This is a genomic window from Paenibacillus canaveralius, from assembly GCF_047238265.1.
In the GTDB taxonomy this organism is placed as follows: Bacteria; Bacillota; Bacilli; order Paenibacillales; family NBRC-103111; genus Paenibacillus_F.
This window is the reverse complement of record NZ_JBDFMM010000001.1, coordinates 3,941,343-4,056,685: the sequence shown is the minus strand read 5'-3', so window position 1 is coordinate 4,056,685 and position 115,343 is coordinate 3,941,343. Positions and strand designations below refer to the sequence as shown.

The following is a 115,343-nucleotide window of genomic DNA, read 5'->3' as shown; positions in this document are numbered from 1 at the left end:
TTTCTCGGCATTATCGTGTTTTATGTGCTGCTGAATTACACCGGAATCGTGGGCTGGTCCGCGGGCATTCAGAAAGCCGTGCTCATTTTTATGATCCTGTTCGTGAAAATGAACGTGCTGCTGTTCATCCTGAACCTGCTTCCAGTTCCTCCTCTCGACGGATACCGGATTCTGGAGGATGTGCTCCCGGCCGCCGGGCGCGAAAAGCTCAGACAATACGAGCAGTGGGGGATGCTGGTCCTGCTGCTGGTCGCGTTTATCCCGCCTTTGTACCGGGTAACGCTGGGGCCGATTTTCTCGCTGCAGTACGATATCATTTATGCGTTTAACGATCTGATCGGTTCGCTGTTCGGGCAGCGCTTGCCCATCGACCAGTTTTTCAGGCTGATCGGGTAAAAGGGCGCCGGGATACTCCCGCGGAGGGGCCGGGCTCCTCTCATAAATGGCGCAGAAGGCCGGGCAGCCCCGGCCGGTTTTATGAAAATTTGTGCCAGCGGTAGCTTTTGACACGAGAACATTGTAAGATGAAATGTACGCGATTTTTACGCATTTTCGACAAAGAAAGAGTGGCCGCAATGCAAAGATATTTCATTCCAGCCGGAGATTTCGGCGTTGATTCCGTCGTGATTACAGGCGACGATGCCCATCATCTCGCGCGTGTCATGCGTGCCGAAGAGGGCGACCGCTGCATCTGCAGCGACGGTGCAAGCCGTGAAGCGATCGTCGAGATTACGGCGGTCGACAAAAACCGCGTCGAAGCGAAGATCATCGAGACGCTGGAAATGAGCGCGGAGCCTGCCGTCGAGGTATGGATCGCGCAAAGTCTGCCGAAGGGCGACAAGATGGAGACGGTCATCCAGAAGGGGACCGAAATCGGCGCCGCGCGTTTTCTGCCGTTCGTGTCCGAACGGACCGTCGTCCAGTACGATGCGAAGAAAGAAGCCAAGCGCACCGAGCGCTGGAATAAAATAGCCAAGGAAGCGGCGGAGCAGGCGCACCGGAACCGGATTCCGGTCATCGAGTCCGTGCTTTCGTGGAAAGCTCTTTTGAAGCTGGTGTCCGAAGCCGCTGACGGAGCCTGGATCTGTTACGAGAAAGAAGACGGATTCGGCATCGGAACGGCGATCCGCCGTTATTTCGGTTCCCGGGACGGCCGGGCGGATGAAACCGGAGCCTCGCGGAAAGCGGCGGAGGGAGCCGGCGCGGACGGCAAGCCGGCCAGGCTGCTGCTGCTCGTAGGACCTGAAGGCGGCTTCACCGAGCAGGAGGTCCGCGAGGCCGAGGCTGCGGGCTGCGTGTCCGTGTCGCTCGGACGGAGAATTTTACGCACGGAGACGGCCGCGATGGTCGGGCTTGCGTGCATCCTATACGAATCCGGAGAGATGGGAGGATAAACATCATGTCAACTGTGGCATTTCACACCTTGGGGTGTAAAGTTAATTTTTACGACACGGAAGCGATCTGGCAGAAGTTCAAAGGCGAAGGGTACGAACAGGTCGATTTTGAACAGACGGCGGACGTTTACGTGATTAATACGTGTACCGTTACAAATACCGGCGACAAGAAAAGCCGCCAGATGATCCGCCGTGCCGTGCGGCGCAATCCCGAGGCCATCGTGGCCGTTACGGGCTGCTACGCGCAGACTTCCCCTGCGGAAATCATGGCGATTCCCGGCGTCGATCTCGTTATCGGGACGCAGGACCGGGACAAAATCATTTCCCTGGTGAAGCAGTTCCAGCAGGAGCGTCAGCCGATCAACGCCGTGCGCAACATTATGAAAACGCGCCAGTTCGAGGAACTGGACGTGCCGGATTTTGCCGACCGCACCCGCGCGTTTCTGAAAATTCAGGAAGGCTGCAACAATTTTTGCACTTTCTGCATCATTCCTTGGTCGCGCGGCCTTATGCGCAGCCGGGAACCGGAGAGCGTAGTCAAGCAGGCGCATATGCTCGTTGACGCGGGCTACAAAGAAATCGTACTGACGGGTATTCATACCGGCGGCTACGGCGAAGATATGGAAAATTACAGCCTGGCCCGCCTGTTGTGGGACCTGGACAAGGTGGACGGCCTGAACCGGATCCGGATCTCCTCGATCGAGGCGAGCCAGATTACGGACGAAGTCCTGGAAGTGCTGGGCACCTCCGATAAAATGTGCCGTCATCTGCACATTCCGCTCCAGGCCGGCAACGACCAGGTTCTGGCACGGATGCGCCGCAAATATACGACGGCCGAATACGGCCGTAAGATCGAGCTTATCCATAAAGCGCTGCCGGGCGCGGCCATCACGACGGACATTATCGTCGGTTTCCCGGGCGAGACGGACGAAATGTTCCGGGAAGGCTATGCTTTTATGGAACAGATGAAGTTTGCGGAAATGCACGTGTTCCCGTATTCCAAGCGGACCGGAACGCCTGCGGCGCGGATGCTGGACCAGATCGACGAAGAGATCAAGAACGCACGCGTTCACGAGCTGATCGACTTGTCGGAGAAAATGCAGTTGGAGTACGCCAAGCAGTATGTCGGCAAACAACTGGAAGTCATTCCGGAGCGCGCCTACAAAGATGCCGCCGAAGACAGCGGCCTGCTGATGGGTTACAGCGACAACTATATGCAGATGGTATTCGAAGCGCCGCAAGAAATGATCGGCCGCGTATGTACGGTGGAAGTGCAGGAAGCCGGCGTGAACGAATCCAAAGGCAAGCTGATCGGCGTGGCGGAAGAGCAATCCGCATCCGCGAACCGGATCAAAGCGATTGTCTGAGAAACGTAGGTAGCGGGTTGACAGACCCTGGGCACGGTGTTAAGATGGTGTACAATTCCATTGATTACCATCTACCGGACAGCCGGAGACATAAGCTAAAGCTTATTGTTTCCGGCTTTTTTGCGTAGCCGAGAGGAGGGAGCGGACGGGTCCCGGGTAAGGGCGACATTTTGCAGAGAAGGGGGTTTGAATATAAAAGAGCACCTTATTTGATTTAAATCCGACTAAATATATGTGAAAAGTATAGTATGGATGTGTGGAAGAACCAACAGAAAAGGAGCGTGGAGCATGGGAAACGCGGTTCGGGAAGTGGAATTCGGCTGGTTTATTCCAACCACCGGAGACGGCAAGTACATCGGAGTCGAGCCGGAAAGAGAATCATCCGCCGCCTATATGATTCAGGTGGCGCAAACGGCGGAGGAAGCGGGTTTCACGTTCGCTCTTATCCCCACGGGCGGGTCGTGCCTGGATGCCTGGATTGTGGGCTCTATCGTCGCGTCGCATACGAAGATGCTCAAGCCTTTGGTGGCGATGAGGCCGGGACTGATCGCGCCCGTGCTTGCCGCCAGAATGGCCGCGACGCTCGATGTCTTGTCCGGCGGCCGGGCGCTGATCAACGTCGTGACGGGCGGATCTCCGTCGGACTTGGCGGCAACGGGCGATCCGCTCGCGGGCGATCATGACGAGCGGTACGCACGCACACGCGAATTTCTGCATATCGTCCGCAGCGTGTGGACGCGGTCAAACGACGGGGGAGAGAAATTTCTGGCCGGCGGCGGGTACAAGTACGGCGGTTCGGAGAAGGTCGACTTCAACGGGAAGTACTACCGGCTCGAAGGCGGAGCGGGACTTCCTCTGCCCGTGCAAAAGCCCTATCCGCCCCTCTATTTCGGAGGAAGCTCCGAAGCGGGCAAACGGACGGCCGTCGAAACCTCCGACGTCTATCTGATGTGGGCGGAGCCTCTTGACTGGATACGGGAGCAGATCCGGCAAGTGGAGGAGATTCGGGCTGAGGTGAAGGCGTCCACCGGGAAGGAGCGGGAGCTTCGTTACGGGCTGCGCGCGCAGGTGGTCGTCCGGGAAACCGAGGAAGAAGCCTGGAAAGACGCGTGGGACATTATTTCCAAAGTGGACGACAGCGTGATCGAATGGTCGAGCCACCGTTTTAAGGAAACGGATGCGACGAATCAGCAGCGGCAAAACTCGCTGCGGGAAAGCTCAAGGGCGAACGGATATCTCATCGGCCCGAATTTGTGGGCGGGCATTTCCATCGTGCGCGGCGGCGGAGCCATGACGTTCGTCGGCAGCGCCGAGCAGGTGGCGGACCGTCTGCTGGAATTTACGGATATCGGGATCTCTTCGTTTATTCTTTCGGGATACCCGAATCTGGAAGAAGCCCGGACTACGGGGAATTTGCTGCTGCCGGTTTTCAAGCGAAAACTGGCGGAGCGCGGAGCCGCGGCGGACATCGCTTTTTCCGGTCGGAAGGAGAAGATTGAGGCGTAGGCTCCAGGCGTGCGTACGGAGGACCTAACCGGATGAAAGGGGAGAAAGGATGGAGAGCTGCAGGCAAAAGGCGCCCGGCGGCGGATGGCAGAGGCGTATACCGGTGGGCCGTACCTATTGCGTTTCTGATAATTCTACTGCTGCCGGGCTGCATAGGCAGGGGAGAAGGAGCTTTAACGGAAGGAGCGGCCCCGGCGGGGAAAAGCGGAAAGGACAAACTGACGGTCAGCATCGGAATCCAGCAGAGCCTGGGGCCGCTGCTCATCGCCCGGGAGAAGAAATGGTTCGAGGAAGCATTCGCCGAAGCGGGGGCGGAGGTCAAATGGCAGGAGTTTCAAAGCGGCCCTCCCCACTTCGAGTCCATTACGGCCGGGCGGCTCGATTTCGGGATCGTCGGGAACGGACCTGTCATCGCCGCCCAGGCGGGCAAGGTTAGTTTTAAAGAAATCGCCGTAAGCGGCGACGGCAAGAAGGGGAACGCGATTCTCGTTCCGAAAGGAAGTCCGCTTCAAACGGTGAAGGACCTGAAAGGCAAAAAGATTGCCGTAGCCAAAGGGAGCAGCGGCTGGATTTTTCTGTACAGAGCGATCGTACAAGCCGGTTTAAAGCCCGATGACGTCAAAATCGTCCAGCTTCAGCCGGATGAGGCGCGGCCCGCTTTTCAGACGGGGGCGGTGGACGCCTGGGCGGTCTGGGAACCGTTTATAACGAGCGAGATCGTGGCGGGAGGAGCGTCGGTGCTGGCGGACGGAAAGCAGTCTCGATCTTCTCGGGCCGGGTTTTATCGTGGCGCGCAGCGAGTTTGCACAGGAGCATCCGGATTTGACGGTGCTTTTCTTAAAAACGTACGAGAAAGCCAGACTTTGGCTGGCGGAGCACGAGGAAGAAGCGGTCGGTATTCTGGCCAAGGCCAAGAAGCTGGACCCCGAAATCGTCCGGAAAGTGCTGGACAACCTCGAACCGATGAACGCGGTCATCACCCCGGAATTTGTGGAGGCGCAGCAGTCTACGGCAGATTTTATGCTGTCCCAGGATGCGATCAAACAGAAGATCGACGTCACCCGGGTGGTGGATAATTCGTTTATCGAGCAGGCGCTGAAGCAGGCTGCGGCAGGCAAATAAGCGGCAGACGGAGCGCAGAAACATCAAATTTTTTAGGCTTTGCGGAGTTCCGGAGAGCGGAGGCACATTTTTTTATCGGATAGGAAAATAGAGAGAATTGAAGCTGCGGATCGGCTGCCTGCAGGGGCGGAGGTCCGTTTTTTCATGGGCAAAAACGCGCCGTGTGTTTGAAACTTGTTTTTCCGGTGGTAATAGGTAGCAGGCATGTTACATACACAGCTGGATGGAGGGGGACGCATGACCGACACCGAGCAGACGGATAAGCCCGGAAAAAAAGACCGAACGACACCGAAGAAGAAGAGAAAAGCACGTAAAATCGCCGGTTTTGTCGTTCTGGGAGCGTTAGTCGTTGTACTTGGTGCAGGAGCGTGGGCAGCGAAGACGGGAATCGAAATGTACCGGCAGACGGATCTTTCGAAGCTGGCGCAGGAGCCGCCGATGCCGCTGCGGGTTTACGATGTGAATAAGGAGCTGATCACGGAGCTGACCAATTCCAGAATGGAATATGTTCCGTATTCGGCGTTTCCGAAAGTGCTCACGGATGCGATTGTAGCGGTGGAAGACTCCCGGTTTTACGAGCATGACGGGATCGATTACAAAGGTTTGAGCCGCGCGTTATTTACAAATGTGAAAAACGGGGAGGTTGTGCAGGGCGGGAGTACGATTACCCAGCAGCTCGCCAAAGTGAAGCTGTTCAGCTCGGAGCAGACGCTTCAGCGCAAAATCAACGAAGCGGTCGCAGCGCTCAAGATCGAGAACAATTACGGCAAAGAGCAGATTCTGGAGCTGTACCTCAATTACATTTATTACGGGCGCGGTGCCTGGGGAATCGAGCGGGCTTCCCAGATTTATTTCGGCAAAAAGACGCCGGAGCTTACGCTTGCGGAAGCGGCGCTGCTTGCGGGGCTGCCCAAGTCGCCGAATGCGTATTCGCCGCTTAACAATCCCGATAAGGCGAAAGAACGCCGGGACCTCGTGCTCAGCATGATGGCGTCTCAGGGTAAAATCACGGCCGAGCAGCGCGACCTTGCCCAGAACGAACCCATTAAGCTGACGGAGAATACGTCTCTGTCGGCAAGCAACAAGTACCCCACTTACGTGGACTATGTCATTCAGGAAACGCTGGATAAAACGAAAATGTCGGAGCAGGACATTTTATCGTCGGGGCTGGAAATTTACACGAATCTGGACCCTAAAGTCCAGGATGCGGCGGAAGCCGTCTACCGGGACAAGAAAAATTTCCCCGGGGACAAAGGCGGGCTGCAGAGCTCCGTCGTCGTTCTGGATGCGAAAACCGGTGCGGTTAAAGGACTGGTCGGCTCCCGCAGCGAAACGAAGGAATTCCGCGCGTTTAATTACGCGACGCAGCTTCAACGCCAGCCGGGCTCGACGATCAAGCCGCTTGTCGTGTACACGCCGGCGCTGCTGGCCGGATTCAAGCCCCAGGATCTGATCAACGACACGGAAACGGAGTTCGCCGGGGGCTACAAGCCGAACAATTACGGTCACCGGTTCCATGGCTGGGTGACGATGGAGGAAGCGCTGGCCCAGTCGTACAACATCCCCGCCGTGGCAATGATGAAGGAAGTGGGCGTCGAGAAGGCGCTGGCCTTCGGGCGCAAAGCCGGGCTTCCGCTGGAAGACGATGACCGTGTTTACGGCCTTGCCCTGGGCGGCATGAAATACGGGACTTCTCCGCTTGTGATGGCGCAGGCGTACACGATGTATGCGAACGGCGGCAATCTGGCCCGCGCTTATGCGGTCACGCAGGTGAAAGACCGCAGCGGGAACGTCATTCTGGAGCAGAAAACGAACACGGAGCGCGTGATCGACGCCAATACGGCGTACACGATGTCGGAAATGCTCCAGAAGGTCATTACGGAAGGTTCGGGCCGCAACGCAAGGCTTAACCGCGATGTAGCGGGCAAGACGGGTACGACGCAGCTTCCCGATGTAGCCGAGTTCCGCACTTCATCCGGAGGCGTTATCGACGGCTCCAAGGATGCTTGGTTTGTCGGCTATACCCCGGAGCTGGTGACGGCCGTCTGGGTCGGTTACCCGGTAACGAACCGCGAGCATTACCTGACGACAGGCGGCGACAAGCTTCCGGCCGCCATCTTCCAGAAAATTATGAGTCAGGCGCTCAAGGGAATGCCGGTTACGGCTTTCAAAGCTCCCCGGGGCTACCGCCTTGCCGGAGGAAAAATCCAGCGGATCAACGGAGAAAACGGCAAAGCCTACGCCTCCGCCGATTCCAGAGAGCGCAAAAGCGGAAGCCGCACGCGAACGGCGGACTCCACGGCCGGGGAAGCTCCCGCGACTGCGACGCCTTCGCCTTCGCCGTCGCAAACGCCGGCGGAAGGGGCGGGCGCCTCTCCCGGAGGGAAAGAGACTCCGGCGGGCACCGGCAACCCGCCACCCAAGGACGCGACGGGAAGCGTGAAACCTCCCGTCGCTGGCACCGAGCCGCCGGAAGGCACGGAGAAGCCTCCCGCAGGGGCAACCCCGTCGCCTTCGCCGGGAGTTAAACCGCCTTCCGGCGAGGCGACGCCTTCGGCCTCCGCGAAGCCGACTCCGAAGCCTCAGGCGAAGAAGGAGGAGGGCGCTGCGGGGACCGGTGTGAGCGCTGCCCGCCCGAGCCCCGTTCCTTCGCCTTCTCCTGCCGGCGCAGGAACGGCTGTTGGTTACTGAACCGGCAGGGAGCCTGGTTGAGACGGGGAAATGTCCTAAAGGACGGAATCCGTTTGGCGTCCGAGGATGCCGGGAAAAAACGTTTTGCGATCAAGAAACCGCGTATATCGCGGTTTTTTTGTGCGCGGAAATGAGAGTTTCATGTGGAGGATTGAAATTTTGCTAAGGAAATCCGGTGAAATCCGAAGGCGGGCAAACCTGAATACCGGGGAACGTGAACGCGAAGCGGCGGTGTAAAACAAACCCCAAAAGCAAAACCCGCTCACGTTACAGTGAGCGGGTTCTTTTTATAGTCAGGTATGAAATATTTGAGTCCGGAATTACTGTCTTAATTTAGACCAAGTGGCGGAACCGACGATTCCGTCCGAAGTAAGCGAGTTAGCCGTTTGGAACTTCTTCACGGCTGTTTCCGTGCCGCTGCCGAAAATTCCGTCGGCCGTTACCGTGTAACCTTTTTTGGTCAGCAGACGCTGAAGAACTTTCACTTCATCGCCGGAGCTGCCCGAGCGGAGTACGGCCGTCGTGGTGGAGAGCGCGTCCAGCTTGGCATTGGTCGCTACGCCTACGATTCCGTCGGAAGTCAGGCCGTGTGCGGACTGGAACTGCTTCACAGCGGTGTCCGTTCCGCTGCCGAAGATGCCGTCCGTGGATACCGTGTAGCCGACTTTGTTAAGCTGCTGCTGCAGTTCCGTTACTTCCGGGCCCTGGTCTCCGATTCTCAGCACGCCGTCGTCCGGTGTGGTGGAACCGCCGGCAACGATATGGTGAACGCCGTCGGTCGTCGGAAGCGGGAAGCTGAGGCCGGCCTGCGCCGCCACGTCTCTCAGCTGGCTGTTGACGAACGTTCTGCCGTTCAGTGCATTGCCTGCCGAGTCTCTCACGGTGGCATCAAACGCGATGCCGCGGGTGTGCGGTGCGGTATTGCTGGGTCTCGCGACTTCCGTACCGAGTCCGTGCGCCGCTTTTTCCGCCGCTACGCAGGACGATTTGGAAGCATTCTGTACGATCTCATACAAATGCCGCTGATACTGGTACGGACGGTAAGCCGAGTTGAAGGTGATGGTCCAGTTTTTCTGCTTCAGCAGGCTGACGTACTTGTCCCGTTTTTGAATCAGGACGGGGTCTACATTATCCCAGATTACTTTCTCTCCGTTTTCCATTCTGATGGCGAGAGGGTCTGTCATATTCGACAAATACCCGCCGCACGTCTCGGTTGCGGATGCGGAGTTGGCTATCATCAGGGAAGAGAACATGAGGCCCGTACATGTGACTGCGATCATAGATTTTTTTCCTAACATAAGTTACCTCCTGAAAATGTAAATTTGGGTAAAGTACCCATCTATAATTAAACATAATTAAAAGTTTTTAAGCAATAAATTCCAGATTAAGATTTTATAAACATTTTTTTTGAAAGTTCCTTCCGTATTGGAAGCTTCTAAAATTTGATAGATTCGTAAAGCCGCTGCCGCCGCTCAAAAAAAAGAAGCCGCACACGTCCTGCACCGTTGCTTGTCTGCCTATATATTCGGTAGAATGTAACAATGACCCGGCACAGGCCGGAGGCCGAAAGGATGGTTCCGATGAAGGAAATTTCAGGAGGCGGCGTAGTGTTCCGCAAACAAGGGGAACGTACGGAGGTGCAGCTGATTCAGGACCGATTCGGGAAAATGACGCTGCCCAAAGGAAAGATGGAGCCCGGCGAAACGATCGAGGAGACGGCGCTGCGGGAAATCGCGGAAGAGACCGGCATTACGGGCCGAATCGTGGAACCGCTGGATGTGATCGCCTATCGTTATGAGCATCCCGATCACGGTACCGTGGAAAAGGAAGTGCACTATTATCTGGTGGAAGCCGTCGGCGGCGATCTGCAGGCTCAGATCGAAGAAATCAGCGGAGTGGAATGGATGAATCCGGAAACGGCCTGGAAGAAGCAGGCGGAATCGGGATACGATAATAATGACGGGGTTGTGCTTGCGGCACTGCAAAAACTCGGATACGAGGTGAGGCTTGTATGACGGAGGCTCTCAAACTGGCGTCTTATATCGATCATACGCTTTTGAAACCCGATGCGCAGAGCGGCGCTGTCCGCAAGCTGTGCGGGGAAGCGAAGGAGTTCGGCTTCTACAGCGTGTGCGTGAACAGCGGCTGGGTGCCGCTGTGCCGGGAGGAGCTTCAAGGCACTCCGGTGAAAATATGCGCGGTCGTCGGTTTTCCGCTCGGAGCGTCTCTGCCTGAGGTTAAAGCTTTCGAAGCGGCAAAGGCGGCAGAGCGGGGCGCCGAAGAAATCGATATGGTCCTGGCGGTCGGCAGCCTGCTGGAAGGAGACGCCGAAGCGGTAAGGGACGATATCCGGCAAGTGGTGGACGCCGTGAAAGGCCGGGCGATCGTCAAAGTGATTCTGGAAACGGGATTCCTGAGCGACGAGCAGATTGTGCTGGCCTGCCGTCTTGCGGAGGAGGCCGGAGCCGCTTTTGTCAAAACGTCAACCGGGTTCGGTCCCGGAGGCGCGACTGTAGAGCACGTGCGCCTGATGCGGCAATCCGTATCCTCCTCCGTACGCGTCAAGGCTTCCGGCGGGGTCCGCGATCTGGAAACGGCCCTCGGCATGATCGAAGCCGGAGCGCAGCGTCTGGGCACAAGCTCCGGCGTCGCCCTTATGTCCGGGGCTGCAGGTTCTTCTTCCTACTGATAGGAAGATAGCAGAACGGCAGCGCAATCAGCGAACTGGCCACGTTAAAAAGCGTCTGGGCCCGCGCGATTTGAGCCGACGGATCTGCGGTCATCCAGGACGAAACTTCATGGAGCAGGCCGATCAGCGGGAAGAAGAGCACCGTGCCGCCCACATTGAGCAAAATATGCGACCAGGCGACGAACACGCCTGCCCGCGTGCCCCCGATACTGGCGAGCCAGGCGGTTACGCACGTTCCGATGTTGGAACCGAGCGTGAGGGCGATGCCGAGCTCCGGCGATATGACGCCGCCGGCGGCAAAGCCCATCGCCATCGCGATAACCGCGCTGGAGCTGTGAATCAGGGCGGCAACGGCCGCGCCGGCAACGACGCCCCACAGCAGGCTGACTTGGGCCTGCCCGATAAACCAGGCGAACAGCCCCAGGTGCTGGAGCGCCGGACCGATGCTCTGCATGATCCGGATGCCGATCAGCACGAGGGCGAAGCCGGCCGCGGCCAGCGCCGCATAACGGACGGCGTGCAGCCAGCCGCGCGCGGCTGGCGGCTCCTGCGCAGGGTCTTGGGCGCCGGCCTGCACAGAAGCCGGGCGGACCACATCGTGCGCGGGGGAGGGCCCGGGCGCCTGCGTGCGCACCGCCGGGCGAGCGCGGTTCGGCGACGGGCGGGAACCGGCTGCGCGGCCGCCTGCGTGCGCTGAGCCGTCAGGCCGTCCCTCCGCGGGGCGGCCGCTTGGCTGAACCGGCGCCGAAGTACCGGCCCGGCCCGTTTTGTCAGCGCCGGAAGCGGAGCCGCCGGGCCTGTTCCCGCCGCCGGCCGCCGCGCCGGCCCGGCCCCGGGCGGGGCCGGGCAGCCAGCTGGCGAGCCACACGGCGCTCGACGCCAGAAGCAGCGGCAGCGCGGCGGCGCCGAGGTTCAGCCCGATCAGCTCGGTCGTCAGGCACGTGCCGATGTTCGTGCCGAGGATGATGCCGAGCGTTCTCGGGAAGGTCAGGACGCCGGCGTTGACCAGGCCGATCGAGATCACCGTAACGGCGCTGGAGCTTTGAAGCAGCGCCGTCAGCGCGGTTCCGGTGACAAGGCCGTGGGCCGGCGTCCGGGTGGCGGTTTCAAGAAACCGGTATATATGGGGCCCGGCCAGCTGGTTCAGGGCGAGCTCCATCATTTTCATCCCGAAGAAAAAAACAGACAGCCCTGCGAGTAAGGGAAGAGCCAGTGATAGCCACATAGGTCCTGCTCCTTTGATCGTTATTCCGCGGAAAACGGGTTGTCTTAGCAGTATATGAGCGGGCTGGCGGGGGCATGACAAGCTCTCACGCCCGCCCCGATCGATTTGATGTGCCTCCCGTCCGGGCAGGACGGGGGCTTTGGCAGGAGGAAGGAGCCTTACAATGGCAGCAATCGTCTTACAGAAAAAAAGAAAAAAACGGCTTGAACAGGGTCATCCCTGGATCTTCGCGAGCGAAATCGAACGCGTGGAAGGTGAGCCCGTTCCCGGACAGGTCGTGGAAGTGCGCTCCCACGCCGGACAGCCGCTCGCATCGGCTTACTACAATCCGAAGTCCCAGATTACCGGACGGGTGGTCAGCTATAAACCGCTCGAAGCCATGACGAAGGAATTTTTTGTCGAGCGTTTCGAACGCTGCGCCAGACACCGGTCGCGGTTTTTGCATGATTCGGATTCCTACCGTCTCGTATACGGGGAAGCGGATTTTCTGCCGGGGCTTACCGTCGATAAGTTTGCGGACGTGCTCGTCGTGCAAATTTTGACGCTCGGCATGGATGTGTGCCGGGAGGCGATCACGGCAGCTCTGGTCGATGTGTTCGCACCGCAGGGCATTTACGAGCGCAGCGACGTGCCGGTGAGAGAGCTGGAAGGTTTGACGCAGACCAAGGGCCCGCTTTACGGGGAGTGTCCGCGGTATGTGCGCATTCTGGAGAACGGCCTTCAAATCGAAGTCGATATCGAGCAGGGACAGAAGACGGGCTATTTCTTCGACCAGCGGGAAAACCGCGCGGCAACCGAGCCGCTTATGAAGGGTTGGGGAGCCGAAAGCGGCATCGGGGTCCGCGAGGTGGAACACGAGGGACGCCTGCAGCGGCTGCCGGTCAACGCGAACGGCAAGGTCGTCACGTTCCCGTACTGGGACGGCGCCACGGTGCTCGAATGCTTTTCGCATACGGGCAGTTTTACGCTGCATGCCTGCAAATACGGCGCAAAAAAGGTCACCTGCCTGGACATTTCCGAGCATGCGGTGGAGAGCGCTCGTACGAACGTCAAGCTGAACGGGTTTGAAGACCGGGTCGAATTCGTCGTGGCCGACGCTTTCGACTATCTGCGCAGACAGGTGAAGGGAGTCGAGGAACGGCGTCAGAGGGCGTCGGCGGGACAAGGCGCCAAGGTCGACACCTCCAAGCCGGTCGGAGAAGGCCGGACGTGGGACGTGGTCATTCTCGACCCGCCTGCGTTCGCGAAGACCCGCGGCGCCGTTGAGGGCGCCTGCCGCGGCTACAAGGACATCAACCTGCACGGGATGAAGCTGGTCAACGAAGGCGGCTACCTGGTGACGGCATCCTGCTCGTACCACATGGCGCCCGAGCTGTTCCTGGAGACTGTCCACGCGGCAGCCGTCGATGCCGGAAAGATACTCCGGCTGGTCGAATTCCGCGCCGCCGGCAAAGATCACCCGCGCCTGCTCGGAGTCGACGAAGGAAATTATTTAAAGTTCGCCATCTTTGAAGTACGGAGCCGCTGACCGCGGTCTCCGGCTTTTTTTATTCCGGGATGCGGCGTGGTACAATAAAAGAGAAAGCAGACAGATAAGCAGACAACATGAGACCCGGAGGGATTGGTTTGGTAACGTTTAAAGATATCGTGCCTTATATGGATAATGTGCGCCGGCAGCTTACGGAAGTGCTGGACTCGTTCGGTCCGGACGAGAAACAGCTCCGCGAGAGGCCGGACGGCTGGAACGTGACCGAAGTGGTGGAGCATCTGGCGAAGCTGGAAGGGATGATCCTGTACCAGCTTAAGCAGGTTTTGGGTCAGACGCCGGCTGGACCGTCCGAGCCGCTGGACGAGAAGGTGACGGACGTGATGGGCATTCTTCAAGCCAGCGGCATTATCGGCAAAAAGATCGAAGCGCCAAACCCGGCCAAGCCGACGGGCGCCGTGTCTTACGAAGAAGCGCTGCAAAAGCTGGACGAAGTCCGCGCGGCGACGAAGGCGCTTATTCCGAAACTGGCCGAGCGGAACACCAACGATCTCCTGTTCCCGCATCCGTCGGGCTTTGAAATGAACGCCGCCCAGTGGGCGCATTTTATCGCCATCCACGAGACGGCCCACGTTAATCAGCTCAGAAGAATCCGCGAAGCCAACCGCTGATACGGCGGCGGCCGGCGGAATAAACCGCTCGGGGCGAAGCCCTGCGGCGGTTTTTTTGCGTCCGGAAAGCGCGTTTGTATGATACAATGGCAAAGATCGCCACTCTATAGAAATTCGGATGGACACCATGACCCAAACACGAAAAAAGAACAAGAAAACGGTCTCGATCTTTCTTTTTCTGCTGATTGTACTCGTCTCGGTCGTCGCCCAAAACACCGGTCTGTTCGACGGCGGGGCGGGCAAGAGCCCTGCAGCCGATCTGACGATCTATTTTCCGAGCGACAAATATCCGGAAACCGCCAAACATATCAAGGACGCGGTGGCAAAAGGCGCATCGCCTGTCTGCACGATCGACCGCAAGGGAGCCGATGAGAACCGCAGGCAGTCCCTGGCGGGTGTCGCGACCAAAAAAAATTACGACCGCGACGAATGGCCGATGGCCATGTGTGCCGAAGGCGGCAAGGGAGCGGATATCGCTTATATCAAACCTGCGGACAACCGGGGAGCCGGATCGTGGATCGGCAATCAGCTAGATAAACTTCCCGATGGAACGCGGGTCGAGATCGTGGTAAAGTGAAGAGTCGGAACGTTATTGACGGAATTTAATTTGGACAAACAGGGGAGTTAATGAAGATGGGTAAAAGAAAGAACGCAGGCAGCGAGTCGCTGGACAAGCTGGATTACCGGGTTAAGGTCCTTTTAAAAGAATGGGCCGGACTCAGCGGCTTTTACGGCTATAAATCCATGAGCCTGGACGAGATTCTGGAACTGTTGAATACGGAAGGCTGGGAAACCAGAGTCGATAAATCGGATCCTTCCGTTAGAAGAGTGGTTATGATTAAAGAAGATACCGTGCGGAAGGCGAAATTTTTCCTGGATGACAAAGGAAGAGCGCTAAAGGCCGATTAAAAACAAGCGAAAACAAAAAACAACCACTGAAGAAACGATCAGTGGTTGCTGCGTTTTCCGGCGTCCGTCTAGAAGGACGGATAAAGACTGACGGGACCCAGGCTGCCGTAACTGCCTTGAAACTCTCCTTTAATCACATACGTTCCCGGCGACAAGTAACCTACGGTAAATTCTACCGGGCTTGCTACGGCGGGGCCGATAGTCACGTTTTTGGAGAAGACAGGGCTCAGCTGTCCGTTGGGGCTTTTGGAATAAACCGTTAGCTGGACGATCTCGTCCTTTGTACTCCACAGCCCTACGCTCGCTTTGTGCGGCGCTGCCTGGCTGACGTACAGGTCGGGGGATACGGCCGTGTAGGCTGCCGATGCGTTAGCGGTAAAAGCGAAAAAAACGGCAAAGATCAGGACGGCGATTTTTTTCATTCGTTTACCTCCTTTCTGTTTATAAGGGGAATTAATTATATTTGCTCCTGGTTATTTTACCATATATAGGGCTTATTGTCTGATTTATCTTTCCCGACTAACTGACGAGAAGTGATGAAAGCATGACGTATTTTATACATATCTTTCTGAATAATATCATGCCGCTGGCCGTGATGATTGTGATCGGCGCGGTGATGTTCCGGGCTTTTCACCTGGATATCAAAACGTTGTCGAAATTGAATTTTTACGTGTTTGCTCCCGCGCTGGTTTTCGTCAAGCTGTACGAATCGGAGCTGTCCGTGGCGATTCTCGGTCAGGTGCTTTTGTTCTTCCTGCTGTTTTTCACGGCTATTACCGTGATGACCGAAATATTCGTGCGCATCCGGAAGTACAAGGGCGGAATGAAAGGAGCCATGCGCAACAGCATTATTTTTTACAACAGCGCCAATTATGCGATTCCGCTCAATCAGATGGTATTTGTCGGTGACGCGTTCACTTTGTCCGTGCAAATGATCGTGATGATGATGCAGAATCTGCTGCCCAATACGCTCGGCGTCTATAATGTAAACGCACACAAGAGCAACTGGAAAGATATCGTGAAAACGGTCGCTTATTTGCCGACGATTTACATGATTCCGCTCGCTTTCGTTCTGCGCCACTTTCAGATCCCCGTGCCTCAGCCGCTTAGTATTCCGCTGCATTATATCGCGGACGGGTTTATGGCGACGGCGCTTCTCACCCTGGGTGTGCAGCTCGGCGGCATGAAATGGACGTTCCGGTTCTCCGACGTGCTCTGGTCCAATTTCCTGCGGCTGTGCATGGGCCCGCTGATCGGTCTGGGCGTTGTATACGTGCTGGGACTTCACGGCGTGATGGCACAGGCGCTTGTCCTGTCCTGCGCGGTTCCGACCTCCCTCAGCAGTGTCCTGCTCGCGGTCGAGTACGACAACGAGCCCGAGTTTTCTTCACAGGCCGTGTTTATGTCAACCGTGCTCAGTATGTTTACGGTTACGCTCGTGATTTACCTGCTGCCTTATATCGGATAAACGGGCCGGACGTAAACCTGGGACACTTCTTGCAAAAGAGTGCCGGACAACCGGGGGCAGTCAGCCGGACAGCCGTGCACGTATTACTTGACGATGATGCAGGCATGCTTGTAAGAGACGCCGCGGGTCAGCCGGACGATAAGAGCCGGGCGCAGGACAAAATAAGACATCGGACATTTACAGGTCCTTATTTTACGAATGTTACGGATACGAATGGAGGGATTTCCATGCTCAAAAACATAAAATCGCAGATGGACGAGGAGAATGTAAGGGAACTGCTCGGCTATGCCGTGTTTCCGGACCCCGAATCGGTGGACAAGACGGTGGAATTCTACGGGCAGGCACCGGAGCGCGAGCTGTACGGCTACGAATCGGAGGGAGACCTGATCGGTTTGATCGGTTTTTCGGCGGATGCGGAAGGGACGCTGACGATCCACCATCTGGCGGTGCATCCCGAGTGCAGGGGAGCCGGCTACGGCCGGGGGCAGATCCTGGAGCTGATCGAGCTGAAAAAGCCCCGGGAGATCGTGGCGGAGACGGACGAGGACGCCGTCGATTTTTACCGCAGCATCGGATTTACGGTAAGTTCGCTGGGAGAGAAATATCCCGGCACGGAAAGATTCGTCTGCCGCTACGAGGCGGAGCCGGAAGACGAAGAGTAGGCGGACCGCTTTCGTTCCGGGATGCGGCGCATGCTTTTCGAGACACAGGTGATAAGAAGGGCGGTCCCCGGACCGCTTTTTTTTATGCGCAAAAAGTTCTGCCCGCCGCCGTGCTGCCGTCTCTATAACGAAATGAAAAGCGCAGTGACACATGGGCGGGAGGATACATACGATAGTACACGGCCATCAGGTTTGGAGGGGTTCGGATGTTGGGTTCAATTATCGGGAGCATCAAAATAAACAGTGTCTCTAACAGCTCCAATGTACAGATCGGAAATGCCGCCTATATCGTGATGTCCAGCAACAACAAAATGAACGGAGGAAGCAACTCGTTCTCCCCGGGTGACAGTTTCGGCAGCATTAACAATGTTCCCAATAACATTACGAATGACCGTGATGTCATCGAAGGAAACAGCGCCGCCGCCGTGTAAAATTGGAAATAGTCCCATGTCCGCCCGCTTGCCACCCCTCTCGCAACTTATGGTACAATAGAGCGATAGAGAACATAGATTCCCCATAGGGGCAAGTAACAAGGCGAAAGGGGCGTGCCCGAAAATGCCCGTACGTTTTATAACCGGCCGTGCAGGGAGCGGCAAAAGCAAGCTCTGCATGGATGAAATCATAGAGAACTTGAAAGACCGGCCCGAGGGGCCGCCCTTGATTCTGATCGTTCCCGAGCAGGCGACCTTTCAGACGGAACTGGCGCTTGTCGATCACCCCGACGTGGGAGGAACGATACGCGCGCAGGTGCTCAGTTTCCGCCGTCTGGCCTGGAGGGTGATGCAGGAAAGAGGCGGAACGGCCCGCCAGCCGATTGACGATGTGGGGAAAAAGCTGCTGCTTCACAAGCTTTTACATAAGCGGAAGGGCGATCTGCGCTTTTACCGGTCGGTATACGAGCAGACAGGCTTCGTCGACCGTCTCAATGACCTGTTCGCGGAGTGGAGGCGCTACTGTGTGACGGGAGAGAGTCTCCACGAGCATGTGGACCGGTACGACGATTTTCTCGGCAGTAAGAAGCAGCTCCTGCGGGACAAAATGCGGGATCTCCAATTGATTTACGGGGCTTTCGAACACGAAATTTCGCTCCGCTATCTCGACGGGGAAGGGACGCTCGCCAAGCTGGCCGAAGAGCTGGGGCAGTCTTCGCTTATCCGGGACGCTCAGATTTGGATCGACGGGTTCCACGGCTTTACGCCACAGGAGCTCATGGTGGTGAAAGAACTGTTTCAGCACGGTGCCCGGACCACGGTGTCGCTCTGCGTGAACCGGCCTTACTATGCCGGAGAGATTCCGGACGAGCTGGATTTGTTCCACCCCACGGCAAGGACGATGGTGCAGCTCCAAGAGCTGGTGGATGCCTTAGGCGCCGGACCGGCCGAAACGGTCACGGTCCAGCCTGCCCTGCCGCCACGGTTTGCCGCAAGCCCCATGCTCGCTCATCTGGAGAGCTCGTTCGAACAGCGGATCGGGCGTTACGGCAGCCCGTATCTTCCGGCCGGGCCCGGCGAGCGGGAGCAGCTGTCGCTGTACGCCGCCGTCAACCGCAGGGCCGAGGCCGAAGGCGTGGCCCGCGAGATGACGAGACTGGCCCGTGAGCAGGGAGTGCGCTGGCGCGATATGGCCGTGATGGTCCGCAATATGGCGGACTACGAGGATTTGCTGGAGACCGCTTTTACCGATTACGGGATCCCTCACTTTTTTGACCAGAAAAGAACGGTGCTGCATCACCCGCTTGCGGAGTTTATCCGCTCGGCTCTGGAGACGGTTTTGCATAACTGGGGATATGATGCGGTATTCCGCTGTGTAAAAACGGACCTGCTCCTGCCTTGGAACGGCGACGCCGAAGACGGGGCAAAGACGCTGACGGAGCAGCGGGCGGCGATGGACCGCCTGGAGAATTACGTGCTTTCCTACGGGATCCAGGGAAACCGCTGGACCGACGGCAGGCCGTGGACGCACCGCAGCCGGGCTTCGCTTGAAGACGAAGAGAAGGCGGCGAATGAAGCGGAGGAGCTGTATCTGCAGGAAATTCAGCAGACCCGGGAATGGGTGGCGGAACCTCTGCTGCGTTTTCAGAAAAATCTCAAGCGGGCCAAAACGGTCCAGTCGCGAACGCAAGCGCTGTACGAGCTTCTCGAAGACGTGCACGCGCCGGAGCGGCTGGAGCAGTGGCATGACGAGGCGGTCGCAGGCGGCCGGCCGGAGAAAGCCCGGGAGCACAGCCAGATATGGGGCAGCCTGATGGACCTGCTCGATCAGCTTGTGGAGCTGATGGGCGAGGAAGAAATATCGGCCGAACTGTACGGCGAGCTGCTGGAAACCGGACTGGAGAGCATCAAGCTCGGTCTGGTTCCGCCGGCGCTCGACCAGGTTCTGGTCGGAAGCATGGACCGCACCCGTTCCATGAAAATCCGGTACGCGTTCATACTCGGCGTCAGCGACGGAGTCATTCCGGCGTCGCCGACGGAGGACGGCGTGCTGGCCGAAGCGGAGCGTGAGCTGCTGCTGCAGACGGGACTGCCGATGGCGGACGGCAACCGCCGGCGGCTTCTCGACGAGTCCTTCCTGATCTATTCTTCGCTTGCCGTACCGAGCGTACGGCTGTCTTTGTCTTATCCGCTCGCCGATGAAGAAGGCAAATCGCTGCTTCCTTCGGAACTGATCCGGCAGGTGAAGGGATTGTTTCCCGAACTGCGGGAAATCCAGTGGATGGGCGAGCCTTCGCCGCTTATGTCCGCGGAAGAGCAGCTTTCCTATATGCAAAATCCGTCGCGGGCCATGTCTTACCTCGGTGTCCAGCTCAAGCAGTGGATGAGAGGAGCGGCCATCGGGGACTTGTGGTGGGGCACCTACAACTATTTTGCGGGAGAGCCGGAGTGGAAAGGCAGCATGAACCGCCTCGTTCAGGGGCTGCTTTATGCCAACCGGGAGGACAAGCTGCCACGGGAAACGAGCCGTCTTCTGTACGGGCGTCATCTCCGTGCGAGCGTATCCCGGATGGAGCGCTACGTAGCATGCCCGTTCGCCCACTTCCTGACGCACGGCCTCAAGCTCAAAGAGCGCCGGGTGTTTCGTCTGGAAGCTCCCGATATCGGGCAGCTGTTTCACGGTGCGCTCAACTTGTTCGTGCGCGGTCTTCAGGAGGACAAGGTCGATTGGGCGAGCCTGAGCACGGAAGAAACCTACCGCCGCACATCCGACGTCGTGGACCGGCTTGCACCACGGCTGCAAGGCGAAATTCTCCTGAGCTCGAAGCGGTACAGGTATATTTCCCACAAGCTGAAGCAGGTCGTGGGCAAAGCGGCCGTCATGCTGGGCGAGCACGCGAAGCGCAGCCTGTTTTCACCGGTGGGGCTGGAGATCGATTTCGGACCGGGCGGCATGCTGCCCTCCCTGACTTTCCAGCTCGACAACGGATGCACGATGGAAATTATCGGCCGGATCGACCGGGTGGACCAGGCGCAGGGAGACAGCGGTCTGCTGCTGCGCGTGATCGATTACAAGTCAAGTCCGACCGCGCTGGATTTGTCCAGTGTTTACTACGGTTTGTCTCTTCAGATGCTCACCTATCTGGACGTGATTCTGACTCATGCGACCCAGTGGCTCGGCATGAGCGCGACACCGGCGGGGGTGCTGTATTTTCACGTGCACAATCCCCTGCTGCAATTTACGAACGGCATGACCGTGCAGGATGTGGAGAAAGAACTGCGCAAACGGTACAAGATGAAAGGACTCCTTATGGCGGATCCGGAAATCGTGAAAATGATGGACAGCGACCTTGCGGGCGCAGCGGGCCACTCCCAGCTCGTCCCGGCCGCCTTGTCCAAGGACGGAGGCTTTTACAAATCGTCCTCCGTCGCTTCGGAAGAGCAGTGGGATACCCTGCGCGGTTATGTGCGGGACCGGATCCGCGATATCGGCACGGAGATTACGGAGGGACGGGTGGATATCACCCCGTACCGCACGGGCAATAAAACGGCCTGCCAGCATTGTTCTTACAAGGCGGTGTGCCAATTCGATCCGGCGCTGGACGGCAACGAGCCCAAACATCTGGCCAAAATCGGACGCGAACGCGTCTGGGCCGAACTTACCAGGAAAGAGACGGGAAGCGGAAAGGAGGAGCAAGACCGATGACAACGACACCGAGAACAAAACCTGCGGGAACCACATGGACGAACGAACAGTGGGACGCCATCGCCCTGCGGGGACAAAACATGCTTGTGGCGGCTGCGGCCGGTTCCGGGAAAACGGCCGTACTGGTCGAGCGGATTATCCGCCGCATTTCCGACGAGGCTGCTCCCCTTGATGTGGACCGTCTGCTTGTCGCGACCTTTACGAAGGCCGCCGCATCTGAAATGAAGCAGAGAATACGGGAGGCGCTGGAGAAAGAACTGACGGCGAATCCGGATTCCCAGCACTTGAAGCGCCAGCTCGCCTTGATGGGGCGGGCTTCCGTGACGACCCTTCATTCCTTCTGTCTGGAAGTGATCCGCAGGCATTACAGCCTCATTCGGCTAGATCCCGGGTTCCGGATCGCCAATGAAACGGAAGCGGAATTGATGCGGCATGACCAGCTCGAAGATATGATGGAACAATACTACGGAGAAAGCGGAGAAGACAGCCCGTTCTGGCGGCTGGTCGATACGTTCGGCGGCGAGCGGAGCGACGTTCCTCTTCATCTGCTGATCCAAAAGCTGTACGACGAGTCGCGGAGTCATCCGTGGCCGGAACATTGGCTGCGCGAGATGGCGAACATGTTCGGGCCGAAGAACTATGAACTGATCACGGGAAGCGATGCTCCCGGCGAAGACGAGCGGACGGCCGCCTTGGCGGAAGTAAGCGAAGGCTATGCGGAAGCGGCTGCGGCCGTTGATGCGGCTGCGAATCCGCCTGGGGCAGGAACCACGGAGGACGCCGCTTCGGCGGATGAGGTGGTTCCTGCGCAGCATCCGGCGGCCGAACGGACGCATCCAGCCGATCCGGACGGCAGGGAGACGACCGAACGGATGGCGGCAGGGCGGGCAGAGACTTCGGCGGCTTTGGGGCCGGATGGCCTTAAGCAGGAGCCGGTGCCTGAAGCTGCGGTATCCGGGGCGGCTTCTTCGGCAGATATCGAAGGTTCCCAAAGCGAGGGGGCCGAAAGCGCGCTTGCTGCGGACAATCAGGTTAACGCTGAACGGAGCGATAATGCAGGAGAAGGGGCAGGCGCTTCAGCGGAGTTCTGGCTTAAGGGGCTCACCGACGATGTCCGCCTGGAGCTTCATGGGACCGCCGAGCTTTTGAAGCAGGCTCTTGAAATTACCGGTCAGCCGGGCGGCCCGCTTCCTTACGCGACAGCCGTGCAGGATGACCTGACCATGGTCGAAGGACTGGCGGATATCGCCGGGAGCCACCCGTGGGAGATCCTGTTCCTGGCGTTTCAGTCCGTGTCTTTCGGCAAACTCAAGCCGTGCAAGAAAGACGAAGTGGACCCGCAGCTCCAGGAACAGGTGAAGCAGCTGCGCAGCCGGGCCAAGGAACGCATTACTTCCCTCCAGGAAGAATTGTTCGGGCGGCCGCCGGAGAAGTTTCTGGAGGAAACGCGGGAAATGGCGCCCGTCATTCACGCGCTGGTCGATCTCGTCATCGACTTCGGGGGACGCTACAGCAAGGCCAAGGCCGCCAAGGGACTGGTCGATTTCGCCGATCTGGAGCATTTCTGCCTGCGTATTCTGCGCGCCGAAGAGTCTGCGCCGGATCATCTGGTTCCCTCGCGGGCGGCGCTTGAATACAGGGAGCAGTTCGCGGAGGTGCTGCTTGACGAATACCAGGACACGAACCGCGTCCAGGAAGCGATCGTCGAGCTGATTGCCGAGCCGCTCCCGGGCAACCGCTTTATGGTCGGCGACGTGAAGCAGAGCATTTACCGCTTCCGTCTGGCGGAGCCGGGGCTTTTTCTGGAGAAGTACAAAAGCTTCACCGGGGACGGCAGCGGTCCGGGAAGACGGATCGACCTGGCCCGGAACTTCAGAAGCCGGGCGGAGGTAGTCGATGCCGTCAACTTTATTTTCCGGCAGATCATGAACGAGGGCGTCGGCGACATTGCTTACGACGAGCGGGCGGAGCTGGTGAACGGCGCGTCTTATCCTGCGGCCGAAGGCCAGAACCTGTCGGTCGAAATGATGCTTATCGACCGTGCGGCGGCCGCACAGGCGGCCGCAGGTGAAGAGGCCGATGCGGAGGAAGCGGCCGGAGAGATTTCGTCCGATGAGCAGGAGGGCGAGCCGGGAGGCATTCTGGAAGGCCAGGAGCTGGAAACCGCTCAGATGGAAGCGCGGGCAATCGCCCGTAAAATACAGGCCATGCTGGATCCGCAGGACGGGCAGCCTTACCTCGTGTACGATAAACGGTCGGGTTCCATGAGGCCTGCCACGTATCGGGATATGGTTATTCTGCTGCGCGCTACCCAGCAGTGGTCGCCGATTTTTATAGAAGAATTAAGGCAGCTTGGGATACCGGCTTATGCCGATTTGAATACAGGGTATTTTACGGCGACGGAAGTCGAGGTCATGCTTTCCCTGCTGAAAGTGATCGATAACCCGTACCAGGACGTTCCGCTCGCGGGTGTCCTGCGTTCTCCGATTGTCGGCCTGACGGCGGATGAACTGGCTTCCCTGCGTATTTCGGGCAAAAATATCCCGTTCTACGAGGCGGTCCGGTCCTACGCCCAAGGAAACCGTCCCCTGGGAAACGCAGACGGCGGAAACGGCTTGGGGGATGCTGCCGAGTGGAAGCCGGACGAAGAGCTGCGCGGGAAAATCGCCGACTTTCTGCGGCGCCTGGAAGAGTGGCGGAGCGAAGCCCGGCAGGGAGCACTCGCCCGTCTCATCTGGAAGGTGTACGGGGATACCGGCTATTTCGACTTCGTGGGAGCGATGCCCGGAGGACAGCAGCGCCAGGCGAATCTCCGGGCTCTCTACGACCGGGCGAGGCAGTACGAGAACACTTCGCTGCGCGGTCTGTTCCGGTTTCTCCGCTTTATCGAGCGGATGAAAGACACCGGAGGCGACCTCGGGACCGCCCGGGCGCTGGGCGAGCAGGAAGACGTCGTGCGGATCATGTCCATCCACAAGAGTAAAGGACTCGAGTTTCCGGTCGTTTTTGTAGCCGGACTCGGCAAAATGTTCAACCAGCGCGACCTGCTCGACCCGTTCCTGATCCACAAGGAACTGGGCTTTGGTCCGCGCTTTGTGGATACGAAGCTGCGGGTCGGCTATCCGACTCTTCCGCAGCTTGCGATCCGGCGCCGGATGCGCACCGAGACGCTTGCCGAGGAGCTTCGCGTCTTGTATGTGGCGCTGACCCGGGCCCGGGAGAAGCTGTTCCTGCTCGGCACGGTCCGCTCGCTGGACAAGCAGCTCCAGGGCTGGGGCCGGAACCTGGAGAAGGACGGCTGGGCGCTTCCGGACGACGAAGTCGCGCGTGCGCGAAGCTACATGGACTGGCTGGGGCCGGCTCTCGTGCGGCACAGGGATGCGTCTTTGTGGAGAGAGAAGGCCGGGCTTCAGGAATACATTCCGCCGGCGCTGGCGGCAGACGGCTCCACATGGAGCTTTGAAGTGATTGCGCCCGAGGAGCTGGCGGCTATGGGCAAAGCCGACGAATCCGTCACGATACAGGGGGACCGGCTGGAGGCGTTGAAGCACCTGAACAAGGTGCCGACTTTTACCGGGGAATGGGACGTTGCGCTTGCGAAATCGCTGTCGTGGACGTATCCGTTTGCCCAGGCGACCGCTTATTTTTCCAAAACGTCCGTATCCGAGCTGAAAAGACAGGCAGACCGCACGACGGCTTCCGATCACGAAGAAATTCCGTCGGCCGAGCTGCTGCCCGCAACGGGTAGCGGACTAATACTGCCGACCCGGCTGCTAAAAATGGCGGGAGCGGCGGAAGCTTCCCGGCTGAACCGGGAGCACTCGCCCGGTATGCCTGTCTTACCGGGCGACACGCAAGGGAGCCTTACCGGAGGGAATTCGCTTATCCGTCTGACGACGTTTATGGACGGCCCTGCGCTTACAGGGGCGGAAGAACGGCACGAGCGGGAAGCGGCCGAGACGCGGGACGCACAAGAGCCGCAAGAGACGCGGGATGCGCAAGACATGCAGGACATGCAAGACATGCAGGACATGCAAGACATGCAAGACACGCAAGACACGCGGGATACGCAAGCGGCAGGAAACATGCAGGACGGGGAAAGGCCGCAGCTTACACAAGCGGCATGGGACGCGCATGAACCGCAAGCGGCAGAGGACACTCAAGCAGCTAGCGAGCTGATTGAGTCTCCCGGTGAAGCAGGCGGGGAAGCTGCGTCCGGTGCTGCGATACCGGGTACGCCTTCGGCTGCTTCCTCGGCAAGAACGTCGCTTCTGAGACGTCCCCGTTTTATGGAGGAGAAGAAATTGACGTCGGCGGAACGGGGAACCGTTTATCATGCCGTCATGCAGCATATGCCGCTGAAGGAAGTGACTCCGGCGGCGGTGGAAGCCGTCATCCGGGATATGACCGATAAAGAACTGCTTACCCCGGCCCAGGCGAGAGCAGTGGATAAGGACATCCTTGCGGGCTTTTTCCGGACGGAAATCGGCTCGAAGCTTGCCGCCTCTACCCGGGTATGGCGTGAAGTGCCCTTCAGCCTGGGGCTTCCCGCCGGCCGTGTCTATCCGAATGCGGATGCGTCGACCCGCCAGGAAACGGTGCTTGTACAGGGCGTGATCGACTGCCTGTTCGAATATGAGGGGCACCTGATTATGCTCGATTACAAGACGGACCGTGTCAAAGGCGTAGGCCTTGAAGCGCTGCGCGAAAGATACCGGGTTCAGCTCGGTTTGTACGGGCAGGCGGTGGAAAAAATCTGGAAGCGCAAGCTTGGGGGAACGTACCTGTTTTTCTTTGACGGCGGGCACGTGGTGGAAATTTGAATAAAAGAGGCCGGACGAACCGCTCGGTAAAGGCGGGCCGGCCGTTTACAGATACAATCAGATTTGGGGGATTGGTATGCGCATACTGCACACCGGTGACTGGCACCTGGGGAGAACCCTGGAAGGGCGGAGCCGGTTCGAGGAACAGGTTGCTTTCGTGGACGAACTCGTCCGTATTGTCAGAGAAGGGAATATCGATCTCGTGCTGCTGGCGGGAGACGTGTATGACACCGTCAATCCGCCCGCCGCTGCGGAGCAGCTTTTTTATGACGCCGTGTCCAGGCTCGCCGAGGACGGCCGGAGGGAGGTTGTCGTCATTTCGGGCAACCACGATCATCCCGACCGTCTGGGGGCGTCCTCCCCGATTGCCAAAGCGCAGGGAATCACCCTGATCGGGCTGCCGAAAGCGGGCCTCATGGAGATCGGAATTCCGAGAACCGGGGAAAAGGCCAAGCTGTTTGCGCTGCCGTATCCGTCCGAGTCGAGGCTGGGCGAATTGCTTAGCGACGATGCCGGCGAAGAAGTGCTAAGGAAAGCTTACTCCGAGCGGGTAGGCGAACTGGTCAAGGCCCAAACGGCGGGCTTTCGTCCCGACACCGTGAACCTGATCATGAGCCACATCTATGTGCTCGGGGGAAAAGAAAGCGAATCGGAGCGTCCGATTCAGGTCGGCGGCGCGTACACGGTCGATACGTCGGCACTCGATGTCGGCGCGCAGTATGTGGCGCTCGGCCACCTGCATCGTCCGCAGACGCTTAAAGGGCAGAGTCCCATCCGCTATTGCGGTTCCCCGCTTGCCTACAGCTTTTCCGAAGCGGGACAAGCCAAATCGCTGACCGTTCTGGACGTCAAGCCCGGGGAACCGGCTTCGATTGAAGAAATTTATTTGACCTCCGGCCGCCCGCTGGTGAACTGGAAAGCGAAGGAAGGGCTGGCGGAGGTGCACCGCTGGCTGGACGAAGGTCGGGACGCGAACGCGTGGATCGACCTGGAAATTCACATCGCGGAAGCGATGTCGCTGCACGACATTCAAGCCCTGCGCAAGGCGCACGGCGGGTTTATCCATATCAAACCGGTCTATCCGCAAGCTGCAGCCGGCCGAGGAAGAAGCCGCCGCCCTGTCGAGCGCGGGTCTGCCGGTGGATGAGCTGTTCCGCCGTTTCTACGAGCGGCAGACGGGAGGAGCCAAGCCCGAGCCCGAACTCGTGCAGCTCTTCATGGAGCTGCTGCAGGATCATCCGGACGGCCCCGAGCAGGCCGAATAAAGGGAGGCGAAACGTATGCGTCCGATACGGCTGCAAATATCCGGTCTGCAAAGCTACCGGGAAACACAGGAAATCGATTTTACACAATTGTGTGATGCCGGCGTGTTCGGTATTTTCGGTCCGACGGGAAGCGGAAAATCTTCCATTCTGGATGCCCTGACGCTGGCGCTTTACGGCAAAGTCGAACGGGCTTCCGGCGGTACGCAGGGCATCATGAACCATGCCGAAAATACGCTGGCGGTCTCGTTCACTTTCGAGCTCAGCCATCCGGCAGGCGCCGTCCGGTACCGGGTGGACCGGCAGTTCAAGAGAGGATCGGACGTTTCGGTCACGAATACCGTGAGCCGTTTTGTCGAACTCAGCGGGGAGGAGCCGGTCGTGCTGGCCGATAAATCCACGGACGTGACCAGCCGGGTCCATCAGGTGCTCGGTTTGTCCATGCAGGATTTTACCCGCGCCGTGGTGCTTCCCCAGGGAAAATTCGCCGAATTTCTTTCGCTGACCGGCAAAGACCGGCGGCAGATGCTTCAGCGGCTATTCCATCTCGAAGCTTACGGAGATCATCTCAGCGCCCGCGTAAGCGGCAGGCTGAAAGAAGCCGACGGCCTGCTTAAACAGATCGCCGCCGAGCAGCAGGGGCTTGGAGACGCGTCCGAGGAAGCGCTGGCCGGGGCTGCCGAAAGGCTGAAGGAAGCGTCGGGTCATGCCGCCGCCCAGCGCAAGCTTTTTCAGCAGGCGTCCGTCCGCTATGAAGAGATGAAGCAAATTTTAAGCGTGCAAAAGGATGAACGGCAGACGGAGCTGGAGCTCCGCAAAACCGAGGAGGAAGAGCCCGGAATCCGGCGGCGCGAAGAAAGTCTGAAGCGTGCGGAGGAAGCGGAGAAACTGCGTCCTTACGTCGAGCACGCGGAAACTTCGGCCAAAGCCGAAGCGGAGCGCCGCGGACGGATCGCTCAGGCAAAGGAACGGTCCCTTCAGGCCGAAGTCAAGTTAGACACGGCCCTGCAAGCGTCCGAGCAGGCACGGCAGGAGCTGGCCGATCGCGAGGAGCCGCTGCTGATCCGGCTGGAGCATTTGAACCAGGCCCTGGAGCAGGAACGGCAGCTTGCCGATCTGCACAAACAGTGTGACGGGCTCAAAACGAGCGAGGAACAGCTCTTAGCACAGCTTTCCGCTGTGAAAGAGGCGTTCCGGAAGGAACAGGAGACGAAGGAAAAAGCGCTGGGCAAACAAGCGGAGCTGAAAGAAGCGCTGAAAAAAGTAGAGGTCGGCTACGAGCAGCGCAGCCTTCTCCAGGAAGCGTGGGACGCCAAGAAAGAGCTGGATATGCAGAAGCGCCAGCTCCAGGAACTCCGGCAGGAGACCGGCGTCAGACGCCGGACGATGGAGGCCGGGGAGGGCGAGCTTGCGGCCCGCGCGGGGGAACTTACCGCATGGACGGAGCATTTTGCCCGCTGGCTCGGCGAACTCGGCGCCGGACGGACGGAAGCCCGGGAGCTGCGTAAACAGCTGACGGAGCAGGAAGAAGCGGCGGCCGGGCTGCTCCGGGTCCGCAAACGGGAAGACCGTGAGCGCGAGCTTCGCAATCTGGCCGGGAAACTGGCTCATGAGTTGCATGAAGGGCAGCCCTGCCCCGTTTGCGGGGCTTTGGAGCATCCGGCTCCATACCGTGAAACGGAGGACGGAGGGGAGCCGGCATCTCCCGGAATGGAAGAGTGCGAATCGCTCCTTCGCGTCATCCGGGAAGCGGGACTGGCGGCCGATCGTCACGTATTCGGGCTCGACAGTCTCGCCAAGCGGGCGCTTGAGCACGAACGTGCCGGGACGCATGATCCGTCCGTTGCCCTTAACGAATCCGCTGCCGTTCTCGGAGCCGGGACCGGTTCCACGGGTGAAACCGGTCATGCGGCAGCGGAAGCGGCCCGCATGCTGGCGGAAGCGGCTGCGGGGATTCAAGCGGAACCGGAGCTTCCGCCGGAGGCGTACCCGGCAGGTTCCGCGGGCGGGGACGGCGGAGCCGGCAGCAGCGAAGCAGCTGTCATAGCGGATGCAGAGAGCGGCGCCGCCGGCGAAAAAGCCGGAATTTCCGCCGAGGAGGCTCTGCGGCAATTGGCCGGTTTCAAGCGGCTGGAAGCGGAAACCGGGCGTATGGGCCGCTTGGCGGCAGAACTCGAAGCCGGCTTCCAGGCTCTCCTGAAACGGCTGAAGCCGCTTGAAGCGGGCATGCAGGCGGCCGGGGCGGAGCTGCGCACGCAGCGCGCGGCCCTGCAGGCCGAAGAAGCCAAAGCGCAGGCGCTGGAGCAAAGCATCCGCGGCCGGGAAGAAGCCTGGCAGCGGCAGTTCGGCGCCAGGGGTCTGGAGCTGGACGCCGTAGAGGCTCACCTGAAGCGGCTGAACGAGCAGGAGCGCCAGGCGGAAGAGCTGCGCGGCCGCATCGAGAAGAGCATCCCGTTCATCGACGGGGTGCTCGCGAAGATCGAGCAGCTCCGCACCGAAGCGGCGGAGCTCGACAAAACCGCCCTGCAGCTTGCGACCAAGCTGCAGGGACTGTCCCAGCTCGCCGCCGAGAAGGCGCAGCAACTGCACGACCGCGTCGGCGACGAGCCGGTGCCGCGCCAGATCGCGGCGGCCCAAACCGAGCTCGACGCGCTCCGCGGCCGCGCGGGGCAGACCCGGCTCGCGCACGAGCAGGCCCGCCGCGAGCAGCAGGAGGCGGCCCAGGCGCTCAGCGCCGCCGAACAGGCCGCCGCTTCCGCCGCCGGGCAGCTCTCCGAAGCGCTGGAGCGGCTCGAACGCGCGCTGGAGCCGTCCTCTTTCGCGGACGCCGAAGCCGTGCGGGGCGCGTACGTCGCCGAAGCGCAGCGCGCCGAGTGGAGCGCGGAGGCCCGGCGTCACCGCGAGCGCGAGCAGACGCTCCGCTCCCGGCTCGCGCAGCTGCGGGAGCAGCTTGCCGGGCGGACGGTCAGCGAAGCCGACTGGACCGGCATGCTGCTGGAGCTGCGCGAAGCCCAGGAGCGCGATGAGGCCGCGCTCGCGGTCCGCGCCAAAGCGGAGCGCGACTGCGAGGAGCTGCAGGCGAAGCACGAGCAGTGGCGCCGGCTGGAAGAGCGGCGCAGCACGCAGCAGACTTTGCACGGACGGCTGGCGAAGCTGCAGTCCGTGCTGAAAGCGAACGCCTTCGTCGAGTTCCTCGCGGAGGAGCAGCTGATGCAGGTGAGCCGGGCCGCTTCCCAGCGGCTCGGGCAGCTCACCCGGCAGCGCTACGCGATCGAGGTGGACTCCGGCGGCGGCTTCGTCATCCGCGATGACGGCTCCGGCGGGGTGAAGCGCCCGGTCGGCACGCTGTCCGGGGGCGAAACGTTCCTGACGTCGCTGGCGCTGGCGCTCGCTTTGTCGGCACAGATCCAGCTCAAGGGCGAAGTGCCGCTGGAATTTTTCTTCCTGGACGAAGGGTTCGGTACCCTGGACCAGGATCTGCTGGATATGGTGGTCACTTCCCTGGAGAAGCTTCACATGGACCGGCTCGCGGTCGGCGTCATTTCGCACGTGCCGGAGCTGAGGGCCCGGCTGCCGCGCAAGCTGATCGTCGAGCCCGCCGAGCCGTCCGGCCGCGGCAGCCGGGTAAGACTGGAGCTGCTGTAAGGCTGGAGAATCCTTAAACGGCCGCACTCCGAGATCCTGTCCGCGTTTTCAGACTCGCGGGCGGTGCCCCTTTTTCAAAAAAAAGATAACGGTATTCCCGGTTGTCCTGGAAACAGGGCCAGAAAGCACATTCCCCGTTTAACGGTGCGGATGTGCTTTTTTTTGCAGAAAAGGCGGGGGCTGTTCACGTTTCATTCAAGCGATGTTCACATCTGCCTCGTGTCCTGTGACTTTTCTCACATCTGCCGGGTACGGAAGACGTTTATACTAAGTATGTGCTTAATTTCACAAATGATTTCTTGAAAGATTGATCAAGGCAGGGGGCGTTAGACTATGAACCGCAAAAAATTGGTACTTATCGGGAACGGCATGGCAGGAGTGGGTGTGATCGAGCAAATTTTGAAAATCAACACCGGCTTGTTTGATATAACGATTGTGGGAAGCGAGCCTCATCCGAACTACAACCGGATTCAGCTCTCTTATGTGCTTGAGGGAAGCAAAACGACGGAAGAAATCGTTCTGAACGATTGGAACTGGTACCGTGAAAACGGCATTGAGCTCATGACGGGAACAACGGCTAACGCGCTGGATACGACGGCCAAAACGGTTACGACGGACCGCGGGGATGTCCTTCCTTATGACGTCCTGATTTTGGCGACGGGCTCGAAGCCTTTCATTCTGCCGGTTCCGGGCGCGGATAAGGAAGGAGTTGTCGGTTTCCGGGACATTGCCGATTGCGAAGCGATGACGGAGGCGGCCCGGATTTATAAAAAGGCGGCCGTCATCGGCGGCGGTCTCCTCGGCCTGGAAGCGGCCAAGGGCCTGTCGAAGCTGGGTATGGAAGTAACGGTGGTTCATCTGATGGAAGATTTGATGGAACGCCAGCTGGACCCGGCGGCTTCGGGAATGCTGCGGGCGGAGCTGGAGCGTCAGGGGCTGCGTTTCGCGATGGGAAAACAGACGAAAGAGCTCACCGGAGGCGTCCGCGTCGAAGGACTGGCGTTTACGGACGGAACGATGCTGGAAACGGACTTTGTCGTCATGGCGGCGGGAATCAAGCCGAACAGCGCTCTGGGCGCGGCCGGAGGCCTGGAGGTCAACCGCGGAATCGTGGTCGACGATTTCATGCGGACCTCGGCTCCGGACGTGTATGCCGTCGGCGAATGCTGCGAGCACCGCGGCGTGTGCTACGGGCTTGTCGCTCCGCTCTTTGAGCAGGGCAGCGTACTCGCCAAGCATTTGTGCGGGGGGCAGACGGCTCCTTACGAAGGGACGGTGCTGGCTACCAAGCTGAAAATATCGGGCGTGGACGTGTTCTCGGCCGGCGAGTTTCTGGATCGTCCGGATCTTACGATCGTCAAAATGCAGGATGACTGGAGAGGCGTGTACAAGAAGGTGCTCGTCCGCGGCAGCCGGATCGTCGGGGGCGTGCTGTTCGGCGATGTCAGCCAGGCGACCCAGCTTCAGCAGTGGATACGAAGCGGCCGCGAAATGACCGAAGACGTGCACGCCGCTCTGATGGGAATTCCTGCGGGAGAGGAAAGCGGCGGAGGAGCGGAGCTTCTTGCCGACGAGGATATCGTCTGCGGCTGCAACGGGGTGACGAAAGGCACCATCGTGGAAGCCGTCCGCACGCAGGGGCTTAAAACAGTCGACGAAGTGAAGGCCTGCACGGGAGCCTGCCGTTCGTGCGGAGGCTGCAAGCCGCTTGTCGAGCAGATCTTAGCGGGCGTGCTGGGTGACGGCTACGAGGCGGGCACGGCGGCCCATGGCATCTGCGGCTGTACGCAGCTCGGCCGGGACGAAATCGTGGCGGCGATGCGCGAGCGCAAGCTGACGACGATCCGCGAGACTATGACGGCTCTGAATTGGAACAATCCCGAAGGCTGCTCGAAGTGCCGTCCCGCGCTTAACTATTACTTGACGATGCTGTGGCCGGAAACGTATGTGGACGAAAAGGAATCGAGATTCGTCAACGAGCGCCTGCATGCGAACATCAACAAGGACGGCACGTATACGGTCGTCCCGCGCATGTACGGCGGCGTAAGCTCGGCGGAAGAACTGAAGCGGATCGGCGACGTGGCGGTGAAATATAACGTCCGCGCCGTCAAAATGACGGGAGGCCAGCGGATCGACCTGATGGGCGTGCGCAAGGAAGATCTTCCGAAAGTTTGGGAAGAACTCGGAATGCCTTCGGGCTACGCGTATGCCAAAGCGCTGCGCACGGTCAAGACGTGCGTGGGTTCGACCTTCTGCCGGTTCGGCACCCAGGATTCGATGGGGATGGGACAGCAACTGGAGAAAAAATTCGAAAGAATCGACATGCCCGCCAAGTTTAAAATGGCCGTAAACGGCTGCCCGCGCAACTGTGCGGAATCGTGCACCAAGGATGTCGGCATCGTCGGCAATGACGGCGGCTGGGAGATTTACATCGGCGGCAATGGGGGCATTAAACCGCGGCTTGCCGATCTTGCGGTGAAAGTGAAAACGGATGAGGAGCTTCTGGAAATTACCTCGTCGCTGATCCAGTTTTACCGGGAAACCGCCAATTACCTGGAAAGAACGTCGGATTGGGTGGAGCGGCTGGGCCTGGCTCATATCCAGCACCATGCGATCACGGATGAAGCAAACCGGCGGGAGCTGGTAAACCGTATGGAGATAGCCCTGACCCGCGCTCATGATCCTTGGCAAAAAGTGATCGGCGACCGCCAGCTCCGTCAGGAACTGTACGAAGGCGTCAACGTGCCGGTAGGACCGCCTGCGGAGTAAAGCGAATCTGACATTCAGGGGCTGCCCGGCGGCCCCAAAAGGAGGAATAATCGATGACCCGACAGCTTCAGGAAAAACCGGAAACCTACGTTTGCATCGGACGGCAAGGAGATTTTCCGGCCAGGCTCGGCAAGACCGTTTTTGTGGGAGAAGAAGAAATAGCGGTGTTTCACTTGACGGACGGCCGCCTTTTCGCACTTCAGAACCGGAGTCCTCACCGCAAGGGAGGCCCTCTCTGCGAAGGGATGGTATCGGGGGACCTGCTGTACGATCCTCTGTATGACTGGAAAATCAACCTGCTGGACGGTAAAGTGCAGGCGCCCGATACGGGGCAGGTAAAAACCTATCCGGTAAAGGTCGACGGGGAGCATGTCTGGATCGGGCTGAACTAGCCTTTTCCGGCCCTCGCCCCTCAGGCTATTCCGTACAGCACGCTTAACCGGAATGTTCACTGTCCGGCTCAACCCGTTTTCAACCCGCGAGGAGATGACGCATAATGTTTACTGAAACCGTGGAAAAAATGGCTGCCGCGGCCCTGCAGAAAAAGAATTTTCTCTCCGACAGCCTTATCCGCTACCTGACGGCGGCCGGTCTGGCCGGTGCTTACGTAGGACTCGGCATCGTCCTTATCTTTTCCGTAGGAGCGCCGTTATTCGCCGCAAAGTCGCCCGTCACGACGACGGTTATGGGGCTGTCTTTCGGAGTCGCGCTCACGCTGGTCATTTTTGCCGGCTCGGAGCTTTTTACGGGAAACAACATGTATTTCACCATCGGAACCCTTTCGCGCAAAGTCACCTGGAAGGATACGCTCGTCAACTGGTTCTGGTGCTACCTGGGAAATTTGGCGGGAGCGATGGTTCTTGTTCTGCTGGTCGTCGGTGCAGGAGTGTTCGCCAATATTAAACCGGACCATTTGTTAATGACCATTGCCGCCAAAAAAATGGCCATGGACCCTGTGCAGTTGTTTTTCCGGGGAATTCTTTGTAACTGGTTCGTCTGTCTGGCGATCTGGACATCCACGAGAGCCAAAGAGGACACGGCAAAGCTCATCCTTATCTTCTGGATGCTGTACGGCTTTATCGCATCGGGGTACGAGCACAGCGTGGCGAACATGACCGTGCTGGGGCTGGCCCTGGTCCTCCCGCACCCCGAAACGGTAACACTGGCCGGATGGTTCCATAACATGATTCCGGTGACGCTCGGAAACATTGTCGGCGGCGCCGTGTTTGTCGGGCTGCTGTATTACTTCATCTCGCCTGCGAAACGGTTGAGCGGACGGCTTTAAACATACGCAGACGCCAGGCTGCAAGCGCAAAAACTCCCTGAGTTCGAACTCAGGGAGTTTTTTTACGAGGTTCCGGCGAAGCGGGGTGCGGATACAGCTGCGGATACAGGTGTGGATACTCCTGGCACCTTTCACGAATCCCTTACGGGAACTCGGTTCAATGCCATAAGTCTGCGTTATGCTGCAGGGAACCGCCTCCCGCAACCGCTCCCGCAACCGCTCCCGGAACCGGAAGCCACAGGAATTCCGTACTTTCCGCACGGTGAGCCGCCATATCCGGTACAAACAAAAAAAGTGTGCCGGTTTACATCCGGCACACTTCTATGGGGCAGTTTTCACAGTGGCAAATGCCCTTTAAATAATTCAGATCGCGGATCACGATATAGCCGTTATCCATTTCAATCGCTTGAGCTTTGCGCAGGTCGCTGAACATACGGTTGACGCTTTCGCGGGTCGAGCCGATCATATCCGACAGCTCGGAGTGGGTGAGCTTCTTCGTAATGCGGATCGCTCCGTCCGCTTCCGGACGGCCGTATGTGTTCGACAGTCGGATGATGGTGGAGCACAGGGCTCCGGGTTTGCCGTAGAGCATCATATCGCGGTATTTCGTCTGCGTCATCCGGTGGCTGAGCCCCATCCAGCGCATGAATTCCAGGGCGAACTCGCCGCTCTGCCAGATTAGCATTTCCACGTCTTTCTTATGGGCCACGCCGATCGTGGTTTCTTCCAGCACTTCCGCGCTGTACCAATGCTTCGTGTCGTCGTAGGGATCGATCATTCCGATGAGATCGCCCTGCTGGTATAAGTAAAGCACGAGATCCTTGCCTTCGTCCGTAGACTTCGTAGCGCGTACCCGGCCGTTTTTTATGAAATAAAGCTTGTCAGCCGTATCGCCTTCCCAAAACAGATAGGCGCCGGGTTGGAGCTTCTGCTCATGCATAATATCCGTCAGTTTCTGCAAATTTTCCGTCTTAAAAGCAGCGGTATTGCGGGGATTCGTATAGTAAACGGGATTTGTGCCGGTGTTCATGATGGCTTCCCTCCTCTTTGACTTCTGCTTCCAGTATACCGGATATGACGTAAATCATATATGATAAAAATCACACTTTCCGTACAATGTTGTTTACCACGCCTGTCCGCACTCAACGCAAACCTTCCTTTTATAGAAAAAAGGACGTAAAAAACCGGAGTCCCATCCATAATGGGGCTCCGGTTTTGATAAGGGGATAAGGCGGTTCATTTGCGGCCGGTTTGCACGGAACCCCGCGTTCGGATTCGCTTTACGACCGGTCCGGCTATGCCGCAGATCCCTTTTCTACGAATAAAACTGTTCGATATCCGTCAGCATCTGCTCGGCAAGGGGGAACACCCATTCTTTCTCTTTGCGCATATGCTCAAGAAGAATGAAGCACGACTGGAGCACGTGGGATACCGAACGCTTGGCGCACAGGGGATCAAGGGTCTGGCTGTCTTCTTTGAATGCCTGGAAGAACAGGCGCAGGTTATGCACGGCCATGTTGTATTCCTGCTTCATAACGGCGGTAGGGCCCATTTTGTCGCCCGTATACAAATCCACGATAGGGAAAAGCGTCTCCTGTTCATCCTGCTGGTACTGCTGGAAAAATTTCAAGAACCGTTCGGCGCGTATCTTCAGCTGATTTAAATCGGCTTTGAGCGTATCCCGGCTTCCGGCGGCTCCGATTCCGCGTGCGAGCATTTGCAGCTCCAGCAGATCGGCCTCCAGAAATTCATGCTGCTGCTTCAAATAATATAGGGCGTCGGACAACTGGCTGCCGGGGTCCATGGCGGCATACGGCAGACGTTCCACGGTCATTGTGCTCATCGTCATTTCCTCCTGTCGGGTCCTGCGGATGATGGTAAAGCGCGCGCGTGTTTCCTGTCTTCACCATAATGCGCGGCAGATGTTTTGTCTGTGAGAAATGTCATAGTGAAAAAATTCACAAAGTCCTATAATGAGGGTGTAGATAGAACAGAGGAGGCGGAGAGATGGCTGTACAGGAAAAGGAGTCTTTGAAACCCGGCGGGGCGGCCAAAGAACAGGTAGACCGGCTGGTGCAGAAAGCGAAAAAAGCGCAGGCCGCATTTGAAGGACTGGATCAGGCCCGGATCGACCGGATCGTCCAGGAGATGGCGCTGGCGGGGGTAGACCGGCATATGTACCTCGCCAAGCTTGCGGTGGAAGAAACGGGCCGGGGCGTGTATGAAGACAAGATCATCAAGAACTTGTTCGCGACGGAGTATATTCATAACTCCGTGAAGTACGACAAAACGGTCGGCGTAATCGACGAAGACGCGACGACCGGGCTCACCTCCATCGCCGAACCGGTGGGAATTATCGCGGGGGTCACCCCGGTCACGAATCCGACCTCGACGACGATGTTTAAAGCGCTGATCGCGATAAAAACGCGGAATCCGATTATTTTCGCCTTCCATCCGTCGGCGCAGAAATGCAGCTCCGAAGCGGCCCGCGTTCTATATGAAGCGGCCGTCAGCCACGGGGCTCCGCAGGATTGCATCCAGTGGGTGGAAAAGCCATCCATGGAAGCGACGCACGAGCTTATGCACCACGAGGGAGTGGCCCTGATTCTCGCTACCGGCGGCTCGGGCATGGTCAAATCCGCCTACAGCGCCGGCAAACCCGCGCTCGGAGTTGGTCCGGGCAACGTGCCGTGCTTCATCGAGAGAACCGCGGACCTGCGCCAGGCGGTCACGGATCTGATCCTCTCGAAGACGTTTGACAACGGCATGATCTGCGCATCCGAGCAGGCCGTTATTCTGGACGAGGCGATCGCGGCGGAAGCCAAAGCGATGCTGAAGGCGCAGGGCTGTCACTTCCTGAGCGCCAAGGAAACGAAGAAGCTGTCCCAGTTCGGCATGAACGCCGGATGCGCCGTGAACGCGGCGATCGTGGGTCAGCCGGCGGTACGGATCGCCGAAATGGCCGGCTTCGAGGTTCCCGCCGGGACGAAGATCCTGATCGCCGAGCTCGACGGCGTCGGTCCGGCTTACCCGCTGTCCGCCGAGAAGCTGAGCCCCGTGCTGGCCTGCTACACGGCCGCCACGGCTCAGGCGGGCATTGCCCGGGCGGCGGAGATAGCCGCATTCGGCGGTCTCGGCCATACCTCGGTCATCCATTCCAATGACGACGGAGTGATCGCGGCTTTCGCCAAGGAGCTGCCGACCTGCCGCATTATCGTGAACGCGCCTTCGACTCACGGGGCGATCGGGGATATCTACAACGCCAATATCCCCTCGCTGACACTCGGCTGCGGTTCGTACGGACGCAATTCCACTTCTTCGAACGTAACGGCAGTCAACTTGATCAATGTCAAAAAAGTCGCACATCGGACGGTGAATATGCAGTGGTTTAAAGTGCCCGAAAAAATTTATTTCGAGAGAAACGCCACCCAGTACCTGGCCAAAATGCCGGACATCACCCGGATTCTGATCGTGACGGACCCGATGATGGTGAAGCTGGGCTACGTGGAACGTGTGGAACATTATTTGCGCCAGCGCAGAATGCCGGTTGCCGTCGAAGTTTTCAGCGATGTCGAGCCGGACCCTTCGGTCGATACCGTTGAACGCGGCACGGCCATGATGAACGCCTTCCAGCCGGACTGCATTGTGGCACTCGGCGGCGGATCGCCGATGGATGCGGCCAAAGCGATGTGGCTGTTCTACGAGTACCCCGATGTCACGTTCCATTCGCTGAAGCAGAAGTTCATGGACATTCGCAAGCGGACGTTCAAATATCCGAAGCTCGGCAAAAAGGCGAAGTTCGTTGCCATTCCGACGACTTCGGGAACAGGTTCCGAAGTGACTTCGTTCGCTGTCATCACGGATAAGCAGAACGGCCACACGAAATATCCGCTCGCCGATTACGAGCTGACGCCGGACGTGGCTATCGTGGATCCCGAATTCGTATACTCGCTTCCGAAAACGGCCGTGGCCGACACCGGCATGGATGTGCTGACCCACGCGATCGAAGCCTACGTCTCCGTCATGGCAAACGACTATACGGACGGACTGTGTCTCCAGGCCATCAAGCTCGTCTTCCGCAACCTGGAAGAGTCCCATGCGACGGGCGACAAGCTGGCGAGGGAGAAAATGCACAACGCGTCCACGATCGCCGGTATGGCCTTTGCGAACGCCTTCCTGGGCATCAACCACAGTCTGGCGCACAAGTGGGGCGGACAGTACGGAACGGCGCACGGCCGGACCAACGCGATCCTGATGCCTTACGTCATCCGGTATAATGCGGCGAAGCCGACGAAATACGCTTCGTTCCCGAAATACTCGCACTACTGCGCCGACGAACGCTATGCCGAGATCGCCCGGTTCCTGGGGCTTCCGGCCGCAACTACGGAGGAAGGCGTGAAGAGCCTTATCGACGCCATCCGCGAGCTGAACAAGAAGCTGGGCATTCCCGCTTCGTTCAAGGAACTCGGCTTCGACGCCGACGACTTCGAAAGCCGCGTCGACTATTTGGCGGACAAAGCGTTCGAAGACCAGTGCACGACCGCCAATCCGAAAATGCCGCTCGTCAGCGAGCTGGCCGAAGTATACCGGGACGCTTTCTACGGCAGAATCTGAGCGGGCAGACCGGGAATGACCGTTGGCCGAATAAGCGGAACAGAGCCGCAGCAGCCATAGCACTCGATAAGGTAAAACAGGCATAAAGACAGCAGTAACGACGGGCGCGGGCGGAAAAGTTTGCGCTGAAACGAAATAAGCTTTGCCGGGCGGCCGCTCCGCGGCCCGTCCGTTCATTCCAAGGAGGGAACAAAGATGGCTATCGAAGAGCGCGAAATGCGCATGAAGTCTGCTGAAGAGGGAGTATACCGCGGGTTCCGCAAAGGAAAGTGGCAGCACGGGATCGATGTCCGTGACTTTATCGAGCTTAACCTGACGCCTTATGAGGGAGACGAGGCTTTTCTTGCCCCTCCGACGGAAGATACGAAGGCGCTGTGGGAAGTCGTCAAGGAGTTGACCCGGCGCGAAAGAGAACAGGGAGGCGTACTCGATGTGGACGTAAACACCGTATCCACGATCGTGTCCCACGCTCCGGGCTATCTCGATAAAGACAAGGAGCGGGTAGTCGGGCTTCAGACGGATGAGCCGTTCAAGCGCTCCGTCCAGCCGTTCGGCGGCATCCGGATGATGGAAGACGCCTGCGAAGCTTACGGCTTCAAGCTGCCGGAGGACATGGTCCGGCTGTTCACGGACATCCGCAAGACGCATAACCAGGGCGTGTTCGACGCCTACACGAGCGACATGCGGGCCGCCAGAAAAGCCGGCATTATCACGGGCCTGCCGGACGCTTACGGGCGCGGACGGATCATCGGCGATTACCGCAGAGTGGCGCTGTACGGCATCGACGCCCTCGTGGCGGATAAGAAGAAGGATCTCCTTCTTCTCGAAGTGGATGCAATCACGGAGGATGTCATCCGTGCCCGCGAGGAGCTGTCCGAGCAGATCCGGGCGCTCGGCGAGCTGAAGAAGATGGCGGCCGATCACGGCTTTGATATCTCTAAGCCGGCCGCCGATGCCGGCGAAGCGTTCCAGTGGCTGTATTTCGCCTACCTGGCGGCGATCAAGGAACAGAACGGTGCGGCCATGAGTCTGGGACGGGTGTCTTCTTTCCTCGATATTTATATCGAAAGAGACCTCCGCGAAGGAACGTTGACCGAAACGCAGGCGCAGGAACTGGTCGATCATTTCGTTATGAAGCTGCGGATTGTCAAGTTCCTGCGTACGCCGGATTATAACGAGCTGTTCAGCGGGGACCCCACCTGGGTGACCGAATCTATCGGGGGCATGTCCCTGTCGGGCCGGACCCGCGTTACGAAGAACTCCATGCGGTTTCTTCATACGCTGTATAACCTGGGACCCGCTCCCGAGCCTAACCTGACGGTGCTCTGGTCCGAGCAACTGCCGGAGGCGTTCAAAAAGTACTGCGCCAAAGTCTCGATCGAAACGAGCTCCATCCAGTACGAGAACGACGACCTGATGCGTCCTTTCTACGGCGACGATTACGGCATCGCCTGCTGCGTGTCCGCCATGAAAATCGGCAAGCAGATGCAGTTCTTCGGAGCGCGGGCCAACCTGGCCAAAGCTCTCCTGTATGCCATCAACGGCGGTGTGGACGAAAAGCTCGGGATCCAGATCGGACCCGAAAGCGTGCCGGTAACGTCCGATGTGCTCGATTACGACGAGGTTATGCACAAATTCAAGGGTGTCATGGAATGGCTGGCGAAGCTGTATATGAACACGCTTAACGTGATTCACTATATGCATGACAAATACTGTTACGAGCGGATCGAAATGGCTCTGCACGACCGGGAAATCGTTCGTACGATGGCCTGCGGCATCGCCGGATTGTCCGTCGTCGCCGACTCGCTGAGCGCGATCAAATACGCCAAAGTGCGCCCGGTCCGCAACGAGAAGGGAATCGCCACCGACTTCGAAATCGAAGGCGATTACCCGATGTACGGTAATAATGACGACCGCGTCGATTCCATCGCCGTTTCGCTCGTTGAAGCGTTCATGGGCATGATCCGCAAGCACAAGGCGTACCGGGATGCGGTTCCGACCCAATCGGTCCTGACCATTACGTCCAACGTCGTCTACGGCAAAAAAACCGGCTCCACGCCGGACGGCCGCAAAGCGGGCGAACCGTTCGCGCCGGGTGCGAATCCGATGCACGGACGCGACCGCAAAGGCGCCCTGGCCTCGCTCGGCTCCGTCGCCAAACTGCCTTACGAGCACAGCCTGGACGGCATCTCGAACACGTTCTCGATCGTGCCCAAAGCGCTCGGCAAAGAACCGCAGACGCGTAAAGACAACCTCGTGCATATGCTGGACGGCTACTTCGAAAACGGAGCGCACCATCTCAACGTGAACGTATTCGACCGGCAGCAGCTTCTGGATGCGATGGAGCATCCCGAGCAGTATCCTCAGCTCACCATCCGCGTATCGGGTTATGCGGTCAACTTTATCAAACTCACCCGCGAGCAGCAGCTCGACGTTATTAACCGGACGTTCCACGGCGCCATGTAACGAGGGACCGGGGCACGCCGAAGCAAAGGACGTGTGTAGTCATGAAAGGCAGAATCCATTCCATCGAAACGTTCGGCACGGTAGACGGCCCCGGTATCCGGTTTGTTCTCTTCATGCAGGGCTGCGCCCTGCAGTGCGGCTACTGTCACAATCCCGATACGTGGGACACCTGCGGAGGACGGACGGTGACCGTCGATGAAATCCTCGCCGAAATGGAGCCCTATCTTCCGTATTACCGGAAGTCGGGCGGGGGGATCACCGTAACGGGGGGAGAGCCGACGCTGCAGGCGGCGTTTGTCGCGGAGCTTTTTAAAGCGTGCAAGGAACGCTTCGGCGTGAACACGGCGCTCGATTCTTCGGGCTTTTGCGAAGTGGGCCACGAGCATGTCCGCGAGCTTTTCGAAGAAACGGACCTGGTCCTGCTCGATCTGAAAATGATGGACCGCGAGAAGCATATCGCGCTGACGAGCCAGCCCAACGACAAAATCCTGCGCACGGCGCGCTGGCTTTCCGATCACGGCAGGCCGATGTGGATCCGTCGGGTGCTCGTTCCCGGCATGACGGATACGGAAGACGAACTGGAGCGGCTCGGTTCTTTTCTCGGCAGTCTGGCGACCGTCGAAAAATTCGAGATTCTTCCTTATCACCGGATGGGGACCTATAAATGGGATCTTCTTCAGCGGGAATATCCGCTTAAAGACGCCCGCACGCCGACGGAAGAAGAAGTCGCGAGAGCGTATGAGCTTATCGGGCGCGCCCAAAGCCGGGACGTTTCTAAGGAAAGCTGCCAGCCTCTCTAAAAATTGGTCTTTACAGGAAATAAAACTTTTACTATATTTAAGCTTTCGGCCTTCGTGCCGGAAGCTTTTTTTCGTCATGCTTGTACATTTTTTTACAATTGTAACGGCCGTGTAACGTCATCTTTGTTCAAATGTAATGGTTTCGTAACTACTTGTGTCGAAAGTTGGAGTACACTTAGGGTAAGGTAACACGTTGAAGGGAACGGACCCGGGAAATACAGGAGAAGACGCGATGCCGCGTCTGTCGTTCCTATGTGCTGGAAGTCATAGACAGGCTGGTAGGTTCATAGAAATCAGCCGGAGTAACAAATGGGAGATGGAAGGAATCATGAAAAAAAGAAAAGTGTTCAGACTGCGCTATGTCCTGATGATAGCGCTGGGGTTGTTTATTGCATACAATGTCAGCCATGCATTGTTGACCAAGGAAGCGGCTTCGGGCTCCACCAAGGAAGATACGGCGGCCACGCCGATCCCGACGCCGGTGCCGACCGTGAAGGAACCGGAGAATACGCCCGACAAGAGCGCAAGTCCCGATCCGAGCAAGACGCCGGTGCCGACGCGCAAGCCCGATCCTACTCCGACACCGACGGCAACGCCCACGCCGACTCCTACGCCGCAGACGACGCAACCTCCGCAGGGAGGCGGCTCGGCAAATACGGCTTCGCCGGTCTATTCCGTCCACACCAAGAATAAACTCGTGGCGCTGACGTTCGACGACGGCCCGGATCTGCACTGGACGCCGCAAGTTCTGGAAGTGCTGGGCAAGTACAACGCGAAAGCGACGTTCTTCCTGGTCGGACGCCAGGTCGACAAATATCCCGAAATGGTGAAGCGGATCGAGGCCGAAGGCCACGCGATCGGTAACCATACCTGGAGTCACGCGCAGCTGCCCAAGCTGACGCCCGAGCAGGCCCGTGAACAGATGACGAGCACGGACGAAGCGCTCAAGAGAGCGCTCGGCAAGGGAACCTATCTGTTCCGTGCTCCGTACGGCGCCGTCAACGATAACGTCAAAGCGGTAGCCGCCCAGCAGGGGCAGCTTATCATCGGCTGGTCGATCGACACGAAAGACTGGGCCGGTAATACGCCGGATCAGATTATGAACAATGTGAAACAGCATATTCATCCCGGCAGCATCATCCTGCAGCACAGCTTCGGAGGCAAAGGCGGGGACCTCAGCAATACCGTGGAGGCCACCCGGAGAATTTGCGAGTATCTGCAGGCTCAGGGCTATCAGTTTGTTACCGTGCCGGAATTGTTGGCCGCGAAATAATGAAGTGCCCCGGTAGCGGCTTTGCGGAAGGCTGCCGAACCGGCGGAAGCGAGCCGTCCATGCCGTATTTGCCGGCATCGGACGGTTTTTTCGTTCGCGTCCATGCAGAATTTTCAGGTCCTGCTTCCGGGACAGCTTTGCTATAATGGTACCAGCACTAGAAAAGGGGAATGTCATGAAGAGAAGAATCAAATGGATACCGCGACCGGCAGCGGGCCTGCTGACGGCCGGACTCTCCATGCTGCTGCTCAGCGGCTGCCAGCTCATATCTTCTTCTCCCGCCGCTTTGCTGAAGGCCCCGGCCATGAGCTCAAGCCTGTATCAGCTCAAAGAGGCGGTGACCCACTATCTGCCTCCGGGCGCGGTGCTCAACACGCCGCTCAAGCTGCCCGACAACTCGGCGGCCGGCCCGATTTACCAGGTGGACCTTAACGGGGACAACCAGAAGGAGGCCGTCGCCTTTTACAGGCTGCAGAAGAACGAGTTTGAACTGGGGGCCCTCATTCTCGAGCAAGTGAACGAAGAATGGCGGAAGGTCACCGATATTCATGAGCTCGGCAGAGAAATCGACCGCGTCGACTTCGTGGACGTTACGGGAGACGGGGCTCCGGAAATGCTCGTAGGCTGGAGTGCCGGAGAGGCCGTTAACCTCAACAAGGAATTGTTCGTTTATTCCATGAAAGGCTCGGTAGTGAGCCAGATGGAGAAAATACCGTACACCGAGATCGCGATCGGCGATCTGACCGGCGACGAAGTGCCCGAAGTGGCCGCCCTGCTTCTCGACCGCGACAAGCTGGACGCTTCCGCTTCTTTATACTCGTTCAAGAACGGGGAGAAGAAGCTGATGCAGAAGCTGCCCATGGACGGCGGCGTCAATGGTTACTACCAGGTCGTGATCGGCAAAGCGACCGACTCGCAGAACGGGATTTTCGTGGACGCGGGGCTGGGTGCCAATACGTCCTACACCTCACTCCTGGTCTGGAACAACGGCAAACTGAAAGACGTTTTCAGTGTCAAGGACGAACAGGGGAACGTTCAAACTTTCAAAGAATACAAAGGAAGATCCCAGGACGTCAACGGGGACGGTATCATGGAGATCGAGCTGCTCAAGATCCCTCCGTTTATCGAAAACAGCAACCCGACCGATATGCCCTGGATTCACCAGTGGTACCAGTGGGACGGCGCGAACGGGCTCAAATGGGTGCACGAAAATTACTACGATAACAACGTCACGTACCGGTTTGATTTTCCCGAATCGTGGAGAGGCAAAATTACGCTGGAACGGTCCAAAAGCGATCGTGCCGACGGGTACACGACTTTTTATTATTTAAGCGCGAACCGTAAGGAAAAAGCGGAACTGCTGACCATCCGGTATTATCCGACGGAGCAGTGGGAGAACATGAAAAACGAGCTGCAGAAGAAGGAAATCGACTTCGTGGAGCTTGATACGTCTTACGGACGCAAAACCGTGGCGTTTTTACCGGAGAAGCCGACGAATCTGTCCGTCAAATCCTTGCAGGAATATAACCAGATGAAAATCGGATTAAAAGATATACAGGAGCGGCTGAAGCCGGTCTATTATTAGAGAAGGGGAGGGAGACCGGAATGAGAGTACTGATTTTGGAAGATGAAGAATCGATCCGAGGATTTATCCGGATTAATCTTAAACGCAACGATATTGATGTTACGGAAGCGGCGACGGGCGAGGAAGCCCTCCAGCTTGTAAAGGATGAAGGCCCTTTTCACATCGCCATTCTGGACGTAATGCTCCCGACTCAACTATCGGGATTCGACGTGTGCGCGCAGTCTGCGGAAAATGTACCCGAAAATGGGCATCATCATGCTGACCGCGAAATCGCAGGATACGGACAAAGCCGAAGGGCTGGAGATCGGAGCGGACGATTACGTCACGAAGCCGTTCAGCCCGGTGGAGCTCATCGCGAGAATTAAGGCGCTGTACCGGAGGCTGGAAATTCCCGAGCAGGAATCGGTTAAACAGAGCCTGAGCTCCGGCATTTTTACGCTGCAATTGAAGGAACGGAAACTGTTTAAGGGAAGGGCCGAAATCGATATCACGCCGACCGAGTTTGCCATTCTGAAGCTGTTCATGGAGCAGCCCGACCAGGGGATTTCCCGGGATGAAATTTTGGATGCCGTCTGGGGCAAGCATTTTGTCGGCGATTTAAAAATCGTGGACGTCAACATCCGCCGTATCCGTCAAAAAATCGAGGTAGATCCGTCGCACCCTGCACATATCGAAACCGTTTGGGGTTATGGGTACCTCTGGAAGAAGGAATCCGCCCTTGAGCAGCATAAGGAGTAAAGTCGTCTGGAATTTTTTGCTCATCATCGTATTTATTGTGCTGCTTCTCGGAGGCTTGTTTCTGGGAACCATCTATCAATATTATTACGGGAGCGCCCTGCAGGCGTTAAGCGAACGCGCCAAATTCACCGTCGACTACAATAACCGCTACAATTCGCTTTCTCCTCTTCAGGAGCGGGCCCGCAATATTTTAAAAGAGCTTGCGAAAGACGAAATCAGCCGGGTCGAAGTCGTGGATCTGGAAGGCAATCTGATCCGGGATTCGTACGGATTCACCTCCAAGCGGAAAATCGATACATCCGACGTCCAGTCCGCTCTGCTGGGAGAACCGGGCAAATGGATCGGATTGAATACGGATACCAAAGAGAGGATTATGGCACTGTCGTATCCGCTTAAAAACGGAGACCGGGTCGTAGGCGTCCTGCGCTACACGACCTCGATCGAACAAGTCGACCGGATGGTCATGCGGACCGCCTGGATTATCATCGGCATCGGGGTGGCCGTTATTCTCGTTTCGCTGGCGGTCAGCCTGCTTCTCGCGAACCGGATCGTACGGCCGATCCGCGAAGTTACGGATGTCGCCCAAAGCATGGCCCAGGGGGATTTTCACAACAAGGCCGTCAAACGGCATGACGACGAGGTCGGACATCTTGCGGATACGCTTAACTACATGGCGGATGAAATTCTCCGCAACGACCGCCTGAAGAACGAGTTCATCTCCTCGATTTCCCATGAGCTGCGGACGCCGCTGACGTCGATTAAAGGCTGGAGCGAGACGCTGGTTTCCGGGGACCTCAACGAGAAGGAAGAAACGCTCACGGGCCTTTCCGTCATCTCCAAAGAAACGGACCGGCTTATCGGGCTGGTTGAAGATCTTCTTGATTTCTCCAAGCTCCAGTCGGGCAATATGAAAATGCACCGTGAACCGGTGGACGTCAACCGTCTTGTGAAAGATATTTACCAGCAGTTCGCGGGCAACTGCCAGCGGCGCAGAATGGAGCTGCAAATTTCTCTCGCGGAGAACAGCCTTTACGTTTTCGGAGATCAGAACCGGCTTAAGCAGGTATTGATCAACTTGCTTGACAATGCGATGAAATTTACGCAGGAAAACGGGGTCATCCGCATCATGACCCGCGTGGAAGGCAGTCAGGTGCAGCTGATCGTGGAAGATGAAGGCGAGGGGATTTCGCCGGAAGCGGTGAAGTATGTGACGGAGAAATTTTACAAGGCCGACAACCGGCAGCCGGGCAGCGGCCTCGGCCTGTCGATCTGCCAGGAAATCGCCCAGCTGCACGGAGGAACGCTGCTGGTTACGAGCGAGCTCGGCCAGGGAACGACCGTTACGGTCGAGCTGCCGCGCATGCCGGAAGAAGAAAAGGCCCTGTAAATGGACAGCCGTCAAGCGGTAAAGCCCGTAAAGCCGTAAACTCCGTAAACCCCGTGAACCCCGTGAACCCCGTGAACCCCGTGAACCCCGTCAAGCCGCCAAGCCTTACCTCCGAGCTAATCCTCGAGGGGGTGCCGTGAGGCGGACCCACGTTCACCCGAGACACTTTGTGAGGGGCTGCTATAAGGCGGTTGACCCAGCCTCTCCGGGGAACGCGCGGGCATATACGACGCGGCGCGTCCCTCCAAGGGCCGCTATCCGCGGCAAGCTTGAGCCGGATGCGTGAACTGATTTGCGCACGGGCACAGGCTCCCGGCGCAAAGCGGGAGCGCAAGCGTGCCGCCGCGCGGTCCGTCCGGCGGTACGCGGCTTTTACGGTATTTCCCGTATTCACTCACGAGCGTTATACGGGGCGGAGTATACATAGAAGTTCCGACAAAAGACCCGGCTCGATTGCCGGGTCTTTTTTGCCGTTCCCGCTGCGGGTGAGAAGGCGCATAGGCAGCCGGCTGCCGGGCTTGCCGATGCGGCATAAGTCTTATATGCCGGATACAGAAGCCGGGATGTAAAAAACAGCTATGAATGATTGTTTCCCGGTTAATTCTGACCGCTTCCTGTTAGACTGGGAAGCAGACAGGATGAAAGGTGTGTTTACGGATTGAATTTAACTGAACTGGGCTGGAACGAAGAGCTCCGGCAAGCTTTAACGGATATGTCCGCGGAAGGTCTCACGGCAGGCCGCGTCGCGCTTGAACATAAGAGAATGTACCGGGTCAAAACCGGCTCCGGCGAGGTGCTCGCCGAGGTGTCGGGCAGTATGCGCTACCAGGCGCGCAGCCGCGGAGATTACCCCGCGGTCGGCGATTGGGTGGCTTTAAGCGTCCGCGAGGAAGAGGGCCGCGCCACGATTCACGGCGTTCTGCCCAGAAAAAGCATGTTCGTCCGCAAAGTGGCGGGCAACGTGAACGAAGAGCAAATTGTCGCCGCGAACGTCGATGTTATCTTCATTGTCAACGCGCTCAACGGGGATTATAATCTCCGCCGGCTGGAGCGTTACCTCGTCATGGCATGGGAGAGCGGCGCCTCTCCCGTCATCATCCTCAGCAAGGCGGACTTGTGCGCCTCGCCCGAGGAAGTGGCCCTCCGGGTCGCCGAGACGGAGGCCATAGCGCCGGGCGTACCCGTCCATGCCGTCAGCTCTCTCCTCGGCGAAGGAGTGGAGGACCTCCGCTCCGCCTACCTCGGCATCGGACGGACGGTCGCAGTCGCGGGTTCCTCCGGAGCGGGGAAGTCCACGCTCCTCAACGCGCTGCTGGGCCGCGAGGCCATGGAAACCGGCGAGATCCGGGAAGATGACGCCCGGGGCCGCCATACGACGACCCACCGCGAGCTGCTTCTGCTCCCCGGCGGAGGCGTGCTGATCGATACGCCGGGCATGCGCGAGCTCCAGTTGTGGGAGGCGGACAGCGGTCTCAGCCAGTCGTTCGACGATGTCGGGACGCTGGCGGCCTCCTGCCGCTTTCCGGACTGCCGCCACAACAGCGAGCCGGGCTGCGCCGTAAGAGGCGCCATAGAAGACGGGACGCTGGACCGTGCGCGCTATGACAGCTATGTCAAGCTGCAGAAGGAGCTTGCCTTCCTGGCCCGCAAGGAGAGCAAGGCTCTCCAGACGGTCGAGAAGGACAAGTGGAAGAAGCTTCACAAGGAGATGAGGCGCAAGCCTTTCAAACCATAAAATTTGCGTATCCGGGCAAAAATCAGCCGGCACGGATTCGACGCAGACGCAACACCTCCTCTAATTCAACTAAATTGCGCATATCAGTGGCCTTTCGCCCAGCCGTGCATATGTTGAAGGCAGGAGGTGTTTGTTGATGCAGAAACACGAAGCGAAAAACTTGTGTCAGCAGCATAAATACCGGTACGTTCTCATTCAGTCTGAACGACGGTACGGTGCATGACGGCATTATCGAGAGTGTGGACGATGATTATGTTTACCTGGCGATTCCCGTGGAAGGAAGAGCCGGCGGCGAAAGCGAGACGCGGGCGTTCGGCTGGGGATACCCGTATTACGGCTATCCCTATTACGGGTATTTTCCGTACGGCGGCTATCCCTATTATCCGCGGCGCCGTTTTTACCGGGGGTTCTTCCCTCTGGCGGCTCTTACCGCGCTTTCGCTGCTTCCGTATTATTAACACAAAGCCCGATGACCGCCGAGAGACAAAACCGTCTTCCGGCGGTTCCCTTTTTTTCGGGGAGGCCGCTCACTTTTTATTTTCTTTTTCCCCCGTTATTCAGTATGATGAAAATATACATACAACCATGTGCTCATGAGCATGTACGACACGATAAAGGAGGAGACGAAACAGTGGATTGCTTATTCTGCAAAATCAGGGATGGACACATTCCTTCCAAGCAGGTATACGAAGACGAGCATGTGCTGGCTTTTCACGATATCCAGCCGGCCGCTCCGGTTCATATCCTGATCATTCCTAAGAAGCATATCGCATCGATGAAAGACGCGGGAGAAGAAGACTGGGCGCTGATCGGTTCGGTTCACAAGGCCGCGCAGCAAATCGCCCGGGATTCCGGTATCGAAGAGAGCGGCTACCGGCTCATTAACAACTGCGGACCCGACAGCGGACAAGTGGTTTTCCACATCCATTACCACCTGCTCGGCGGTACGAATTTGGGCCCTCTAGTAGCTCAAAGATAATTCATAGAATTTATTGTCATAGGAGTAAAGCTTTTAGGTTGACACCTATTAATGTTTTCCCCTATAATGAAGTTTGATGAACCGCTTTGATTGGACGGTCTGTTCGGAGGGAGGGAAAACTGGTGTCAGAAACTCGAGTTCGCAAGAATGAAACCATAGATGCTGCACTTCGCCGCTTTAAGCGTTCCATTGCTAAGGATGGCGTATTGGCGGAGATTAAAAAGCGCAAGCACTACGAGAAGCCGAGCGTTAAGCGCAAAAAGAAATCTGAGGCTGCTCGTAAGAGAAAGTTCTAGGAGGCAACCCAAGTTCATGAGCTTAAGCGAACGTTTGAACGATGATATGAAGCAAGCGATGAAGAGTCAAGACAAGTTTACACTCTCCGTAATCCGTATGGTAAAAGCATCTATCAAGAATATCGAGATAGACCAGCGCCGAGCCTTAGATGACAATGAAGTGCTTGATGTTCTGAATCGCGAAGTCAAACAACGCAAAGATTCCCTCCAAGAATTTAAAAATGCCGGCCGGGACGATTTGGCCGACAGCCTGCACGCTGAGATCGACATTCTAATGAAGTACCTGCCGCAGCAGTTAACAGAGGAAGAAGTAAGCGCAATTGTAAAGCAGACCATCCAAGAAGTTGGCGCTTCCTCCAAAGCGGATATGGGAAAAGTTATGTCGGCTCTCATGCCGAAAGTAAAAGGACGGGCTGACGGGAAATTAGTAAACCAACTGGTGCAACAAAACCTGTAATAAACCGACGGGGTCGGGAGCAGCGATGCTTCCGGCCTTTTTTCATAGCCGGAAAACGATAAAACGGGCACCGCCGAGCAAACTAGCTTATGCGGTTAATGGCGTTAGTCCGTGGAGCCTGCCGCCAAATTTTGAACATTTGGTGAAACGTTTTTCATTCCGTTACGTAATAAGAACTAAACGAACTAAATGAAGGCTACAGGGTTAGGAGGAGAAGCCATGATCAGCTTACGAAGAACATTTCTGGGCTGTGCCGCGGTCCTCGGATCAGTCGGCTGCCTGCCCGGTCTGGCGGCGGCGTCCGCCGGAACTGCGGCGCAGCAGGGCTTTACGAGTGCGCTCGGCGGTTTCCTGACACATCCGGCCGTTGCCGCAATCCTGCTTCTGATCGGGATTGTCGGAATCGGACTTGAACTGCTTTTCTGGACGTTCGGTCTTCTCGGATCGATCGGGGTTATCGGCTTCGGGCTTTATTTTCTCGGCAATTATCTAGCCGGGGGAGCGGGATCGGGAGATATCGGCCTGTTTGTTTTGGGCGTGCTGCTTTTGCTGCTTGAACTGGTCATTCCAAGCTTCGGCATACTCGGAATCGCCGGGAGCATCTCCTTGTTCAGCGGAGTGATTCTGGCGGCCGATAATCCTCAGACAGCTGCGCTTTTGCTTGTTATCGCTTTCGTGGCGGCAGTTGTTCTACTCTTTATCGCCGTGAAGAAATTTCCGGCAAGGGGAGTGTGGAACCGGTTTATCCTCAAGGAGGAGCTTACGACCGAACAAGGTTTTGTGTCCAGTTCGTTCAAGCTGCATCTTGTGGGGCAGACGGGAACTTCGCTTACTCCGCTTCGCCCGTCCGGCACGGCCCAGTTTGGGGAAGACCGGGTGGATGTGGTGACGGAAGGCGGATTTATTCCGGCGGGACGCCTTGTCAAAGTCGTTCTTGTGGAAGGCAGCAGAGTCGTGGTGCATGAAGAAGAAGCCGGCGCAGAAAAATAAAGTACAGCCGGCGGAGCGCCACTTAATTACGTAAAGGGAGGTTTTTTGACGCATGGAATCTTATTACTATCTGTTAATTGCCGCAGTTGTTCTGATCTTGTTGATGGTATTTTTCACGTTTGTTCCGGTTATGCTCTGGATTTCCGCTCTGGCATCGGGTGTACGCATCAGTATTTTGACATTGGTGGCGATGAGACTGCGGCGCGTTATTCCGAGCCGGATCGTGAATCCGCTCATTAAAGCGACGAAAGCGGGACTGGGACTCAACATTAACCAGTTGGAAAGCCACTATCTGGCCGGCGGTAACGTAGACCGGGTTGTCAATGCCCTGATTGCCGCACACCGTGCGGACATCCAGCTGCCGTTCGAACGGGCGGCTGCCATTGATCTGGCCGGCCGTGACGTGCTTCAGGCCGTCCAAATGAGTGTAAACCCGCGTGTCATCGAGACGCCAACGGTTTCCGCCGTGGCCAAAGACGGAATCGAAGTGAAGGTTATCGCCCGGGTAACGGTACGGGCCAACATTGACCGCCTCGTCGGAGGCGCCGGCGAAGAAACGATTATCGCCCGTGTCGGCGAGGGGATCGTTACGACAGTGGGCTCCAGCGGCTCGCACAAGGATGTTCTCGAAAATCCGGATATGATTTCCCGGACCGTACTCGGTAAAGGTTTGGATGCGGGTACCGCTTTTGAAATCTTGTCCATCGATATCGCGGATGTCGACGTAGGCAAGAACATCGGCGCCCACCTGCAAACCGAGCAGGCCGAAGCCGACAAGCGGATTGCGCAGGCCAAAGCGGAAGAACGCCGGGCCATGGCCGTCGCCCAGGAGCAGGAAATGAAAGCCCGCGTCGTGGAAATGAGAGCGAAAGTCGTCGAGGCCGAATCCGAGGTACCGCAGGCTATGGCGGATGCTATGCGCAACGGAAAGCTCGGCGTGATGGACTACATGAATTATAAAAATATCGATGCCGATACGCATATGCGCAGTTCCATCGGCAAAATGTCCGAAGAAGGCAAAGAAGGCAAGGAATAAAAGAGGTTAACATCTGCCGGGCATTGCTGCCCGGGCAGATGACAAGGTTCCCTTCGCTCCCGAAGGGAATTTGCTTCTTCTCTATTGATCGTTTCAAAGAAGCCAACTCGGAAATTCTGATGCAGCCTGCTCGGGAAAGGGGGCGTCTTTATGGAGCGTCTGATCGAACTGATTGCGAACAATTTCTTTTTTGTCATAATGATCGGTATTTTTCTGGTATCGATGCTGTCCGGTAAGCGCAAAAAAACCGGCAGCCAGAACCGGATGCCGGATTTCAGCGGGCAGGGTCTTCCGCGCCGACCGGCCGCACCCGCCAGGTCTGAGGCCGGAACCGGCCGGGAACGGGACCGCCGCGTGAGCGCTCCGCCGCAAACGCGGCGCGGGGATTTGTCCGCCGAAACTGCGGCGGACGAGTGGACCGCGGCCGAGCGCGGGCGCAGCGGCGGCTTTGCCGCCAGCGATGGCCGGGGAAGCAAAGCTGCGCCGGCGGAGACTCCGCGCATGCGGGAAGCGCGCGCCGTGCGCGAAGAAGCTGCCGGCAGCAGCACCGCTGCCGGTGTAGACCTGCACCCGCGTCAAGCGGTGCAGGGGGTTATCTGGGCCGAAATACTCGGCCCGCCGCGTTCAAAAAAGCCGTTTCGCCGGTAATACCGGCCGGAACGGCTTTTTTGCCGTCCGAGTTGCCCGGCTCGCTCGCTGAGCTTGCACCGAAAAGCCCGTAGAATGCCCTCAGAGGCGTTCTGCGGGCTTTTCCAATATTATACTCGCCGTAAAGATCGGCGCCTCCCGGAGGCATTTGGGAGCGTTCTGCGCCTATACTCGACTTCTTGGTTTGGGCGGTTTTGGAAACAGCAGTCACATACATGTTAGCGTCTTTTTTAATCACCGCTGCGCCTTAACTCCGCCGCTCCGCTTGATAGGGACGAATCTCCGCTCATAAACCGGGTTGTGCCCGCATAGATTGGAAAAAGCAGCGTCTGAACAAGAAGCGCCTGAATTCCGCCTGCGTGCTTAAAGCATGGGGCAAAGGCTGGGAGGGACGAGAGAGAATGCGCCGGCTCACGCAAAAGTGGAAGCAAATGACTGCTAATATGCTCGACCTTCCGCAGGATGTCGTACAAGATATTCCCCGGATCACGATGATCGGCAACGTCCAGCTTTACGTGGAGAATCACTGCGGCGTTCTGCATTTTTCCAGCGAGATGCTGCGGCTGCAGCTTACACGGGGGAAGCTTGAGGTAAGCGGGAAGGAATTGGTGATCCGCGCCATTTTAACGGAAGAAGTGCTTATCGAAGGAATTATCGCGGATATCAGATATATGCCATAACGGGTCCGGAAAGGGGAGTTTCGGCATGCAATCGGCGGTGTTAAAGTGGATACAGGGATACGTGAAGATCGAAGTGAAGGGCGAAAGAGCGGCGGAGTTTATCAACCGTGCACTTTCCAAAGGATTTTCGTTATGGGACATACGGGTATCGGGAGACAGGCTGGTCGAGCTCTGCCTGCCCTGCCGGGATGCGTTGCGTCTCCGGCCGCTTTTGAAAGAGACAGGCTGCCGGATGCACCCGTTAAAGCGTGAAGGTCTGCCTTTCGCTGTCCGGAAAGTGGCCAAGCGTAAAACTTTTCTGGCAGGCGGCGTTGTTTTTATCGCTTCCCTCTTCATCCTGTCTTCTTTCGTATGGTCGATTAAGGTGGAAGGCAACGTAAAGATCGGGACCCAGGCTATTCTGGATGCGGCCCGCAAGGAAGGACTGTATCTTCACCAATGGAAATACCGGATGGGCGACTCCGAGAAGCTTTCGTTCGGCCTGCAGACCCATCTGCCCGGCACGTCTTGGGTCGGGGTGGAGATTAAGGGAACCCAGGTGACGATCAAAATCGTCGAAGCGGACAAGCCGGAAGAAAGACCGCTCGTCAGCCCGCGCAATCTTGTGGCGTCCAAACACGCCGTCGTGACGGAGATCCAGGCGAAAAGAGGCCGTCCGCTCGTCCAGCCCAATGCTTATGTCCGCAAAGGGGACGTGCTTATTTCGGGTACGCTCGGCGATGAGGCGAATCAGAAAATTGTCGTAGCGGACGGATATGTGAAAGGCATGGTCTGGTATACCTCCAAAATCGAGGTGCCGATGACCCAGACGTACGAGACGTATACGGGCGATTCGAAAACGCGGAATTATATCGTGTTCGGCTCCAAAGGAGTCCAGGTAAGCGGCTACGGGAAGCTTCCGTTCGAGCATTTTCAAACGATTCCGGAACAGAAAACGCTCCAGTGGCGTTCTTTCAAGCTGCCGGTGAGCTGGCTTAGCGAGAAGCTGATGGCTTCCGAAACGGTTGAGCGGAAACTCGACCTTGCCGAAGCGAAAGCCATAGGCTTGGAGCGGGCCCGGGCCGATCTTATAAGCGAAGCGGGGAAGGATGCACGCATCGTGACCGAAAAAATTTTGCATGAAAAATCAGAGAATGGTAAAGTTTATATGGAAGTGCATTTTGAAGTGGAAGAATTTATCATGGAAGAGCAACCTATCGTACAGCAAGGAGAATGAGGCCTTTTGGGAGAAAACGCTAAGACTATTAAAGTAGCACTTGCAGATACTTCGGTAGCGCAGGCCGTATTCGGTCCGCAGGACCGCTTTCTGCATCTGATCGAGCAGGAAACGAACGCGCGTATTTTTACCCGGGACGCGGAGCTTACGATTCAGGGGGATGCGGAAGAAGTCCGCAAGCTGGAACATTTATTCGAGGTACTGCTGGAACTGGTCCGCAACCAGTATCCGCTTTCGGAACGCGACGTGCTGTATGCCGTCGAGCTTGCCAAGCAAATGAAAGCGGATCAACTGCTGGAGCTTTTCAAAGGGGAGATTGCGACTACCCACAAAGGAAAGCCCATCCGCGTTAAAACGATCGGTCAAAAACAGTACGTCTCCACCATACAGAAGAAAGACATCGTGTTTGGAATCGGACCGGCAGGTACGGGAAAAACGTACTTGGCGGTTGTTCTTGCCGTTACGGCTTTGAAGGAAGGCAAGGTCAAACGTATCGTGCTGACCCGGCCCGCGGTGGAAGCGGGAGAAAGCCTGGGCTTCCTGCCGGGAGACCTCCAGGAAAAGGTTGACCCCTATTTACGTCCGTTGTATGATGCTCTTAACGATGTTCTGGGCCCCGAGCAGGTCGTGAAATCGCTGGAGCGGGGGCTTATCGAGATTGCTCCGCTCGCCTATATGCGCGGCCGTACGCTCGACGATTCTTTCATCATTTTGGATGAAGCGCAGAATACGACCCCGGAACAAATGAAAATGTTTCTGACCCGTCTCGGATTCGGTTCCAAAATGGTTGTAACGGGTGACGTGACGCAGATCGACCTTCCCCGCGGCAAAACTTCGGGCCTGATCGAGGCGCAGCGCATTCTGAACGGCATTGAAGAAATCGGATTCATTACTTTTGCGGAGCAGGATGTCGTCCGTCATTCCTTAGTTCAAAGAATCATCGTCGCTTATAATGAGGACTCGCTAATATCGGGTTGAGTTACGGGGAACGAAGAGGCAAGAGAGGGATGACCTTCCATCATGAAAAAAGAAATTGCCGTACCAGATAGGCAAGCCAATACGAAGCTAAGCGGCTGGAAAACAAGTTTTCCGGTTCGCTTGCTTCTGCTTTTCGCACTTATGCTCATTTTCTATGTCACGTTGTTTTCCAGACTGATTCCCCAGACGTTTGACATTAAGCTGGGCGCCGTCGCGGAAAAGAACATTTACGCCCCTTTTCAGATCGAAAACTCGGTGGCGACCGAAAAGGCGAAAGAAGATGCGGCCAAAAAACTGCAGCCTGTTTATAAAATCGCCAATCTACGGAACGAAGCCATGATCGACGCGATTTACGACCGGATCTTGCAGATCAATGCGGATCCCGACGTAAAGTTCGAGGATAAGGTTAGCGTCTATCGGAACGTGATTCCGGCGATTATCGCGGATACGGAGAAGATGGCGATCCGTACGATTGCCGAGAGCAACTTCGGCAACGAAGCGCTAATCGACGAAATCAATTCGAAAGTCAGCGACCAGAAGTACCGGATTCCGGAAGAAATCTACTACAAATTTCCGCGTTTAACCAAGGAAGATGTAGCTGCGATGGCCCCCATTACCCGGGAAATTGTTTCCAAGCTGATGAATGACCAAATCTCGGACGCCCAAACGGCCCGCGCGAAAGTGGCGGAGCTTGTCAATTCATCCGATCTGTCCAAAAATACGCTGCGCGAACTCGTTCAGGAGATTGCCCGGGTCGTGATCACGCCGAACAAATTTTTGGATCAGAAAGCGACGGACGACGCGAGAGGCGAAGTCCGCGAGAACGTCAAACCCGTTTATATCAATCAAGGGGACATTATCGTCAGTGAAGGCGATGTCATTACCGATGAAATTTATAAACGCTTGAAAGCGGCCGAACTGCTTAAAGAGAAAGCAAACTATTGGCCGCACTTCGGCCTCGTACTGCTTGTGCTGCTGTTCGTTATGATGATCTATCTGTTCGTAAGGCAGAGTACGCTGCCTATACGGACGAACAACTCGCAGCTTCTGATGTTCGTGCTTATTATCGCCATCAACATGATCGGCATGAAAGTGGTGGCCCTTGGGCAAAATCCGGAATATCCGTTCATCGGATATCTGGCTCCGGCGGCCGTGGGCAGCATGCTGATTACGATCCTGCTGAATCCGCAGTCTCGCTTTTATCGCCAGTGTCCTGTTCAGCATTATGTCCAGCATCATATTCAACATGCATGGGACTCAACTGTTCGATTACCGGTACGGGCTCGTTACACTCGTTACGTGTTTCGCTTCGGTTTTCGTTATCCAGAAGGCCAGCCAGCGCTCTTCCATTCTGAAAGCGGGCATACTTATCTCGTTTATCGGAATGATTACGATCGTTTCGGTGATGCTTCTCGATAACGTGACCCGCCAGGATATGCTTTACTCGCTAGTTTTTTCGGCAGCCAGCGGAATTTTGACCGCCGTGTTTGTAATCGGGCTTCTGCCCTTTTTCGAGACGGCGTTCGGGATCTTATCCCCGCTCAAGCTCGTGGAGCTTTCGAACCCGAACCATCCGCTGCTGCGCAAGCTGCTGACGGAGACACCCGGGACGTACCACCACAGCATTATGGTCGGCAATCTCGCGGAATCCGCGGCCGAATCCATCGGAGCGGACGGTCTGCTGTGCCGGGTCGGTTCGTACTACCATGACATCGGAAAAACGAAACGGCCGAGCTATTTTATCGAAAATCAGACGAATATCGAAAATCCGCACGACCGGATCGATCCCGCGCTGAGCAAAAGCATTATTACCGCCCACGCCCGTGACGGGGTGGAGATGCTGAGGGAATACAACATTCCGAAGCCGATCCGCGATATCGCGGAGCAGCACCACGGAACGACGCTGCTCACGTTCTTTTATCACAAAGCGAGGAAGCTGGCCGAGGAAGAAGGCCGTGAAGTGCGCGAGGAAGATTTCCGTTACGAGGGTCCTAAAGCCCAGTGCAAGGAAGCGGCCGTTGTCGGAATCGCCGATTGCGTGGAAGCGGCGGTTCGTTCCCTGCGCAATCCGACCATAGAGCAGATCGATACGATGGTTCGTAAAATCATCAAATCCCGTCTGGATGACGGCCAGTTTAACGATTGCGATCTGACGCTGAAAGAGCTGGACACCATCGCGAAGACGCTGAACGAATCTCTGCTGGGCATTTTCCACTCCCGGATCGAGTATCCGAGCGAGCTTCCCGCCAAAGCGAAATAACCATATGACCTATACATCTAGGAGGAATTAAACGTGGCCCTGATTTTAGCCTGGAACGATGAGCAGGACATTCTGCCGATCTCCCCTAAATTCGCCGAGAAGCTGGAAGAACTGCTGAAGCTTGCGGGAGAAGAGGAAGGCGTCGAGGACGGGGAAGTCGCCCTGACGTTCGTAGACGACGAAACGATTCACGAGCTGAATCGCACGTACCGGAACATCGACCGTCCTACGGACGTTCTGTCTTTTGCGATGCTGGAGCAGGGGGAGGACGAGCCTGCTATTCTCTACGGCGAAGAAGAGCCGGATGAAGATACGGCAGGGGACGATGCCGGCGCCGAGGAGGAAGAAGGCTTTGAGGAGCCGCTCGGCGACATCGTCATCTCGGTTCCGCGGGCCGCTGCGCAGGCCGAAGAATACGGTCACTCCGTGGAGCGGGAGCTCGGGTTTTTGTTCGTTCACGGCTTCCTGCATCTGATCGGATACGATCACGACAACGAGGAGGCCGAACGGGAAATGTTCGCGAAGCAGGAACAGATCCTGCAGAAAGCGGGGCTTACCCGTTGAGTTCCTTTCAACGTTTTTTGCGGGGCTTCCGCTTCGCATATGAAGGAATTAAATATGCTTTTGATACTCAGCGCAACATGAAATTCCATTTCGTTGTTGCCTTTCTTGTATTTCTGGCCGCCGTAATTTTGGGACTGCCGCACTGGGACGTTCTTTTCCTGCTGCTGGCAGTCGTTCTTGTCATCATGACCGAACTCATTAACACGGCGGTGGAAAAGGCAGTGGACCTCGCGATGCCGGATCTGCACCCGCTGGCGAAAATCGCGAAGGACACCGCGGCCGGGGCCGTTCTCGTGGCTGCCCTGTTCGCGGTCGTCGTCGGCATGGTGGTGTTCTACGGTCCTGTGGACCGTTTGCTCCACAGGGCGCAGGAGGCAGCCTCCGCGAACATGCCGGGCATGATCTGGACGCTTATCGCGCTCGTCGCTCTTGTCACGATCGTCATCGAGACAAGATTCAGCGACCGCGGCAAGCTGGTCCGGCCCAGTCTGCTTTCGGCGGTTCTGACGGCGCTTGCGACGCTGATCGCCGTGATCGCGGGCCAGACGATCGTGACGCTGCTCTCCGGTACGCTTGCCTTGCTTGCCCTGATGGTTCTGGCCGAGCGGAAGCACCGGGCGCTGCCGTCTCTCTTGCTCGGTTCCGTTATCGGGGTCGCGGTCACCCTGGTGGCCTGGCTCTGGAGAGGCTGGGGGTAAATGCCCGGCCCGGCCTGGATGTATACTTTTAGAGGGATAACCGAAAGGATGAGGTGCCATATGAAACCGGAAGAACTGCTGGAACATGCGCGGCAGGCACGCCTGAAAGCGTATATTCCCTACTCGAATTTCGGGGTGGGAGCCGCTCTGCTGGATCAAGACGGTCACGTCCATCACGGCTGCAATATCGAAAATGCGGCCTATGGGCCGACGAACTGCGCCGAGCGCACCGCGGTTTTCCGTGCCGTCGCCGACGGGCACAAGCCGGGCTCCTTCCAGTCGATCGCGGTTATCGGCGATACGGAAGGTCCGATTTCGCCGTGCGGGGTATGCCGGCAGGTTCTGATCGAACTTTGCGGGCCGGACATGCCCGTTATTTTAGGTAACTTAAGCGGTGACTATACCATAACAACTACGGGTGAACTGCTGCCCGGAGCGTTTACGTCTAAAGATTTGCAGTCTTAGGAGGAACAAATTACAGCATGAACAAAGAAAAATTCAAATCCGGATTCGTTTCGATTATCGGACGGCCGAACGTAGGGAAATCCACCCTGATGAACCAGGTAATCGGGCAGAAGATCGCGATTATGTCCGACAAGCCGCAGACCACGCGCAACAAAATTCACGGCGTTTATACGACCGACAACTCCCAGATTGTTTTCCTGGACACGCCGGGTATTCATAAACCATCTTCCAAGCTGGGCGATTATATGATGAAAGTCGCCCACAGCACTTTGGGCGAAGTCGATGCCATTCTTTTTCTTGCGGACGTTTCGGAAGGAATCGGCGGCGGGGACCGCTATATCATCGAACAGCTGAAAAACATTAAAACACCGGTCATTCTCGTCCTGAACAAAATCGATCAGGTGCACCCGGAACAATTGCTCCCGATCATTACGACTTATAAGGATTTGTATCCTTTTGCGGAAATCGTTCCGGTCTCGGCTCTGCTCGGTAACAACGTAAACACGATGCTGGAACAGGTCGTTAAATATTTGCCGGAAGGCCCGCAGTACTATCCCGCGGATCAAATCACCGATCATCCGGAACAGTTCGTCTGCGCGGAGCTTGTCCGCGAGAAAATCCTCCATATGACAAGGGAAGAAATCCCCCACTCCATCGCGGTAGCGATCGAGGATATGAAGGTCGAAAAAAACGGGCTGGTTCATATTTCGGCCGTTATTTATGTAGAGCGCGATTCGCAGAAAGGCATTATTATCGGCAAGCAAGGTTCGCTGCTGAAAGAAATCGGCAAGCAGGCGAGACATGATATCGAAGCGCTGCTCGGCTCCAAAACGTTTCTCGAATTGTGGGTAAAAGTCAAAAAAGACTGGCGCAATCAGGAACGCGTACTGCGGGACCTGGGCTTCCGAAACGAGTAACCGCAAGGCTTTCCCCACCGTTCCATTAATTGCTAGACATAGTCTGCTTCAACGGGTACATCCTAAGGGTAATCATCAACACGAACATCTTACGGAGAGGATGATCCAGAGTGAGAGATTTTACCTGGCACTATTTTTGGTCGACGGGGGAAGTGGACGCATACCTGCTGTACAAAAATTTGGCGTCTGATCCCGAACTTGCGGGAGAAGAACTGATGGAGCAAGAGCAGGAGGCCGTGCCTTCGTTGGAAGCCTGAGAACGCCTGGAGACTGATCCGGCGTTTCCGGAAAGGAAGCGCATGAGAGATGCTACACCGGGTGCAAGGGATTGTTCTCCGTAGCGTCGATTACGGGGAAGGAAACAAAATCATTACGATTTATACCCGTGAACTGGGCAAAGTAGGGGTGATCGCGCGCGGAGTGAAGAAAGTGAAAAGCCGGCTCGGCGCCGTCACCCAGCTGTTCACTTACGGGGACTACGTTTTTTATAGACAGGGAAAGCTTGGAACGTTGAATCATGGGGAGATCATAGAACCCCATCACAAATTGAGAGAAGATCTTTATAAATCTGCGTACGCCTCTTACCTGGTTGAAATGGTCGACCGGATGCTGGGAGAGGAGGATCGCAGTTTCTTCTTGTTCGATCAATTGGAAGCGGGACTCATGGCTATCGAGCAGGAGAAGGACATGCAGATCGTCGCGCACGTTTTCGAGCTCAAGATGCTTGCGGCCGCCGGGTATACGCCGGTTCTCGATAAATGCGCCTCTTGCGGGCGAACGGAGGAACTTTCCGCTTTCAGCGCTGCCGCGGGTGGCGCAATGTGCAGCCGGTGCAAGCATCTGGATCCTTATGCGGCCGCCGTGACGGAAAGCACGCTGAAGCTTATGAGGCTGCTGCAGCAGGTCGATCTTGCCCGGATCGGCAACGTGAACGTAAAGCCATCTACCAAATCCCAGCTGAAACACAGCATGAGGCTGTATATGGACGCCCACGTGGATGTCCGCTGGAAAGCCAGAAGCTTTTTGGACCAGATGGATAAGTACAATATTTAACCCGGCGTGTTTGACAAATGTAAGCGGGTTCCTTATAGTAAGTGATTGGAAGCAGTAACTGGTACGGATAATGGAAGAACAGAGTATACATTGTTGCCGTGGTGATAAACCGCCGGGACCTTAGGGTCGTACGTGCGGCCGCTTTGATTTTTCGAAGCTACCACGGTCCTTTTGTCTTCGTTTCCGCTTAAGCATTCCCGAATAGGTACAGGGAGGAACAACATTTATGAATCCTTCAAACAATCCGGTTATCGTATACGTGGTATCGGATGCGATCGGAGAGACGGGAGAATCGGTCGTCAATGCCGTCGCGCTGCAGTTTTACCCTGCCCCGATTGTGATCGAACGCGTTCCTTTCGTGCATGATACGGAGGAGATCGACCGCCTGCTCGCCAAAGTTGCCCGTCAGCAGGGGATCATCGCGTTTACGCTTGTCATTCCCGAACTTCGGGATTATTTGACCCAGAAAGCGGAACAAGCCGGCTTCGCTTACGTCGATCTGCTGGGACCGCTTATTCAGACGTTCGAAAAAGCGTTTAACCGCAAGGCCCGGCATCTGCCGGGCGGCAACCATCCCCTGGACGAGGATTATTTTAAAAAGATGGAGGCGATCGAGTTCGCCGTTAAATACGACGACGGCCGCGATTTCAGCGGGATCGTCAAGGCGGATATCGTTCTCGTCGGCGTGTCCCGCACATCGAAAACTCCGCTTTCCATGTATCTGGCGCACAAAAAATTCAAAGTCGCCAACGTTCCCCTCGTACCGGAAATGCAGCCGCCCGACGTTCTTTTCAAAGTGCCCAAAAACAAGGTGATCGGCCTGCTCATCGACCCGGATAAGCTTAATGCGATACGCCGGGAACGGCTGCGCACTCTCGGACTCGCATCCAATGCAACTTATGCCAAAACGGAACGTATTAAACAAGAGCTGGAGTTCGCGGGAACCGTGCTTTCCCGGATCGGATGCCACGTCATCGACGTATCCAACCGCGCCGTCGAAGAAACGGCCAGCCTGGTTCTCGAACAAATCCGGCGTAATCCCCATTAATCCTGATCATGCAGGATTTTTCGCGCGATGAGCGTATATACTAGTACAGCAGGACTATTAGCAGGTATCGGGGGCTTTATTCATCCAACATTCATCCTTTCAAATTGTTGTGGATGCGGATGCGTGCCCGGTTAAGCCCGAAATCATCCGGGCGGCCGCACAGTATTCGGTCCACGTGCTGATGGTGGCTTCGTTTGACCACCGGCTGAAGGAGCAGGAAGGGATCGAGGTGATTCAAGTCGACCGTTCGGATCAGTCCGTCGATTTGTTTATTGCCAATCATATCCGGCGCGGAGATATCCTGGTTACGCAGGATTTCGGTCTGGCCGCCATCGGTCTGGGCAAAGGGGCGGTCTGCCTCTCGAACCGCGGGCAGGAATACACCGACCGGACGATTGATTTTCTTCTTGACCGGCGTCATACACAAGGCAAGCTGCGCCGTGGAGGTAAGCATTCCAAGGGACCGAAGCCCTTCACGGACGAGGACCGCGAATTTTTTCTACACGGTTTGACAAAAGTTTTACTTCGTTTGCAGGAGAATAGGCCTGTTTAGCGAATACGTATAGTTGTTTACCGCACAAGAAGCTTTTTTATAAGGATTGAAGGTGGGGGAAATGGGTTACGGACGCATTCCGGATGAAGTGATCGAAGCTGTGCTGCAGCGTCATGACATTGCCGATGTGATAGGAAAGTACGTCCATTTGACCAAACAGGGCCACTACCTGAAGGGGCTTTGTCCGTTTCACTCGGAAAAATCGCCTTCGTTTACGGTTACGCCCGAGAAACAGATTTACCACTGCTTCGGATGCGGAGCGGGAGGAAACATGTTCCAGTTTCTCCGGGAAATCGAAGGCTACACGTTTGCTGAAGCCGTCCGGCATCTGGCGGAGGAAGCGGATATTCCCGTTACGTGGGAAGAGTCTTTATCCGCGGACAATCCGCAGCAGAAGGACCGGTCCAAAATGCTGGAGGCCAATGAGAAAGCGGCCAAACTGTACCGTTATATTCTAATGAATACCGATCAAGGCAAAAACGCACTCGATTATGTGCGCAACCGGCAGATGTCGGATAAATTGATCGACGCTTTTCAGATCGGATATGCTCCCGCCATGTGGGATACGCTTGTACAGCAGCTTCAGAAGGCGGGCTACGATCTTCCGCTGATGGAACGGGGAGGGCTTGTATCGGCCCGTTCCGAGGGAGACGGTTATATCGACAAGTTCAGGGACAGAGTGATTTTCCCGATCTGGGACGCGCAGGGCAAAGTTATTGCCTTCGGCGGCCGGGCGCTCGGGGATGTGCAGCCTAAGTACTTGAACAGTCCTGAAACGATGCTCTTCAACAAAAGCCGTGTGCTGTATAATTTTCACCAGGCACGTCCGCAAATCCGGAAAACGAATACCATGGTATTGTTTGAAGGCTATATGGATGTGGTAAAAGCTTGGGAAGCTGGGGTGAGAAACGGTGTCGGTACGATGGGTACCGCGCTGACCCCCGAGCATGCGGAACTGATCCGGCGCAACGCCGGACGGGTCGTGATCTGTTACGACGGAGATTCGGCCGGACAGAATGCGGCTTACAAGGCAATCCCCCTGCTTGAACAGGCAGGCTGCGAAGTGAAAGTGGCCATGCTTCCGGATGCCAAAGATCCGGATGAATACATTACCGCATACGGCTCCGAGAGATTTGTACGGGAGATCATTGATTACGCCGTACCCTCGATCAAATACAGGCTGCACTACATTCGCCGGCATTTCCGTTTGCAGGAGGAAGGCGATCGGATACGCTACCAGCAAACGGCTTTGAAGATGATTGCGGACTTGAGCTCGATCGAACGGGAGCATTATTTAAAACAGCTCTCCGGTGAGTTTGAGACCTCTTACGAGTCGCTCAAACAAGATCTGGCCAACCTCCGGATGAAATCGGAAAAAAACCGGACACTCAGGGATAATATCGACGTTCCGTGGAATAATGGTAGGCATAATAGGAAAGAAACGCCAAAAGCGCCGCTTTATCCGGCTTATCATAACGCGGAACGGCAGCTTCTAGCCGTCATGATGCACGATCGGGATGTCACCGCCTACGTGGAAGAACGGTTAGGCGACGAATTTAACGTGGATGCTCATGCCGTTCTGGCGGCTTATTTATATGCTTTTTATGCCCAAAACTCCACACCGAGCGTGAGCCGTTACATGGCGATGATTCAGGACGACAAACTGGAAAATCTGGCGAGTTCCATCGCAATGATGGGAGCGCACCACGGTGTGAACGAAGTCGTCATCGACGACTACATCAAAGAAATCAAAAAATATCCGAAGCAGCAGGAAATATCGAGAAAAAAAGAAGAAATGATCCGCGCGGAACGCTCAGGAGATCCTTTGCGGGCTGCGCAAATTCTTAGTGAAATTATTGCCCTAGAGAAACAGCTTAAATTTTCGTAACGCAGGTTCCGGATAATCTAGGGAGGAGGGAGTTGGATTATGGCGAACGATCAACATACTGAGATCGAAACCGAGTTGACCCTTGAGCAGGTAAAGGAGCAGCTTATCGAGTTAGGCAAGAAGCGTTCCTCGCTCACTTATAAAGACATCACAGAACGGCTGGCTCCTTATGATCAAGATCCGGAACAGATTGACGAGTTTTTCGAACAATTGTCCGAAATGGGAATTGATGTGGGGAACGAGTCCGATGAGGACGAAGGAAGAATGCGTCCGGAGGGCGATCAGGAGAACGATGAATTCAGCTTTGAAGATGATCTGACTCTCCCACCGGGTATTAAAATCAATGACCCGGTGCGGATGTACCTGAAAGAGATCGGCCGTGTTCCGCTTCTATCGGCAGAGAACGAAGTGGATCTGGCGAAAAGAATCGAGCAGGGCGACGAGGAAGCGAAACGCCGTCTGGCCGAAGCGAACCTCCGTCTCGTGGTCAGCATTGCCAAACGCTACGTCGGACGGGGCATGCTGTTTCTGGATCTGATCCAGGAAGGCAACATGGGTCTGATTAAAGCGGTGGAGAAATTCGATCACACCAAAGGGTATAAGTTCAGTACGTACGCTACCTGGTGGATTCGCCAAGCCATTACGCGCGCCATTGCGGACCAGGCGAGAACGATCCGTATTCCGGTCCATATGGTGGAAACCATCAACAAGCTGATCCGCGTATCCCGCCAGCTGCTGCAGGAACTGGGGCGCGAACCGACGCCGGAAGAGATCGCGAAGGAAATGGAACTGAGCACGGATAAAGTCCGCGAAATCATGAAGATCGCGCAGGAACCGGTATCCCTGGAAACTCCGATCGGTGAAGAAGACGATTCCCATCTGGGCGACTTTATTGAAGATCAGGAAGCGCTGGCACCGGCGGATGCGGCGGCTTACGAGCTTCTTAAAGAACAGCTTGAGGATGTTCTCGACACGCTGACCGAGCGTGAAGAAAACGTACTTCGTCTTCGCTTCGGTCTGGATGACGGGCGTACCCGGACTCTGGAAGAAGTGGGCAAAGTTTTCGGGGTCACCCGTGAACGGATTCGTCAGATCGAAGCCAAAGCGCTTCGTAAGCTGAGGCACCCGAGCCGCAGCAAACGTTTAAAAGATTTTCTTGAATAGAATCCGAATGCCCGCCTCCGGCGGGTTTCTTTTTTTCAACAAAGGAGGAAGGTTGAGATGTCAAAGACCCTGTTGATCAGTTTGTGCATACTTGCGGTTCTTGCTGTGGCTTTGACAGCGGCAGCCTTCTATATGTTCGGGCTGGGGATACGCCGGAGCAGCAAGGAATTTCTGCAGAACAGCCCCGACCTTGCGGGTCATATGGAAGAAATCGCCGTAGATCCATCGCCGGCTTCGGCGGATAACTGGCTTGCCGGGAAGACACTGGAGCAGGTGTCCATTCATTCTGTGGACGGCCTGCGTCTGAACGGCTGGTACCTGGAAGCCGAGCGGCCTTCCCGTGTCACGGCGCTGCTGGCGCACGGGTATTCCGGGCAGGGCAGGGACATGGCCAGCTTTGCTCAAATTCATCACGAGCTCGGCTATAACGTGCTGATGCCGGACAACCGGGGGCACGGACAGAGCGAAGGGGAGTATATCGGCTTCGGCTGGACAGACCGGCTGGATTACGTCAACTGGGTCCGCTATATTCTTCAGCGGAGCGGCGAAGATGCCCGGATTCTTCTCCACGGCGTATCCATGGGAGGCGCGACAGTGCTGATGACGGGCGGCGAGAGACTGCCGGAACAGGTGAAAGGTATCATCGCGGATTGCTCCTATACGTCCGTCAAAGACATTTTGAGTTATCAGCTCAAAAGAATGTTCAAGCTTCCCGCGTTTCCGCTGATTCCCCTGACCAGCCTGATCTGCAAAATAAAGGCGGGCTATTTCTTCGGGGAAGCTTCGGCGCTTAAGCAGGTCAAGCGCACGGAAAAGCCGATTCTTTTTATCCACGGGGAAGCCGATACGTTCGTTCCGTTCTTTATGGTTCACGGCTTATACAAGGCGGCTCCCGCGGGCAAAGATTTGTTCATGGTGCCCCGGGCGGGACACGGGCTCGCTTTTATGACGGACAAGGACGGCTACCGCAGCAGGGTGACCGAATTCGCCAAGCAATGCCTGGAAGAAAAGCAAAAGGTCCTGCAGACACGGTCTGAAGCTTAAATCCGCAAATGCAGGAACATCGGATTTCCTTCTCAAATTCGGAAGGCCGCGAACCGATAAAGTTGTTGGGAAGGTGAAGCTCATGGATGACGAGAAACGAACGGCTATTATTAAAGAAATCGAGCACTGGCGGAGATCTAAGCTTCTGCCCGCACAGTACTGCGACTTTCTGCTCAATTTGTATATGGAAACGGGTGCGGACCATTCCAGAAGGGTTCTGGGCATATCGACTAAATCCATCCGGGGAAGCCACTGGAAATTCTGGGCCGCAGCCGTCGTACTCATCATTGTTTTATCATTGACTCTACTTAATTTTAACTCTTTTGGAATTTCTTTGCAAATTGGCGTTTCCGCCGTATTTGTTGTATCTTGGTATATAATCGGCTTCCGGCAAAAAGAAGAGCAGCCTTTCAGGGCTCAGCTTTCGACGGGCATCGCTTCGGCGTCCCTGATCGGTTTCGGTGTCTGGATACTTTACGGAAACGGCCTTACTTCGCAGTCTGTATTTGGGGTCCTTCGTGGCACTCTGCGGCCTTATTTGGCTGCTTGTCGGCCTTCTGGGGCGGACGCCGCTTCTTCAATACTGCGGATGGCTGGCGCTGCTTATCACTTACGGGTTCGTGTTAAGCCAGCGTCTGGAGCCCGCTACCTGGTACAAGCTCCAGCTTGCCTGGCTCCCGCTTTCTTTTATCCTCATGTGGATCGGCTGGCTGATTCAGCACCGCTGGAAGAAACCCGGACTGGTTCTTCTGCTTGCGGGTGCGACCGTATGGATCGCGCCGGAGCTGTTCGGACTGGCCTGGGGCACCTCGGCCCAGCAGTTTCTCCAGCTTTCGCTGGCCGGTAAGGTGGCGGCGGCGGGAATCGCGCTGTTCGCCTACCGTAAAAATTGGACGGAATGGGTTGCTTAAAATATGGTAAAATTGTCTCAACGTTTATTGGAAATTGCGAAAAAAGTCCCTCAAGGGGCAAAACTTGCGGATATCGGATCCGATCATGCCCTGCTGCCGACTTATCTGGTGCAGCAGGGCACTGTTCCGTCTGCGGTTGCGGGCGAAGTGAACCGCGGTCCGGCCGAGGCGGCGCAGCGCCAGGTACGCGACGCCAACCTGAGCGGGCGGATTGAGGTCCGGCTCGGGGACGGACTCTCCGTGCTGCGGCCGGGCGAGGTAGATGTGGTGACAATCGCGGGCATGGGCGGAGCTTTGATCGCGTCCATTCTCGATGCGGGCGAAGACAAGCTTGCGGGCGTGTCCATGCTGATTTTGCAGCCTAACGTAGGCGAGGATATTGTTCGCTGGTGGCTGCGCAGTCACGGCTGGCACCTGGCCGGCGAGACCATCCTGGAAGAAGACGGCAAAATTTATGAAATTTTGACGGCCGTCCGGATGAAGCCGGAGGATGAAAAGGATGCCGCGTTATATGCGGACCGCATTGTTCACGGACTCACGCTGTCCGGCGACAAACTCTTGCAGATGGGGCCCTATCTGACTCAAGATCCCCCCGCGGTCTGGTTTGCGAAGTGGGAGTACGAACTTGATAAACTGGCTATGATCCGCAGACAGCTCGACCGTTCGGTTTCCGGAAACGCGGAAGAGAAACGCGCCGCGCTGGAGACGGAAATCTCGCGCATCAAGGAGGTTCTGGAATGTTTGCGAAAGGACAAACCGTAATTCAATTGTTCGAAAAGCTGGCGCCCAAACACTATGCGGTGCCTGACGATAAAATCGGCCTGCAGTCTCGGTACGCTGCAGAAGGAGATCAAAAAAATTCTCGTCGCGCTGGATGTGACCGACGAAGTTGTGGAGGAAGCGGTCCGGACGGGCGCGGATCTGATTATCGCGCATCATGCGATCATTTTCCGCCCTTTGGCCCACCTTCAGACGGATACACCGGCGGGACGGCTGTACGAGAAGCTCATCAAGAACAATATCGCGGTCTATATCGCGCATACGAATCTGGATGTGGCGGAAGGAGGCATCAACGACCTGATGGCCGAAGCTCTCGGCTTGAAGGATCTGGTGCCTCTGGACGAGGTTCACACGGAGAAGCTCAGCAAGCTGGTCGTCTTCGTGCCGGAAAGCCATCACGAAAAGGTGCTGCAGGCGCTGTTCCAGGCCGGAGCGGGCTGGATCGGGGACTACAGCCACTGTTCGTTCAACATTCCCGGCACGGGGACGTTTATGCCCCGCGAGGGCACGAAGCCCTTCCTGGGCGAGCAGGGCAAGCTGGAGCGCGCGGATGAGGTGCGCGTGGAGACGATTGTGCCCGCAAGCATTCAGCGGGCGGTTGTGCAGGCGCTGCTGAAGGCGCATCCGTATGAAGAGGTCGCTTACGACCTCTATCCGATGGACCTCAAAGGCCGCACGTTCGGCCTTGGACGCGCCGGCAAGCTGCCGGAGCCTCTTACGCTGCGCGAGCTTGTCGCGGCAGCGAAAGAGGCCTTCGACGTGCCGGTGGTGCGCGTCGTCGGCGATCTGGACCGCACCGTCCGCAAGGCGGCGGTGCTTGGGGGTTCCGGCGGCCGGTATGTGCGCGGCGCGATGTTTGCGGGAGCCGATGTCCTCGTGACCGGGGACATCGACTACCACACCGCGCATGACGCGCTGGCCGCCGGCATGTGCCTGATCGACGTGGGGCACAACGTCGAGAAAATCATGAAGCGCGCGGTGGCGGATTACATGAACCGCGCGCTTGCCGAAAAGAAATACGAAACGGTTGCGGCGGCATCGGAACCGAGCACGGAACCGTTCCAGTTTGTCTAAAAAAACGTGAATTGGCTGCATTCCCAGTCATTCGTTGTTGAATTCGGCGCCGATAACCTGTATACTAGCAAATGTTCTCGGAAAGTTTGACAGACAATCGCTGGCGGTGCTTGCATCGCGAGAGGAAAGTCCGGGCTCCATAGGGCAGGGTGCTGGATAACGTCCAGTCAGCGCGAGCTGAAGGATAGTGCCACAGAAATGGACCGCCGATGGCGTCGCAAGACGCACAGGCAAGGGTGGAACCGTGGTGTAAGAGACCACGAGGGGTACTGGTGACTTTACCCCTGGTAAACCCCACTTGGAGCAAGACCTAATGGGACGCGGTCTGCAGGCTTTGCCTGACAGACAGCCTTAGCCCGAGGCGCGTCCGGGTTGGTCGCTTGAGCTGTATAGCAATGTATGGCCTAGATAGATGATTGTCACTTCAATGGTGGGAGGGTATCGTAGCCCGCTGCACCACCGGAAGTACAGAACCCGGCTTACGGCAAGCTTTCCATCCTTACGACATCGAAAAACCGCCCGTTATCTTCGGATAACGAGGCGGTTTTTGAGTTGCGCAGAGGGACGCGTATTTTTTGAAACTCCGCCGTGCACTAAAACCGGCGGAGTTTATTTTATTACCGGGCCGTTTGTTCACTGGCTTGCTGTCTGCATCTCGGTTGAATGTACTCGGTTCGAGCTGCCAGTTGTAAAGCTGTAGATGCCGCTGGCATGTGCCCACTTCGACCGATCCGTCATCTAAGCGGGACATCGCACGCGGGAGGCTGGCGCGTAGTGCGAAGCCAAAATCCCGGGCTGAATGCAGCCGGCCGGCGGGTTAAGGGGCTGCGGGCACCGGTGCCGTCCCCGGAAGACCGGCCTGTGTCGGTCCGCGGCCTAGGGCGGCCTCAACCGCTTTGTCGACATTGATGAGGCCGAACCCGAAGGAAGCGTCGCGGCCTTTGTCGCCGATATCCGAGGCCGTCTGGCGCATCAGTTCCATCACCTCGGTATTCTTGAGGGACGGATTCGCCGAACGGAGCAGGGCCGCCAGCGCCGTCACATGCGGACAGGCCATGGAAGTGCCGGAAAGCGCCGCATATTGATTCTGCGGGTAGGTGCTGGCGATGCTGACACCGGGAGCGGCCACGTCGATATAGTCGCCGTAGTTCGAGAAAGAGGCACGCTCGTTGCCGGAATCCGTGGCGGCGACGGCAAACACTTCGGGATAAGCCGCGGGATAGCCCGGGCGTTCCGTGTTGTCGTTGCCGCTGGCGGCGATCAGGACCACGTCTCGGTCGTAGGCATATTTGATGGCATCGTGAAGAAAATCCGAGCTGGCATAGTTGCCGAGACTGAGGTTAATCACCTTGGCGCCGTGGTCGGTAGCCCAGATGATTCCCTGGGCGACGGCATAGGTGCTGCCCACTCCGCTGCTGTCGAGAGCTTTGACCGGCATAATTTTGTTATACCAAGTCATACCGGCTACTCCCAATCCGTTGTTGACCTGCGCGCCGATAATTCCGGCTACGTGGGTGCCGTGTCCGACATCATCCATCGGCTGCGCGGCCGTATCGAGCACGTTGTAGCCCTCCACGAGCTGACCCTTAAGGTCCTCATGATTGATGTCGGCTCCCGTATCCACAATCGCGACCGTAACATCCTGCGTGCCCTTGTTAAAATTCCAGCCCCTCAGCGTATTCGTGATCGGAAGGTTCCACTGATATTTGTTGAAAAGTACGTCGTTGGGAATGACGTCAGGCTGCGCGGCCGCCTGCTCGCCGGTTCCCGAACGCTGCAATTCTGAATTGTCGTTCCGGCCGCCTGGCCACCAATCAAAAAACCAGCTTAACGGTTTGACCCCGCGGGAAAGGTCATTCGTTTCGTAAATATAATGCGGCTCCACAAAACGCACATCCTGACGCTTACGGAAATAATCCATCAGCTGGCGGGCTTCCAGGCTCCGGGCGGTAATAATATACGTATTGCCGATGAGCTTCACTTTGGTAGCGCCGATCTCGGTCCGGATTCGGGAGAGCTCGGCATCACGCAGGGGCCGGTTAAACTGGACGACGACATCGTGGCGCTCGTAATGACTGGTGCCTTCATGGTCCTCGGGATGAGTAACGCGCTTGCTGCGGAGCGTTTCGGTATCCACACTCTCGATTTTCCAGCGGTTTTTATCAGAATGGAAAGATTGCAGGCGGAGATTTTTACGCTGATGATTGGAAACCTCCTGCAAAATATGCTGGCGTACGACGGCTACGACGGAGCTCTTCTTGTCGGGAGCGGGCACGTTCAGTACAAAGTAGGGTTTATCGGCTGCCGTGAAATTAGGCGACTGATAAGCGTTTCCTTGTGCGGCCGCTTTTTTTGCCTCTTCGATATAAGGCTGCGCAACCTTGGCAAGTTCTCGGGGCAGTTTGCCGGAGACGATTTCCCGGGAAGCGGAACCGGACAGAGCTGATGCGCCGGGAGTCTGGGGGGCGCCGGTCGTACCGGTGCTGCCGGAAACAGCCGAACCGGTTTTGGCGGAGGAGCTGCCGGAACTGCCCGCGGCACCCGCACCATGACCGGACGGAGCCGGTGCTGCTCCGGGAGAGACAGGTGTGCCTGCAGAAGGGGAACCGCCCGAAGCGGTGCCGCTGTCGGTTTTTACGGGAATCCAATTCAGCATAATGATATGGCCGTGCTTGTTCTGCATCTCACGCAGTGTTTCTTTGATTTTCTTGGGATCGGCTTGGTTCAGGGAGGCGTACATCCGGTTAACATGGAGAAGGCATTGGTTCCGGCACAATTGGTCGGTAACGGCGACATCCTGCTCCACGACCGCTTGTTTATATTTCAGCTCGGCTTCCGGCTGTACGTGACGGGCTTCGGGTTTCGTCTGGCAGGCGCTCGTTACGACAAGCAGGCTGCCGAGGATCATGCCGCCGATGGCGGCAGTAGGGCGTCGCATGGTCGGAGGCCTCCTTTCCTTCGTCTGGGACTGAATAAAAGTAGGGTGGGAAAGGGGCGCTTTTTTTATACCGAAGCCCGACATTTCCCCTCAAGAATCGGGTACCTTTTCCAGAGAAAGTGTGATACTATATGGATGGGCTGAGCCGGGTGCGAGTTCCCGCTCTGTTAACTAGAGGAGGTCATAACCGTAATGGCAATGGATAATGTTAAGAAGGCGTGCGAGACAACGAGAAAGAAACTGAAGGAAGCGGCGGACCGTATTGAGTCGTTTCTGAACACCTACTCTCTTCCGCAGTTGAATGCAGAGTCCGATCCCGAAATGGAAGATTTCTACCGCGGCTATTTGCAGGATACTCGTCATCTGCTTGTTTTCTGCGAAGTGGCTTACGAGAAGCTTGGAGTCAGCTTGCGCAGACCGACCTTCAATGTGGACTTTACCGAAAAAGTGCTGTATGAAGCGTACCACAACTGTATCAGCCCCTTCTTTTACCCGAAGAACGAGTGCTACTCCGAAGACGGCCGTTACGCTTATACCGGACAGGATGCCATCCGTTTCCGCAAAAAACCGAATCGTGAAGTACGCGATCTGACGATTGAATTGTCTAAAATTTTCGAAGAGCTCCGCGAAGAACTGTCTTACTATGAAAATGACTACATTACCCAGCGCCGCATGCAGGGCGAACGGGTTTAAAATAAGAGAAATGAAGCCTCCGTACGCGGGGGCTTTTTTGTTGCGTCTAGATTGGAGCCAAAGTCCGGCTCGGGCTGTCAGGTTGTGACAGGACTCCCCGCGGATATCCGCAGAGCCTTCGTGAGACCCTATGCTTGGGGGTGATCGATATGCCAGAAGTCAAATGCGCCGTTGCGAACTGTGCCTACTGGGGACAGGGGAACAACTGCCGCGCGGATATCATTATGATCGAAGTGGACGAGCATGCGAATGCCGACCTGTCTTCCGAATTTGCCGGTGAAGAATTTGATACGCGTCATAAGGATCAGGCTGCGGACCGTGCCAATACGTGCTGCCACACGTTCAAAGAGAAGAAGTAAACATACGCACCCGGAATTCCTCAGCACAATAAGAGGAGGTCTTCACGTATGACTCACCACAAGAGCCATAAGAAGCACGAGCATACGCAGGAACATGCTCAAAAGCTTGACCCGGCCGAAGCGAATTCAGCTGCGGTTAAGGAGCAAGCCGGGCGTTCGGACCGTGAGGAATATGCGGTCGAGCTGGCTCCCGGGCTAGGGGGACGTCCTGTAGAAGACGCAGGCGCCCGCAGCAGGGAGGAAGCAGACTCGGATTCGTGGGTGAGCGCCCGTACGCTCGGAATGATGGCGCTCGTGTCGTCCGTTCTTTCTTTTTTCTTCCTGCCGTTTGTGCTGGGTCCCCTCGGGGCGATTCTCGGTTACATGGCGTTTGCCGACGGAAGCAGGAAGGCCGGCGGCTGGGCGATAGCGATCGGACTGATCAGTTTTTTCTCCCATTTATTTTTCGTGCCGTTTGTGATCTAGCAAATGGCGAAAAAGGGCCCCCGGGCCCTTTTTTCCGTGCGGTTATGAACATGAAAGGGCGGCCCCGATTAGACGAAACCCCCTTAAACCGTTATAATTTGCTCAGACATGCTAGTACTGGATAGGATTGGAGGAGCAAATGGAAAACGAACAAGCTATGGAACTGGTAGGCGTATCGAAAACGATAGGCGGAAAACCGATTATCAAGGACTTGTCCTTCTCCGTCCGGCGGGGGGAGATTTGCGGTTTTCTGGGACCGAACGGCTCCGGCAAAACGACGACAATCCGCATGATGGTCGGCTTGATGTCGATGAGCGCGGGTGAAATCCGGATTGCGGGATATCCCGTCAAAACGCAGCGTTCCGAGGCGCTTGCCCACGTGGGCGCCATCGTCGAAAACCCCGAGCTGTACCCGTATATGTCCGGCTATAAAAATCTCGTCCACTTTGCCCGGATGGCGGCTGAACGCATACCGGCGGGACGGATGGACGAAATCGTAGAGCTGGTCGGGCTGACCGATGCGATTCACGACAAAGTCAAAACATACTCGCTCGGCATGAGGCAAAGGCTGGGAATCGCCCAGGCGCTTCTTCACCGGCCGACGGTGCTTATTCTGGATGAACCGACCAACGGACTCGATCCGGCCGGCATACGGGAACTGCGCGATTATTTGCGGAACCTGGCCAAGACGGAATCGATTGCGATTCTCATCTCTTCCCATCTTCTGGCCGAGGTCGAGCTGATCTGCGACCGTGCCTTGATCATTCAGGAAGGACGGCTTGTCGGCGAACGCATTATTCGGGGCGGTGCGACCTCGGAGGACGAGCTGGTGCTGGTCGAATTCGAACTGAAAGGAATCGAGGCCGGCGAGCATACGGCGGGGGAATACGGGCTGCTGAGGCGCGAAAACGGGCTGTACACCGCCAATTTGTCCAAGTCGGCGATTCCGCAAGTCGTGGCCCGGCTTGTCGGACAGGGGATAGACGTGTATCAGGTGGCTATCCGCAAGCCGACGCTTGAAGATACCTTCCTCCAACTGACGAAAGGAGAGGACAGCCGATGAAATTCCTTTCGCTCGTACAAAATGAAATGATGAAAATCACAAGCAAAAAATCGACATGGATTTTCTATATTTTTCTGCTGCTGCTCAGTCTGTTTGTCGGTCTGCCCATTAAACTGTGGATCACCGGCTATTCGGAAGGCCACAATTACATCAGCTTTGCCAGTACCGTTTTTATGGTCTGCTCGCTGTTTGTTACCTTGTTTGCCCTCGTACTCGGGGCGCAGACGGTGACGGAAGAGTACAAGGACGGAACGATCAAGCAGCTGCTAATTCGCCCGGCGAGCAGGACGGCCGTTCTGCTGTCGAAGTATACGGCGTGCGTGATTATGGTGCTCATCGCTTACGCGGTTCTTTTTGTAAGCTCCGTAGCGGTAGGGGCAGCCTTATTCGGAACGGCGGAGCTGCCTAACGAGCATTTTGTCGTACTGTCCAGCGCGTATTGGTATTCGCTGCCGGACATGCTTTTTATGTTCACGCTCGCTTTCTTTATCGCGACGGTGTTCCGCAGCAGCGCGCTGGCGATTACGGTGGCCATCGTCATGAATCTGGCGGGTTCCGCTTTTGCGGCCCTGCAGTACAATTGGGCCCGGTATTTGATTTTCAACAATACGAACTGGAAAATCTATGACCCGAATCCTCTTGTCAACCAGGGTACGCCGCCACCTTTTCCGGGAATGACTTTGGGGTTTTCGCTGACGATCTATGTGCTGCATCTGGCCGTTCTCCTGGGCATTACGATCCTGGTGTTCCGGAAAAGAGACGTAGCATGAACGGGTAATTCAGGTTACGGAGACGGATTTCCTGCGAATTTGGCAAAAAGGGTTCAAAAGGGGGCTCTTTTTGCCGATATAAGGTTTATAATTTGCTCATGGGCTTACAAACGGGGATGAGAAAATGGCATCAATTGATCCGCGATTAATGAAAGAGCTTTTAAAACTGGAGATGCTGAACAAATCGTCGCTGTTTTCCGGCGCCGGCGGAGGAGTGTCCGGTGCCTCCGAACCGGGTGAGGAGTTCAGCTCGCTCCTCAACACGCTTCTCATGGAGCAAAGCGGCCTGTCCGCAGAACCGTCCGGGGAGGACGGCCTCGGCATTCTGCCGCTGGAGGCGCTTCAGGGCGCATGGACGGGCTCCGCAGGAGCGGTTCCCGCTGCCGCCGGCACAGGCTTAAGCGTTCAGCGGCAGGCGAAAGCACTCCGTTCCTATGAAACGGCCGCGGGAGCCGTACAAGCTTCCCTGCCCGCTTCCGCGCGCGAAGCGGCTTATGACGCTTATATCGTCCAAGCGAGCGAGCGTACGGGCGTAGATCCCGCGCTGATTAAAGCGGTGATCCGCCAGGAGTCTTCCTTTAACCCGAATACGGTCTCGAGAGCGGGGGCCAAGGGGCTTATGCAGCTGATGGACGGTACGGCAAACGGCCTGGGCGTCACGAACGCTTTCGATCCGCAGCAGAACATCCAGGGCGGAGCGCAGTACTTGTCTTACCAGCTTAAGCGTTTCGACGGAAATGTCGGCGTCGCTCTGGCGGCGTATAACGCGGGACCCGGACGGGTCAACAAGCTGGGCATCAAAAACGATTCCGATTTACTAGAGAAAATGCATCTGCTGCCGAACGAAACCCAGCAGTATGTGAAAAAGGTTATGAATGCCAAAGAACGGTACGATCGGGAGTTTACTTAAGTCTGAATACTTATGCAAAGAAGCGGTTTCTCCGGCGTGGAGAGGCCGCTTCTTTCGTTTTTCGGCAGGTTCGTGAAGGTTCGGGAGCGATCTTGGAAGAGGCAATCGGCTTGCTTCCAAGATCGGGGCGGCTTGTGTTCGTGGTAGTTTTGCGATTTAATGAGGAATATGCACGTGACAGGCGCAATACCCTTAACGCGATCTTTTTTCAATAAGAAAGGACAGAGATAGATGCTTTATTTGGATAACGCGGCAACGACCCAGCCTTACAAGGAAGTGGCACAGACGGTTGCGGACGTCATGCTCCAGCATTTCGGCAACCCGTCTTCGATTCATAAATTCGGCCTGGACGCCGAGAAACTGGTTAGAAAAAGCCGTGAAGTGATTGCCTCCGTTCTTAAGGCGCGGCCGGAAGAAATCATTTTTACGTCGGGCGGTACGGAGAGCAGCAATCTGGCCATCAAAGGAGCGGCTTACCGCTACCGCAGCCGGGGCCGTCATCTGATCACGACGGCGGTCGAACACGCGTCCGTGACGGAGGCTTTCCGTCAGTCTGCAGGCGGAAGGCTTTGACGTGACGGTACTTCCCGTAGACGAAACGGGTCAAGTCCGTGTGGAGGACGTAAAAGCCGCCGTCACCGGGGAAACCATTCTCGTCAGCGTCATGCATGTCAACAACGAGATGGGGCGGATACAGCCGATCGGAGAGATCGGCAAGTGGCTGCGCGGGAAGCAGACCGTGCTGTTCCATGTGGACGCCGTACAGGGAGTGGGCAAACTGCCTCTTTCTCCGGATGAGCTGGGCATCGACCTGATGAGCGCTTCCGCCCATAAGTTCAAGGGGCCCAAAGGGGCGGGCTTCCTCTACAAGCGGACGGGCATCGACCTTCAGGCCCAGCTTGCCGGCGGAGGCCAGGAACAGGGAATGCGCTCGGGTACCGAGAACGTGCCCTTGATCGTCGGAATGGCCAAAGCGCTCCGGATCGCTACCGATAATCTGGAAGAAGATATCCGGCGTAAGCGGGCCTTCCGCACCATTGCGGTCGAAGGCATTCTCGGGTTGCCCGAGCTGGCTCTGACAGGTTCCCGCGATGAGGAAGACATGGCGCCTCATATCGTACATTTTTGTTACCCGGGCATGAATTCCGAAGTTGTCGTACATGCTTTGGAGCAGCGCGGCATATATATATCAACGAAGTCGGCTTGTTCTTCGGGAGAGCCTGAACCGAGCAAAGTGCTGCTTTCCATGGGACTGGACCGCGCGCATGCTTCAAGCGGCCTGCGGGTGAGCTGGACCGAAGAGCATACGGAAGCGGATGCCCGCCGGTTCGTGGAAGCGCTCCGCGGCGTAATCGCGGGACTCGTTCCGGTGTCCGCGCGGACGAAAGGGGGACGCTGATCATGATGTCCCCTTTGAAGCCCGATCTGCTGCTCGTCCGTTTCGGGGAAATGATGCTGAAAGGCAAAAACCGCTCGCGGTTTGAAAAGAAAGTCGTGAGCCAGCTCCGCGGCGTTCTTGCCCCTTTTACGCAGGTCAAGCTGGTCACCGAATACGGCCGGGTGTATATCCGGCTCTCCGATGCGTCCGCCGAAGATGTAGGCAGAGCCGTCTCGAAAGTATTCGGTATTGAAACGTACAGTCCCGTGTACACGGCTCCATCCGACAGCGAAGCGATTCAGGCGGTGGCGGTCGCGCTTATGAAGAAAGTCGTGAAGCGCCCGCAGACGTTTAAAGTGGAAGTAAAGCGCGTGGATAAAAGCTTCCCGTTCGATACGCCGGAAATGAACCGTATCGTCGGCGGCGCCGTGCTCCGGGCTTGTCCGGAGCTCAGCGTAGATGTGCGCAGCCCCGAAACGACACTCCGGGTGGAGCTTCGGGAGAAAGGGGCGCTGCTGTTCGTGGAGACCTTCGAGGGAGCGGGCGGTTACCCGCTCGGCACGAACGGCAAAGCCGTGCTCCTGCTCTCCGGCGGGATCGACAGCCCGGTAGCGGGCTGGCAGGCGATGCGCCGGGGGCTTGAGCTGGAAGCTGTGCATTTCCACAGCTTCCCGTACACGAGCGAGCGGGCCAAGGAGAAGGTGATCCAGCTGGCCCGCAAGCTGTCCGCGTACAGCGGCGGAAGCATCAAGCTGCACCTCGTGTCTTTCACCGAGGTGCAGACGTCGATTTATGCCGCGTACAAGGACAATCTGCTCGTCACCATTCTCCGCCGCGCCATGTACCGCATCGCGGAGCTGATTGCGGAGAAGGAGAAGGCGCTGGCGCTGGTGACGGGAGAAAGTCTCGGGCAGGTGGCGAGCCAGACGCTGCCGAGCTTGAACGCGATCGGCCGGGCCGTATCGCTTCCCGTTCTGCAGCCTTTGATTGCGACGGACAAGAAGGATATCATCCGCATGGCCGAGCAGATCGATACGTACACGTTATCGATTCAGCCTTATGAAGACTGCTGCACGCTGTTCCTGCCGCCGTCGCCGAGCACAAACCCGAACCTCCGGGTCATCGAGGCGATCGAAAGAGGCCTTCCGCAGCTGCATGAATGGATTCTGCGGGCCGTGCAGGAGGCGGAAACCATCGTCGTGACTCCCGGGGATGGGGCGGAGGAAGACGCCTACTTCTGACTCTTTCTTCCGGTTTCGGAAGATGAGAAGGCGGGCGGGGTCCGGCGCAGTGAGGCGCGGGGGCTGCGGACAAAGCGCAACGGGGTACGGCAGCGGGCAGCTTTAGGTTCTAAGCTTCAGGCGGCTTTGACCGCGCGAATGGAGCCGGAAGCGGAAGGAGAGAAGCGGTGTGCTCGAACAGCTTGGACTGTTTCTGCAAATCATGCTGATCAACATCGTACTCAGCGGAGACAATGCCGTCGTCATCGCGATGGCAAGCAAGAACCTGCCGGCCGCGCAGCGCAGACAGGCCGTATGGTGGGGGGCTTTCGGGGCGATCGCCCTGCGGCTGATTCTGACCATTATCGCCGTGGGCGTCCTGAAAATCCCTTTTATCCAGGCGGCAGGCTCGGTATTCCTGCTCTGGATAGCGGTGAAGCTGCTGCTGGACAATAACGCCCACTCATCCGTCCAGCAGGCAGGCACGCTGTCGAAGGCGGTATGGACGATCATCGCGGCCGATTTTGTCATGAGTCTGGACAACGTTCTGGCGATTGCAGCCGCTGCCGGGAACAATCTGACCATCCTGATTCTGGGGATCGGGCTGAGCATTCCCATCATCATTTGGGGAAGTGCCGTCGTCGTCGAGCTGCTGGAGAAAATGCCGGTGCTCATTTATATGGGAGCCGCCGTTCTGGGTTTTACCGCAGGAGAGATGTTTCTCAGCGATGCGAAGCTGAGCGGCTGGCTTCTCGGAGAATGGCCGCATTGGCCGGTACCTTGGCTGGGGGCCATTCTGGTCGTTGCCGCCGGCCTGGTAAAAAAGTGGCTCTTTCCGCCGAAAAGAAAAACGGTGTTCTGACGCGGCTTCGCGCTCTAGCCCGCTTTACCAGAGTGCGGACGGAATCCGAGCATTCAATCGGCCGGCCCTTCGGGGCCGGCCTTTTCATGCGGGATGCGATAGGGGAAGATGCTCACAATGGATAACGGTGCTCATTAGTGATTACAAGGATATGTATATGTAAGCCGGAAGTCGTCGCTCGATCGGCGCCGCTAATTGAACTGGATGAGCCCGATACCGGCCGTTTAAACCGTCTTGCGCAATAAAAACCGCCGTTACTTCCGGAGTAACGGCGGTTTTTATTTAGGATCGGGTCATTCCGGCAAACCCGCAGCCTGCATCGGCTGCGGCGTCAAATTGCGGCGAAGCTGATGCATGGGGCGCATGAGAGTGCATAGGATTGATGCAGAGCATGGAGATCCGCATGGTGCGCCGGGAGTCGGCACCGGACGGTGAGACGTTCCGTTTGCCCGCCGTGCGCCCGATATGCCGGGTGCCTGGCTAAGCCGCGTTGAGTTGCGCGCTTTTGCGCCGGTTTTGCAGCAGATAAGTGCTGTAAATGACAAGCAGAAGCACGATGAGCAGCACGGACCAGCGGTATGCGGCCCCGTAACCGCCTACCAGGGAAGCGAAGGCGCCGAGCAGCATCGAGCCGGTCCCGATGCCCAGATCGTTGGCGGAATAGAACGTGCCGTTGGCCGCTCCCCTTCTGGACGGCTCCGTCCGGTCGATCGTCCACGCGAGCAGGGCCGGCTGCACGGAGCCGAATCCCGCTCCGAATACAGCGGCGGCTGCAGCCAGAGACGTGGCGGAATGGGCGTAGGAGAGCAGCCACAAACCCGCGCCCGTAAAGAAGGCGCCCGGATACAGCACCCATGCCGGCCCTTTGCGGTCATAGACCAGCCCTGTCAGCGGACGGGTGATCAGCAGCATGACCGCATTGGAGACGAAGAACCAGCCGACGTTGCCGATCCCCGCTTCCTTGCCGAACAGGGTAAGGAATGTGACGATGCCGCCGTAGCAGACGGCCGTGAAAAACAGCAGAAGGGACGGAAGCAGCGCCCGGGGTTCGATCAACCCTTTACGAAACTCGCGCCATGAAAAGGAGACGGAAGCGGCTCGTTTGTTCTGCCCCGGACGAATCAGCAAGGAGAGCAGCAAAGCCGAGAAAGCGAGGACGGTGGAGAAGATGAACAAGGGGTGAAAGCCGTACTTCGCAGCGATCCACAAGCCTGTCAATGGGGCCAGGGCCATCGCCATCGTATTGGATAGGCCGTATAGGCCCATTCCTTCGCCCCGGCGCTCGGAAGGGATAATATCCGATATCACCGTCCCGAGCGAAGTGGTCGAAATTCCCCAGCCGATTCCGTGAATAAACCGGAGTGCCAGCAGCATGGCGACAACGGCGGCGGCCGAATAGCCGAGCACGGAAAGACCGCACAAAGCGAGCCCCGCCGAGAGCACATGTTTTCTGCCGATGGTGTCGAGCGCTTTGCCCGCGAACGGACGTGTCAGCAGGGAGGCGACGGTGAAGGTGCCCATAGCCAATCCGATCTGGGTCTGTCCGCCGCCGATTCCGGCCGCATACAGCGGAATGGTCGGTATAAGCAGCTGAAAACTGAAAAATAAAAGCAGGTTCGAAAGGGAGGTTACCGCAAAGTCTCGGGTCCAGAGCGGTTTTTTCCCGGTATTTCTTTTCGCAGCCATCTCCGTTCTCCTGTTCTACTGGTTACCGGTAGTATCCCCTTTTTACATCGGCTTAATAGTATCTCCTTAATTTAACAAACTTGCGCGCTTTCTTTTAACTGTCCGAAATAGTAAAGCCGTACGATGAAACTTGTTGGGAACTTAAAGTCGGAGGGGATTCTTTTGAAAAAGATCATTCATCGTTCCGTTATTGCCGGAACGGCAATCGCGCTTCTTCCACTCACGCTGGCAAGCGGTGCCCTGGCTGCAGGCACACCGGATGCCGCGAAAGATCAGAAGGCTTTATCCAAGAACGTGATCGTGCTGATCGGCGACGGGATGGGACCGGCACAGGTGTCGGCCGGACGTACGTTTTCCAAACATAAGCTGGGCAAAGATCATCTGGAGCTCGACTCTTACTACGTCGGACAAGCCACTACATATGCGGATCGCGGGGAAGACGGCGGCACCATCGTGTCGGGTGAAGTGACCGATTCGGCTTCGGCCGGAACGGCTTTCGCAACGGGCAACAAAACATACAACGCGGCGATCAGCGTCTCGAACGAAGACGTATCCAAGCCGTTCGCTTCCGTAATCGAAGCTTCCGAGCTCGCCGGCAAAGCGACGGGACTTGTCACCACAGCCCGTATTACTCACGCGACACCGGCCGTATACGCCTCGCACGTGCGCAACCGCGACAACGAGAGCGCCATCGCGTCCCAATATTTGAACGACGGCGATGTGGACGTGCTTTTCGGCGGCGGCAAGCAGTTTTTCCTGAGCAAGGACGAGAAAGGCAAACGGACGGACAAAACGATCATTCCGGATTTCGAAAAAGAAGGTTACAAAGTGGTGTACGACAAGCAAGGGCTGGCATCGCTGGACGGAAAAACCGGCAAAGCGCTCGGCCTGTTCGGAAACTCCCACGTGGATTATGTGCTTGACCGTACGAATACCGTGCCTAATCTCGCGGAAATGACCAGTAAAGCGATCGATATTCTTTCCGCTAATCCGAAGGGCTTTACGATGATGGTAGAGGGCGGACGTATCGACCATGCGGGACATGCGAACGATCTGCCGTCCGTCGTGCAGGAAATGCTGGATTTCGACGCAGCCGTTAAAGTCGCCGTGGAATTTGCGAAAAAAGACGGCAACACATCCGTCGTCGTTACGGCGGATCACGAAACCGGCGGCCTGTCGCTTTCACGCGACAACATTTACGAGATCAACGTGGACGCTTGGGACGATCAGCAAAAATCGTCGGAACTGATCGGCGGGGAACTCAAAAACGCCAAAACCGTCGAAGACGTAAAAGCGCTCGTAGCCAAATACACCGGTCACACGGATCTGACCGACGACGAAGCGAAATTCATTCTCGCCGGAGACGGTTCTTCGTACAAACAGGAAGGCGCGTTTAACGCCGTCATGTCCAAACGCTACCTTGTAGGCTGGTCGGGACACGGTCATTCCGCCGTCGACGTAGGCGTATGGGCTTACGGGCCGATCGCCGAGAAGGTAAAAGGCCAGATCGACAACACCGATATCGCGCGCGCCGTGGCTTCCGTGGCGGGCATCGATCTGAAAGCGGCGACAGACAAGCTGCAAAGCGAATATGCCTACCCGAAATTCAAAGTGACCCGCGAAGGCGCGGTGCTTTATCCGGCGAGAGCGCTGGCTGAAACGCTGGGTGCCGAAGTGAAATGGAACGGGGATGCACGCGAAGTCGTTCTGAGCGCGGGCGGCAGCAGTCTTTCCGTAAACATCGATACGCAGGCAGCGGCGTTGAACGGCCAGGCAAGCGGCTTTAAAGCGAACATCGATAACAACGTCCTCTATCTTCCTCTGGAAGCATTCAACAAGCTTACGGGCAAAAACTTGACATGGGACGCGCTCTCCGAGCGGATCAAGCTGAAATAATCGGCCGGGCGGAGCAGTACCGGCAACATCCGACGGACAGGGGCATGAAGCTCCTGTCCGTTTTCATTGGAGGCTGACACGAGATGATCAAGCTTACAGGCGTTAAAAAATCGTTCCGCCTGCCCGGTGAAGGCAGGCTTCCCATTCTATCCGTTCCGGAGTGGGAAGTCGGTGAAGGCGGGCAGCTTGCCTTGACCGGCCCAAGCGGGAGCGGCAAAAGTACCCTGCTCCATCTGCTTTGCGGCGTCCTCGCCCCGGACGAGGGAGAAATAACCGTCGACGGTGTGCCGCTGCATGCCCAATCCCAGGCGCAGCGCGACAGATTCCGTTCCGAGAAGGTGGGCATTATCTTTCAGGATTTCCATCTCATGGCTTCGCTTACGGCCAGGCAGAATGTGGAGCTTGCCCTGCCGGTAAGCATGTCGAAACCGCGCAGGCGGGAGCTCACGGCCCAGTGGTTTGAACGAGTCGGGCTGGCCGACCGGATGAATCATCTTCCCGGCCAGTTGTCCCGCGGACAGCAGCAAAGGGTCGCAATGATCCGGGCCTTGATCCGCAGTCCGAAAATCGTGCTGGCCGATGAGCCTACGGGAAGTCTGGACCGGGAAACGGCCGAGGACGTGATGCGGCTGCTCCTTGAGCTTACCGCGTCCGAGAACGCGACGCTGCTGGTCGTGACGCATGATCTTGAACTGGCGGCGGGCTTTCGGACAAGGACGCACATCGGGGAGCTCAACGAGTGGTACACGCCCAAGGAAGCGGTCCGTCCGGCAGACGGGCCGGGGCGTGACACTGCTTCGTCGTCAGACATGGACGAAGCGAGGCGGACTCCCGGCTGGAAAGGGGAAAAGCTGGGATGAGTGTCTTTCAGGTTATTTGGCGCAATGCGCTTCACCGTAAAACGTTGTCGGTCCTGACGATGCTTTCCGTCGCCCTGACGGCCGCTTTGCTGCTGTTCGTACTGATGTGGAACGAGGGCGTGGAGAAAGGCGCCGAGAAAGGATATGGTCCTTTCGAGCTTACGATGGGTGCGGAGGGGAGCAAGACCCAGCTTGCGATGAGCACTTATTATCACATCGGGGCGCCCACGGGGAATATACCGAACACCCTGTACGAACAGGTGAAAAAAGAACCCGAAGCGGAAGAAGTGTTTGCCGTAACGACGGGCGATAATTTGAACGGCTATCCCATCGTCGGCGTAGACGCGAGATATTTTGCCGTCCGGTACGGGGATAAGCAGCTCGCTTCAGGAAGCTTGTACGGCGGGCTCGGTGAAGCGGTTATCGGCTCGCATGCGGCACGTACGCTCGGTCTGAAGGTGGGAGACACCTTCAAGGGCGGGCACGGCCTCGTTCATTCCGCCGAAGAAACGGGAGAGCATGCGGAAGAGCACCATGAGGAAGAGAGCGGCTCGCATGCGAACGCAAGTGATGGAGGCGAACATGCGGGCGGGCAAGGCGGACATGACGAGCATGAAGGGCATGAAGCTTTCATGTACAAGGTTGTCGGCGTCCTGCCGCCTCTGCATTCTCCCGATGACCGTGCCGTGTTTACGACACTCGACTACGCCTGGGCGGTCCACGGGGAAGCGGCGCAGCAGGAACGCGAAGTGACCGCGCTTATGGTTAAGCCGAAGTCGCTTCTCGGCGCCCAGTCGCTGAAAAATAAATACGACGCGATGACAGGCCTTCAGGCCATGTATACCGGCAAAGCTGTCGCGGATGTCGTAAATGTGGTGGATAAAGGCACCCAGGTCGTCCAGATCGTTACGTACCTGTGCGTTCTTCTGGCCGCCTTGACCCTGCTGTTGTCTCTGCTGGCGGCCGCAAATGAACGCCGCAAAGATGTCGCCCTGCTGCGCCTGATCGGGAAGCCGGGACGCTATGTATGGATGGCGCTTGTCGGCGAAGGTGTTTTTCTGACCGCGGGAGGCTTGGTTGTCGGCCTTCTGCTCGGTCATGCCGCCGGGGCGGCGGGGAGCTCCCTGCTGTTCGATTTCGCCGGCATCCAGATCGATCCGTGGTCGCTTGCGCCCGGCGAGCTGGTTCTGGCAGGAGGAGCCGTCCTGCTTGGCATAGGAGCGTCCGCGATTCCGGCCTGGCAGGTTTACCGGGTGGACCCGTTGTATCTGTTCCGTTCCTGAGCCGGAGCAAGCGACAGGGGCGCTCCTGACCGTAAAAACCCTAAAGGCTTCACAGCAATTCCATTCGTTTATGTAGGAGGAGATTCATAGTGAACTATACCCGCACGCTCTTGACGATTCTCGCCGCCGCGCTCCTGACATCCGCCTGCGGCAAAGAAGAGGCGCCGAAGCCTGCCGCGCAGTCGTTCGGCTCCGCATCGGCCCCGCAGACGCCGGCCCCTACCGGCGCGGCCCCCGCCGCAGTGACGGCTCCCGCGGGCAGCGCCGCGCCGGAGGCGGCGCCTGCGCCGGGCACAGGCGCTGCGGGCGGACCGCCGCCGTCCGCCGGCGAGGCCGCCGGAGCGTCTACGGCGTCCGCAATGCCCGCCTCGGCGCCGCGGCAGAGTCCCGCGCCGGGCGCGGCAGCCCCGGGCGGCGCCGTATCGCCGTCCGCGGCCCCTTCCGGCGGAGCGCCCGCCGGAACCGCACCTGCGGCAAGCGCGCCGCCGCAGAAGAACGCGTCCGCCGGGACCGGCACCGCGGACAAGACACAGGCCGCCGCGAAGCCGACGGCGGCTCCGGCCAAATCTTCGTCCCCCGTGCTGAAGTGGACGGAGTTCTTCGACGACGAGAAGCAGGCGACGCCGTCGGATAAGTTCTGGGATCTCAACGGCAAAAACGTGGAGATCCGGGGATTTATGGGCGAAGTCCTGTCCTTCGACAAGCACTGGTTTCTGCTTATTCCGGCTCCCGGAGCGGAATGTCCTTTTGACAACGGCGACGAGACGTACTGGAACAAGATTATGATCGTATTCGTGCCAAAGGAGACGAAGCTGCGCTATACGTCAGGCCCCCTCAAAATCAAGGGAAGACTAGACGTCGGCATCAAAGTCGACGAGTCCGGCTACAAAACGATGTTCCGGCTCTACGACGCTTCTTTCGAATCGATAAAAGAATAGCATGTCTCCGTTTCCGCCCGAGGATTGGCTCTAGCCAGCATTTCCCGTTTGCGATAAACTGGAAATAAAAAGCGTGTCGATACCGGGCGGAAATGCCGTTCCACGCTCCACGCGGCACGGCGGGACGGATGCCGGAATTCCCGGATATGGGGATGGCGAAGCGTAAAGCTTCACCGCAGGCCGGGGCAGTCACAGCTCCGTTATCCGCCAAGGTGTCGTCCGAATACAGGGGGATCGCAGATGTCGAACAAACCGTTATCTATGGGAATCATACTCGTCGGGGTGGCTTTGGTTCTGCTGCTCGGAAAAATCGGCTTTTTCACGTTTATCGGGGCGCTTCTGTGGCCGCTTGTGCTTCTTGTGCTGCCCGGACTCGTGCTGCATGCCCTCGTCTTCAACCGGACATTGCCGTCCGCGGCAGTCTTTCCGGGCGGCGTTCTCGTTACGTACGGCATTCTCTTTTTCCTGTGCAGCCTGTTCGGCTGGGGGCTCATGTCCATCCTGTGGCCGGGTTTCATTTTCGGAATCGCGGTCGGTCTCTACGAACTCGTTTATTTCGAAAAAGGCCGGGATAACGGGCTGCGGGTGATTGCCATCGCGCTGGCGCTCGTCTCCGTTGTGCTGCTGCTCTTCAACCTGGTGTTTACGGTAAGCATCTACGTGTTTATCGTCCTCCTGCTGGCGGCCGGCGCCGTACTGATCGTATCGGGCAAAAGAATCTGGTAACGTGTAAAAAAGTGTGGAAATCGGAGGAGAAATACCTCTTTTACTGCCGAAAAACCTTGCTTTTAGAAGTTCTATCGCGTATAATCGGAACGTTGTAGCGTCGGAATGCATCCGGCGCTTATTTTGAAACAGAACCCGGTCGGGTGCTTCTACGGTTCTCGCAGCCGTCCCGGCAGACCGCCCGGTATACAAAGCTGTCCCAGACAGGCATGTTCCCCGGAAAGCCGAAGCTTCGGCTTACGGCCTTTCCGCGTCACATACGGTACCACAACGTTTATGTCAAGCATCATGGCTTTGCCCATTCAATAAAAGCGCGCTGCGCCCAAGGAGAGAGGACCTACCTTTATGTTTCCCAGAGAGAAAATCCGCAACATCGCGATCATTGCCCACGTTGACCACGGTAAAACCACGCTAGTCGATAAGCTGCTTCAGCAATCCGGTACATTCCGCGAGAACGAAGCCGTTCAGGAACGCGCCATGGATTCCGGCGATTTGGAACGGGAACGCGGCATCACCATTCTTGCCAAAAACACGGCCATTAACTATAAAGACCACTTGATCAACATCATGGATACTCCGGGTCACGCCGATTTCGGCGGCGAAGTGGAACGGATTATGAAAATGGTTGACGGTGTTCTTCTGGTCGTCGATGCTTTCGAAGGCACGATGCCGCAGACGAAGTTCGTGCTCCGTAAAGCACTCGAGCAGAACCTGACTCCGGTCGTCGTCGTGAACAAAATCGACCGTCCGAACGCCCGTCCGCTCGAAGTTATCGACGAAGTGCTGGATCTGTTCATCGAGCTCGGCGCCAATGACGATCAGCTGGAATTCCCGGTTGTATACGCATCCGCCCTGCAGGGCACGTCCAGCCTGGATCCGGAGAAGCAAGGCGAGAACATGCTGGATCTGTACGAGACGATCGTCAGCCATATCCCGCATCCGACCGAAAGCGTGGACGAGCCTCTTCAATTCCTCGTTACCCTGATGGACTTCAACGAATATCTCGGAAGAATCGGGATCGGCCGTGTGAACCGCGGTATCATCAAGCAGGGCCAATCCGTAGCGGTTATGACCCGCGAAGGCGGCATGAAGCAGGCGCGCATCGAGAAGCTGTTCGGTTTCCAAGGCTTGAAGCGCGTGGAAATCGAGCAGGCCGGCGCCGGCGACATTATCGCGATCTCCGGTATTAAAGACATCAACATCGGCGAAACGATTGCCGATCCGGCTAACCCGGAAGCACTGCCGGTTCTGAAAATCGACGAGCCTACGCTGCAGATGACGTTCATCGTCAACAACAGTCCGTTCGCGGGCCGCGAAGGCAAATGGGTGACTTCCCGCAAGCTTCGCGAGCGTCTGTTCAACGAGCTGGAAACGGACGTTTCCCTGCGCGTGGAAGAAACCGACAGCCCGGATATGTTTATCGTATCGGGACGCGGCGAGCTTCACCTCGGTATTCTTATCGAGAATATGCGCCGTGAAGGCTTCGAGCTTCAAGTTTCCAAGCCGGAAGTCATTATCCGTCAAATCGACGGCCAGAAAATGGAGCCGATCGAGCGTCTTCTGATCGACGTACCGGAAGACAGCATGGGCGCCGTTATGGAAAGCCTCGGAACGCGCAAAGCCGAAATGGTGAACATGGTGAACCACGGCAACGGCAACGTCCGTCTGGAGTTCCTGATCCCGGCCCGCGGCCTGATCGGGTACCGGACGAACTTCCTGACCCTGACACGCGGCTACGGTATCATGAACCATGCTTTCGACAGCTACGGCCCTTATGCCGGCGCAGGTGTCGGCGGCCGTCACGAAGGCGTGCTCGTGTCCATGGAGAACGGTGTAGCCACCACTTACGGCCTGATGTCGATCGAAGACCGCGGTACGCTTTTCGTAACGCCGGCTACCGAAGTGTACGAAGGCATGATCGTCGGCGAGCATACGCGCGATAACGATATCGTCGTTAACATTTGTAAAGAAAAACAGCTGAACAACATCCGTTCCGCAGGGAAAGACGATACCGTTAAGCTGAAAGTGCCGAGAATCTATTCTTTGGAGCAGGCTCTCGAATATCTGAACGATGACGAGTATTGCGAAATCACGCCGAAGTCGATCCGTCTTCGCAAGAAGATTTTGAACAAGAACGAGCGTGAACGCGCGGAGAAACAGCGCAAAACCGCTGACGCCAACGCGTAAACAATTGAATCCATCTTTTCACCCACGAAGGGAAATAAGCGGGAATTTGTGTTCCTTCGCCTTATTTCCCTTCTTTTTTAACTATACAAAGGGGGTTGCAGCGATATGTATCAATGGTTTGCCGAAAATTTTTGGCTGACGTGCCTCATTATCTTTATCATGATGTCTTTCGTGTATAACAAGGTTTTCCGTACACGCAGACTGCCGGTTTTGAAAGCGCTGATCGTTTACCTCTTGCTTGCGCTGGGTTCGTTTATGCTTACGTTTTTCCAAGTGCTCGGACCGCAAATTCCGATTGTCCCTTCGCTCGCCGTAGCGATTTTACTTATGGTGATTCTGCGGATCCGTTATTTTGTCGAAGGACGGCGCAAAAAGAACGACTCCGGACAAACGGGCCGGTAACGAAGACAAGGATATACCAATATTCTAAACCGGGGGGCCGAGAACGATGACGCTTCAGGACGCTCTGTTCAACTGGCTGCAGATCCTCATTGTGGCCGAGGCAAGACCTCTAGATGAGGCGGCCCGCAAAACGGCCGACTTTTTCGAAGAGATTTTGCGGGAAGATCATGGTTTAAGCGAATTTGAGAAAACGGAGGCGGATGAACATCGTCTTCGGATCGATTATGTGCGGGAGGGTGAGAAGCAGTCCGCCTTCTTCGATCGTGAGCAAGCCCAGCGCCTGCTGGCCGATATCGATTCTAACCCCAAGTATAACGAATAGCGGACTTTTCGCGTCCGGATAGACAAGGATGACATATCTTCCTTGTGGAGACGAATACAATGATTGTATCTGTCGCTAAAGGAGTGTGAATCCGTATCTGACCGCTGCTGTACATAGCGTGAAGCTTTTTCCGTGTGATATACTGAGATCAGGCGGGCCTTGGTTCGCTAACAGCACTTATTTAAAATGATGCAGGAGGCGCTGCAGGCATGGCAGAAGAAATTACAGCTCTCTCGGAACAATTGATTGCGGAATTTCAAAAGGAAAAGCTCGTCCTGCTGCATACGATCGACTCGGAAACGGGAGCGCCCACGGCCAATGCCATTTCGTGGGTATATGCGCCGGACCCGGGGAGAATACGCTTTGCTGTTGACAAGCGTTCCCGTCTGATTGCCAACTTGGAGAAAAACCCGTCGGCTACCGTTACGATGATTGCCGCGGGGACCGTACACGCTATTTACGCGGAAGCCGCGCCGGCAGCCGAAGTTCTTGAAGGGGTTCCCTTCAAGCTGGCCTGCTATGATCTGAACATCCGTGCCGTCCGCGACGCGATGTTCTATGGCGCCCGTATTTCCGTAGACCCGGAATTCGAGAAAACGTATGACAAACGTGCAGCCGACAAGCTGGACGGACAAGTATTTGAAGCGATGAAAAAAGCCTAGGCACTTTTGTGCCCGGGCTTTTTGTCACTTTGGCGCTTTGTCTGAAAATGCCGTTTTCTGCGGAATCGGGGAATGCGGATGAGCTGAACAATAACCGGAAGCCGCCCGGAATCGATCTGCGGAAAGGGAGCAAACCTGTAGCTTTTCCTCCGGGGCCGTATCGTGGTAACCCCGTAAACATTACAGATTCGGGAGGGAATTTCGGGAATGAAAAAAATTTTCGTGCTCGATACCAACGTACTGCTGCAGGATCCGAACGCGATGTTTTCTTTTGAAGATAACGAGGTCATCATACCGGCCGTTGTGCTGGAAGAAATCGATTCCAAGAAGCGTAACGCCGACGAAATCGGACGCAATGCCCGGATGGTTTCCAGACTGCTGGACGCGATGCGGGCACGGGGGCGGCTGCATGACGGAATTACGCTCGACAGCGGAGGCAGCCTGAAAGTGGAGCTGAATCACAAGAGCTTCAACAAAATGCAGGAAGTCTTCGCCGAAGTGACCAACGATAACCGGATTATAGCGGTGGCGCTTAATTACCGGACGGAGGAACAGACGAAATCCGAGCCGCGCCCCGTTATCCTGGTCAGCAAGGATACGCTCGTCCGTATCAAGGCGGATGTGCTCGGTCTGACCGCACAGGATTACTTGAGCGACCGTGTCGTGTCCGATCATGAAATGTATGCGGGTGCCACGACGCTTCATGTTCATCCGTCCGTCATCGACGAGTTCTACTCGTTCCGGTTCCTGAGTGTGCCCGCGCTTAATCTGGGCTACCGGCTGAACCCGCACGAATTCGTCATTCTCCGGGATGAACTGGGCACCTCGAAATCAGCGCTGCTCAAAACGTCGTCCGACGGCAAAAAGCTGGAGCCGCTTTTCTTATCCAACGAGCCGGTATGGGGAATCGCCGCACGCAACGCTCAACAGCGGATGGCCCTGGAGCTGCTTCTGAATGACGACATTTCTTTCGTCACTCTCTCGGGCAAGGCCGGCACCGGCAAAACCTTGCTGACGCTGGCGGCGGGACTGCTCAAAGTGGAAGATGAGCGTAAATACAAAAAATTGACGATCGCTCGTCCGGTTGTTCCCATGGGGAAAGACATCGGCTACCTGCCGGGTGAGAAAGACGAGAAGCTCCGGCCCTGGATGCAGCCCATTTACGACAACCTGGAATTTCTCTTCGATACGAAAAAAGCGGGCGATATCGAGAAAATACTCGCCGGACTCGGCAGTATTCAGGTAGAAGCTCTGACTTATATCCGCGGACGCTCGATTCCGGGACAGTTCATTATTATCGACGAGGCGCAGAATCTTTCGAAGCACGAAGTGAAAACGATCGTATCCCGCGTAGGCGAAGGGAGCAAAATCGTTCTGCTGGGGGATCCCGGCCAGATCGATCATCCTTACCTGGACGCGGCCAGCAACGGTTTGACCTATGCGGTCGAGAGGTTCAAGCAGGAAGAAATCAGCGGACACGTGACACTGGAAAAAGGTGAGCGCTCCCATCTTGCCCAGTTGGCGGCCGATCTGCTGTAGCGCGCAAAAAAAGCGGCGGGGCTAAGCCCTGCCGCTTTTTGCTGTGCCTGCCGGAGATTTCCGGTCCGGCACTTCTTATTCAAGAGATGACAAAATCCACCGTACAGCCGTAAGCGCGGGCGGTCCGGCCCATCAGTTCGTCATGCTGGCGGTCCACCGCGAAATGAAGACCGTCCGCTTCGTGAAACCGGACGATCACGTATTCATCCATCTGCCGCTGCGCCAGCTCAGGTTCCGCTTGGGATGCGGTTTTCATGGGAGAATCCGGATCTTGCACTGCGCCTGTTCCGAGGCGGAAAACGGCGATGCCGGGTTCGTACAGGTAAAGGTGCCCGGCGCCGCTTTCAAAACCGTAATCCGAAAAATGTCCCGTCCGTTCCGCATGGGGAGGAAGCAGCACGAGATTCATCGGCTCGGCTTCATAACCGTGCCGGCTGACGAGCTCTTGCGCTTGCTTTAGCTCTTCCTCACGGTTAAAAATAAAGATTTCTTTATCCTGATCGAACAGTTCGACAATTTCCTTAAGTTCGGGATAAAACGGGGCGGAGTCTGCCGCCGATCCGTCTTGGCCGAAATCCACGATAAGGGCGGGTTTAAGCTGCATCGTCAATTCCTCGCTTTCATATCCGGCACATTCACGTTCACCCGATGAAGACGATCCTTCATTCCGTGTATCTCGTCAGCCTTACGGACAATAAACACCGGTTCTGCAAAGCGGCGGATAATCCTCACGGGACCGGCTTACCAGTTCAGCCCGAGCTTAATGGCCAAAAGCCCGTCTTCGAGCGTAATTTGATCCACGGAAACGAAGGAGAACAGCTTCTTGGGATAAATGCGCAGATTAAATTCCTTTTCCAGTGATTTACCCGTTGTATCGGGCAGTTTAAACCCATTGAACACTAATTCCTGTACGCGGAAGGCGATGACGGGCTGGTCGCCGTCTTTTTCCATTTCGTATGTACCTTTAATGGAGACGTCCATATCGTCTTTGGTGCCGAAGGCCATGACACCGTCCGGCTTGAACTGGAACGTGAGATCGTCGAACTTGCTGTCTTTGCTGCGCAAAAATGCGTTAAGCTGATGATCGGTCATCTGAAATTTGCCGCCGCCCTGTTCCAGGGTCAAATGGCTGTCTTTGCCGCCGGGTGTGAGAAGTTCCGGGAAATAATCCATCACACCGGCCAGCGAGCGGAAATAAGTACGGAACAAAGGCAGTCCTTCCTGTTCCCAGCGCCCGTTGAGTTCCTGGATCAGTGCGAGAATAAGTTCGCTTCTTCCGCTGGCGTCAAGCTCCCGGTTCAGTTCGGACTGGAGGGCGAGAATCCGCTCTTTCTGCTTAATATAATTCTCTTTGGTTTTCTGCAGATCGGTGCGCTGATTCGCCAGTTTCGTTTTCATCGTGCCCAGTTCACGGTAGGCGTCCTGGTGAGCCGTGAGCGAACGGTGATCATGATCAAGGATGATGTCCAGATACTCGTACGTTTTGAGGAGATCCGGCAGCGAACGGACCGACAGCAGGACGGACCAGATCGATTCGCGCTCTCCGGCATAGTAGGAGCGGATGACCTTGCCCGCTCTTTTTTTCGCCTCTTTAACGATGATTTCCTGGGCGGCGATCTTTTTCTCTGTTTCGCTCATTTGATCGCCGAGTTTGACGTCTTCCTCCGCTAGGCGGTCGATTTCACGGTCGATTTCATGGACCGTTAGCCCTTTCTGCAAGAGCGCTTCGGTCTCTTTCTTTTCCGCTTCCGTATATTCCGCACGAACCGGAAGATAGAGAAGACTTGTCCCGAGCAGAAGGGTACAGATGGTGAGGGAAAACTTTTTCAAAATCATGTGCCGACCCCTTTAGTTCCGAAATTATCCCATTTTATGAAGATGGGTTCAAAAAAATACTTACCTCCCGCCGGCGGAAAGTAAGCAGCATGCTCTATTGTTCGCCGCCGCTGCCAAGACGCTTCAAAACTTCATCGACAGACTTTGTCTGCCGGGGCAGGGGCTTGCGGAATTCGGGCACCCGGTTCACGGCGTCGAAAGTCTGACGGAAAGAGAAGGTCTGGGCGGATGCGGAGGATTTATTTCCTCCGGGGCCGGTAAACTTAAAGTCCATTTCGAGCTTGCGCAGGAACCCTTCCTTATCGACAACGACCGTCCATTTTCCGGGAGCGGACAATTTAAACGAGCTTGCCGAGCGCCGGAATTGTGCGGCCTGGGTCTCGGTAATCAGTCCGTTTGATTCCAGAACCTCCAGCAAGCGGGGCAGCTTCTCCTGAAGCTTCTTATTCCAGGCGCCGGCGCTCATCCTGGTCACGGAGGCGGTATACGACCAGGCATCCGAACCGTCTGCCAGCTTGACTTCCCCGTCACGCTCAAACCAGGCTTCGTCGGCCCCTTCCTCCAGGAGCTTGGACAAATCGGAAGAAAGCCGTGAAAGGCGTTCCGGCACGGGAGAAGCCGAAGGTTTCGAATCCGCGCCTCTCTTGTCCCCGGCGGAAGCGGGAGATTCCGGAGGCAGCCCCAGCGATGTTACAAAATATTCGTTTTCCGGGTTGAGAAGTGGCATATGAAAAAACAATTTGTTATCTTGGAAAAGAAGAGGCACGGTAAGTTCGGCCGAACCGCTGCGTGAAGCCGCTTTAAGATCGGATTCCCACCGGATCGGGTTCAGGGATGCGGCGCCTTTCCATTCCAGCCTGCTGTCTTGGAGAAAAGAGAAGAACTGCCCGGACAGAGTGGACGAATCTCCTGCCGCAAGCCCGTCCAAATGAAGATCGGCCGCGCCCTCGAAAGCGAAGGCGTTCATCTCCGCCTGCTTGTGCAGGGCGCCTTTGACGGCAGCCTTGGCGGCTTCGCGGTCCGAACAGCCGGAAATGAGAACGGCGGGAATGGCGGCGGCTATAGAAAGTGAAATGAGTGCTTTGAACATGCAGGAAATCCCCTTCCTTTTCTACCTTTTCTATTATATCTATTCAGGTTCTATTTGTCTTTATCCCTACAATTTTCCTGGAGGCGAGAAAATGAGCGGATTTAACGGTTCCGGGGGCAATCCTCCGGGAACCGGAGAAACTGCGGCAGATGCCGGTCATCCGGAAATCGTCGCGATTTTGAGAAGAAAAATAGAAGAAGAGGGACCTCTTCCTTTTCTGGACTATATGACGATTTGTCTCTACCACCCGGAGTTCGGCTATTACCGCCGCGAAGAACCCAAAATCGGACGCGAGGGCGATTTTTACACGAGCTCCAACCTGGGGAGCTTCATGGGCGAGATCATCGCCGGCGAGCTGCTGGCTTACGCCGGGGACATGCCGTCGGGCGGACCCGTCGAATTCGTCGAATTCGGCGGAGGCACGGGCCGCCTCGCCCGGCACGTGCTGGACGCGCTGCGCAGCCGCAGCCCGGAGCGGTACGCGTCCGTTTCGATCACGTCGATCGAATCGAGCGCGTACCACCGCGCCCTGCAGCGGGAGACGCTGCGGGAGCATGCGGACCGCCTCCGGTTTCTGACGGAGGCGGAGTGGCTTGCCGAGCCGGCCGGCGAGGGCGTGTTCGCCGTCGCCAACGAGCTGGCGGACGCGATGCCGGTGCACCGCGTCCGCTGCCGGGACGGCCGGCTCGAGCTCGGTGCGGTCGGATGGGACGACAGCACCGGGTTTACCGAGCGGTGGCTGCCGCTCGGGGAAGATCACCCGGCCGCGCTGCATCTCGGCCGCGAGGGCATCCGCCTGGCCGACGGGCAGCAGGCGGAAGTGAACCCGGGCGTGGGGGAGTGGATTACCCGCGCCGCGGGGCGCATCGGCAGCGGACGGCTGCTGATGATCGACTACGGCGATACCGCCGCGGAGCTCTATGCGCCCCACCGGATGAACGGGACGCTGATGTGCTACCGGCGGCATATCGCCGATGACAATCCTTACGCCGCCGCGGGGCGCAAGGATATAACCGCGCACGTCGATTTCACGGCGTGCATGCGTGCGGCCCGGGCGGCGGGATGGACCGTCGCCCGGTACGAGACGCAGCGCGAGTTCCTCGTGCGGGGCGGCATTCTCGGCCGGCTCGTGGAACATGCCGGCCGGGATCCGTTCAGCCCGGAAGCGAGGGCGAACCGGGCGATCCGGCAGCTGCTCATCAGCGACGGGATGAGCGAGCTGTTCAAGGTGCTGACGCTCCGGCGAGAAGAGGGTTGAATCCGCGCTTGATGTTCGCGGATACCGGTTTTCCGGGCAAGGGATATGGCGATGCAGGCAGGGCCTGCCTTTTTATATCATTGATAGATAAATCCGTGATAGGTCAGACAGCGCGGGCCGGCCGCCGGTTATTTTGGCTCGTTAAGCTGACTTTAGACACGGGAAACGAGACGGCAGGACACGATGGCGAGGCAGGGATTAGTAAAACGGGAAATTTCCCCTGACCCTCGTATATCGAGCTTGTTTTGGGCCCGGTTGGTTCTTAAGTAGAGGCACGGAGTGCGTGCGTACAAACAAGCTTAGTTCAGGAAGCGAGAAACGGTTGGCGGAGCGGGCGATAGGCCTCCGTGTCCAACGAAAAAAAGGTGATCCGCGAGTTCAATCGCGAATCACCTTTTTTGCTCAAGCGCCGTATGTAATTAGAGCGGCATTTTGAACACGGACCAGTACGTGAATCCGGTAAACGAAATAACCATATAGCCCCAGAACAATACGATGTATGTACGCTCCGACAGCTTCAGATAGCCAAGTAGTACGAATACGACGGTTTGAAAAAAGAACAGCATGGACATGGGATACATTTCTCCCGCCAGACTCATCAGGGCGATCACCAGAGTCCAGAAACCCAGAACTCGGAACATGCGATCCATGAAAAACTTCCCCCTCTCCTACCACGATGCGAAATAATCTAATCTTCATTATACCCAGCAGACCCTATAGTGTAAACATCCAATCGTCCACCTTTGTTAAAAAGTTGTGACAAGCATTGCCAGTTCGGGTGAAATCTCCCGTGGTTGTCTCTTAACCGGTCTTCTTTTTAGGTATGAGTGTCATAAAAAATGGAAATACCAAATAGTATCAAATAGATTCTATGAAATCTGCCAGGGGCATAGAGATATTACGAGCGGAGCCGTTCACGGATAAATCTCCTGCCCGGCTTATGAACGGTCCGGCCGATTGGGCGTGGAAGTCGAATGCGCGGTAGGACGTGATCTATTTTGGACAATAGGTTAGGAGGATTGTAAAACATGACGGCAATCAGGCAGGATGCTTGGAGCGATGAAGATGATTTGATGCTCGCGGAGGTAACGCTGCGCCATATCCGGGAGGGCAGCACTCAACTGGCCGCGTTTGAAGAAGTGGGGGAGCGTATCGGGCGGACGGCCGCGGCATGCGGGTTCCGGTGGAACAGCTTCGTACGCAAAAAATACGAGGCCGCCATTTCCATTGCGAAATCCCAGCGGCAGAAAAGAGCGCAGCAGAAAAAGCATGCGGCCGTTTCTACTATTTCCGGGGGAGCTTCGCTTGCCGTTCTGGACGTTCTGGATCCGTCAGGCCGCGAAGTAACGGAAGAGGCTCTTTCCATTGATGCGGTAATCCGCTTCCTGCGGCAGTGGAAGCAGACATATCAGGATCTGATGCGTCATATCAAACAGATGGAGCGCTCTTTGAACGACAAGGAAGAGGAGCTTTCCAAATACCGCAGAGAGAACGAGCAGCTCAATAAGCAGGTCAATGAAGTTGAAACCGATTACCGGGTTGTCAACGATGATTATAAGGCACTTATCCAAATTATGGACCGTGCCCGGAAAATGGCTTTTTTAGTAGAAGAAGAGGAAGAGAGCAAGCCGAGGTTCAAGATGGACGCAAACGGCAATTTAGAGAGAATAGATTAAAAATCTTCCTGGGAATCCTTCCGGTTTACTGCCGGGGGGATTATTTTTTTTTGAGGCGTCAAGAAGGATTCCGCCGCCCTTGCGGTGAATGGCTGAAAAACGGCAAACCATGCAGGCAGGAATAAGAAGCGGAATGCAAAATAAGATGAAGGAGTGGGAGCCATGCGGATAGAAGTTGTCGGAGGCGGCTCGCTGGGACTGCTGTTTGCGGCCAAACTGGCGGCAGCCGGCTGCCGGGTGAAGCTGGTTACGAGGAGCAGGGAACAAGCGGAAGCCGTAAACAAGAGCGGTATCCGTGTGGAGGGCCGGACGGAGCTAAAAGCTGAAGTTCCCGCAATCGCTTTTCGGGATGCCATGAGCGGTTTGGAATCCGCGGATGCATCCGAAGGGAGGCTTATTCTCCTGGCGGTAAAACAGACGGCTATTACGGAAGAATTGGCTGCTTATCTGATTTCTTCCATGGAGAGTGGCGCGGGGCTTGTTTCGCTGCAGAACGGGATCGGCCACTGGGAGAAGCTCGACAGCGAGAAAGCCCGTCCTTTCATGATCCAGGCCGTGACCACGGAGGGGGCAAGACGTTTGTCGCCATGGGAAGTGGCCCACACGGGCCGCGGCTGGACACGGATCGGCCGTATTCATGACAAGGATACGGAACCGTATCCGGTGAAGACTCCGCAAATAAATTTGAAAACGGTTGGAGATTGTCTGGAGCAAGCAGGATTTGACGTTTGTGTGTCGAAGAGTATAGAGCGCCATATATGGAGCAAGCTTTTGATCAATGCGGTGATTAATCCGCTGACGGCTCTGCTCCGGATTCCTAACGGGAAACTGCCTGAGACTTCGGACTCACTGCTGCTGATGAGGCGGCTCTTCGAGGAAGGAAGGGATCTGGCGCTTACACAGCACGTGACGGTGGAAGAATCTTTATGGGACGAAATCCTGGAAGTTTGCCGGAAGACGGCTGTCAACCGATCTTCGATGCTGCAGGATATTGCGGCGGGCAGGACGACGGAAATTGAGGCGATCACGGGAAGTCTGCTCGGTATTGCGGAGCGGGCCGGGATGTCCGTGCCCACTCATGAAACCGTATACCGGCTGATTAAAGCTGCGGAGCAAAGTGGGTGATGATGGGATTGGATTCATTCATAGACGGATTATCCAGCATATATGCGGTACTCGCTATGCTCCCTTTTCTTTCCTTTGTAATGATATGGATAATCGTATATATTGTAACCAAAGAAAAGAAAAAATCCACCCGGATTACTATGGATCTCACGACCTTCCTGCTGCTCGGCTCCGTCGCATCGCTGTGGAATTCTTTGTTCTCCAGCTCGTTCGGATTATGGTTTCTTCTGCTGGTCATTCTCATCGTTTTCGGGCTTATAGGCGGATACCAGAATGACAGGAAAGGGAAGATAGAACTGGGGAAATCGCTGCGCATCGTATGGCGTCTCAGTTTTATGGGACTTTCTCTTCTGTATGTCATGTTTATGGTGGTTCGCATGGGGACGGCTGTTCTGGGATAGCGGTCTCCCTTTTGCCGACATGAATTGACCGCAGTTCAACTAATTGCCGAATTAACGCTCTAAAGCAGTGCTGGCGCAGGTTAGGCGCGGTTCTGAAGTCTCAAATACTCGATCCTATGTAGAAAATTACAAGTAGATTTTATTGACCTTTGGTTGTATAATAGGTAATTAGTAACAGTTTAGCCTTTACAGCATTTTAACATTTTTGCAAGAGAAAGTTCTTTTTCATAAAAAGATTCTGGACTTCCTGACAAACTGTGTTATAAAATGTAACATGTAAGGGCGAAAGGCCGATATTGTCGCTTTAGCTCGGAGAAGTGCCTTAATTAGGGGAAGCGGTGTCATTGGAAAATTCAAAATTTTCCGTCAAACACCTTTAACCATAAGATTTATTATTCAAAGGGAGGAATAATTACCGTATGAAAGCTAAAAAGTGGGTTTCCACTGCGGTTGCACTGACGCTGGTCGGCAGCATCGCAGCAGGTTGTGGCAGTGACGACAAGGCAGCAACGGGGGATAACGGCGGTACAGACAAAGCAAATGCCGCTAAGCAAGAACTTCGCATTAATTTCAATGCTGAGCCACCGGTTCTCGACAGCTCCAAAGGTACTACAAATGCAGCGTTTACAATGCTCAACGCACTGAATGAAGGCCTCTACCGTCTCGATAAAGACGGCAAACCGCAGCCTGGACTTGCAGCTGCCAAACCGGAAATTTCCAAAGACGGCCTCGTTTACACCATTAAGCTCCGTGACGCGAAATGGGCCGACGGCCAGCCGGTTAAAGCAAGCGACTTTGTTTATTCCTTCCAACGTACTCTCGACCCTAGCACTAAAGCGCAATACAACTTCATGACGGCTTGGATTAAAGGCGGAAACGACATCATTAAAGCTAAGCCTGAAGAAGTAGAAGCTAAGAAAAAAGCTCTCGGCGTAAAAGCGATTGACGAGAAAACACTCGAAATTACTCTGGAAAAGCCGGTTACCTTCTTCGAAGATCTCCTTGCTTTCCCGATCTTCTTCCCGCAACGTGAAGATCTCGTTACCAAAAACGGTGAAAAATACGGCGGCGACGCTGACAAAATTATCGGTGCAGGTCCGTTCGTTCTGAAACAATGGAACCACGACCAAAACCTCGTGTTCGAGAAAAACCCGAACTACTGGGATGCTGCCAACGTAAAACTGGAGAAACTGACGGTTAACATCGTAACGGACTCCAACAGCTCCTTGAACCTGTATGAAACCGAAGAGACAGACGTAACGAACCTGAGCAGCGACCAGTTCAAAGCGAAGTCTCAAACGGACAAAGAAAACATTAAAGTGAAGAACGAATTGACTTCGATGTACTTCATGTTCAACCAGAAGAACAAAGTTCTGGCCAACGCTAACATCCGTAAAGCTCTGACGTTTGCCGTTGACCGTGACGCTTACGTACAGACGCTGGCCAACAACGGTACTGCAGCGGCAAGAGGTCTTGTAGCCGACGGTACTCAAGACGGCAACAAGAACGAATTCCGTAAAACAGCCGGCGACACGCTTCCGAAAGCAGATCCGGCCAAAGCGAAAGAATACCTGGCAGCAGGTCTGAAAGAACTCGGCATCGACAAACTGCCTGAACTGAAGCTTCTCGGCGACGAGCAGGGCTCCGGTAAGAAATCCATCGAATTCCTGATGGGCGAGTGGGAGAAAAACCTCGGCTACAAAGCAGTCGGCGAGCCTGTTCCGCACAAACTGCGTGTAGAACGTCAAAACAAAGGCGATTACGATATCGTTCTTGCACTTTGGGGCGCTGATTACAACGATCCGATGACTTTCCTCGACATGTGGGTAACGGGCAGCGAGTTCAACAACGTTTATTACAGCAACCCTGCCTATGACGAGAAAATCAAAGCCGCTGACAAAGAAGCGGATCCGGCTAAACGTTCTCAGCTGTTGGTAGACGCAGAGAAAATCCTGATGGAAGATATGGCTGTAGGGCCTGTCTATTCCCGTAAAGTTCCTTACCTCGTGCGCAACACGGTACAAGGTCTGATCCTTCCGAACTACGGTATGGAGTGGGATGTTAAAGGGGTAACAATCACGGAAGCGAAGAAGTAATTCTTCACCTTCCTCAGCTAGCTTAATAAGCAGCTAAAGTCAGAAGGGGACGCACCTCGCGGGACGTCCCCTTCCGGCTTCATTTTTCCAAAAGGAGGACCCTATGTGTTCAGATATATCCTACAGCGGCTATTCTATGCCATCATTACACTTTGGCTCGTCATCACGGTCACCTTCGTTCTGATGAAGCTGCTTCCGGGCGATCCGTTCGGAGAAGCTGTACTGAAGATGTCCAAAGAAAACTATCAGATTCTGCTAGCACAATACGGGCTCGACAAGCCGCAATGGCAGCAGTACCTGCTTTACCTGAAACATGTTATACAAGGCGATTTGGGGGTTTCCTTCCAATTCCCGGCGCGTGATGTGACAAGCATGATCAGTTCGGGTTTCAAACCGTCTTTTGAGCTGGGCATTTACTCCATTTGTGTCGCACTCGTGTTTGGTTTGTTGCTCGGTATTATCGCCGCGCTCAACCATAACAAATGGCAGGACCGCACGGCTATCTTCATCGCTGTTGTCGGTGTGTCCATTCCGTCGTTCGTTCTTGGACCGCTTCTTGCTTACTATGTCGGCAACAAGCTGGGCTGGCTGCCCGCTGCATTGTGGAAAGGTCCTTCCTACAAAGTTTTACCGACCCTGGCTCTATCGTTCGGTACGCTTGCCAACGTGGCCAGAATGATGCGTACGTCCATGCTGGACGTATTGAATCAGGATTATATCAAAACTGCGAAAGCAAAAGGTTTGGCGAGTCACACGGTTGTATGGCGTCACACGATTCGGAATGCCATCATGCCGGTTGTCACCATTATCGGACCGGTTTTTGCGGGATTGATTACCGGTACGCTTGTTGTGGAACAGGTTTTCTCCGTTCCGGGATTAGGTAAGCAATTGGTTAATGCGATCTACTCTAATGACTATACCGTTATTTCCGGTATGACCATTTTCTACTCTGCGATTCTAATTATCGTAATTCTTATTACCGACATCCTCTACGGTTACATTGACCCGAGAATTCGTCTGGGGAAAGGCGGGAAGTAAACTATGCAAAATCCAGGACAATCGACTGTAAACGCATCCGGTAAATTTGCGCCCTTGATTAAGGACGAACATTTACAGGAGCAAATCGTCCGCCCGTCGCTGACCTACTGGAAGGATGCTTGGCGTCGACTCAAGAAAAATCGACTGGCTATGGCCGGCTTGTTTATACTCATTCTTCTGACTCTCGTTTCGATCGTGGCTCCGTTCCTGTCGCAATTTGAGTATAGTGCGACGAATCCGTCCATCGCCAACCAGAAGCCGAATTCCGTACACTGGTTCGGTACCGACGATTTGGGCCGCGATTTGTGGACACGCGTATGGTGGGGAACCCGTATTTCCCTGTTTATCGGGATTGTGGCGGCTGTCATTGACTTGATCGTCGGTGTTATCTACGGCGGTATTTCCGGTTACTATGGCGGCAAAGTCGATTCCGTTATGCAGCGCTTTATTGAAATCATTTATTCCATTCCGTTCCTGCTGATCGCCATTCTCCTTATGATGGTGCTTAAGCCGGGCATTACGTCCATTATTATCGCTTATTCGATTACGGGCTGGGTACCGATGGCACGGCTTGTCCGCGGTCAAGTTCTTCAGCTTAAGGAACAGGAGTACGTTCTGGCTTCCCGCACACTGGGCGCCAACACGGGCCGGATTATTATGCGCCACCTGATTCCGAATGCGCTTGGTATTATCGTGGTTCAAATCACGTTCGTAGTTCCTTCGGCGATATTCGCGGAAGCCTTCCTGGGCTTCATCGGTATCGGTATCCGTCCGCCGCTCGCGTCGCTCGGATCCCTTCTGTCGGACGGTGCGGCTTCCATGCGTTACTATCCGTTCCGCCTGCTGTTCCCGACAGCTGTATTCAGTCTTATTCTGCTAAGCTTCAACGTGCTCGGTGACGGTCTTCGTGACGCGCTCGATCCGAAGATGCGTAAGTAAAGGGAGGGAGTACCTTGAGTAAGCCCAAAGAAAATATTTTGGAAGTAAAGGATTTGAAGGTCTCCTTTAACACCTACGCAGGTGAAGTTCAGGCGGTTCGCGGTGTCACATTCGATCTTAGAAAAGGCGAAGTGCTTGCAATCGTAGGGGAATCCGGCTGCGGTAAATCCGTAACCTCCCAAACGCTCATGCGTCTGATTCCTTCACCTCCCGGCGTTATCAAAGGAGGCTCCATCCTTTTTGACGGTAAAAAAGGCAAGGTGGATATCACCAAGCTTTCCAATAAACAAATGGAATCCGTTCGCGGTTCCGAAATGGGCATGATTTTCCAGGATCCGATGACATCGCTCAATCCGACCATGACCGTGGGCAGACAGATCAGCGAAAGCTTGATCAAGCACCAGGGCATGACCAAGGAGCAGGCGCGTCAGCGTTCGATGGAACTTCTCCGCCTCGTCGGCCTCTCCAACGTGGAAGGCCGTATCAAGCAGTACCCGCATGAATTTTCGGGCGGTATGCGTCAGCGGGTTATGATCGCCATCGCGCTGGCCTGCAACCCGAAACTTCTTATCGCGGATGAGCCTACAACGGCTTTGGACGTTACCGTTCAAGCCCAGATCATCGATCTGATGAGAGAATTGTCCATCAAAACGGGTTCTTCCATCATTCTGATTACGCATGACCTCGGGGTCGTGGCCGAAATGGCTGAACGCGTGGTCGTAATGTACGCGGGTAAAATCGTGGAAAAAGGAACCGTAGACGAGATTTTCTATGATCCGAGACATCCTTACACATGGGGACTTCTGAAATCCGTTCCGCGTCTCGATACACGGGCGGATGAAGAATTGGTCCCGATTCCGGGAACCCCGCCCGACTTGTTCGCTCCGCCGAAAGGCTGTGCGTTCGCGGCCCGCTGCCCTTACGCGATGAAAGTATGCGTGGAGGAAGATCCGGAACATACCCAGCTTTCGGCCGAGCACAGCGCAGCCTGCTGGCTGCTCCACCCGGATGCGCCTAAAGTCGAGCGTCCCGTTGAAGTAGGAGGGAAGCAGCATGTCTGATCAAACGATCTTATCCATCCGTAATATGAAGAAGCACTTCGACCTCGGCCAGGGCAAAATCCTGAAAGCGGTCGATAACTTCTCGATCGATATCAAACGCGGCGAAACTTTTGGTCTGGTTGGTGAATCCGGCTGCGGTAAATCCACGGCAGGACGCACCATTATCCGCCTTTACGAGGCGACGGACGGCGAAGTTATTTTTAACGGCGAGAACGTTCATAAACTGAGCGGCCGTAAAATGCGCGATTTTCACCGGAACATGCAGATGGTGTTCCAGGATCCGTATGCCTCGCTTAACCCGAGAATGACGGTCGGCAACATCATCGCGGAAGGTCTTGATATCCACGGTGTCGCTACCGGCAGCAAACGCCGCGAGCGCGTAGTCGAACTGCTGGATGCGGTAGGCCTCAACGCCGAGCACGCCGGCCGCTTCCCGCACGAGTTTTCCGGCGGACAGCGTCAGCGTATCGGGATCGCCCGCGCTCTGGCAATCGAACCGCAGTTCATTATTGCGGACGAGCCGATTTCCGCACTCGACGTATCGGTGCAGGCTCAAGTCGTCAACCTGTTCAAGAAGCTGCAAAAGGACCGGGGACTGACTTACCTGTTCATCGCGCATGACCTTGCAATGGTGAAGCATATCTCCGATCGTATCGGCGTTATGTACCTGGGGAATCTGGTGGAAGTCACCACTTCCAAAGAGCTTTATGCGAACCCGCTTCACCCGTACACCGAATCTCTGCTCTCCGCGATTCCGATTCCGGATCCGGAAATCGAGCGCAGACGCGAACGCATCATCCTGAAAGGCGAGGTTCCGAGCCCGTTGAATCCGCCTAGCGGCTGTCCTTTCCGGACCCGCTGCCCTAAAGCGATGGATCAATGCGCGGTCACGATGCCTCCGATGAAAGAAGTAGAGCCGGGTCATTTCGTGGCCTGCCACTTGTACTAATCAATAATTCCTCTAACATAGAACCGCCCGTCCGATCTCCGGTTTAGGAGATGCCGACGGGCTGTTTTTTGTGTGCTGCGGCTGCTGTGCCTGTGGCCGGCAAGATGGTCGTCTCTTGTTGTGCTGCTGTGCATGAGGGCTAGCAAGCTGGGGGGGCTTGTCGTTACTGCTACTATGCCTGGGGCTCGCAAATGCAAGCCGGCCATTACTTATCATACTGCTTCCATGGCTAGGGCTGACAAGGCGATCGGTTTTTGCCGTGCTGCTGCCCGTTCCTATGTTAACGTTACGCTTTAACCCGATACGGACGCAGCCCCGCGCATAGCCTCTTCTTGGCCTTCTTTTGTAAGCGTCTCTTCAGCGGCAGCCTGCTTCGGAAGCATGATGGTGTAGAAGGCGGCGACGACTAGCATAAGAAGACCGAGTACAATATAAATCCAATCCAGCGAAACAAACCTCGGGTAGAACAAGGCGATAAGTCCGAGTGCCAGAGACTGTGCTCCCATCATCAGCGGATCGATCCACGCGTTCACCCTTCCCATCATTTTGCCGTCCACCATTTGCGGCATCCAGCCGCCTATGGCTATGTTGGCGGGTGCGATTAAAATCCCCATAAGAAGAAAGCCGATTATAAACAGCCAGACGTCATGGATATAATTGCCTACGATCACCATAAGTCCGCTGGAGGCGACGCTGCCTATGATCATGACGTGCGGCTTCATTTTTTTGGCCAAAATAGTCCCGAGAGCACTGCCGGCCAGCACCCCGACACCCAGGCAAACGGAATAGAGCGAAGCGAATTTTTCATACTCGCCGGTTGCGAGTTTATATTTCAGCGTGAACAAGGGAAGGACGGCAAAGCCTCCGTTAACGAAACCGAAAAGAATAAATCCCGTAATCATGGACAGCAGTAGAGGCTTGCTCCAGATATACCGCATGCCTTCGGCAAAATCTCTCCAAACGGTTTTAACGCTCATATCCCGCCATTTCCCGGGTCCGTTAGGCTGCTCCACCTTCTCTTCAAAGCTGCAGGAACGGATAAGGAGAGCCGAGAGGATAAACCCCAATCCGTCGATTACGACGGCCCCCTCTACTCCGATCCAGTGATAAGCCAAAGCTCCGAGGGCCGTTCCGAAAAGCATGAACAAGCCGAACACCGTCTGGTTCAAACCGGCAGCCTGCATATACTGCTCTTTGGATAAAATGCCCTGTACAAGGCCGATCTCGGCCGGGGCGAAAAATTTTGCGACCGCGCTGCGAAGGAACAGAATCAGGAACGTGAGCGGCAAAATCTCCAAAAAAAGCGAGAGGAAGAGAAGGATGGTCAGCCCGATTCGGATATAATTGGAATATAAGCAAATGGACTTCCGATTCATCCGGTCGGCCGCGACTCCGACGATAAAGAACACGAATAAGGTCGGCAGGGAATACATCATCTCCGCCAGCGTCATATAGAAAGGCTGGGAGCTGAAGCGGTCGAGCAGGAAGAAGGCAAACGCCATATTTCCGATCATGGTGCCGAGCTGTGAAAAGAAGCTGGCGGTGAACAGTTTGACAAACATACGGTTTTGGAACACATTCATCGGTATCGATCCTTTCTTTTTTCGCGCGCTAGGTTCTTTATTCATAATAGAAGATATTGGAAGAATAGAAAAGAGGCGTTCGAATGAACCATTGCTGCAGCCTGAGACGGTAAGGGCTGTAGGTCTGCAGACCGAGAAGGAGGGACAGCCTTTTTTGTACCTGATATAAAAAAATTAGCAACTTCCATTTTGACGTCAAGGTCTTTGCCGTGTACAATCAATTAAGAGTAAAAATCCGACAGTGGTTACGGGGGAGGCGGCTGCAGAGAGATGCCGTGGAAAGCTTATCAATGGAAGAAGAGCCAACCTTTAACCGAGGATTACATCCATCATTTCGACCGTGTGTCGGCATTGTTTGATTATAATCCATGGGACAAAGGAAGTTTGCGCCGCCGCGCCGAAGCTGTCCGCCATACGGAAGCGAACCGGGCGGACCGGAAGCGTCTGGCCGAGGTGCTGATTGAATATAACCGCCGTATCGGCAACCGGGAGAAGGCGCTGAGTGCGGCTGCCGGTCTGGCCGAGGAAAATTCACTTACCGTGGTAGGAGGCCAGCAGGCCGGCTTGTTCGGAGGGCCGCTGCTTGTCATCTACAAAGCGGTTACCGTTCTTATCGCCGCCAGGCAAGCCCAGGCGGAGCTGGGCACGCCTGTCGTACCGGTATTCTGGATCGCCGGGGAGGATCACGACTTCGACGAAGTCGATCATATCCAAGTGCAGCGTCCCGAACTGGACGTACATAAACTATCGATCCGCCGCCCATGGAATCTGCGGACATCCGTCAGCCGCTGGCAGGCGGATGAGCAGACATGGGGGGAGGCGCTCCGCGCGCTGGATGAGTCGCTGCCGGACAGCCCGCATAAGACGGAGCTGCTGAGCCGGCTGCGCTCGTCCATGAACGGCCTGGCCACGCTCAGCGATACGTTCGCCGGCTGGATGGCCGCACTGTTCGGCGACAGCGGGCTCGTCCTCCTCGATGCGGACGATCCCGCTCTGCGCAAGCTGGAGGCGCCGATGTTCACGCGTCTCGTCGGCGGCAACGAGCATCTCGCGGCCGCCCTGATGCGCGGCCGGCAGGAGCTGGAGGCGCTCGGCTATACGCCTCAAGTGGACGTGACCAGCGAACAGTCGCATCTGTTCGTCATCGATCCTAGCGGCGAGCGGGTCCTGCTGCAGCGCAGCGGGGAAGGCTTCGCCGACAAGAAAGACCTGCGCGCCTACAGCAGGGAAGAGCTGCTGGCCCTCGCGGAGACGGAGCCGGAACGCCTCAGCAACGGCGTTCTTTCCCGCCCGCTCATGCAGGAGTTCCTGCTTCCGGTGCTGGGCACCGTGCTCGGTCCCGCGGAGGTGGCCTACTGGGCGATGACGCGGGAAGCGTTCGCGCTGCACGGCATGACGATGCCGATCGTCATGCCGCGGCTGGAGTTCACACTCGTCGAGGATGCCGTCACGAAATGGATGGACCGGTACGACCTGTCCATGGATGACGTTACGGCGGGTATCGACGAGCGCAGAGAGGCATGGCTCCGCGCGCAAAGCCCGTTCCCGGTCCGTGAACGGTTTGAAGAAGCGCGCGGGCGCGTGAAAGAGGTTTACACCCCGCTCGTGGACTCGCTGGCCGCAATCGAAGCGGGACTGCCGGAGCTGGGGCATACGAACCTCGATAAAATTCTTCACCAGATCGATTATCTGGAACGTAAGGCGGAACAGGCCCTTATCCGCCGGCACGATACGGCTTTATCCCAGTGGAAACGCATTGAGCTCGCTTTGATGCCGCTCGGTAAACCGCAGGAGCGGGTATATAACGTATGCGCCTATTTGAACCGATACGGGGATACGTGGCTCCGGGAGCTGCTGGATGCGGATTTGCCGATGGACGGGGGCCACTACCTGGTTTATATTTAACTAGACAGCCTATATAGTAGAAGATTTTAGCAATCGAGGAGGAATAGTTGGATGAACGCAGTAGAACGCAGCATTGTGGCGGATCAATCCCTGGCGCCCGAAGGGCATTTGAAAATCGATTGGGTTAAGGCACATATGCCGGTATTAAACCGTATCCGCGAGCAGTTCGAGAAAGAACAGCCGTTTCGCGGTCTTAAAGTAGCCATTTCTCTTCATCTGGAAGCTAAAACCGCTTATCTGGCGAAAGTCGTTCAAGCGGGCGGAGCGGAAGTGACCATTACGGGAAGTAACCCGCTGTCCACGCAGGACGACGTTTGCGCGGCTTTGGCGGAAGACGGCATTACCGTGTTCGCCAAGTATAATCCGGACCCGCAGGAATACAAAGAGCTCATGATCAAAACGCTCGAAACGAAGCCGGATCTGATCATTGACGACGGCGGCGATCTGGTGACCATTCTTCACTCGGAACGCAGAGACTTGCTTGAAGGAGTGCGCGGCGGGGCTGAAGAGACGACGACCGGCATTCTGCGCCTGAAGGCGCTCGACAAGGAAGGCCGTCTGGAATTCCCGATGGTGGCCGTGAACGATGCGTTCTGCAAGTACTTGTTCGACAACCGTTACGGAACCGGACAATCCGTTTTCGACGGGATCAACCGTACGACCAACCTGGTCGTCGCAGGCAAAACCGTTGTCGTGGTCGGCTACGGCTGGTGCGGCAAAGGCGTCGCGATGCGTGCCAAAGGTCTGGGCGCTCAAGTGGTCGTCACCGAGATTGACGCGATTAAAGCGGTTGAAGCCTATATGGACGGATTTACGGTTCTTCCGATGTCCGAGGCTGCTAAAGTCGGCGACTATTTCGTGACGGTAACGGGCAACCGCGATGTGATCCGGGGCGAACATTTCGAAGTGATGAAGGACGGGGCGATTTTGTCCAATGCCGGTCATTTCGATGTGGAGGTCAACAAACCCGAGCTGGCAGCCCAGTCTTCTTCCGTGCGTACGGTACGCCGTAATATCGAAGAATACCAGCTCAAAGACGGACGCAAAATCTACCTTCTGGCGGAAGGACGTCTCGTTAACCTGGCGGCGGGAGACGGTCATCCGGCGGAGATTATGGATATGACCTTCGCGCTTCAGGCGTTGTCGCTCAAGTACGTGAACGACCGTTATGAAGCGATCGGGAAGACCGTCGTCAACGTGCCTTATGAGCTTGACGAGCAGGTAGCGCGCTACAAGCTGGAGTCGCTCGGAATCTCCATCGACCGGCTTTCCGATGAGCAAAAGGCTTACCTGCAAAGCTGGCAGGAGCATTGATTTCTTGAATTGTCCTTGAAGAGCCTCTTGTTTCCGGTATCTTAACCGGAACAAGAGGCTTTTTTTATAAACGTATTTAGGAAAGAAATTGCAGGTAATTAAAGATAAAATTTTTCCGTCCATTTGCAACTTCCCGGATAAGAATGCGTCAAAAGGAATGATATAGAAAAATATGGATAATCATAGGGGGTCTTATGAAACACAACTATCCGGTAAGGGAAAGGAAGCGGAAACGGGACGGGACAAGAGACGGGAAACGGGACGGCTTTAGGAGAGCAAGGGGATTGATCGCGGCTCTGTTTCTAGGTGCCAGCTTGACGGGATGCAGCTCAGCAGATAAGTTGGTTTCCACAGCCGATCAGAAATCGGGGACCGCTGCAACAACTTCCGCGAGCACGGAATTAATGAAGAAAGAAGGCGCAGCCAAGCAAGCCGATGGAAACAGTTCCCCGGCACCTGCCGCCGTTAATCCGTCCTCAACTCCGGCAGCCGGGGACGGTTTTGACCGGAAGGTAATCTATAAGGGAAATCTCACAGCCGAAGTAGAGGACTACGCCAAAGCCCAGAAGGCTCTGCGTGAGCTGGTCACAGCGAGCGGCGCGTATATCCTTCAGTTCACCGAGGATAATACGTCTTCCGAAATAGGGGGCACGTTTACCATCAAAGTGGCGGCGGGAGGTTTTTCTTCGCTTCTTGACGGAATCGAGAAAATCAGCCCCACCCGGCAAAGAAACATAACGGGTCAGGACGTGACGGAGGAGTATGTGGACCTGACTTCCCGGCTTAAAGCGAAAAAAGTTGTGGAATCCAGGCTCCTGGCGTTTATGGAGAAGGCGACGAAGTCCGACGAACTTCTCGCTTTTTCCGCGGAACTCGGCAAAGTCCAGGAAGAAATTGAAAGGATCCAGGGACGGATGCGTTATCTGGATCAGAACGTGGAATATTCGACGGTAGAGCTGAAACTGGTTCAACCGAAAGAAGGCTCTATTTTAAAAGGGAGCGGAACGCCTTTCGGAAAGCAGATCGGAAGTACATTTACCAAGAGCATTGACTTTATCGTGACGGTTTTAAAAGGCCTCGTCATTTTCGTGACGGCATTGCTTCCTGTCGCGGCCATCGCTCTGGTTATCGGACTGCCGGTTTATTTCGGAGTCCGGTCGAGAAGCAGACGCAGGATGAGACGAGTGGAGGCTCAGAAATTTGCACAAGCTTCCGAACCTCCTTCCGAATCTCAGAAGCCGGAATCCTTGCCCGAAAAAGGAACGGCCCCGGAAGAGAATACGGAACGGGTTCTGCAAGACGAATCCGCAGTTGCGGATAAAGAGAAAGAATGAATTATCCACAGCCTGGTGCTCTGCACCGGGTTTTTTTGTTTTTGCTGCCGACTTATCCACAAAATGAGAAAAATTAATTTTAACCGATTTATGCTTCTGAGAAGGATTTTCCGTGTAAATGAAGAAGTAAACATACTGAAGTGGAGAAAAGTGGTGCGAAGTGGGGCGAAAGGGGTGAGGGTCAATGTTTATGGGGGAATACCAGCATAACATTGACGAGAAGGGCCGGCTTATTATACCGGCTAAGTTTCGCGAAGCCCTCGGAGTATCCTTTGTCGTCACCCGCGGTTTGGACCAATGTTTGTTTGTGTACCCTAAGTCTGAGTGGAGCGTTCTTGAACAGAAGCTGAAAGCACTGCCGCTTATGAAAGCCGATGCGCGCGCTTTTACGCGTTTTTTCTTTTCGGGGGCCACGGAAAGCGAGACTGGACAAGCAGGGAAGGGTCAATATTCCGAACAACCTGGTGGAGCATGCCAAACTCGAGAAAGACTGCGTGGTGCTCGGCGTTTCCAATCGAGTCGAGATTTGGAGCAAGTCGGTTTGGGAAAGCTATTTTGAGCAGTCGGAACAGTCTTTTAACGAAATTGCCGAGAAGCTGGTTGATTTCGATTTTGACTTATAACATCACGAGTAAGCTCTGCGAGTTACTTAGGGAGGGAATTGGGTTTGTTTCATCACATCACCGTTTTGAAAGAAGAAGCAGTAGACGGTCTACACATACAACCTGACGGCGTATACGTGGATTGTACGCTGGGAGGGGCGGGGCACAGTTCCTTAATCGCCTCCAGATTGGGACCGGAAGGTCTTCTGATAGCTCTGGATCAGGACGATGCGGCACTTGCGAACGCCGAGCATACACTCGCGCCCTACCGGGACCGGGTCAAAATTATCAAAACGAATTTTCGCCGGATTGAAGAAGTGCTCAAGGATGAGCCGAGAGCATTCCGCGACGGGGCTCCGCAGGTAAACGGAATTTTGTTTGACCTTGGAGTGTCCTCGCCTCAGCTTGATGAGGCGGAAAGAGGGTTCAGCTACCACCAGGAAGCCGAATTGGATATGCGGATGGACCGCAGCACGGAGCTTACCGCCAAGATCATCGTCAACGAGTGGCCGGAGGCTGAAATCGCCCGCATCTTGTTTGTATACGGGGAGGAGAAATTTTCCCGCCGT

93 protein-coding genes, 1 other RNA gene and 7 pseudogenes (2 of these 101 cut by a window edge) are annotated in these 115,343 nt (G+C 56.3%); 89 read left to right on the top strand and 12 right to left on the bottom strand.

The genetic code is table 11. From position 1 onward, the window contains the following. From ABC395_RS18295 to ABC395_RS18270, 6 genes and pseudogenes are all read left to right on the top strand, one after another. Nucleotides 1-396, top strand: the 3' portion of a protein-coding gene (locus ABC395_RS18295) for a site-2 protease family protein (protein ID WP_103993521.1). Its footprint begins 309 nt before the window's first position; the window shows 396 of its 705 coding nt (coding positions 310-705); the start codon falls outside the window, past its left edge; its stop codon occupies nt 394-396. A 179-nt stretch (nt 397-575) separates the two neighbouring features. Then, nucleotides 576-1,394, top strand: a complete 819-nt coding sequence (locus tag ABC395_RS18290; protein ID WP_413005260.1) for an RsmE family RNA methyltransferase — start codon at nt 576-578, stop codon at nt 1,392-1,394. A 5-nt stretch (nt 1,395-1,399) separates the two neighbouring features. Further along, entirely contained in the window at nt 1,400-2,761 is a 1,362-nt protein-coding gene (mtaB, locus tag ABC395_RS18285) for a tRNA (N(6)-L-threonylcarbamoyladenosine(37)-C(2))-methylthiotransferase MtaB (protein ID WP_413005258.1), read from the top strand. A gap of 288 nt (nt 2,762-3,049) precedes the next feature. Beyond that, complete coding sequence (locus ABC395_RS18280) at nt 3,050-4,267, top strand: LLM class flavin-dependent oxidoreductase (RefSeq protein WP_413005256.1); 1,218 nt, start codon at nt 3,050-3,052, stop codon at nt 4,265-4,267. A 32-nt stretch (nt 4,268-4,299) separates the two neighbouring features. Beyond that, nucleotides 4,300-5,389 (top strand): annotated as a pseudogene (locus ABC395_RS18275) (aliphatic sulfonate ABC transporter substrate-binding protein). A gap of 237 nt (nt 5,390-5,626) precedes the next feature. Continuing rightward, entirely contained in the window at nt 5,627-8,080 is a 2,454-nt protein-coding gene (locus tag ABC395_RS18270; RefSeq protein WP_413005254.1) for a transglycosylase domain-containing protein, read from the top strand. A gap of 320 nt (nt 8,081-8,400) precedes the next feature. Here ABC395_RS18270 and ABC395_RS18265 read toward each other — a convergent pair whose 3' ends face one another. Beyond that, nucleotides 8,401-9,378, bottom strand: coding sequence for a peptidoglycan-binding protein (locus tag ABC395_RS18265; RefSeq protein ID WP_413005252.1), 978 nt, complete (start codon nt 9,376-9,378; stop codon nt 8,401-8,403). Between the two features lie 273 nt (nt 9,379-9,651). Between ABC395_RS18265 and ABC395_RS18260 the strand changes: the two genes are divergently transcribed. Continuing rightward, on the top strand, nt 9,652-10,095 hold the full coding sequence (locus ABC395_RS18260; RefSeq protein WP_413005250.1) for an NUDIX hydrolase: 444 nt from the start codon (nt 9,652-9,654) through the stop codon (nt 10,093-10,095). Then, the gene (gene deoC / locus ABC395_RS18255; RefSeq protein ID WP_413005248.1) at nt 10,092-10,769 is read left to right on the top strand and encodes a deoxyribose-phosphate aldolase; all 678 of its coding nucleotides are present in this window, start codon (nt 10,092-10,094) and stop codon (nt 10,767-10,769) included. The genes ABC395_RS18260 and deoC overlap by 4 nt, the downstream gene beginning before the upstream one ends. On the opposite strand, the gene ABC395_RS18250 is transcribed toward deoC, so the two are convergent. After that, nucleotides 10,735-11,994 (bottom strand): Na/Pi cotransporter family protein, encoded by a 1,260-nt coding sequence (locus tag ABC395_RS18250; protein ID WP_413005246.1) that lies wholly within the window; start codon nt 11,992-11,994, stop codon nt 10,735-10,737. The genes deoC and ABC395_RS18250 overlap by 35 nt on opposite strands. Nucleotides 11,995-12,157: 163 nt before the next feature. Here ABC395_RS18250 and ABC395_RS18245 point away from each other — a divergent pair, with 163 nt between their 5' ends. From ABC395_RS18245 to ABC395_RS18230, 4 genes are all read left to right on the top strand, one after another. Further along, nucleotides 12,158-13,522 (top strand): class I SAM-dependent rRNA methyltransferase, encoded by a 1,365-nt coding sequence (locus tag ABC395_RS18245; RefSeq protein WP_413005244.1) that lies wholly within the window; start codon nt 12,158-12,160, stop codon nt 13,520-13,522. Between the two features lie 98 nt (nt 13,523-13,620). Beyond that, nucleotides 13,621-14,151, top strand: coding sequence for a DinB family protein (locus ABC395_RS18240; RefSeq protein ID WP_413005243.1), 531 nt, complete (start codon nt 13,621-13,623; stop codon nt 14,149-14,151). Nucleotides 14,152-14,278: 127 nt separating this feature from the next. After that, entirely contained in the window at nt 14,279-14,728 is a 450-nt protein-coding gene (locus ABC395_RS18235) for a NucA/NucB deoxyribonuclease domain-containing protein (protein WP_413005241.1), read from the top strand. 56 nt (nt 14,729-14,784) lie between these two features. Beyond that, nucleotides 14,785-15,060, top strand: coding sequence for a hypothetical protein (locus ABC395_RS18230; protein ID WP_413005239.1), 276 nt, complete (start codon nt 14,785-14,787; stop codon nt 15,058-15,060). 68 nt (nt 15,061-15,128) lie between these two features. On the opposite strand, the gene ABC395_RS18225 is transcribed toward ABC395_RS18230, so the two are convergent. Further along, a complete protein-coding gene (locus ABC395_RS18225) occupies nt 15,129-15,482 on the bottom strand; it encodes a hypothetical protein (protein WP_413005237.1) in 354 nt (117 codons plus the stop codon). Between the two features lie 122 nt (nt 15,483-15,604). Between ABC395_RS18225 and ABC395_RS18220 the strand changes: the two genes are divergently transcribed. The 10 genes and pseudogenes from ABC395_RS18220 to ABC395_RS18175 all read left to right on the top strand — a co-directional run bounded on the left by ABC395_RS18220 (nt 15,605) and on the right by ABC395_RS18175 (nt 35,111). Then, a complete protein-coding gene (locus ABC395_RS18220; RefSeq protein WP_413005235.1) occupies nt 15,605-16,528 on the top strand; it encodes an AEC family transporter in 924 nt (307 codons plus the stop codon). 227 nt (nt 16,529-16,755) lie between these two features. Continuing rightward, nucleotides 16,756-17,190: a GNAT family N-acetyltransferase gene (locus ABC395_RS18215; protein WP_413005233.1), complete on the top strand. Its 435-nt coding sequence runs from the start codon at nt 16,756-16,758 to the stop codon at nt 17,188-17,190. 206 nt (nt 17,191-17,396) lie between these two features. Continuing rightward, complete coding sequence (locus tag ABC395_RS18210; RefSeq protein WP_413005231.1) at nt 17,397-17,621, top strand: spore germination protein; 225 nt, start codon at nt 17,397-17,399, stop codon at nt 17,619-17,621. A gap of 124 nt (nt 17,622-17,745) precedes the next feature. After that, nucleotides 17,746-21,327, top strand: a complete 3,582-nt coding sequence (addB, locus tag ABC395_RS18205; protein WP_413005229.1) for a helicase-exonuclease AddAB subunit AddB — start codon at nt 17,746-17,748, stop codon at nt 21,325-21,327. Further along, complete coding sequence (addA, locus tag ABC395_RS18200) at nt 21,324-26,150, top strand: helicase-exonuclease AddAB subunit AddA (RefSeq protein WP_413005227.1); 4,827 nt, start codon at nt 21,324-21,326, stop codon at nt 26,148-26,150. The genes addB and addA overlap by 4 nt, the downstream gene beginning before the upstream one ends. Before the next feature lie 76 nt (nt 26,151-26,226). Next, a pseudogene (locus ABC395_RS18195) lies at nt 26,227-27,415 on the top strand (exonuclease SbcCD subunit D). A 15-nt stretch (nt 27,416-27,430) separates the two neighbouring features. Continuing rightward, the gene (locus ABC395_RS18190; protein WP_413005225.1) at nt 27,431-31,057 is read left to right on the top strand and encodes an AAA family ATPase; all 3,627 of its coding nucleotides are present in this window, start codon (nt 27,431-27,433) and stop codon (nt 31,055-31,057) included. A gap of 333 nt (nt 31,058-31,390) precedes the next feature. After that, a complete protein-coding gene (nirB, locus tag ABC395_RS18185) occupies nt 31,391-33,826 on the top strand; it encodes a nitrite reductase large subunit NirB (RefSeq protein WP_413005223.1) in 2,436 nt (811 codons plus the stop codon). Between the two features lie 53 nt (nt 33,827-33,879). Beyond that, entirely contained in the window at nt 33,880-34,218 is a 339-nt protein-coding gene (gene nirD, locus ABC395_RS18180; protein WP_413005221.1) for a nitrite reductase small subunit NirD, read from the top strand. A gap of 104 nt (nt 34,219-34,322) precedes the next feature. Then, complete coding sequence (locus tag ABC395_RS18175) at nt 34,323-35,111, top strand: formate/nitrite transporter family protein (protein WP_413005219.1); 789 nt, start codon at nt 34,323-34,325, stop codon at nt 35,109-35,111. Nucleotides 35,112-35,415: 304 nt separating this feature from the next. Here ABC395_RS18175 and ABC395_RS18170 read toward each other — a convergent pair whose 3' ends face one another. Both ABC395_RS18170 and ABC395_RS18165 read right to left on the bottom strand, forming a co-directional pair. After that, complete coding sequence (locus tag ABC395_RS18170; RefSeq protein WP_413005217.1) at nt 35,416-36,141, bottom strand: Crp/Fnr family transcriptional regulator; 726 nt, start codon at nt 36,139-36,141, stop codon at nt 35,416-35,418. Between the two features lie 285 nt (nt 36,142-36,426). Then, nucleotides 36,427-36,954: a hemerythrin domain-containing protein gene (locus ABC395_RS18165; RefSeq protein WP_103993546.1), complete on the bottom strand. Its 528-nt coding sequence runs from the start codon at nt 36,952-36,954 to the stop codon at nt 36,427-36,429. Nucleotides 36,955-37,118: 164 nt separating this feature from the next. On the opposite strand from ABC395_RS18165, the gene adhE reads away from it, so the two are divergent. The 34 genes and pseudogenes from adhE to rnpB all read left to right on the top strand — a co-directional run bounded on the left by adhE (nt 37,119) and on the right by rnpB (nt 71,905). Beyond that, nucleotides 37,119-39,725 (top strand): bifunctional acetaldehyde-CoA/alcohol dehydrogenase, encoded by a 2,607-nt coding sequence (gene adhE, locus ABC395_RS18160; RefSeq protein WP_413005215.1) that lies wholly within the window; start codon nt 37,119-37,121, stop codon nt 39,723-39,725. Between the two features lie 195 nt (nt 39,726-39,920). Beyond that, the gene (pflB, locus tag ABC395_RS18155) at nt 39,921-42,191 is read left to right on the top strand and encodes a formate C-acetyltransferase (RefSeq protein ID WP_413005214.1); all 2,271 of its coding nucleotides are present in this window, start codon (nt 39,921-39,923) and stop codon (nt 42,189-42,191) included. Between the two features lie 41 nt (nt 42,192-42,232). Next, the gene (pflA, locus tag ABC395_RS18150) at nt 42,233-42,991 is read left to right on the top strand and encodes a pyruvate formate-lyase-activating protein (protein WP_413005212.1); all 759 of its coding nucleotides are present in this window, start codon (nt 42,233-42,235) and stop codon (nt 42,989-42,991) included. 328 nt (nt 42,992-43,319) lie between these two features. Continuing rightward, nucleotides 43,320-44,264: a polysaccharide deacetylase family protein gene (locus tag ABC395_RS18145; protein WP_413005210.1), complete on the top strand. Its 945-nt coding sequence runs from the start codon at nt 43,320-43,322 to the stop codon at nt 44,262-44,264. Between the two features lie 175 nt (nt 44,265-44,439). After that, a complete protein-coding gene (locus ABC395_RS18140) occupies nt 44,440-45,849 on the top strand; it encodes a hypothetical protein (RefSeq protein ID WP_413005208.1) in 1,410 nt (469 codons plus the stop codon). Nucleotides 45,850-45,869: 20 nt separating this feature from the next. Then, nucleotides 45,870-46,587 (top strand): annotated as a pseudogene (locus tag ABC395_RS18135) (response regulator transcription factor). Beyond that, nucleotides 46,568-47,974: a HAMP domain-containing sensor histidine kinase gene (locus ABC395_RS18130; protein ID WP_413005206.1), complete on the top strand. Its 1,407-nt coding sequence runs from the start codon at nt 46,568-46,570 to the stop codon at nt 47,972-47,974. Before ABC395_RS18135 ends, ABC395_RS18130 begins: the two are co-directional and overlap by 20 nt. Before the next feature lie 658 nt (nt 47,975-48,632). Continuing rightward, nucleotides 48,633-49,709: a ribosome small subunit-dependent GTPase A gene (gene rsgA / locus ABC395_RS18125; protein WP_413005204.1), complete on the top strand. Its 1,077-nt coding sequence runs from the start codon at nt 48,633-48,635 to the stop codon at nt 49,707-49,709. Between the two features lie 215 nt (nt 49,710-49,924). Next, nucleotides 49,925-50,167, top strand: coding sequence for a hypothetical protein (locus ABC395_RS18120; RefSeq protein ID WP_413005202.1), 243 nt, complete (start codon nt 49,925-49,927; stop codon nt 50,165-50,167). A 173-nt stretch (nt 50,168-50,340) separates the two neighbouring features. Next, nucleotides 50,341-50,688 (top strand): histidine triad nucleotide-binding protein, encoded by a 348-nt coding sequence (locus ABC395_RS18115; RefSeq protein ID WP_413005200.1) that lies wholly within the window; start codon nt 50,341-50,343, stop codon nt 50,686-50,688. A gap of 122 nt (nt 50,689-50,810) precedes the next feature. Continuing rightward, complete coding sequence (rpsU, locus tag ABC395_RS18110; RefSeq protein WP_024094532.1) at nt 50,811-50,984, top strand: 30S ribosomal protein S21; 174 nt, start codon at nt 50,811-50,813, stop codon at nt 50,982-50,984. Nucleotides 50,985-51,000: 16 nt separating this feature from the next. Continuing rightward, entirely contained in the window at nt 51,001-51,441 is a 441-nt protein-coding gene (locus ABC395_RS18105) for a GatB/YqeY domain-containing protein (protein ID WP_103993557.1), read from the top strand. Between the two features lie 219 nt (nt 51,442-51,660). Beyond that, entirely contained in the window at nt 51,661-52,431 is a 771-nt protein-coding gene (locus tag ABC395_RS18100; protein WP_413005197.1) for an NfeD family protein, read from the top strand. Between the two features lie 52 nt (nt 52,432-52,483). Further along, nucleotides 52,484-53,467 carry a flotillin-like protein FloA gene (floA, locus tag ABC395_RS18095; protein ID WP_413005195.1) on the top strand — a complete coding sequence of 328 codons (984 nt, stop codon included), beginning with the start codon at nt 52,484-52,486 and terminating at the stop codon, nt 53,465-53,467. Between the two features lie 150 nt (nt 53,468-53,617). Next, nucleotides 53,618-54,115: a hypothetical protein gene (locus ABC395_RS18090; RefSeq protein WP_413005194.1), complete on the top strand. Its 498-nt coding sequence runs from the start codon at nt 53,618-53,620 to the stop codon at nt 54,113-54,115. Between the two features lie 401 nt (nt 54,116-54,516). Continuing rightward, nucleotides 54,517-54,795: a sporulation protein YqfC gene (gene yqfC, locus ABC395_RS18085; protein WP_042230050.1), complete on the top strand. Its 279-nt coding sequence runs from the start codon at nt 54,517-54,519 to the stop codon at nt 54,793-54,795. Between the two features lie 25 nt (nt 54,796-54,820). After that, complete coding sequence (yqfD, locus tag ABC395_RS18080) at nt 54,821-56,011, top strand: sporulation protein YqfD (RefSeq protein WP_413005191.1); 1,191 nt, start codon at nt 54,821-54,823, stop codon at nt 56,009-56,011. Between the two features lie 6 nt (nt 56,012-56,017). Further along, a complete protein-coding gene (locus ABC395_RS18075; protein WP_413005190.1) occupies nt 56,018-56,989 on the top strand; it encodes a PhoH family protein in 972 nt (323 codons plus the stop codon). Nucleotides 56,990-57,031: 42 nt separating this feature from the next. Next, nucleotides 57,032-59,249 (top strand): annotated as a pseudogene (locus ABC395_RS18070) (HD family phosphohydrolase). 33 nt (nt 59,250-59,282) lie between these two features. Then, complete coding sequence (ybeY, locus tag ABC395_RS18065) at nt 59,283-59,813, top strand: rRNA maturation RNase YbeY (RefSeq protein WP_413005188.1); 531 nt, start codon at nt 59,283-59,285, stop codon at nt 59,811-59,813. Next, nucleotides 59,810-60,511 carry a diacylglycerol kinase family protein gene (locus tag ABC395_RS18060; RefSeq protein WP_413005186.1) on the top strand — a complete coding sequence of 234 codons (702 nt, stop codon included), beginning with the start codon at nt 59,810-59,812 and terminating at the stop codon, nt 60,509-60,511. The genes ybeY and ABC395_RS18060 overlap by 4 nt, the downstream gene beginning before the upstream one ends. A 60-nt stretch (nt 60,512-60,571) precedes the next feature. Next, on the top strand, nt 60,572-60,976 hold the full coding sequence (locus ABC395_RS18055) for a cytidine deaminase (protein ID WP_413005184.1): 405 nt from the start codon (nt 60,572-60,574) through the stop codon (nt 60,974-60,976). A gap of 17 nt (nt 60,977-60,993) precedes the next feature. Next, nucleotides 60,994-61,893, top strand: a complete 900-nt coding sequence (gene era / locus ABC395_RS18050) for a GTPase Era (RefSeq protein ID WP_413005183.1) — start codon at nt 60,994-60,996, stop codon at nt 61,891-61,893. Between the two features lie 110 nt (nt 61,894-62,003). Continuing rightward, nucleotides 62,004-62,150 (top strand): YqzL family protein, encoded by a 147-nt coding sequence (locus tag ABC395_RS18045; RefSeq protein WP_413005181.1) that lies wholly within the window; start codon nt 62,004-62,006, stop codon nt 62,148-62,150. 49 nt (nt 62,151-62,199) lie between these two features. Next, nucleotides 62,200-62,946 carry a DNA repair protein RecO gene (gene recO / locus ABC395_RS18040; RefSeq protein WP_413005179.1) on the top strand — a complete coding sequence of 249 codons (747 nt, stop codon included), beginning with the start codon at nt 62,200-62,202 and terminating at the stop codon, nt 62,944-62,946. Nucleotides 62,947-63,172: 226 nt separating this feature from the next. Then, nucleotides 63,173-63,994: a pyruvate, water dikinase regulatory protein gene (locus ABC395_RS18035; RefSeq protein ID WP_413005177.1), complete on the top strand. Its 822-nt coding sequence runs from the start codon at nt 63,173-63,175 to the stop codon at nt 63,992-63,994. Between the two features lie 109 nt (nt 63,995-64,103). Continuing rightward, complete coding sequence (locus ABC395_RS18030) at nt 64,104-64,547, top strand: YaiI/YqxD family protein (RefSeq protein ID WP_103993569.1); 444 nt, start codon at nt 64,104-64,106, stop codon at nt 64,545-64,547. A gap of 61 nt (nt 64,548-64,608) precedes the next feature. Further along, the gene (gene dnaG / locus ABC395_RS18025) at nt 64,609-66,435 is read left to right on the top strand and encodes a DNA primase (RefSeq protein WP_413005175.1); all 1,827 of its coding nucleotides are present in this window, start codon (nt 64,609-64,611) and stop codon (nt 66,433-66,435) included. Between the two features lie 39 nt (nt 66,436-66,474). Continuing rightward, entirely contained in the window at nt 66,475-67,599 is a 1,125-nt protein-coding gene (gene rpoD, locus ABC395_RS18020; protein ID WP_009671652.1) for an RNA polymerase sigma factor RpoD, read from the top strand. A gap of 57 nt (nt 67,600-67,656) precedes the next feature. After that, nucleotides 67,657-68,643: an alpha/beta hydrolase gene (locus ABC395_RS18015; RefSeq protein ID WP_413005173.1), complete on the top strand. Its 987-nt coding sequence runs from the start codon at nt 67,657-67,659 to the stop codon at nt 68,641-68,643. A 518-nt stretch (nt 68,644-69,161) separates the two neighbouring features. Beyond that, nucleotides 69,162-69,554 carry a hypothetical protein gene (locus tag ABC395_RS18010; protein WP_413005171.1) on the top strand — a complete coding sequence of 131 codons (393 nt, stop codon included), beginning with the start codon at nt 69,162-69,164 and terminating at the stop codon, nt 69,552-69,554. A 3-nt stretch (nt 69,555-69,557) separates the two neighbouring features. Continuing rightward, nucleotides 69,558-70,316 carry a tRNA (adenine(22)-N(1))-methyltransferase gene (locus tag ABC395_RS18005; protein ID WP_413005169.1) on the top strand — a complete coding sequence of 253 codons (759 nt, stop codon included), beginning with the start codon at nt 69,558-69,560 and terminating at the stop codon, nt 70,314-70,316. Continuing rightward, nucleotides 70,292-71,408 (top strand): annotated as a pseudogene (locus ABC395_RS18000) (Nif3-like dinuclear metal center hexameric protein). The gene ABC395_RS18005 and the pseudogene ABC395_RS18000 overlap by 25 nt, the downstream one beginning before the upstream one ends. 81 nt (nt 71,409-71,489) lie before the next feature. Next, nucleotides 71,490-71,905, top strand: an RNA gene (gene rnpB / locus ABC395_RS17995) — RNase P RNA component class A. Nucleotides 71,906-72,225: 320 nt separating this feature from the next. Here the strand turns inward: rnpB and ABC395_RS17990 are convergent. After that, on the bottom strand, nt 72,226-74,346 hold the full coding sequence (locus tag ABC395_RS17990) for a S8 family peptidase (RefSeq protein WP_413005168.1): 2,121 nt from the start codon (nt 74,344-74,346) through the stop codon (nt 72,226-72,228). Between the two features lie 192 nt (nt 74,347-74,538). On the opposite strand from ABC395_RS17990, the gene ABC395_RS17985 reads away from it, so the two are divergent. The 9 genes and pseudogenes from ABC395_RS17985 to ABC395_RS17945 all read left to right on the top strand — a co-directional run bounded on the left by ABC395_RS17985 (nt 74,539) and on the right by ABC395_RS17945 (nt 82,066). After that, on the top strand, nt 74,539-75,039 hold the full coding sequence (locus tag ABC395_RS17985) for a YpuI family protein (RefSeq protein WP_413005167.1): 501 nt from the start codon (nt 74,539-74,541) through the stop codon (nt 75,037-75,039). A gap of 149 nt (nt 75,040-75,188) precedes the next feature. After that, nucleotides 75,189-75,398, top strand: coding sequence for a DUF1540 domain-containing protein (locus ABC395_RS17980; RefSeq protein WP_413005165.1), 210 nt, complete (start codon nt 75,189-75,191; stop codon nt 75,396-75,398). Between the two features lie 48 nt (nt 75,399-75,446). Continuing rightward, a complete protein-coding gene (locus ABC395_RS17975) occupies nt 75,447-75,863 on the top strand; it encodes a hypothetical protein (protein WP_413005164.1) in 417 nt (138 codons plus the stop codon). 139 nt (nt 75,864-76,002) lie between these two features. Then, nucleotides 76,003-76,926, top strand: coding sequence for an ABC transporter ATP-binding protein (locus tag ABC395_RS17970; protein WP_413005162.1), 924 nt, complete (start codon nt 76,003-76,005; stop codon nt 76,924-76,926). Continuing rightward, a complete protein-coding gene (locus tag ABC395_RS17965; protein ID WP_413005160.1) occupies nt 76,923-77,696 on the top strand; it encodes an ABC transporter permease in 774 nt (257 codons plus the stop codon). Before ABC395_RS17970 ends, ABC395_RS17965 begins: the two co-directional genes overlap by 4 nt. A 124-nt stretch (nt 77,697-77,820) precedes the next feature. Next, the gene (locus ABC395_RS17960; protein ID WP_413005158.1) at nt 77,821-78,606 is read left to right on the top strand and encodes a lytic transglycosylase domain-containing protein; all 786 of its coding nucleotides are present in this window, start codon (nt 77,821-77,823) and stop codon (nt 78,604-78,606) included. Between the two features lie 231 nt (nt 78,607-78,837). Then, nucleotides 78,838-80,005: pseudogene (locus ABC395_RS17955) on the top strand (cysteine desulfurase family protein). Between the two features lie 2 nt (nt 80,006-80,007). Next, nucleotides 80,008-81,225: a tRNA uracil 4-sulfurtransferase ThiI gene (thiI, locus tag ABC395_RS17950; RefSeq protein ID WP_413005156.1), complete on the top strand. Its 1,218-nt coding sequence runs from the start codon at nt 80,008-80,010 to the stop codon at nt 81,223-81,225. A gap of 169 nt (nt 81,226-81,394) precedes the next feature. Then, complete coding sequence (locus ABC395_RS17945) at nt 81,395-82,066, top strand: TerC family protein (RefSeq protein WP_413005155.1); 672 nt, start codon at nt 81,395-81,397, stop codon at nt 82,064-82,066. Between the two features lie 480 nt (nt 82,067-82,546). On the opposite strand, the gene ABC395_RS17940 is transcribed toward ABC395_RS17945, so the two are convergent. Then, complete coding sequence (locus ABC395_RS17940; RefSeq protein ID WP_413005153.1) at nt 82,547-83,752, bottom strand: MFS transporter; 1,206 nt, start codon at nt 83,750-83,752, stop codon at nt 82,547-82,549. Between the two features lie 162 nt (nt 83,753-83,914). On the opposite strand from ABC395_RS17940, the gene ABC395_RS17935 reads away from it, so the two are divergent. From ABC395_RS17935 to ABC395_RS17890, 10 genes are all read left to right on the top strand, one after another. After that, complete coding sequence (locus ABC395_RS17935; RefSeq protein ID WP_413005151.1) at nt 83,915-85,648, top strand: alkaline phosphatase; 1,734 nt, start codon at nt 83,915-83,917, stop codon at nt 85,646-85,648. An 83-nt stretch (nt 85,649-85,731) separates the two neighbouring features. Then, nucleotides 85,732-86,508: an ABC transporter ATP-binding protein gene (locus ABC395_RS17930; protein ID WP_413005149.1), complete on the top strand. Its 777-nt coding sequence runs from the start codon at nt 85,732-85,734 to the stop codon at nt 86,506-86,508. Continuing rightward, nucleotides 86,505-87,791 (top strand): ABC transporter permease, encoded by a 1,287-nt coding sequence (locus ABC395_RS17925; RefSeq protein ID WP_413005147.1) that lies wholly within the window; start codon nt 86,505-86,507, stop codon nt 87,789-87,791. Before ABC395_RS17930 ends, ABC395_RS17925 begins: the two co-directional genes overlap by 4 nt. An 89-nt stretch (nt 87,792-87,880) precedes the next feature. Beyond that, nucleotides 87,881-88,729 carry a hypothetical protein gene (locus ABC395_RS17920; protein WP_413005145.1) on the top strand — a complete coding sequence of 283 codons (849 nt, stop codon included), beginning with the start codon at nt 87,881-87,883 and terminating at the stop codon, nt 88,727-88,729. Nucleotides 88,730-88,969: 240 nt separating this feature from the next. Further along, nucleotides 88,970-89,455 carry a hypothetical protein gene (locus ABC395_RS17915; protein ID WP_413005144.1) on the top strand — a complete coding sequence of 162 codons (486 nt, stop codon included), beginning with the start codon at nt 88,970-88,972 and terminating at the stop codon, nt 89,453-89,455. Nucleotides 89,456-89,800: 345 nt separating this feature from the next. Beyond that, entirely contained in the window at nt 89,801-91,642 is a 1,842-nt protein-coding gene (typA, locus tag ABC395_RS17910; RefSeq protein ID WP_413005142.1) for a translational GTPase TypA, read from the top strand. A 105-nt stretch (nt 91,643-91,747) separates the two neighbouring features. Next, a complete protein-coding gene (locus ABC395_RS17905) occupies nt 91,748-92,044 on the top strand; it encodes a YlaH-like family protein (RefSeq protein WP_413005140.1) in 297 nt (98 codons plus the stop codon). 46 nt (nt 92,045-92,090) lie between these two features. Next, nucleotides 92,091-92,366, top strand: a complete 276-nt coding sequence (locus tag ABC395_RS17900; protein ID WP_413005138.1) for a hypothetical protein — start codon at nt 92,091-92,093, stop codon at nt 92,364-92,366. A 209-nt stretch (nt 92,367-92,575) separates the two neighbouring features. Continuing rightward, entirely contained in the window at nt 92,576-93,028 is a 453-nt protein-coding gene (locus ABC395_RS17895) for a pyridoxamine 5'-phosphate oxidase family protein (protein WP_042232411.1), read from the top strand. Nucleotides 93,029-93,235: 207 nt separating this feature from the next. Then, a complete protein-coding gene (locus ABC395_RS17890) occupies nt 93,236-94,567 on the top strand; it encodes a PhoH family protein (protein WP_413005136.1) in 1,332 nt (443 codons plus the stop codon). A gap of 79 nt (nt 94,568-94,646) precedes the next feature. Here the strand turns inward: ABC395_RS17890 and ABC395_RS17885 are convergent, their stop codons facing one another. From ABC395_RS17885 to ABC395_RS17875, 3 genes are all read right to left on the bottom strand, one after another. After that, nucleotides 94,647-95,171: a hypothetical protein gene (locus ABC395_RS17885; protein ID WP_413005134.1), complete on the bottom strand. Its 525-nt coding sequence runs from the start codon at nt 95,169-95,171 to the stop codon at nt 94,647-94,649. Nucleotides 95,172-95,308: 137 nt separating this feature from the next. Then, the gene (locus ABC395_RS17880; protein WP_413005132.1) at nt 95,309-96,403 is read right to left on the bottom strand and encodes a coiled-coil domain-containing protein; all 1,095 of its coding nucleotides are present in this window, start codon (nt 96,401-96,403) and stop codon (nt 95,309-95,311) included. Nucleotides 96,404-96,497: 94 nt separating this feature from the next. Beyond that, nucleotides 96,498-97,493 (bottom strand): hypothetical protein, encoded by a 996-nt coding sequence (locus tag ABC395_RS17875; protein ID WP_413005130.1) that lies wholly within the window; start codon nt 97,491-97,493, stop codon nt 96,498-96,500. Between the two features lie 91 nt (nt 97,494-97,584). Between ABC395_RS17875 and ABC395_RS17870 the strand changes: the two genes are divergently transcribed. Beyond that, nucleotides 97,585-98,751, top strand: a complete 1,167-nt coding sequence (locus tag ABC395_RS17870) for a class I SAM-dependent methyltransferase (protein WP_413005129.1) — start codon at nt 97,585-97,587, stop codon at nt 98,749-98,751. Nucleotides 98,752-99,170: 419 nt separating this feature from the next. Here ABC395_RS17870 and ABC395_RS17865 read toward each other — a convergent pair whose 3' ends face one another. Beyond that, nucleotides 99,171-99,401 carry a DUF2626 domain-containing protein gene (locus tag ABC395_RS17865; protein ID WP_009671348.1) on the bottom strand — a complete coding sequence of 77 codons (231 nt, stop codon included), beginning with the start codon at nt 99,399-99,401 and terminating at the stop codon, nt 99,171-99,173. Between the two features lie 378 nt (nt 99,402-99,779). On the opposite strand from ABC395_RS17865, the gene ABC395_RS17860 reads away from it, so the two are divergent. The 8 genes from ABC395_RS17860 (at nt 99,780) to ABC395_RS17825 (ending at nt 108,036) form a co-directional block, all read left to right on the top strand. Continuing rightward, on the top strand, nt 99,780-100,427 hold the full coding sequence (locus ABC395_RS17860; RefSeq protein WP_103993597.1) for an RsfA family transcriptional regulator: 648 nt from the start codon (nt 99,780-99,782) through the stop codon (nt 100,425-100,427). Nucleotides 100,428-100,589: 162 nt separating this feature from the next. Then, nucleotides 100,590-101,552: a ketopantoate reductase family protein gene (locus ABC395_RS17855; protein ID WP_413005127.1), complete on the top strand. Its 963-nt coding sequence runs from the start codon at nt 100,590-100,592 to the stop codon at nt 101,550-101,552. Continuing rightward, nucleotides 101,552-101,953, top strand: a complete 402-nt coding sequence (locus tag ABC395_RS17850) for a DUF3397 domain-containing protein (RefSeq protein ID WP_413006764.1) — start codon at nt 101,552-101,554, stop codon at nt 101,951-101,953. Before ABC395_RS17855 ends, ABC395_RS17850 begins: the two co-directional genes overlap by 1 nt. Before the next feature lie 419 nt (nt 101,954-102,372). Continuing rightward, nucleotides 102,373-104,049, top strand: coding sequence for a peptide ABC transporter substrate-binding protein (locus tag ABC395_RS17845; RefSeq protein WP_413005126.1), 1,677 nt, complete (start codon nt 102,373-102,375; stop codon nt 104,047-104,049). A gap of 105 nt (nt 104,050-104,154) precedes the next feature. Next, on the top strand, nt 104,155-105,087 hold the full coding sequence (locus ABC395_RS17840) for an ABC transporter permease (RefSeq protein WP_103993601.1): 933 nt from the start codon (nt 104,155-104,157) through the stop codon (nt 105,085-105,087). 3 nt (nt 105,088-105,090) lie between these two features. Further along, nucleotides 105,091-106,026 carry an ABC transporter permease gene (locus ABC395_RS17835; protein WP_326052818.1) on the top strand — a complete coding sequence of 312 codons (936 nt, stop codon included), beginning with the start codon at nt 105,091-105,093 and terminating at the stop codon, nt 106,024-106,026. Between the two features lie 14 nt (nt 106,027-106,040). Then, entirely contained in the window at nt 106,041-107,087 is a 1,047-nt protein-coding gene (locus tag ABC395_RS17830) for an ABC transporter ATP-binding protein (RefSeq protein ID WP_103993603.1), read from the top strand. Next, nucleotides 107,080-108,036 carry an ABC transporter ATP-binding protein gene (locus tag ABC395_RS17825; RefSeq protein WP_413005123.1) on the top strand — a complete coding sequence of 319 codons (957 nt, stop codon included), beginning with the start codon at nt 107,080-107,082 and terminating at the stop codon, nt 108,034-108,036. Before ABC395_RS17830 ends, ABC395_RS17825 begins: the two co-directional genes overlap by 8 nt. A gap of 293 nt (nt 108,037-108,329) precedes the next feature. Here the strand turns inward: ABC395_RS17825 and ABC395_RS17820 are convergent, their stop codons facing one another. Beyond that, entirely contained in the window at nt 108,330-109,619 is a 1,290-nt protein-coding gene (locus ABC395_RS17820; protein ID WP_413005121.1) for an MFS transporter, read from the bottom strand. A 270-nt stretch (nt 109,620-109,889) separates the two neighbouring features. Here ABC395_RS17820 and bshC point away from each other — a divergent pair, with 270 nt between their 5' ends. The 5 genes and pseudogenes from bshC to rsmH all read left to right on the top strand — a co-directional run. Then, nucleotides 109,890-111,524 carry a bacillithiol biosynthesis cysteine-adding enzyme BshC gene (bshC, locus tag ABC395_RS17815; protein WP_413005120.1) on the top strand — a complete coding sequence of 545 codons (1,635 nt, stop codon included), beginning with the start codon at nt 109,890-109,892 and terminating at the stop codon, nt 111,522-111,524. Between the two features lie 51 nt (nt 111,525-111,575). Continuing rightward, nucleotides 111,576-112,838, top strand: a complete 1,263-nt coding sequence (locus ABC395_RS17810) for an adenosylhomocysteinase (RefSeq protein ID WP_413005118.1) — start codon at nt 111,576-111,578, stop codon at nt 112,836-112,838. Between the two features lie 284 nt (nt 112,839-113,122). Further along, on the top strand, nt 113,123-114,172 hold the full coding sequence (locus tag ABC395_RS17805) for a DUF4349 domain-containing protein (protein ID WP_413005116.1): 1,050 nt from the start codon (nt 113,123-113,125) through the stop codon (nt 114,170-114,172). 184 nt (nt 114,173-114,356) lie between these two features. Then, nucleotides 114,357-114,795 (top strand): annotated as a pseudogene (mraZ, locus tag ABC395_RS17800) (division/cell wall cluster transcriptional repressor MraZ). Between the two features lie 44 nt (nt 114,796-114,839). Next, nucleotides 114,840-115,343 carry the 5' portion of a 16S rRNA (cytosine(1402)-N(4))-methyltransferase RsmH gene (rsmH, locus tag ABC395_RS17795; RefSeq protein ID WP_413005115.1) on the top strand. 447 nt of this gene lie beyond the right edge of the window, so the window shows 504 of its 951 coding nt (coding positions 1-504); the start codon lies at nt 114,840-114,842; the stop codon falls past the right edge of the window.

What these genes read in the sequence shown, in the direction of transcription:
- ABC395_RS18290 (WP_413005260.1), top strand. Translation starts at nt 576, where the DNA reads ATGCAAAGATATTTCATTCCAGCCGGAGATTTCGGCGTTGATTCCGTC.
- mtaB (WP_413005258.1), top strand. Translation starts at nt 1,400, where the DNA reads ATGTCAACTGTGGCATTTCACACCTTGGGGTGTAAAGTTAATTTTTAC.
- ABC395_RS18280 (WP_413005256.1), top strand. Translation starts at nt 3,050, where the DNA reads ATGGGAAACGCGGTTCGGGAAGTGGAATTCGGCTGGTTTATTCCAACC.
- ABC395_RS18270 (WP_413005254.1), top strand. Translation starts at nt 5,627, where the DNA reads ATGACCGACACCGAGCAGACGGATAAGCCCGGAAAAAAAGACCGAACG.
- ABC395_RS18265 (WP_413005252.1), bottom strand. Translation starts at nt 9,378, where the DNA reads ATGTTAGGAAAAAAATCTATGATCGCAGTCACATGTACGGGCCTCATG.
- ABC395_RS18260 (WP_413005250.1), top strand. Translation starts at nt 9,652, where the DNA reads ATGGTTCCGATGAAGGAAATTTCAGGAGGCGGCGTAGTGTTCCGCAAA.
- deoC (WP_413005248.1), top strand. Translation starts at nt 10,092, where the DNA reads ATGACGGAGGCTCTCAAACTGGCGTCTTATATCGATCATACGCTTTTG.
- ABC395_RS18250 (WP_413005246.1), bottom strand. Translation starts at nt 11,994, where the DNA reads ATGTGGCTATCACTGGCTCTTCCCTTACTCGCAGGGCTGTCTGTTTTT.
- ABC395_RS18245 (WP_413005244.1), top strand. Translation starts at nt 12,158, where the DNA reads ATGGCAGCAATCGTCTTACAGAAAAAAAGAAAAAAACGGCTTGAACAG.
- ABC395_RS18235 (WP_413005241.1), top strand. Translation starts at nt 14,279, where the DNA reads ATGACCCAAACACGAAAAAAGAACAAGAAAACGGTCTCGATCTTTCTT.
- ABC395_RS18230 (WP_413005239.1), top strand. Translation starts at nt 14,785, where the DNA reads ATGGGTAAAAGAAAGAACGCAGGCAGCGAGTCGCTGGACAAGCTGGAT.
- ABC395_RS18225 (WP_413005237.1), bottom strand. Translation starts at nt 15,482, where the DNA reads ATGAAAAAAATCGCCGTCCTGATCTTTGCCGTTTTTTTCGCTTTTACC.
- ABC395_RS18220 (WP_413005235.1), top strand. Translation starts at nt 15,605, where the DNA reads ATGACGTATTTTATACATATCTTTCTGAATAATATCATGCCGCTGGCC.
- ABC395_RS18215 (WP_413005233.1), top strand. Translation starts at nt 16,756, where the DNA reads ATGCTCAAAAACATAAAATCGCAGATGGACGAGGAGAATGTAAGGGAA.
- ABC395_RS18210 (WP_413005231.1), top strand. Translation starts at nt 17,397, where the DNA reads ATGTTGGGTTCAATTATCGGGAGCATCAAAATAAACAGTGTCTCTAAC.
- addB (WP_413005229.1), top strand. Translation starts at nt 17,746, where the DNA reads ATGCCCGTACGTTTTATAACCGGCCGTGCAGGGAGCGGCAAAAGCAAG.
- addA (WP_413005227.1), top strand. Translation starts at nt 21,324, where the DNA reads ATGACAACGACACCGAGAACAAAACCTGCGGGAACCACATGGACGAAC.
- ABC395_RS18190 (WP_413005225.1), top strand. Translation starts at nt 27,431, where the DNA reads ATGCGTCCGATACGGCTGCAAATATCCGGTCTGCAAAGCTACCGGGAA.
- nirB (WP_413005223.1), top strand. Translation starts at nt 31,391, where the DNA reads ATGAACCGCAAAAAATTGGTACTTATCGGGAACGGCATGGCAGGAGTG.
- nirD (WP_413005221.1), top strand. Translation starts at nt 33,880, where the DNA reads ATGACCCGACAGCTTCAGGAAAAACCGGAAACCTACGTTTGCATCGGA.
- ABC395_RS18175 (WP_413005219.1), top strand. Translation starts at nt 34,323, where the DNA reads ATGTTTACTGAAACCGTGGAAAAAATGGCTGCCGCGGCCCTGCAGAAA.
- ABC395_RS18170 (WP_413005217.1), bottom strand. Translation starts at nt 36,141, where the DNA reads ATGAACACCGGCACAAATCCCGTTTACTATACGAATCCCCGCAATACC.
- ABC395_RS18165 (WP_103993546.1), bottom strand. Translation starts at nt 36,954, where the DNA reads ATGAGCACAATGACCGTGGAACGTCTGCCGTATGCCGCCATGGACCCC.
- adhE (WP_413005215.1), top strand. Translation starts at nt 37,119, where the DNA reads ATGGCTGTACAGGAAAAGGAGTCTTTGAAACCCGGCGGGGCGGCCAAA.
- pflB (WP_413005214.1), top strand. Translation starts at nt 39,921, where the DNA reads ATGGCTATCGAAGAGCGCGAAATGCGCATGAAGTCTGCTGAAGAGGGA.
- pflA (WP_413005212.1), top strand. Translation starts at nt 42,233, where the DNA reads ATGAAAGGCAGAATCCATTCCATCGAAACGTTCGGCACGGTAGACGGC.
- ABC395_RS18145 (WP_413005210.1), top strand. Translation starts at nt 43,320, where the DNA reads ATGAAAAAAAGAAAAGTGTTCAGACTGCGCTATGTCCTGATGATAGCG.
- ABC395_RS18140 (WP_413005208.1), top strand. Translation starts at nt 44,440, where the DNA reads ATGAAGAGAAGAATCAAATGGATACCGCGACCGGCAGCGGGCCTGCTG.
- ABC395_RS18105 (WP_103993557.1), top strand. Translation starts at nt 51,001, where the DNA reads ATGAGCTTAAGCGAACGTTTGAACGATGATATGAAGCAAGCGATGAAG.
- ABC395_RS18100 (WP_413005197.1), top strand. Translation starts at nt 51,661, where the DNA reads ATGATCAGCTTACGAAGAACATTTCTGGGCTGTGCCGCGGTCCTCGGA.
- floA (WP_413005195.1), top strand. Translation starts at nt 52,484, where the DNA reads ATGGAATCTTATTACTATCTGTTAATTGCCGCAGTTGTTCTGATCTTG.
- ABC395_RS18090 (WP_413005194.1), top strand. Translation starts at nt 53,618, where the DNA reads ATGGAGCGTCTGATCGAACTGATTGCGAACAATTTCTTTTTTGTCATA.
- yqfC (WP_042230050.1), top strand. Translation starts at nt 54,517, where the DNA reads ATGCGCCGGCTCACGCAAAAGTGGAAGCAAATGACTGCTAATATGCTC.
- yqfD (WP_413005191.1), top strand. Translation starts at nt 54,821, where the DNA reads ATGCAATCGGCGGTGTTAAAGTGGATACAGGGATACGTGAAGATCGAA.
- ABC395_RS18055 (WP_413005184.1), top strand. Translation starts at nt 60,572, where the DNA reads ATGAAACCGGAAGAACTGCTGGAACATGCGCGGCAGGCACGCCTGAAA.
- era (WP_413005183.1), top strand. Translation starts at nt 60,994, where the DNA reads ATGAACAAAGAAAAATTCAAATCCGGATTCGTTTCGATTATCGGACGG.
- recO (WP_413005179.1), top strand. Translation starts at nt 62,200, where the DNA reads ATGCTACACCGGGTGCAAGGGATTGTTCTCCGTAGCGTCGATTACGGG.
- ABC395_RS18035 (WP_413005177.1), top strand. Translation starts at nt 63,173, where the DNA reads ATGAATCCTTCAAACAATCCGGTTATCGTATACGTGGTATCGGATGCG.
- dnaG (WP_413005175.1), top strand. Translation starts at nt 64,609, where the DNA reads ATGGGTTACGGACGCATTCCGGATGAAGTGATCGAAGCTGTGCTGCAG.
- rpoD (WP_009671652.1), top strand. Translation starts at nt 66,475, where the DNA reads ATGGCGAACGATCAACATACTGAGATCGAAACCGAGTTGACCCTTGAG.
- ABC395_RS18015 (WP_413005173.1), top strand. Translation starts at nt 67,657, where the DNA reads ATGTCAAAGACCCTGTTGATCAGTTTGTGCATACTTGCGGTTCTTGCT.
- ABC395_RS18005 (WP_413005169.1), top strand. Translation starts at nt 69,558, where the DNA reads ATGGTAAAATTGTCTCAACGTTTATTGGAAATTGCGAAAAAAGTCCCT.
- ABC395_RS17990 (WP_413005168.1), bottom strand. Translation starts at nt 74,346, where the DNA reads ATGCGACGCCCTACTGCCGCCATCGGCGGCATGATCCTCGGCAGCCTG.
- ABC395_RS17985 (WP_413005167.1), top strand. Translation starts at nt 74,539, where the DNA reads ATGGCAATGGATAATGTTAAGAAGGCGTGCGAGACAACGAGAAAGAAA.
- ABC395_RS17980 (WP_413005165.1), top strand. Translation starts at nt 75,189, where the DNA reads ATGCCAGAAGTCAAATGCGCCGTTGCGAACTGTGCCTACTGGGGACAG.
- ABC395_RS17975 (WP_413005164.1), top strand. Translation starts at nt 75,447, where the DNA reads ATGACTCACCACAAGAGCCATAAGAAGCACGAGCATACGCAGGAACAT.
- ABC395_RS17970 (WP_413005162.1), top strand. Translation starts at nt 76,003, where the DNA reads ATGGAAAACGAACAAGCTATGGAACTGGTAGGCGTATCGAAAACGATA.
- ABC395_RS17965 (WP_413005160.1), top strand. Translation starts at nt 76,923, where the DNA reads ATGAAATTCCTTTCGCTCGTACAAAATGAAATGATGAAAATCACAAGC.
- ABC395_RS17960 (WP_413005158.1), top strand. Translation starts at nt 77,821, where the DNA reads ATGGCATCAATTGATCCGCGATTAATGAAAGAGCTTTTAAAACTGGAG.
- thiI (WP_413005156.1), top strand. Translation starts at nt 80,008, where the DNA reads ATGATGTCCCCTTTGAAGCCCGATCTGCTGCTCGTCCGTTTCGGGGAA.
- ABC395_RS17940 (WP_413005153.1), bottom strand. Translation starts at nt 83,752, where the DNA reads ATGGCTGCGAAAAGAAATACCGGGAAAAAACCGCTCTGGACCCGAGAC.
- ABC395_RS17930 (WP_413005149.1), top strand. Translation starts at nt 85,732, where the DNA reads ATGATCAAGCTTACAGGCGTTAAAAAATCGTTCCGCCTGCCCGGTGAA.
- ABC395_RS17925 (WP_413005147.1), top strand. Translation starts at nt 86,505, where the DNA reads ATGAGTGTCTTTCAGGTTATTTGGCGCAATGCGCTTCACCGTAAAACG.
- ABC395_RS17915 (WP_413005144.1), top strand. Translation starts at nt 88,970, where the DNA reads ATGTCGAACAAACCGTTATCTATGGGAATCATACTCGTCGGGGTGGCT.
- typA (WP_413005142.1), top strand. Translation starts at nt 89,801, where the DNA reads ATGTTTCCCAGAGAGAAAATCCGCAACATCGCGATCATTGCCCACGTT.
- ABC395_RS17905 (WP_413005140.1), top strand. Translation starts at nt 91,748, where the DNA reads ATGTATCAATGGTTTGCCGAAAATTTTTGGCTGACGTGCCTCATTATC.
- ABC395_RS17900 (WP_413005138.1), top strand. Translation starts at nt 92,091, where the DNA reads ATGACGCTTCAGGACGCTCTGTTCAACTGGCTGCAGATCCTCATTGTG.
- ABC395_RS17895 (WP_042232411.1), top strand. Translation starts at nt 92,576, where the DNA reads ATGGCAGAAGAAATTACAGCTCTCTCGGAACAATTGATTGCGGAATTT.
- ABC395_RS17890 (WP_413005136.1), top strand. Translation starts at nt 93,236, where the DNA reads ATGAAAAAAATTTTCGTGCTCGATACCAACGTACTGCTGCAGGATCCG.
- ABC395_RS17885 (WP_413005134.1), bottom strand. Translation starts at nt 95,171, where the DNA reads ATGCAGCTTAAACCCGCCCTTATCGTGGATTTCGGCCAAGACGGATCG.
- ABC395_RS17880 (WP_413005132.1), bottom strand. Translation starts at nt 96,403, where the DNA reads ATGATTTTGAAAAAGTTTTCCCTCACCATCTGTACCCTTCTGCTCGGG.
- ABC395_RS17875 (WP_413005130.1), bottom strand. Translation starts at nt 97,493, where the DNA reads ATGTTCAAAGCACTCATTTCACTTTCTATAGCCGCCGCCATTCCCGCC.
- ABC395_RS17870 (WP_413005129.1), top strand. Translation starts at nt 97,585, where the DNA reads ATGAGCGGATTTAACGGTTCCGGGGGCAATCCTCCGGGAACCGGAGAA.
- ABC395_RS17865 (WP_009671348.1), bottom strand. Translation starts at nt 99,401, where the DNA reads ATGGATCGCATGTTCCGAGTTCTGGGTTTCTGGACTCTGGTGATCGCC.
- ABC395_RS17860 (WP_103993597.1), top strand. Translation starts at nt 99,780, where the DNA reads ATGACGGCAATCAGGCAGGATGCTTGGAGCGATGAAGATGATTTGATG.
- ABC395_RS17855 (WP_413005127.1), top strand. Translation starts at nt 100,590, where the DNA reads ATGCGGATAGAAGTTGTCGGAGGCGGCTCGCTGGGACTGCTGTTTGCG.
- ABC395_RS17850 (WP_413006764.1), top strand. Translation starts at nt 101,552, where the DNA reads ATGATGGGATTGGATTCATTCATAGACGGATTATCCAGCATATATGCG.
- ABC395_RS17845 (WP_413005126.1), top strand. Translation starts at nt 102,373, where the DNA reads ATGAAAGCTAAAAAGTGGGTTTCCACTGCGGTTGCACTGACGCTGGTC.
- ABC395_RS17835 (WP_326052818.1), top strand. Translation starts at nt 105,091, where the DNA reads ATGCAAAATCCAGGACAATCGACTGTAAACGCATCCGGTAAATTTGCG.
- ABC395_RS17825 (WP_413005123.1), top strand. Translation starts at nt 107,080, where the DNA reads ATGTCTGATCAAACGATCTTATCCATCCGTAATATGAAGAAGCACTTC.
- ABC395_RS17820 (WP_413005121.1), bottom strand. Translation starts at nt 109,619, where the DNA reads ATGAATGTGTTCCAAAACCGTATGTTTGTCAAACTGTTCACCGCCAGC.
- bshC (WP_413005120.1), top strand. Translation starts at nt 109,890, where the DNA reads ATGCCGTGGAAAGCTTATCAATGGAAGAAGAGCCAACCTTTAACCGAG.
- ABC395_RS17810 (WP_413005118.1), top strand. Translation starts at nt 111,576, where the DNA reads ATGAACGCAGTAGAACGCAGCATTGTGGCGGATCAATCCCTGGCGCCC.